Here is a 110,987-nt window from a genome sequence, read left to right as displayed (position 1 = left end):
CTGCCCTCAGCTTCAACCGCCCTGCTGCGACAGGACGATGGCGGTGGTCTTTCACCTCCGCTCGAACAACAAGCGCCTCACGGCGCACACTCCGGCAAGCACAAGTGTCATGGCCTGCTGGTGATCGCGCTCACCGACGACCGGGGCCGCCTGCTGTGGGTCTCGGCTGCCCGCCCCGGACGATCTTCGGAGATCACCGCCTGTCGGCACGACCAGCTCACCGCGAAACTGCGGGCGGCCGGGCTCGGCGCCATCGCCGACCTGGGCTTCGTCGGCCTCGACGACAGCGGCCCGGACGCCGACCCGGCGGTGATCACCGGCTACAAGGCCGCCCGCAACCGGCCCCTGACCCGAGGGCAGAAACTGTCCAACAAGGCGCTGGCCGCCGTCCGGGCGCCGGTCGAGCACGGTTTCGCCCATCTCAAGAACTGGCGGGTCCTCGGCAAGGTCCGCACCGACCCGAAGTGGGCGACCGCCCTGGTCAGGGCCCTGCTGGTCCTGACGAACCGCGAAGTCTCCCGCTGACCGACGACCTTCACCGAAGTCATCCACCCGCGACCGGCACGAGTATCGAGAACCCCGCGCACACCAGACCCGCGACCTGCAACTTCACGATGCATACTGCTCAATGGTGAAACCAGGCCCGGTCTCCAGCGACCGGCGCTCCGCGCACACCTTGCCTGTTGGGCAGCTTTCACCACTACCATCTGACGGGCTCACAGTTACTCAGGGGGACCTATGACTCATGAGCTCGGCCCGTCGCCCGCCCCGACCCTTACCGCAGCGGTCCCCGACGGAGACACCAGCCCGTCTGACCACACCACGAAGTCCGCTAATTCCCCAGCGAGAAGCTTCAATTTCGTCACCATACAAATAGTGGTGCTTGTGATTGCCGTCGGGCTGGAGGTGGCAACGGCGTCGGCAAAACATTGGCGAACCTCTGGGACGGTTCCGGCGTGGGTTTGGCCTGTTCTAATCGGTGTGATGGTACTGCTATTTGCTATTGCCTTTTGGGGGACCTGGCTCATACAAAAGGAGAGGTTGAAGGAGGCCGAAATGGAACGCAGGGCACTCGAATCGGCTGCCGAACGGCTCCGGGAGCGGATGGAGCTGCCCAGCTTGGTCAACTTCAATCGAGTTCTCCTCGACAAATACCACGGCATCGCCACTGACCAGGCGACGAAGGCGTACCGCAGTAGTCGCTTCGCGATGGGGGTCGGCCTCTTTATCTTGGTCATCGCATTTTTTGCTGGCTGGCGCCTCAACGCTCAAGGCGATCGGCTGTTCGTCGGGTCCGTCGCGGCGCTCGGTACTTCCTTCACTGCCTATCTCAGCCGCACCTACATACTGACGTACGAGCGAGCCCTACAGCAGCTAAATCAGTATTTCAACCAACCCGTACTAAACGGCTACTTCCTCACGGCCGAACGCCTCGCCAATTCTCTACCGGACGACCGCAGGGCGGACGCCCTGGAGCAAATCGTGGCAGACGTTCTGGAAAGCGGCAAGGAGATGCACCGTAATGGCATAGCCGGTAATTCGACCCAGGGCAACGCCAGCAAGCTAGGGCGGCGCCGACGTGCGGTTCAGACCGACGCGAGCCTGCCGCCCCAACTGACCCAGTAACCCTTAACTGGACGCGGCATGGCTGGCTGGGCCTGTGGCTACACTGAGCACTGCGCATCGTGAAGTCACTGGTCACGGGTCTGGTGTGGGTGAGGGCCGGAGTGCCAGTCGCCGGGCAACGCGCCCTCATCGGCCGCGTCGCTGCGGTGCGGGATGAGCAGGACCGCCCGCCCGGCCACCCTCGTCGATACCGGCGAGACAGCCTCGGCGTCGGCCTGGACCTGCTCGGCCAGGCGGTTCAAGACCCGCTCCGCGATCGCCAGTTCATCCCTCTCGACCTGGTCCTCCTGAAGCTGCTTGGCCAACTCCTCAGTCAATGCGTCCAGTTCGCTCCGGCGGGCGGTGATCCACTGCCGCTCCTGCATCCCGCGCCCTCCCGCGATCTCGTGGCGTGCCGACCTGCTGACGGATCGTAGGCGGGGGTCGGTGGTGGGCGCAGCCGAACCCGGCATCGCAGCGGAACGGGATCTGCCCGATGATCTACGCCATGGTCATCGGCCGCCGACCGGCGCGAGTACCCAACTCGTCATTCACACCAGACCCGTGACCTGCGACTTCACGATGCACACCACTCACTGGGCCAGGTGCTGGGCGGTGGAGGAGGTCTTCGGGATCGAGCCCGGTCTGCTCAACGATGACCATCTGGCCCGGGCGCTGGATGCGATCGCTCCGCACCTGGAGCACATCGCGGGCACGGTCGGGGCGCGGGCGATCGGTGAGTTCGGGATCGATGTGGCCCGGATGCACTGGGACATGACCAGCATGTCGGTGCATGGGGCCTTCCCGGTCGAGGGTCAGGAGGAGGACTTCCCGGTCATAGGCTACGGGCATCCCAAGGACCGGCGCTTTGATCTGAAGCAGGTCCAGGCCGGGCTCGCGGTGTCGGCCGACGGCGGCATCCCGCTCCATGCCCGGGTCTTCGGCGGTGGTGCGGCCGAGGTGAGCCAGGTCGTCGGTGCGATGAAGGACCTGAGGGCCATGGCCGGTGAGCGTGATTTCCTGATGGTCGCCGACTCCAAGCTGGTGTCCTACTCCAACGTGGCTGCCCTGCTGGCGGCCGGGGTCCAGTTCATCGCCCCGGCCCCGGCCGCGCAGGTCAAGGACGAGATCTATGCCGCTCTCGATCCCGCGCGGGCCACCGTCGTGGACTGGACACCGCACCGGGAGGCGGGCAAGCCCGCCGAGCGGCGCGAGACCTACCGCGTGCTGGAGGACACGCACACCCTGACCGGGCCCCGCAAGAGCGATCCTCCGCTCACCGTGCGACGGATCCTGGTCCACTCCACCGCGAACGCCGCCGGCCAGCAAGCAGCCCGGGACAAACGCCTGGCCAAGGCCGCCCAGGACCTGGACAAGCTCACCGCTGCGGCCGGCGGGCGCCACTACAAGACCCGGGAGAAGATCGTCGCCCGGATCGGTGTCATCGCCGCCAAGCGCCGTGTCATCTCGTGTCTGCGCTGGAGTGTCACCGACAACGAGGACGGCACCCCGGTCCTGGCCTGGCATTTCGACACCGGCGTGCTGAAGGCCGAAGCCGTGGTCGACGGCTGGTACGCGCTGCTGACGTCCGTCCCCGCCGACCAGGCGGACGCCGGGCAGGCCCTGATCCACTACAAGGGCCAGGGCGCAGTCGAGCGCAGATACCACGACTTCAAGGGCCCGCTCGCGGTCGCGCCGGTCTTCGTGCAGCACAACCGGCGCGTCGCCGCCCTGATCCAGGTCATCTGCCTGGCCCTGCTGGTCTTCTGCCTGATCGAACGGCAGGTCAGACGGGCACTCGGCCCCGAGCAGACCATGAGCGGCCTCTACCCCGACAACCGCCGCGTCCGCCCCACCGGCCGCATGATCTTCTACCACCTCGGTGAACTCACCCTGCGGATCGGCAACGTCACCGACCCGCCCACCGTCCAGATCACCCGCGGCGTCCAACTCCACCTCCTCGACCTCCTCGACACCGACATCGGACAAACCCGCTGGCCACAGACCTGTGGCTAAGCGTCATAGCTGGCCAGTCCGGCCACTGCAGAGGGCCACGCAGCCTGACGCGAACCTCAGCGCCTCCGGGCCCAATCCACCTGTGTGATGGGATGTCCACCAACGCTCGCAGAAGGCGGGATACCCCGCAGCAACGAACGAGGGAAGGGGACAGGGGGGCATGACGAGCGGGCACCAGACTCACGGGGCAGCCTCCGGCCAGCAGCCGTTGCAGACGCGCGCCCTGACCCGTGAGGCCGGGCAGGCACGGCAGCTCCTGGCCACCGGGGAGTGGCGCCCTGCCGCGGTGGACTCCGAAGCAGCAGCGCGCGTCCTGGCCCGCCTCACGGCCCCGCTCCCGACCCGGCGACCAGCGACCACACGGACGCTGGCCACGGACCGGGACCGGCGCCTCCAACGCATCCTGCGCACCACCCTCCACCACCTCGACGCAGGCGCAGTCAGCCCGCCCGCAGCCGCCCTCCTGGCCGCCGTCGCCCGCGCCTTCCTGCCTTGGCACACCACCCCGAACCCACCGCCCGCAGCGGCGGCCCCGAGATACGGGACCCCGGCGGGCACAGCGGACGGCCCGACCGTGCCACCGACAGAAGCCGGCGAGGCCCTGCTCCCCGATCTGATCGCACTGTTCGCCGCGCTGGCCTCGGCGAGCCCACCCGGGACCGTCCCGCTCACGCCCCCGGTCGAGCCCTGGCAGGTCCAGTACACGGGCCGCTTCCGTCGTTACGGCAGACCCGCTTTCGGGGTGTGGACGGCCGAGACCATCGGTTGCCCGGCATGCGAGGGCAAGGCCGGCCCGTGGACGGTGACCTGCGACTGGCGCCTAATCTCGCTGGGCTGCCAGTGCGGGGCGGTGACCCACAAGCACGGCCTTGCCTTCTCCGAAGTCTGGCTCCTCTTGCCAGACCTGTGACCGAGTGTCGTGACCGCCCGCCCGCACATTCGCCCTCAGTTGGCCAAATCAAAGCTCACTGGGCAACTGAAGCGCTCAGCAAGACCTGAAACGGCGACCCGCGAAGTCCGGGGCTAGACAACGATGCTTTGCCACCTTCCGGTAGACCGGGCAGGGGCTGGCTCTCTTTCAGTCCCGTGGTGGGTCCCGTTCCAAAGAGCCAGGTCAGATGGCGTTTCGAACGGAGTACGGGACTGACGGGACTCAACACGGGAGTTACCCCTATCAGGTGTGCGCGTATGTACGCGCACGAGAAGCACCACCACTAGGCGTCTTGCATAGCTCATATATGCAACCCTCGGTCCCGTCAGTCCCGTGGTGGGGACGCTGATGCCGCCTGGCCTGGTCGTTTTCCTTACGGGACTCAACGGGACCAAGGCGCTGCCGCGGGACCAAAGCACAGCGCCCCGGCGCTGGTGCCCTTCGGAAGGGACTGACGGGACTGACTTTCCGACACGCGGAGCCCAGGGTTGTTCCCCAGCTGCAGCGGTGCGCTAGCCTCTGTGCCGCATGTGAAAACGTCAGTCCCGTCAGTCCCGTCAGCCAGGCATGCCAGTACCGGCCCGCCCTGCAGGTACGTGGACTCGACGACTGAAGAGAGACCTGAAGAGATCTGAAGGACGCCCAGTGCCCGGCCAGGTTGCGACACGTTCGCCAGTCCCCTCGGGACCTGGCGAACCTCGTGATGTGGCCCGCTGGTGTGCAGCCACAGGCTGGCCGGTACACCCTCTGGCTCCGCGGCAGAAAACGCCCGCAGCGAACTGCGCGTCCTGCAAGCAGAACCGCCACGATCCCGCAGACTGCCCCTGCATTCCGACCGGAGGCTGGTGCCATGGCTTCCACGCCGCCACCACCTCACTCGACCACATCGACGCCTGGTGGTCAGCACAGCCGCGTTTCGGAGTCGGGGTCTCCTGCGGTCCGGCCGACCTAGTCGTCATCGACGTTGACGCACACCAGGCCCAAGTGCCCGACCGCTCACGGCTGCTGCCGGGCATTGCCATCGGCCCGCAGGTGACGCTCACTGGACTCGCCACCGGCTTCGACACGCTGGCGCTCCTGGCCGCCCTTCGACGTCAGCCCAGTCCGGCCGAGGACGAACAGACTCTCCGTGTCCGCACCCCCTCCGGCGGCCTGCACATCTGGTACCGCAACCCCGATCCCGGTACCCGCTACCGCTCCTCCACCGGGTCGAGTCCCAGGGTGGCGCTGGCCTGGCAGGTCGATGTCCGTTCCGATGGCGGGTACATCGTCGCCCCGGCCACCCGGACGACAGCCGGCACCTACACGCCCCTAGGACAGGCCCGTCACCCTGCTCCTCTGCCCACGTGGCTCGCCGCGGAACTCGCCCGCACCGGCCACACCCCGGCTGCCGGCACCCCCGACCCCGCGTCTGTCGTACCCGGCCCGCGCCGGCCGCGACGGCGCGCGCCGAAGGCGGCCGCCCGGATCCTGGAGCCCCTCCTCGATCAGGTCACCGCGTGCGAAGCCGTGCCGGAAGGAGCCGGTTTCACCGAGAAGCTGAACCGTGCCGCTTTCACGGCCGGAGGCCTCATCCAGGGCGGCCACCTTGCCGAGACGGAGGCACGGATGCTGTTGCTGGAGGCAGCCGGCCGCGCGCGCCCCCACCAGGAACGCCGCAACACCACGATCATCGATTCCGCTCTGTCCGCTGGCGCCCGACGCCCGCTCCATCCCAAAGGACGCTCATGAGCAGCGCCGAGCCGCCCCGCTTCGATGCCGTTGCGGCCGCTGAGCAGATCCACCAGCAGCAGAGTCTCGACCTCCATCTCCCCGACGAGGCCCCCCTCCTCCCGGCGCAGGCGGCGACCGGCGGCGACCGCCGCCCCGCGGCCCCGCCTGCGGGACTGCTGCCGGAAGAGCTGACCGACCGGGCCAACGCCAAACTGTTCGCCCGCCTCTACAGCGACCGGTTCCGGCATGTCGAGGGACTGGGCTGGTACTGCTGGGACCAGTACCGGTGGAAGCGCACCGGAGGGGAAAAGGGCGCCATGTGGGCGGCTGGCGACATGGCTGAGCAGATGCCCCGCGCCGACCCGCGCGGCACTTTCAGCGACCGAGACCTCGCCGCGCACCGCCGCCGCACCCAGTCCACCGCGGGCATGAAGGCGCTGCTGCAGCAGGCACAGGCCGCACCCGGCCTCAGCCTCGACCCGGACACCCTGGACGGCGACATCTACTCCCTGTGCACCCCCAGCGGAGTCGTCGACCTTAAAACCGGCGAGCTCCGCAAGCCCGACCCGCTCGCCGACATGCACTCCCGCGCCACCACCGTCGGCCCCGAGCACATGCCGATCCCTCGGTGGCACAGCTTCCTGCACGACACTTTTGGCGACGACGCCAAGGGCCGGGAGACCATCGCCTTCCTGCACCTGTTGCTCGGCTACTCCGTCACCGGTGACGTCGGCGCCCAGGTCCTGCCGTTCCTCTACGGCTCCGGCGCCAATGGCAAGTCCGTCCTGCTGGAAGTGATGATGCAGATCCTCGGCGACTACGCGAACGCCGCCCCGCCCGGTTTCCTGATGGAAAAAGGCAAGTTCACCGAGCACAGCACCGAACTCACCGAACTCCACGGCCGGCGCATCGTCGTCTGCAGCGAACTCAAGCCGAACGACAAGTTCAACGAGGCTCGCGTCAAGCTCCTTACCGGCGGCGACACCATCACCGCCCGCCGGATGCGGCAGGACTTCTTCACGTTCACCCCCACCCACAAATTGTGGCTCCTGGGCAACCACCGGCCCGAAGTCGGCACTGGCGGCTACGCCTTTTGGCGGCGCATGCGGCTCGTCCCCTTCGAACGCAAGGTGCCCAACGAACGCAAGATCGACAACCTGGCCCCCGAACTGGTCCGCGACGAGGGACCAGGCATCCTGCACTGGCTCATCGAGGGCGCCCGCCGCTATCTCGCCACCCGCGACCCTCTCCACGGCCCGGCCTCCGTACGCCTGGCCACCGAGGCCTACGAGAAAACCGAAGACCACATCGGCCGCTTCATCACCGAACGCTGCACCAAGGGAAGAGACGGACAGCCCAACCCCGACCTGCGCGTCGAACAGAAACTCCTCTACGAGACCTACGGCCGCTGGTGCTCGGACGAAGGCATCCGCCCAGCCACCAGCCGCGCCTTCGCCAGCCGCATCCGCCAGGAACTCGGCCTCTCCTCACCTGCCGAAATGATCAAGAACAATGACCGCAAGCTGTACCCGGGACTGGCGCTGCTCGCGGAAACCGAGACGGAACCCGGGGGATGAGCACCGCGCTCGGCGTGCTGGGACAGCGTCCCGACGAGCCGTACGATGAAAACCACGACCTCGAACAGATCCGGACGTGGCGCCAGAGGACGAGCGGTGCAGACACCGCACCGACCGGCCAGCAGCCGGCCGACAACAACCAGGAGGGTCTGCGGCCATGAGCTCGATGCTGCAAGACAGCCAGCTCACCGACGAAGCAGAAGTGGTGTGGCTGGAAAACCCGGCAGACCTCGACTACGTCCGTCAGGCCCTCGACAAGGTACACACCCGGCGAGGCAAGCCCCGCTACGAACGCGACGGACGCCTCATCGGCTACACCAACCTCAAAGCCGGCGCCGCCAGCGACCCCGACAGCGGCCTCTTCGCCCGCCGCACATTCTTCCTCCTGCCCCACGACCGCGACAACGAGCCGACCGGCCCCTACGAGGTCGGCGCACCAGGCGAAGCCATCGACCCCCGCACCATCGAACCCGGACGAGTCGGCGCCAAGACCCCGCGCTCACAACGCGGCAGCGCCACCGAGATAGCGTCTGTCGGCAGATGACCAAGCGCGCCGTTCCTCCAGGAGCAGTCCCGCTTGAGTCCCGAAGGAGAATGCGCAGGTCACGGGGCGAAGCAAGCAGGTGGCGGGACTGACGGGACTCAATGATGGGGATTCTTGAAATCGGCCAGGGATGCTCTTCGCCTCACTCGCTCCGTTGTTCAACGGTGTGGGGAGCCTCAACGAGCGTTGTGCCCGGTCCACGGCCAGCACCCCGCTAGCGGAGGTGCGGGCCCTGTCGAGCCGTCAAGGAAGCCTGCGACGGCGCTGCGCGGTGGGGGCGCCCTCCTGGACTGCTCCCCCCGATCCGGTAGCTATCGGGCAGCCCCTCCGCTGTGACCTCCTGGCCCGGGGCTGACGTTTGCCGCCGCCCGGCGCGACGAAGGCGCCTCTTCAGCTGCCGGTGGAAGGTGCCCATCATCGGCAACGTCGACTACGCGGCTCGGTAGAGGCCGCGTTTCACTCGCACAACCTTCCCCATCTTCAGGAGCCCATCGAGATATACGGAGGCGCCGTCCGGCTTCAGGATCGAACCCGCCGTGGTCACAGCGTCAGCGATCTGTCCGAGAGTCATGGGTTCTGAGGACTGGGAGAGGGCAGCAACGATGGCTTCCGCCTTCGTCATCCCCTGGACGTTCAGCTCCGGGGCCTTGACGATCAGTCCCTCCAGCGTCGCTTCCTTGGCGCGCAGGGCGGCGATTTGAGCTTTGAGCCGCTGAGATTCGACCTCGGCCGCGGCCAGCTCGACCCTCACCTGCTTCAGGTCATCCTCGAGTGGGTTCATGCCCGCAACCCTATAGGCACCTAAGGATTATCTCTAGGACTCTAGGATAATTTCTTAGAGTTTGCTAGATCGCTGACCGAGGCGCCATAAGGCTCCGCCTGCCCCCTATGTAGGTAGTTGAGTAACCTCCCCTCCCAGGTCAGGCACCGTATGAGTGGGGAGACGCATCGAGCAGATTTGGGGTCATCCCCGAGCAGGGGGTGGGGATTTTCAATGAGTCCCATCATCAACGTGGGGCATCCCAATCTCGTGGCGTGGGGGTGCGACGCGACCCTGCAGCAGGTACGACCTCGCCGATCCTTCACTCCTGCTTGCTGTCAGGGCGAAGGGCGCGGGTACGGGGCCGGAGTGGTCGCGGGCAGAGGAATCTCGTCCAGCCGCAGGCGCTGCGGGCCATTCGGCCCGGGCACGACGAATCGGAGATTGCGGTCGCCATCCACCTCCTGTGGGGCGTCACCGACAGTTCGTAGCAAGGCGCGTAGCCGCGGATAGGGTGCCTGGCGGGCACGGCCGATGGCTTCGGGCATGCGCAGCAGTGCGCCGAAGATGACGGTGTCCTCCAGGGATGCATGCGGCATTGTGCGCTCGGCACTCGCCTGCGCGGCCACGAGGAGCGCGATGATCCCGCCCATGACGGGGAAGGCCCACTCTTCGTTCTGAAATGATCAGTGAGGCAGCACCACGGCACGCCGCCTCTGTACGTGGCGTGATTCGGATCCGATTGGCATCCCACTGATCAGGGAAAATTGTGCACCTGGCGGCTGACGTGGCTGTTCGATGAGTGAGGGAAGGGAAGGATGGCCTGTGCAGGCATGTGTTGACGGCCCGTTTGTTGCTGTCTTATCGGCATGTGTAGCCGGTCGGCTTCTTCAGGGTTCGGCCCGGCGAACGGTTCCTTGTCCAGTCATATTTCTGCCAGATTGGCTTATTGCGGGTCGTTTTGACGGTGCGCAGCAAGCTGCTCGGAGACTGTTGAGCGTCGCGCCGAGTCGGTATCGGTCCGTCTGGGATGCAATTGCCGACCCGCGCCCCCTGGACCAGTGGGAAGGCCAGTTGAGAAGCGAATCGGAAGAGTTGCTCATCAGACTCCCCGATCGCCGCATTCTCTACCAAGGTGGCATGACATCCACAGATCGCTGGCGTGCGGCCGTTCGTGAGACCGGGGTCGTGGTGGTGGCGATCGGCCCCATGAGGTCGGTGACCGACATGGACGCCTTTACGGACGACATGACGGACGCGATCACGGACGTCATGTTCGATGGCCGAACTCTGGTCCTTCCGATTGCCCTTCGGATGGACTGAAGCGCGGCTCCGAGGGCCGCGCCAGCCACGATAATGCGGTGTTACTGGTAGGTGCGATGTGGGCGGGTACTACGTGAGTCCGGCTGCTTCGCGTTCCACTTGGCTCAGCGGTGGCCCGCTCAGAGGGCCCTTCCGCTGCCCGAAGGCCATGTTCCACAGCATGTCCGGGGCGAAGAGGCGGGGGGCGGGTGCCTTGAGGCTCATCACGTCCAGCAAAGCGCGCAGGGCGTGTGGGTTCTCGGCCCCGGCGGCGACTGCTCGATCGACGTAGGCCGAGAGCGCGCGCTCGATCGCAGTGGGAGGGTTGGGGGCCGCACCGGGGTAGTAGGCGTCCTGGCCGACGGCAAGGTTCCAGGCGTTTGCCACGGGCCGTGAAGCGGCTCGCTGGATGCGACGGCCGTTGCCGTGTGAGACCGGGCCGTGCCGGTCCAGTACTTTCCACATCGCGATCACAGACTGGGCTGCCACAGTCAGCCCGTGCCCGTAGACCGGGTTGTAGCCGGCGATCGCGTCACCGAGTACGGCGAATCCCTCGGGCCAGCCAGGGATGTCTTCGTAGTACCGACGCCGGTTGCGGGTGCTGCGCGTGGTGATGGGGTCGGTGATCGGGGAGGCCATGCGGATCAACTGTCCAATGATGGGGTCTTGCAGACCGGTCAGTGCGAACTCAAGGAATTCGTCTGGGGCGGCCGTAGGCTCACCGCCGCGGGTACCGGAGAGGGTCACCATCCAGCGTCCCCCTTCGATGGGCACGATGACGCCGCCCCTGCCTGGCGCGGTGCGAGGATCAGCCTGGACATTGACGATGGGGTAGGGCAGTTCCGCCGTCGTGCCAGGCGCTTGGTACAGACGGCTTGCATAGACGACTCCGGCGTCCACCTCCCGCTCGACGACCGGCGGATGGCCGAGGTCCTGCAGCCACTGGTGGGCCTGTGAACCGCGGCCGCTGGCGTCGATGATGAGGTCTGCGCTGAGGGTGCGCACACCGCTGTCAGCGGACAGGCGAACGCCGGAGACGTGGTTCTTCTCGCCGGTCAGGCCGTGGACTTTGGTGCCCTCTATGAGCGTGATGCGCGGCTTCGGTAGAACGTAATCACGAATGGTGGCATCCAGCAGATCGCGACTGCAGGTGATCATGTGGTGGTGGGAGTTATTGAATCTGCGAAACCATTGACCTGAAGGCGCCTTGCTCACCAGGTCTGTCATCACGTTGATGAGCCTGGCGCCTCGGGCCACCAGGGTGGTTGTGATGGTGGGGAGGAGTTCCTCGAGGGCGGCCACCCCGCCGGACCAGAGAAGGTGGGCGTGGTGGGCCTGGGGGAGGCCTTTGCGGTGCTCGGCGCCTGCTGGAAGTTTGTCGCTCTCGATGATGGTGACTTCGTTGAAGCGGGTCGAGAGCACTGAGGCAGCGAGCATGCCGGCTGTGCTGCCGCCGATGACTATGGCCGTACGGTGGCGATTGCTGGGTCTCTCAGACATGGGAAGTGACACCTTCTGTCGCGGCCGCCTGCCGGCGGAATGTATCGATCGTGGCCGAGTGGGCCCGTAACGCGTGTGATATGACGACCAGCTCGCTGTCAGGTCGCACACGGTCGCTCGCCGGCTGGTCAGGCGCCTGATGTTTGGGCGGCGGGGCATCGACGTCCGAGGCTGAGGCAGCCTTCAGGACGCTAATGGCGACGAGGATGTCGACGGCACCCGCGATGGCGCGGGATTCAGCCTCAGGGAAGCCTTCAACGAGAGCGTCCCGATAGACCTGTTCGCGTCGGGAACGGCTCAAGTGCGGGGCCAGCTTGAGCAGGCCGTCGTTGATGCGTGCCTTGCGATGCTCCAGTTGGAGTTCCGCCCCGCTGACCCGTCCGGTGGCCGGGGCCGGTGCGTCACTCACCGTCTGCATCAGCGCCCACAACGGTGCCAGACGCCGATGGGTGTGCCACATGTTCCAGCGGTCTTCTGCGAACGGTCCGACCTGGCCGACGATGAAGCCCACCGCCACGAGGAGCGCTTCAGCGATGGCAAAGGGCGGAGCCACGTAGGTGGACAACCAGTCGAGGTTCCGCCCGCTCCAACGTGCGCTGATGGCCACGATCTTCGCGACGTCGAAAATCAGTCCGAGCGCGTATGCCGCCTGGAGGCAGATCACCGCACGGCGCAGCCACTTCTTGTTCGCGAGTTCCTTGAACCAAGCCCAGAGAATGGAAGCCGCAACGACAGCCGACACCATGTGGGCCACGAGGTAGAGCATCGAGTGCTCGACCATCCACGGGGTGTTGGCGTAGTAGACGTCGAGATCCCGAAGGCGTTCGACGCTGTGGTCGCCAAGGAAGAAGGTCACCCACAGACCGAGGATGATGACGCTGTACGCGACCCAGACCATCCGGGTGCGCCTGCTGCGGGCCGCGGAGGGGGGTTCCCGCCAGACGATGATGAGCCAGAGGCATGCTCCGCAGTAGACGCTGAGCAGAGAGTAGACCCATACGCCGGCGAAGTTGGGCACACCGGTGATCTCGTTGATGCGGTGCAGGTTGTTGGGCGGCAGGGAAGCGAAAACAAGGACTCCGACACCGAGCAGCAGGGCAGTGGCCCGCAGGATCGGGTCGCGCCAGGCGCGCCGGAGGAGGGGGAGTTTGATCACGAAGGCCACGAAGAGCAGCACGGCCGGGATGGCATAGCCGATGAAGGATCCGGCGATGTCCCAGCGCATCACAGCCCCCCGATGTTGCCGAGTGAGGACGAGAGCCGGTCTGCCAGTGTTTCCTGGGTCGGGTGGCCGGTTTCTGCCTGGGGGCCGACGAGCTTGTGGAACTTGGCGGCGAGGCGGAGTCCGCACTGTTCCGCTTCCCACTCGGCCTCGGGATCTGTTGCGTCAGCCGATCGGGTGGCCATGGCCACGACCTTGTCCCAAGGGATGTCGTCGTCGTCCCGGGCCAGCAGACGCCGGGCGGCAGCGCTCAGCCCTGTGGGGTAGTGGACACCGAGAGTCTGGAAGTAGCAGTGTCCGAGTTCGTGGCCGGCGATGACGAACTTGTGCTGATCGGGGGCGGTGTCCTCTACCACGACGATGTACTCGTCATCCTTTGCCAGCGTTACTCCCGATAATCCCATGTCTGTCGGGAACTGCACGAACTTTAGCCGGACGGGGCGATCGAGCCGTGGACTGAGCGTCGCGCACACGGCGTTCAGCACAGCTTTGGGATCCGTCGGCGGCCTCAGCGTGCGCGCGGTGTCCCGTAAGAGCTGATCGAGGAAGCGCTTCGGTGTTCTCTTGCTCATTGGTCATCCTTGAGAGCGAGGATCAGCAGCGCCGCCATCTGGTTGGGCGACGGCTTCGTCCCACGGAATGCGATCGCGTCGGGGTCGACCTTGAACTGCTGCATGAGGACACGCAATTGCTCATTCTCGTCAAGCCCCCTAAAGCGCTGCAGGAGATCCTCCAGCGTGTCCGAAGCCGTGGCCGGCGGCTCGGAGGGCTTCGGCTCGGCACGCCGGCGCAGCCTGTCCAGCTCAGGGGCGAGGGCGAGGTCGAGTGCCTCTGCCGCAGTCATGCCGAAGAAGCCGCGGCTGACTCCGAAGAACCGTTCCAGCCCGAGCAGGGTCGGAACGTTCGGCATCTTACGTCCGCAACAGAGATCAGTGGCCCACCTGTCGGAGCAGCCAAGGGCCGCGGCCAGATTCTTTCGGACAGTGGCCTCGTTCTTTTCGTCAGCCTCCACGTAGATTCTGAAGGTCTGGGAGATCCGCTTCGTGACATGCTCCTCTACCGTCCGCGGCTCCCGGACGGACTTTCCGTCCAGCAGCGCCCGAGCCTGCTGAGGGGTCAGTGAGGAGCGGCGGGCGAGCTCGGAAATGTCGAGTTCTTTGCTCAGGTCAAGGCCCCTGCCCAGGACGAGCTCGTGTAGTGCCCTGAGTGTCCTTTCAGGCAGGGGCTGTGACGCGTTGGGGAGGTGACTCACCTAGCAGCCTCCGGGAATTGGGGGTGTACGGAGCACGGGCAGACCCTATGTCCTTGAGTAGTTGAGTGGCCAGATACACCCTGCCAGGAACGATCGTTCCTTACTACTAGAACGAAGGATCGTTGACATCCAGGTGACCTTCGTAGCACGATCCAAACCCGAACGCGTTGTCGTGCACACCTCTACTCTGGGCGACAACCACACTCCAGACACACAAAGACGGGGGTACTCCACGTGGCTGCGCTGCGACGCGCCTTATGTAGCAAGCCGCCACGTGTCTGTAATCCGCGTCGGTGGGAACGGCACCGACTGCTCCTACCGGGCGCGGAGAGTGTGGGCACAACGCCCTTCTGCTCGTTGTCGCCGTGACACGCGGCATGGCCCCGTGCATCGGGTCGTACGTGTCAGCCTCCGCCCTTGCTGCACCAGGATCGACCGTCGGGCGGGGCGCATCCTGCGCCAGTTGCCCATGGTGGCCGCAGGCGTACCCGAAGGTGTACGTGCTGAAGCTCGTCAGCGGCGGGGCTCTCGCTCTCTTCCCAACAGCGCACACCGAGGAGTCACTCCTCAAGGTGGCTGCGATCGAGTACCGGATGGTGGGCTCCCGATGAGCGCAAGGAAAGCCGCCCACCGAGACCGTCGTTCCAAGGCTCTCAGGAACTTCCTATTCAGACCGCCAGATTCCGCGGGGTGCAGGAGCACGATGCGTATCTCGCCCCGCCGTCCGCATCAAGGGGGATCGGTTGACTACGCGACATCCGACCAGCACAGACTTCACCCACGCCGATATTGACGAATACCGCAACCTGGTGACGGACCTTCTCGCCGCCTGCAGACGGGCTGCGGAGCAGCACTCTCCTACAGGGGCCTGGGCACCCTCCTCGCATGACCTTTCCGACCAGTTCGGTGAGGCCATGGGGATAATCGCAGACCTCTCCCGGGCGTTGAACGGCACACGCAACGGGATCCGCCGGATTCACGGTCGGGCGCGCGAACGGTTACACAACACTGCCGCTTCTCCCATCCAACGGCGGCAGCCCACTCCATACCCGAGGAAAACTCAAGCGCTCTGGGCGCCTTCCCCACCCGGCGAGACCCAGCGGAGGCAAGGGCACAGCACCCTGCGCGACGGGCCCTGACCCCGGGATCGGGCGCAGGGCCCCTGGCGCAGGAAGAACTCACTGGCAGGGACCAAATACCGACCCTGGCCCCTGGGGTTCGGTCCCTCCGTGTTTTCGCAGGTCAGACCACTTGCTCCTGCCTGGCCAGGGACCCAAGGGACTCAACTTGCCAATTATGGCGTGGTGCAGGAGGTGCATCGTGTACGCGCGGGCGTGTACTGACTGCGCTCTCTAGGGTCAGCTCATAATTAGGATTTTCAGTCCCTACAGTCCCTGTGAACGAGGGATGAAAGTGCGCTGACCTGCGTCTTTGTATGAGGGGCTGGCAGGGCTGGCCAGGCCCTCGCCTGGCAGGTTTTCGGTCCCTGCCCATGCCCTGGCGGGGCGTTTTGCCGGTCCCGGCTCTTCCTGTGCCCGGGCAGGAGTTCGGTCCCTCCCCGCCCGGGGCCAGGGACTGAGGCGCCGAGCCCCCTTCTCCGGCTGCGGGAATCCCTGGTGGAGGCAGAGCCGCCTGGACAGGCTCGCTGAGGGGACCCGAAAGGGACCCAAGGGACTCAATAACGGATACGACGCCACGCGTCCGAGCTACCGGACTCCAGCCTCACAACGACCTACACCCTCTTCCCGAAGTACAGTCCCTTCGGTCCCTGAAGTGACGTCGTCCACGCGGGTGGCCTGACGTTTTCCCGGCAGAGACTGAACGAACGAGAACTGACAAGGACGAACCGCGTGCCGCGCCCTGGTGAGACCCGCACGCCTGCCGCTCAGGCCAGGCCGCTACCGCCGCATGCCGTGGCCCGCTGGTGTGCCGCGCAAGGCTGGCCGGTCCACCCCCTGGCCCCTGGACGCAAAACACCGGCCGCGAACTGCCCCGAGTGCAGGGACCGAAATCACAATCCCAGGACGTGCCCCTGCCTCCCCGCAGCCCGGCCATGCCACGGTTTTCATGCCGCCACTACCAGAACCGACTCCATCGACACATGGTGGGGCGAACACCCCGCAGCAGGCGTAGGCGTGGCGTGCGGACCAGCACACCTGGTCGTCATCGACATCGACGCACACCGTGCCCCGGTCCCCGACCGGACACGCCTCCTGCCCGGCATTCCCATCCCCGACACGGTCAACCTCGCCGGCCTCGCTTCCGGCTTCGACACACTCGCACTGCTTGCGGCCTACCGAGGCCAGCCCGACCCCGCCCTTGACCAGGAGACCCTGCGCGTGCGTACGCCCTCGGGCGGCCTCCACGTCTGGTACCGCAATCCCGACCCGGAACGACGGTTCCGGTGCTCGACCGGCTCCAGCCCGAAGACCGCACTGGCCTGGCAGGTTGACATACGGTCTGACGGCGGATACATCATCGCCCCCGGGACCCGCACCAGCGACGGCGCCTACCAGGCCGAGGGCCCCGCCCGCCTTCCGGCCCCCCTGCCCGCATGGCTGGAGAACGAACTCATCCGCACGGGGCACCTCATCACGCCTCCCCCCTCCCAACCCCCGGCCGCCCCACCGCATCCCCGAAGCCCCCACCGGGCGCCTTCAGCGGCCCACAGGGTTATTGCTCCTCTGATCGAGCAGGTCACTGCCTGCGCGGCAGCTCCGGAAGGCACCGCGTTTACAGAGAAGTTGAATCGCGCCGCTTACACCGCGGGAGGCCTCGCGGCAGCCGGTCACCTGGACGAAGCAGCCGTCCGCGATCAACTGCTCCAGACAGCCAACCAGGCCCGCCCCGCACAATCGGCCCGCAACGAAAAGATCATCGACAGCGGCCTTGCCGCAGGGGCCGCCCACCCGTTCCGCCTCGAAGGACGACCATGAGCGCCGACACGCCGCGTTTTGATGCACAGGCCGCCGCTCAGCAGATGCTCGATCTCGAGGCGGCCGAACAACAGACCTCCAAGCTGTTGCCCGCACAGGCTACTGCCACCCCAGCCGCTCACATGCCTTCAGCCGGACTGCTGCCCCCGTCCCTGTCCGACCGCGGCAACGCCCGGCTATTCGTCCAGCTCTACCGCGACCAGTTCCGGCACGCCGAGGGACTGGGCTGGTTCGTGTGGGACGGCTACCGCTGGAAGCGCACCGGCGGCGAGAAGGCAGCCCTGTGGGCCGCCGGCGAAATGGCCGAGGACATGCCCACCACCGACCCGCATGGCGTCTACTCAGATCGCGACCTCGGCCACCATAAGCGCAAGACCCTCTCCACCACCGGCATGCAGGCCCTACTCACCCAGGCCAAGGCCTCCCCGGACCTGTCTGTCGACCCCGACGTCCTCGACGGCGACCCGTACGCACTGTGCACCCCGGCCGGCGTCGTCGACCTGCACACCGGACAGCTCCGCAAGCCCGACCCGACACGAGACTTCCACTCCCGTGCCACGAGCGTCGCCCCCCAGCCGATGGACACCCCGCGCTGGGACTGCTTCCTGGCCGACACCTTCGGCAACGACGCCGAAGGCCGGGAAATGATCGGCTTCCTGCACCTACTGCTCGGCTACTCCATCACCGGCGACGTCGGCGCCCAGGTCCTGCCCTTCCTCCACGGCGAAGGCAAGAACGGCAAGAGCGTCCTCCTCGACACCATGATCCAGATCCTGGGCGACTACGCGGACGCCGCCCCACCCGGCTTCCTCATGGACCGCGGCGCCTACGCCGAGCACTCCACCGAGCTCACCGAACTGCACGGACGCCGCCTCGTGGTGTGCAGCGAACTCAAACCCAACGACAAATTCGACGAAGCCCGAGTCCGGCTCCTCACCGGCGGCGACAAGATCAAAGCCCGCAGAATGCGGCAGGACTACTTCTCCTTCACCCCCACCCACCACCTGTGGTTGCTCGGCAACCACCGCCCCGAGGTCTCAACCGGCGGGTTCGCCTTCTGGCGCCGCATCCGCCTGGTGCCCTTCACCCGCACCGTCGCCGCCGAACGCCGCATCGACAACCTCGCCTTCGAGCTCGTCCGCGACGAAGGCCCTGGCATCCTGCAATGGCTCATCGAAGGCTCCCGCCGCTACCTCACCACCCGCGACCCCCTCGAAGGCCCCGACCGCGTCCGCATCGCCACCAGCGCCTACGCCACCACCGAAGACCACATCGGCCGCTTCCTCACCGAATGCTGCACCCGCGACGCCGACGCCGCAGCCGAACTACGTGTGGAACAAGGCCTCCTGTTCACGGAATACACCGCGTGGTGCAACTCCGGCGAAGGCATCCGCCCCGCCACCCCCCGCGTCTTCGCCACCCGAGTCCGCCAGGAAGTCGGCCTCAGCTCACCCTCCGACATGATCAAATCCAACGGCCGCAAGTACTACCCCGGACTCGCCCTGGTCGTGACCGAATGACCCACCACACGCACCCCAAGACCGCACCCGCGGCCCTACGCCCCAGCCCACGCGCGAACTACGATGAAACCCTGGCCCCCCACCCGGCGGCCCCCGCACCCTGCTCCGCCGCCACCCGGCACGCAGAGCACCGCACCACACACGCACGCCAGGCTGCGCCCCTGCACCGGGGCCAGCTGACGAAGAAGGGGCTGCAGCCATGAGCTCGCTGTTGAACGCAAGCGAGATCACCCACGAGGAAGAGGTGGTGTGGCTGGAGGACCCTGGCACCCTCGACTACGTCCGTCAGGCCCTGGACAAGACCAAACGCCGCAACACCAAACCGCCGTACGCCCGCGACGGCCGCATGATCGGCTACGCCATCCTGGACGACGAAGCCGAACCCGACCCCGACAGCGGCCTGTACCGTCGGCGCGTGTTCTTTCTCCTCCCGCACGACCGCGACAGCCTGCCCCGGGGGCCCTACCACGTAGGGGCCCCGGGTGAAGCCGTCGATCCACGCACCATCGAACCGAGGAACCCCGGCGCGAAGACACCCCGCTCCCAGGGACGTACGGCCATAGCATCGGCGACCTCATAAAGGCAGGCCCGTAAGGGCTCGCGTCCTGGGAGGGAGGCTGCCTTGGCGGTGAATACGCGGGAGCGGGGAGACAGCGTCACCGACTGTCCTTTGGGCAGCGCTGCTCCAGAAGGGTCCCGGTATTACACCGGGCACGATCGGCTGGACGCTTCAGGCCGTAGGCCGTCAGGTTGCTGTTCCTCTCCTCTGGCTGCTGACTTCACTCATCGGCAACGAGTCCATGAAGTTAAAGAGCTGCAAAAAACTATTGTTGAGCCATCACATAATGAGGCCTTCTTTCACCGACGCGATGTGCCTTCAGTAGAAGGAGGTTGGCACTCCGATAAAGGGACGTGCACACGACATAGCTGGCGGGTAGGTTTGGAGTTGATCTCGAGCGCACCCAGGCCACAGGGGTCTGCCGGGAAATGTCGGGGTCAGGAAGGACCGTTATGACCGGACGGTTCAATACAGAGGGCCCGGTCTGTTCGTACCGGCGCACGGGTCACAATCCCGAGTTAGGTGCGAGGAGGCTGGAGAGCCTGACCGGGCGGGAGCGCGAAGTGCTCCTGATGCTCGGGACAGGCCTGGGCAACCGGGAACTGGCCCAGGAGTTGGGCATCGCAGAACGCACCGTGAAAGCGCACATCGCGAGCATCGTGGAGAAGACCAAGCAGCAGACCCGCACGCAGGCCGCGATCCTCGCTGCGCTGGCCCACGATGAGCTGTGTTCCGATTCGGCGTGCGCGCGGCATGTGGCGAAGAGCCTGGACCAAGGGCAGAAGTCCTCTGCCGCCTAGCAGGGATCTGGGCCCGGCCTGTCGACCGGGCGGGCAGGCACAGAATCGGTCACTGTGCTGCGATGCAGTGGGAGGTCTGCCGGATCGGGGCGATGAGCTTGGACAGGCCGACCAGGGTGGCGTCGGTCTTGCCTCCGCCGTCGAAGATGACCTGGGTGGCCGGCGTGCGGCCGTAGCTGACGATGACCTTTCGTGTGCGGATGGACTGCGCTTGGTCGAGGACCCAGTCGATGCCGTCGACGGCGAAGCAGGGGTCCCTGGTCGGCCCCGGGGGCGTGTCCCCGCAGCGCAGGATGATGTCACGGTCCCCCACACCGCCACACCCGTAAGGCTGCTGTCGCGGCGGGGCGGGTCCCCGAGGGATGCCGGGGCTGTGTCGATGATGCGGCGGCGCTGCGGGGCGCCGGAGGTACACGGCCGACCAGAGCTGCCGACACAGGCTCACACCGAGCCGGGCCGATCACGGAGGCTGCGGCACGACGGGCCCATCCACGGAGTGCCGAATACCTGCGGGTTTCGCGCGAGGTGGCGCACTGCTGCTCCCGCTCGCGGAAAATACCCTGGAGTGACGTTACAGACCATCCTGCCTGGGAGTGGGTGTCTTTTAGGGCATAAGACTTTCGGGTATTGCACATTTAGACAACAGGTACCTCCTGGCGGGCTCGTTTATCGCTTGTTTAGCTATTTGATCTAAACCTTCTGAGATTCATGTGTTCGGCTCCTGATCGGTCAGGCCAGCGGATAATTGTGCGCAGCGGCGCTGGCGGAACTGTGCGCGGTGGAGTGAGGCGGGTGACCGGCCCGCCGCACACGTTGCGGTCACGTCGGAAGCGGCAGATTTGCGCCACTGGGGCGGTACGCAGAAGCCGCTGCGGCTCCAATGGAGCAAATCGCCCGGAGGGGCACAACTCCATAAACGCGGGGAAAGGTCAACAACTGTGTCGGAAGATTCCGAAAAGACGGAGAAAGTGAGCGAGGGGGAGGGGCACCTGGACATCGCACTGCGCGAGCAGCCACCGGCACCGGGGGACGCCGCTGCCATCAGCGACCTCACACCGCGTGAACGTGAGGTGCTACTGCTGCTGTCATGTGCCGCTTCCAACCGCGATATCGGACGTAAGCTCGGCATAGCCGAACGTACCGCCAAGGCCCATCTGACCAGCATCATGACCAAGATCAGCGTCAGTTCCCGGACGGAAGCAGCCCTGTTTGCTTACGCGCATCATCGCTGCATCGTGTGCTGGGGTACTGCTTGATTGAGGCTCAACCTCAAGAGTGGACACCGGGTTTCATGCGACGAGCGTCAGCGTAGGTGATGAGATCAGCTGTTGCTCGAACTCGACTGGCGTGAGGTAGCCGAGGGCGGAGTGGCGGCGGCGCCGGTTGTAGTAGGCCAGCCAGCGGAACAGCTCCAGCCGTGTCTGTGCCTTCGAGGTGAGGCGTCGCTCGTGGAGCAGTTCCCGTTTCAGGCCCTGGAAGAACGACTCGGCCAGGGCATTGTCGTAACTCGAGCCGACGCGGCCCATGCTGCGGCGGATGCCGTGCCGGCGGCAGACCTCGGCGAAGGCCGCTGCCGTATATTGGCCAGGTTCAACCAGTGGATGCAACACCGGCTTATGTGATCGATAGTAGATGGTCGTTGAGAGCTTCGGCGGGTGTCTTCCAACCGAGGCTCTTGCGAGGGCGGCTGTTGAGGGTGGCAGCGACCGCCTCGATATCCTCCGCCGCCCACCGGGAAAGGTCAGTGCCCTTGGGGAAGTATTGGCGCAACAGGCCGTTCGTGTTCTCGTTGGTGCCGCGCTGCCAGGGACTGTGCGGGTCGGCGAAGTAGACCGGGACGCCGGTCTGGATCGTGAACTGGGCGTGTGCCGACAGCTCCTTGCCGCGGTCCCAGGTCAGCGACCGCCATAGTTGCCCGGGCAGAGTGCCGACTGTGGCCGCAAGCGCATCTTTCATCGTCACCGCGCCATAGCCGGCCAGTGGCGGCCCGTTCTTGGTACGCGGGACGATGCCGTAGCCGTCCTGGCGGGGCAGGTGGACGAGCAGCGTGAATCGGGTTGTCCGCTCAACCAGCGTGCCGATCGCCGATCGTTCGAGTCCGATCAGGAGGTCGCCCTCCCAATGTCCCGGTACGGCTCGGTCGTCGGCCTCGGCTCCCAGATGCCGGCCTGCTCACGCAGCCGGGGCAGGCCGGGCGGTGCAGGGATGGCCAGGCGGCGATTGAGCTGCCCGGCGACCGTCATCACCTCGTCGCCGTCTTCGACCTCCGCCAGGGTCGACGGCTGAACCCGCTCCAGCAGCATTGCGTACCGCTCGTCGTCGCGCTCATGCAGCAGGACGGCGCCGCACCCGCCCCTGGCAATGAACGCATCCGGCTCATGGACATTGCCGGGATGCGGAAAAGACACCTTCAGCACGGCGCTCTCCTCAGCCCGCCGTCGTACCGGAACGATGACGCCAACGCCCCCGTGCATGACCTCGCCATCAGGCACGCATCCCCAGCGCCCCAGCAACTCCTTCACGATGCAGGTCAGCTCGGCGAGCCACGCCGCCCCGGCCATCCCCCTCGCGGTCGACGGTGCACTGTGCGAACTCCTTCGCGATCATCCCGGCACCCTACGCGCCAGCCCGCCGCAGCCACTAAGTGGTCGGCTTCGGAAATCCTTCGGGGGTTGATCATGCTGCCGGTGCCACGGAGGATTGGTCGTGGTGATCGGCGGTGTGCCGGTCAAGCCTGGCCAGCAGATCGTCCAGGTCGGAGGTGGTGAACTTCCACTGGAACGGCTGTGTCGTGGCGTTGTAGCGGTCTTCGAAGGCTCGGAGGCGGTCCCGGACCTGGGCAAGGTCGGTGAAGTCGTTGGGTGAGACGACCTTGCGCTGAACGACGGAGAAGTAGATCTCGACCTGGTTCAGCCAGGAGGCGTGGACGGGTGTGTGGACCATGACCGCGTTCGGGAACGCGGCGGACAGTCGGTCGGTGGCTTTCTTACCGCGGTGGGAGGAGCCGTTGTCGACGATCCAGAGCACGCGTTTCGCGCTGGCGTAGGGCTCTTGGTCCATGACCTGGGTGACCAGGTTCATGAACGGCTCGATGCCGGTGCACGGTTCGGTGCGGCCGAAGATCTGCGCGTGGTGGACGTCGTAGGCGGCGAGGTAGGCCAGGGCTCCACCGCGGCCGTAGGTGTGGTTGACGCGCATCGCGCGGGCCTGCCCGGGAGCGAGAGTGGGGTGGCAGCGACAGCGGGTCTGGACGGAGGTCTTCTCATCCGCGCTGATGACGTATTCGTCCGTGTCGAGCGGTTTCCCCTGCCAGGTGCGAGCGTACAAGTCCAGCACGCGTTCGGCCTTGGTGCGGAAGCCGGCGTCGGTGATGAAGATCCATGAGCGGTGCTGCCAGGGCTTGAGCGCGTCCCGTGCGAGCCAGCGGCGCACGGTGGAGGCCGACAGGAAGGTTGCGATGCCACGTTCGGCGGCCTCGCGGGCCAGCTCCGGGCAGCTCCAGCGGGACAGCGGCACGCCGGTCTCGGCGGGCAGCTGGCAGGCCAGGGCGGTGATCTGAGCTGTCTGCAGTGCGGTGAAGGAGGGTGGGCGGCCGGGGCGCTTGCGGTCCGCCAGGCCGGGCAGCCTCGCTTCAGCGAAGCGGCCCCGCCACGTGCGCACGGTGTCTACATGCACCCCTACCCGCTCTGCGATGCGTGCGTTGGCCAGCCCTTGTGCCGCGTGCAGGACAATCTGCGCGCGTAGGCGCAGCCGATACTCGGTCTTGTGGCCCCAGGCCATCTTCTTCAACCGGTGCCGCTCGCCTGCGGCCAGAGCTATCGGACATGCGGCGGCAACGGGCACGGATACCTCTCGACCGGTGGGCGCGATCCCACAGAACGGCTCCACAACTCAGTGCAGCGGGCTATAAGGGAGCGGCTCAGCGGCTCATGCCCTGGCGCTTTCGACACTGACAGTGCGGGCGCGGACCACGAACGGCCGGGAGATGACGGTGAGGGCGAGGGAGACCGCGGCTGTGGTGGTGATCGCGTTGCCTGGAGTGACGTGTTGGGCGATCCCGCCGGCGATCACGGCGCCGATGCCCTGCCACGTCATCCGGCCTGCGGACTCCACACCCTGGATCTGGCCGCGGACCGGATCGGGGGTCAGCGCGAGAAGCTGCTCCTGCAGGGGCAGGGTGGCGGCGAACCCGCCGCTGGCAATGAACACTGCGGCTGTCGCAACCGGCAGGGGTGGGTGGATCGCGAACAGCAGGTAAGGGGCAGCGAGTAGCAGTCGGAGGGCAAACGCATAGCGGCGTCGCTGGCCTGCGGTGAGCAGTCGCCCGACGGTCAGGTCTCCCAGGAGCATGCCTGCCGATCCGGCGGCCAGGAGAGCGCCGGCGTGGTGCATGTCGTAGGAGATGAACAGAGCCTCGCAGCCGACGATCAGGCCGTTGGGAACCCACAGGTTCAGCAGCAGTGCCCGCTGGCCGGAGTGGGAGAAGAGCGCGATGTTCGTGATCCAGGTCTGACGCAGTCCGGGGCGACGGGTCAGACGGATCGAGTGCTCCCGGACGGTTGCGGCCACCACGATCAACCCGATTCCTGTCAGGGCTGAGGCGACGATGAAAATTGCTTGCGGGCTCAGGTACCGCAACAGCACAGCGCCGATGGCATATCCGAGGATCGCCATGCCACCCGAGGTGATGTTCATCAGCGAACGTGCCAACGCGTATGCGGAGTCCGGTACAACCTCGGCGAGCAGCCCCATTCGAGTGCCGGTCCCCAGGGACTGGAAGAATCCCAGCACCAGCAGTAGAGCGAACCGGGCGGCCAACGAAAGCCCTGGGATCGCCTGCGCGGCAACACCCGCGAGCGAGACGCACTGAAGCGCGACGAGGGTCCGGCGAGGATGGCGTCCGTCCGCAACCGACATCAGCGTCAACGCACCGAACACGGTGGCGAATGTGGCGCCGTACATGCTCACGGCGGTCAGGAACGGGGAGCTGGTCTGCTGGTTGACCAGGGCGCCGAGCGTGAAGCCCGACACGGTGCTCGCGGCGACCATGAGCGTGAAGCTGGCGTATAGGCCGGTGAACTCGCGATTGCGGAGCAGGGCGCGGTAACTGGCAGGGGCAGGCGTGACGGGCATTGAGGTGTCAGAAGGCATGAAAAAAGCCTCCGGACGTGCGCTGGGCGCCGCTGAAGGCCAACGCGATGATTCTAGCACTCGTCCCAGACCTGCCCACGACCCGCCAGCATCACTTCGACCACGTCGCGGCCGCGACCGCTCGACGAAGCGACGTGCATGGTCCCGACTCCTGAGTCAACCCCCGAAGGATTTCCGGAGCGGACCACTAAGCCCAAGTCGGCCGCTGCCGCCGCCCGGCAGACCGCGATCTACAACTGGAGTATTAGAGCGCCTGTTCGATCGGCTGGGGACGTGCTGTGGTGGCACCCAATCGATGTCATCGGCCGTTGCGCGCAAACCTCAACAGCAGAGGGACCCGCTAGGAATAGCGAAGCCGCCGCCAAGGAAGCTCCCCGTAGGGGATGCATCCATTGGCGGCGGCGACCCCGGGCGCGGGGGACGCTCCGGGAGGGGGAGAGCGGTGCCTGTCCGGCCGGTGCGCTTGTGGCCGTGTGCCTGACCAGGGCGGGGAGGGGGACATCCCAACAGGCGGCGCCCAGTTCATCGGGCGGGTGGACTCCTTCGGCGTCGAGCCCTGCGCTGGCGGGGCTGCTTGCCCGGCGGGAGAAGGCAGGTGAGCAGGATGCCGATCATGCCGGCGATGAGGCAGCAGGCGGCCTCCTGTGCTTGGCTCATGGACGCGTGCTCAATCTGGTGGGTCTGGTGTGGCCGGGACGTGGGGTGAGCACGCCCCGGCCGAAGCTCACTGGACGACCGGGCGGGTTCCGGCTGGCGTCACTTCTTCAGCAGGGTGATGACGATCTCGATCAGCTTCTTGCCACCGATTTCCAGAACGATCCGCACCGGGTTGTCCGGCTTGAGGGACTTGACCCACTTGATGAAGGCTGCGTAGCCCTTCTTCGCGGCGGCCTTGGCCTTCGAGTACTCCTTGGCCAGGTACTTCTTGATGTAGGCCACGATGTCCTTGGCCGCCTCGAGCAGGTCGGGGTTGGTGGCGGCCTTCGCGGTCACCGCCTCGCCCCGCTGGGAGGCGAGGGCGGTGGAGATTGCGTTCACCTGGGCCGGATTGGTGACCGCCTCGACCTGCGCGGCGGACACGACGGGGGTGCGGGAAGCCTCGACGGCGTTGGCCATCGGGGCGGCGACACCGAGCGCGAGTGCTGCGGTGACAGTGGCAGCGGCAATGCGCAGCTTGCTGGTCACAGGAAAGACTCCTCAGTCGGGTGGTGCGAACCGGCTTTTGGCCTGCGGGCAGAGACACCACACCAGGCGCAGCCGACTCTTCGCAGAGATCGAATCGATCGCTTTGGAGTTTTCCGTGACAGGCCCTGGGGCTGGTATTGGATCTTTGGGCATGGGCCTTTTGGGCACATGCTGCGCATCCCAGGATCAAAAGGCGAACACGCCGATCCCGGCAGCGACCCCCACGGCAGCCACGTACAGCAGTAGAAGCGCGGGGCGCCGCGCATTCGGCACGGCACCTGCCTCCCACGCTTTCTTCTCGGCGAACCCCAGCTGGAATGCCCAGACGATTCCGGAGAGGAGAAGCAGCCCCGATAGTGCCCGGAACGGCCAGCCCTCCGCTGTCCAGGCCAAGGCCAAACCCGCCGATAGAAGCATCGCGTCCGCAAAGTACGTGGCAGTGGGCGGCCTGCGGGCGCTGCTCTTACTGCTCCTCCTATGGACAGTGTTCATACAGCTTCCCCTCGCGTTACTAGAACGGCAGGGCATCGCGGTGCAGGAGGGCAAGTATTCCGCCAGTCACTATCAGGAAGGTGCCGATCTGGCGGGCATCGCGCAGTTTGTCCGACCGATTGTTTCTCCGGCACCACACCACGCCGGCGATCACCGACAGCCATGCCGCGGGATACAGCATCCACGCGGCACGCTCTCCGGAAATGCCTCCAAAGTTGGCTAGCGCGAGTGCTCCTGCGCCCAGGATGACTGCTGCGATCCACCACCAGTCGGCAACGCTGGACTTCTCCCGTTTCTGTTCGGCCGTCAACTTTCCTCCCCGTGCGAACAATGGCCCCCGCTGCGGTGGCAACGGGGGCCAGTAAACCACTGAGCAATCAGCCGTGGTGCGCGATCCAGTTGATGAGGCTCCACAACTGGTCGCCCCAGCCGACAACGGCGAGGATGCTCTTCCACACCCACTTCTTCGGGCTCCACGAGGAGAGCTCGTTGACCTTCTTCTTGAAGTAGGCGATGCCCTTCGTCTTGCCCAGGGACCAGGCCTTCTTCAGGACGGTCTTGCTCCACTTCCAGGCACCCGGCACCCTCTTGAGTGCCTTGAGGACCCACGTCCAGCCAGCCTTAGTGCCGATCTGGCCGTCGACCGTGACTGCGGAACCGTTCCCGGCCACCTTGGCCGCGATGCCCTCGCTGGTCAGCGAGGCAGTTAGAGCGCGAGCCTGGGCGGCATTGTCGAGCTGGAAGGTCTGGGTAGAGGCAGCCCGGGACTGCGCCGGCGCCTCCCGGGTGACGGCACTGGCCGCCGGAGCGGCGATGCCCAGAGCGACCGCAGCGGCCACCGAAGCCGCCGTCATACGAATTTTGCGGTTCACGGGAAAATCCCCCAAGTCATCTGCGAGACATGAGTGTTGGCGAGCGAATGACGAGCGGTGCGCCGCCTGGTGCATCCTCGCGACTCTGGGATCATGTGTTCCATTGGATCTTCGGGCATCCGACGTTCGTGCGATGCCAGCAGGTCTCCCCGCCTTTGGGCGGAAGCCAGAGCAACCGGACATGACCAACCGGCGTCTTGCCGCCCGGAATCCGGCGCGAACTACTTCAACAACGAAAGAGGTGCTGGTGACAGACGTGGTTGTCCAGGTGCGCGACCTCAGGCGCGCCTTCGGAAAAAGGCGAGTACTGGACGGCATATCGATGGACCTGCGCGCCGGCTGTGTCACCGGCTTCGTCGGCTCCAACGGCGCAGGCAAGACAACGACCCTGCGCGCCATGCTCGGCCTCCTCCCGGCCGAAGGGCACACCCTCTACCTCGGCCGCCCCCTCACCGCCTGGCGGGCCCCATCCCGCATCGTAGGGGCAGCCTTCGGCGGGGTAGGAGGCCACCCGAAGCATCGCGTACGCCACCACCTGCACATGGTCGCCGCCGGAGCCGGCGTGCCCGGACAACGCGCGGACGAACTACTGGAACAGGTCGGCATGCGCGAAGCCGCTGATGTCCGGATTTCAGCTCTATCTCTGGGCATGTCACAACGCGTCGGCATCGCGCAAGCACTGATCGCCTCACCTCGCGTTCTTGTTCTGGACGAGCCCGCAAACGGCCTCGACCCCCATGCCATCCGCTGGCTCCGTGACTTCCTGCGCACCCTCGCCGGCGCCGGGACAGCAATCCTCATCTCCAGCCATCTCCTGGCCGAAATGCAGCAGATGGCCGACAGTGTCGCCGTGCTCTCACAGGGAAAGATCGTCGCCGAGGCAGCCATGAGCGACCTCCTCGCCTACGCCGACCGGCAATCCGTCGTACAGATCCAGTTCCAGCCCGACGACGCACGCACACTCGCCGACCTGGCCCGCCAACACGGGTTCGGGCTGCGTCGCACCGGCCCGGACACAGCCGACGTCACCGGCACCAGCCGGGAGAAGCTGGCACGCCTGTGCCTTGACCAACGTGTCCCGTTGTTCCAGTTGACGGAGAACAGGGCCAGCCTCGAAGACTTCTACATGACCATCGCGCACGAGGAGTTCAAGATCGCATGAGCAACACGGTGAGCACCGACGGCACCGCCGCTCTCGAACCGTCCAGAGCGACGGCTTGGTGGAGGGCCTGCCACTACGAGCTGCGCCACCTGGCTGCCCTGCGCTCCACTTGGTTCCTCGCAGCGATCGTCGTCCTCTTAGCTCTGTGGGTCCCCATAGCGGCCCCGTTCGTCATCGAGTCCTCCAAGGACACGACCGATCCGGAACTCATGAACTCCGTACAGTGGACCCCGGCCCTCATGCAGATTCCCGCGCTTGCCGTCTACCTCCTCGTACTGGGAACCGGGCCGGTATCGACGGAACTGCTGCGTGGCGCAAGCCGGACCACCTGGCTCACCGCGGCCTCCCGCAGCTACGCCTTCTGGGCCAAGTGCACGGTCGGCGCTGCAATCGGAATCCTGGTATCGGCCGTGACCGGTCTCCTGGAGATCGTCGGCCTCGCAGTGGTCGCCGCCGCCAAGAGCGTCCACCCTCCTCTCTGGGGGCAACTGAGCGGAGCCACTGCGAGACTCGCACTCTGGATGGCCTGCTGGATGCTCCTGTGCACGTCAATGTCGGCACTGCTGCGCAACCGGGTCGGCCCGGTCCTGGTGCTGCTCCTCGTACCGCCGCTGGGAGAGCGGGTTGTGAGTGCCCTCTCCGGGCAGATCCCTGGCGTTCATCTCGACACGGTGGCCAACTGGCTTCCCTTCGCTGCCGGCCAGCAGATGCTGTCTGCAGACACCGCACGGGACGCCGTGCTGGGCGGCGTGGTCTTTGTCGCTTTCACCGCAGCGGTTGCGATGGCCGGGCACGCGGTGTATGCACGTCGAGCGGGTTGACGTGCCTAGGGTGTGTATCGAAAGTAGATCTTGAACGTGAGATGATCTTAATTCGTGGCACGTGGAGATCTGACGGACACGCAATGGGCGGTGCTGGAACCGCTGTTGCCGAAGGGCAAGAAGCCCGGACGGCCGCCGACGTGGGCCAGGCGGCAGCTGATCGACGGCATACGGTTCCGGGTCCGCACCGGCATCCCGTGGCGGGACCTCCCCGCCGAGTACGGGCCGTGGGGCCGGGCGTACGACCTGTTCCGCCGCTGGCAGCGGGACGGCACCTGGCATCGGATCTTCACCGAGCTCCAATCCCAGGCTGACGCGAAAGAGCTGATCACCTGGGACATCAACGTCGACTCCACGGTGTGCCGGGCCCACCAGCACGCCGCCGGTGCGAGGAAAAGGGGGAGCTGCAGAAGGAGCCGCCCGGCGGCGTCACCGTCGAGCCGGACGACCATGGGCTCGGGCGCTCGCGCGGCGGCCTGACCACCAAGCTGCACCTGGCCGTCGAACAGGGCCAGAAGCCCATGTCTATCGTGATCACGGCCGGGCAGCGGGGCGATTCCCCGCAGTTTGAGCCGGTCCTGAACAAGGTCCGTGTCCCGCGTCGTGGGCCGGGCAGGCCGCGCACCCGGCCCGATCGCGTGCGCGCCGACAAGGCGTACGCCTCCCGGAAGAACCGCGCTTACTTGAGGCGACGCGGGATCCGCTGCACCATCCCCGACAAGGCCGACCAGGCCCGCAACCGCAGGAAGCGCGGCGCGCGCGGCGGACGGCCGCCGAAGTTCGACCCGCAGGACTACAAGGCTCGGCACGCGGTCGAGTGCGGCATCAACCGCCTCAAACGGCACCGGGCCGTGGCCACGCGGTACGACAAGCTCGCGGTCCGCTACGAGGCCACCGTCCTCGTCGCCGCCATCAACGAATGGTTGTAAACGGCCGTGTTGTGGTGGCGCGGCGTAAGCTTCTTCGAAGCCAAGCGTTCTGCTGTCGGCCAAGACAGTCGCGGCTCCGATGGCATGGGCGACAGGATCGTCACATGCAGCCGATCTTCGTTCTCGTGCACAGTCCCTCTGTGGGCCCCTCGACCTGGCACCCTGTGGCCGAACACCTGACGGCGGCGGGATACCAGGTACGGGTGCCGTCTCTGCTAAACGTAGGCGCCGGTGCTCCGCCCTTCTGGCCCCGCATGGTCAACGCCGTCCGCGACGACCTCCGACAGGTCCCGGCCGACAGCCCCCTCGCGTTGGTGGCACACAGCAACGCTGGCCTGTTTCTCCCGGCGATCCGCTCGGGCCTCGACCATCCGGTGACCAGCTCCACCTTCGTCGATGCCGCGCTGCCGGCCCGAACCGGACCCACCCCTGTCGCCTCACCCGAGTTGCTGGAGTTCCTCCGCCCGATGGCCGTGAACGGCAGGCTGCCGCGCTGGACCGACTGGTGGGACGAGGCAGACGTCGCACCCATGTTCACCGATCCGACGATGCGGCAGACAGTCATCGAGGAGCAGCCCACCCTGCCGCTGTCCTACTACGAGCAGCACATCCCGGTCCCCGACGGCTGGGACGACCATCCCTGCTCCTACTTGCTGTTCGGTCCTCCGTATGACGACCTTGCCGACGAGGCGCGCGAACGCGGCTGGCGTGTGGCACACCTTCCCGGCGCACACCTCCATCAGATCATCGATCCTGCTGGCACAGCCCGGCACCTCGTCGCACTGGCCACTACGACCTGATCCACTTCCGATACACGCCCTAGAGCGAGGGGCCCGCCGGAGAAGCCCCCAGCGCCTCGAGGAACCAAGAACGACCTTGGTGTCGGGCGCCGCATCCTGACGGAGTGTCTGGAGTGCCAGAGTTGCGGTGGTCGTCGCGCACGGCGCTGCTTGGAACAGCGGAAGGACTTCTCCTTTTCGCTGGCCACCCAGAGAAAGTCCCTGAGCTTGAGAAGAGCGGCTCCTCCTCACCAGGATCCCGCGATGGGGCAAGCCAGGGTGCCAACGACACGAGCCGCTGATGACCCTGTCCCTTAGGGCCATGCCCGAAAATCCCATGCCTAAATGACCAATACCGGCTTCCAGTCACCTGCCAGTAACGTCACTGACTGCCCCCCTTGTGATCTCAACAAACAGGAGCAGCCGTGCGTTCTGGTTCCACCTGGCAGCGTGTCAGAGCTGCAGCAGCTGCGGGCGCCGGCGTTGTTGCGGTTCTCGCCCCTGTCGCCTCAGCCGCCCCCGCAGTCGGTGACATACCGCATGCGCACGCCTCGGACGGCATCAGGGCATTGCCTGCCCGGCTCACCGAGCAGGCTTACGTAACGTGGCTGAAGAGCCAGCACACCGACGCCGCCCGCGCCACGCTCAAAGCGTTCACCAAGCTGTCCAACCTGAAGAAGTACATATTTGTCCAGCAGCTCCAGAACAGGTCCGCCTACGCCGCATTGCAGGCACAGCTCAAGGGTGGCCCCGAGGGGTTCCACAACACCGACCCCTACAACAAGGCCATCAGCATCACCCGTGATGTCAGGGTGGCCAAGACCGGAGGAAAGAAGCCGGTTACGACCATCACCTTTACGGTGACGGAGACCATCTACAACATCCCCGTCACCTCGCACACCGCGTGGGCCAGCTACCAGACGGCCAAGGGTAAGCAGCTGAAGGTCACCGGCAGCGGCGCCCGCGCCACCAACACAAACGCTGCCTACGCGCTCAGAGCCAAGAGCACCAGCAGCACCCACACCGGCGTCACCGCCGAATGGCATGCCGCTCCCCGCGTGGCCTCTGCTGGAAAGCCTGTCGACAAGCAGCAGAGCCTTGTCGCTACCGCGTCCATCTCGTGGAAGGCCAGCCTCACCACCACCTGAGTCGTTTCCCGCGCCTGGTGAGGTGGGCCGCCCGTCAGCACGGTGGAGAAGCCGTGGCCACCGCCACCCATCGCTGACCTTCGCCCGCCGCCTGGACAGGCCGCTGCCGCGCTGGCGCGCCGCCCTGGTCGACGCCGACATCTACCTGGCCGTGCTCCTGCTCATCTCAGGCACTGCCACGTGGGCGACCGGCGACGACGCACCCGCAGACACCGCGACCCGGAGGACTGGGTCGCTCCCGCTGACCCCGTTGCGCGTGATCACGATCCTGGGGATGGTGTCGGCCCAGGTCGCCCTGGTCTGTGTATGGCGGCTGGTGGCGATGGTGCGACGCGGAACCGTGTTCTCCCACGCCGCCTTCCGGTACGTGGACGGCGTGATCGGCGCGATCGTGGCGGCTGCCCTCGTGTGGTTCGCGGTCACGGCCATCAATGCGCCGGGCCAGCGGGACGACCCGGGCGTCACCGTCATCATGGGCGGGGTCGGCGTGGCCATCCTGGGGGTCGCGCTCATCGTGCTCGTGCTGCGGATGCTGCTCGCCCAGGCCGTCGCGCGCGACGTCGAAGCGGCGCAGATGCAGGCCGAGTTGGACGAGGTGATCTGATGCCGATCGCCGTCGACATCGACGTGTTGCTGGCCAGGCGGAAGATGTCCGTGGGCGAGCTCGCGGAACGTGTAGGGATCACGCCCGCCAACCTGGCGGTACTCAAGAACGGCCGCGCCAAGGCGGTGCGCTTCGCGACGCTCGCCGCGCTCTGCGAGGTGCTCGAGTGCCAGCCGGGCGACCTGCTGCGCTGGGAGGCCGAGGACGCCGCGGGCGAATGAACCGTGCCTGCCGATGCGTCATCGCCGATCCCGCCCGTCTTTGACCGACTCCGCGAGCATCCCGGGGCCGTACCCGAGGAGATCCCAGGCCTGCTGGAGCGGCTGGCTGATTTGCCCTGTCGCTGTACCCCGCCGGGTAGGGCGGTGACGTGGTAGGGCAGCATCTGCTCAGCTGTCCTCCTGCCTGTGAGGGGTCGTCATGCGCTCTGCTCGTCGCGCCGCGTCGTCCGTGGTGCTCTCCTGTCTCATGCTGGCGGGCTGTTCATCTGCATCGGTCGGCAGTTCGCCAGGGGCGGGGAGCGGGAGTGCGGCGGCGGGGCCGGGGGGTGTGTCTGGGCGGGCGATCGCGGTGGGGGCGGGGCCGCAGAAGCAGTACACGGTGCAGCAGCAGCCGGCCGCAGGCTCGTGCCACTACCGGTACGAGAAGGGCGAGCCGCTGGAGGACTCGGCGTGCACGCCCGGCGCCATCTCCCCTGCCGTCACCCAGACCAACCTGGCATCGACGATCTGCCGCAAGGGCGGCTACACCAAGGACATCCGCCCCTCCACCTACGTCACCGGCAAGGAGAAGGAACTGAACGCCGCCTCCTACGGTTACACGGGCCGGATGGGCGATGCCGAGTACGACCACCTCATCAGCTTGCAGCTCGGCGGCGACCCCAACGACCCCCGCAACCTCTGGGTGGAGCCGCCGGACCCAGGCCACAGGACGGGCGGCGGGGTCAACAACAAGAAGGACCCGGTGGAGACGAAGCTGCACACAGCGGTCTGCAACGGCAAGGTCGCCCTCGCGGCCGCGCAGCGCGCCATTGTCACCGACTGGACCACTGCCCTGAGCAGCCTCGGACTCGGCTGAACCCAGTCGGCTGCTGTGCCGCGATGCACGGTGCTCTTGGCGCGGCGAGCGTTTTGAGGGCACCGAGCATCGTCTTTGGCATCCGGTCAGGCGGGGGTGATGTTCTCCGCCTGCGGGCCCTTCTGGCCCTGGGTGATGTCGAAGGTGACGGCCTGGCCTTCCTGGAGTTCACGGAAGCCGCTTGCGTTGATGTTGGAGTAGTGCGCGAAGACGTCGGGGCCGCCCCCGTCCTGCGCAATGAAGCCGAAGCCCTTCTCGGCGTTGAACCACTTGACGGTGCCGCTGGCCATGTCGGTGCCTTCCATACGATGGCGGGTCCGCACCGCGCGGACCCGGAGGTGGTCGTCCTGGTCCTCGGGCACTGCACAGCAAAACGCCCGCGCTACAGCGCGGGCAGGGTACTGCGAACCACGACATTTGACAGCGACGTTTACACCGCGACTCCGCTCCGTCACCAGTGAGTAGGTGCCACCGGACCAGGCAGCGTCGCGACTTGGGCTGATCCGTGCGGCACGGACAGTGGACAGTCCCCAGCGCGGGTAGTTGAGCTTGTTCTCGTCCCACCAGCGGCCCGGCGCCGTCGGACCCGGGGCAGACCACCCGTCCGGCGCGGGCCGGCCGCGGGTGCCGGACCGGCAGGCCCTGTGCGGGATCCTGTTCGTGCTGTACACCAGCATTCGGTGGGAGTACCTGCCCCGGGAGCTGGGCTTCGGCTCGGGGATGACCTGATGGCGGCGCCTGGCTGCCTGGAACGCGGCCGGCGTGCGGGACCGGCTTCCCGCGGTGCTGCTGAAGAAGCTGCGGTCGAGGAACAGGCTGGACTGGTCGCGGCCGGTGATCGACTCCTCGTATGTGCGGGCGGCCCGCAGGGGCCCCAAAGCGGACCCAGCCCGGTCGACCGCGCACGGCCGGGCAGCAGGCACCACGTCATCACCGACGCCCAGGGGCAGAAGGGACCGCAGGCGGAGCCATCGTCCGCCGCTGAAAATGGGTTCTGCGCCGGCCGGTGCTGCTGTGTAGAGTGGCGGGACCGACGCGGGGTGGAGCAGCTCGGTAGCTTGCTGGGCTCATAACCCAGAGGCCGCAGGTTCAAATCCTGCTCCCGCTACGAGGCGAAGGGTCCGGCAACCGCCGGGCCCTTCGGCGTTCCCGCCCATCCACGCCTGCTCCCGGCCTGGCCCGTGGCAAGGTCGGCCTCGTACCGGCGGTCGGGGAGCACGGGTCGCGTCCCTTTCAACAGCACCGGTCAACGGGTGGGGAGGGTCGTCTTGGGCTGGTCATTGCCTGGTGTTGGCGCGGGTGTCCGTAACTGCGGATCGGGTTGTCGGTTGCCTGGGGTATGGATGACCTTGTGGCTGCCGAGTTTGACGTGCCGGAGTCGACGGAGCCGCGGCTGCCGTTGCTGACCCTGTCCGAGGCACACGAACTGCTGAGGGTGCTGCAGCACTTCGGGGCGATGGATCATGACTGGGGTGCGCAGGCCCGGCGTTTCGCTGCGGAGTTGGCTGCCCGGGTCCCGTCGCAGGACCTGTAGTACAGCGCGGGATGGCTCCGGGCTGATGGCGCCCAAGAACGGCAGCCCTGATGATGGGCGGCTATCGAGCGGCCCAAGAATCCTGGCGTCCGTGTGGAGCACGGAGCACCTCCGTTGCTTGCATGCGCTGACCACGAGCCTATGTGTTTATCGGAGGATCCCCGTCGCCAGGCCGATCCAGATAACGACGCCGAACAGGACCCAGCCGCCTGCCAAGACGAGGGAAGCGATCGCTAGCCCCAGGCCACGGGTGCCCTTGCGGGTTGCCACCCCACAGACGCCCAGAACGACGGCCGGTAGGGCTCCAATGAAGCTGGCCGCCAGCGTCAGCAGACTCAATACTCCCGAGGTCTCGTCGTGCACAGCATTCGCCTGAGACGCCAGCATCCGGGCGGCCAGGGCACACAGGGCGGCGATGACTGTGAAGACGAGGGCGGCCACGGCGGCCCCGTTAATCCGCGTGGACGGGGTAGCCACACCCTGCGGTCCGTACATGCCTGCTCTCCTTCATCAGTTGCCCTTCACGCTACGGACCAAGATCCGTTCCAGACCACCCGCTGCGAACCTCAACCAGCCTGAGCACGCGTACTCAGTCCTGGCCACAGGAGCAGTTTCCCCGGGGTGGCGGGCCGGTTGGTGTGCGGTCAGCGAGCGAGGGTGACGCTGATGGGGGAGTCGGGGCAGGCGGCGAGGCGTTCGGCAAGGGCGGTCTGCTCGCCTGCGGCGGGTCGCCTACACCGAATACCTGGTCACCGACCCGGTCGCGTTCTACAACGCGGCCGTGAGCATGGGGTGGCAGCCCCGCGGCCGCCTCGACGCGCAGACGCCCGGCGACCCCCTGCACCTGATGGAGGCGGCCGGCCAGCTCGCCCCGCCGGCATCCGACCTGCCCGGCGCGCAGGTCATCGGGGAAGGCGACAGCATCCGGGTCCTCGACCCCGACCGTGGTGACGAGCTCGCCGACTGGAGCGCCGACGGGTTCACGGCACAGTTCGGCCCCGGCTGGCGCATCGAAGACCACCCCCACGGGCCCGGCACAACCGCGGAGCAGTGGGAGCAGATCATCCCGCTGCCCGACTACGCGCCCGGTTCCCGCTGCAGCGCGCCCAGGGCGGCGTCTGGCAGTTCACCCCCCGCACCGCCTTCGCCCTCGACGAGGCTCTGGTGGTCCTGAGCGACGAGCTGCACCTGGTCGCCTGCTCCATCGGCGATGCCCCCTGCTCGAAGCACAAGCCCGCTACCTCGGCGCCTTCGACGACCTGGACCACGGCACCGCCTTCGGCGAGCTGCCGGAAGCCACCTGGTCACAGGGGTACGCCTGGCGGCGCGACGTCGCCCGTGCCGCCCACGACCTGTCCCAGGACATCGCCGCAGGCCACGTCCCCGCCCCGCGCTGCGTCGCCGAGCGCGTCGCACTGGACTTCGCCCTCGATACCGCCCGCACATACGCAACGTCACACATCGGCAACACCCCCGGCTATGACCGTCTCCCCAGGCACCGTGACGACGCCTGGAACCGGGTCGATGATGCCCTCCTGGACCCCGCCGAGCCGGACGAGGACGGACTGCCGGCGCTGTGGGGCACCCCGCCCGACCAGCGGTTCACCCCCTTCCCCGGCATCACGTCGCGCGATGCGGACTGCGGCTACCCGGCACACTGGAACGAGAGCACCGGCGAGGAACAGCGACCGGCTGCGCCTGCAGGGGATCCGCAACCCGCGCAGCGTTGAAGCCGCGACCTCGTGTACGGGGGCCCGGGCGACCGTCCTCCCGGTCCGAACGGGACGTGGTCAAGCTGAAGATGTCGCGCCCGCGGTGCGCGTCACCGCGATGAATACGGAAGACCGATGATGGAGGTCAGAGCGGTGCCGCTCTTCAGCGAGTTCACAAGTCATCGACAGGAAGACGGAATTGATGTTTTGCAGGGTCCGCACCACTGCCTTCGCTCCCTTCGCTCTCTCCATAGGTCTTGCCCTCGCCCTTACGGCGTGCGGCTCTGGCGGCAGCCCCAGTCCCCGGGCGAAGACGAGCGGCGCCGCACCATCCACGCGCACGGCACCGTCACCGACGTCGAGCACCGACGCGGACGGCACGCTCAAGGGGGGTGCCAAGGTGAAACTGGGGCAGCCGGCCCTGCTCACGTACGAAGGCGCCGACATGAAAGGCACCATCCAGGTCACGGTCACCCGCATTGAAAAGGGAAGCCAAGCAGACTTGAAAGATCTGTCCGGACTGAGCAAGGACCAGCTCAAGGCCACGCCCTACTATGTGCGCTCCGTCATCAAGAACGTCGGCACAACCGATCTCTCCCACGCCTCCATCGAGCCGCCAACGGGGCTCCTCAAGGACGGTACCGAGGCCAGGAAACTGCTGGTCATGGGCGATTTCGGCACATGCGATTCCCTGGCGAAGACCGACCACTTCCGGCCCGGCGCCTCGTACGAGTCCTGCGGGCCGGTCCTCGCTGACCCAGGCACCACCGTCACCGGCGCGGTCTGGACGGGCCAGGGCTACGCCGACTTCCCGCCGTCCGCCGGCGTGTCGTGGATGCCGTAGGGCAAGCTCGGACGCCCGGCTCGATGCCCGTAGCCGCCGCAGGCCAGCGCACAGTCAGCTGGCCTGTCAGGGCTCCCGGCTGAGCCGGTGCAAGATACGGCAGCGCCTTTGACGATCTGGACCACGGCAACGTCTTTGCCGAGCTGCCGGAAGCCACCTGGTCGCAGGGGTATGCCTGGCGGCGCGACCTCGCCCGTGCCGCCACCGACCTGTCGGAGACGGGTTTCTGTGTCCGCCTCCGGTGCGTTTACCGACGGCAGACGCGCCACGTCTTGGCCGGTAGCGCGTGGATCATTGCCATCGGGGCGTCGGCGTACCGTCCGGGTCCAGGCCATTCGGCCCCTGCTGAGCCCCAGAGCTCGGCGAGGATATGCGATCGACGAATGGAAGCTGTTGCGGCACTATCCGGGGCAAGGCCCGATGATGAGGAGCACGGTGATAACCCAGGGCGTAAAGATCACAACGCGATGCGAGGCCTGCGGCGGTGTGCTGACACTCGACACCGGCCAGTTCATCGAACGCGGACGCCTGTGGTGGGGAACCGAGGGGAACTGCCAGGCCTGCCCCGTCGCCTGGTGCGAGCAGGACAGCGGCGACGCGACTCCGGAGGGCATCCGACAGGCCCTCCTGGCAAAACACGGACCCGCCCGGCTCCGGCTGACAGAGCCCGAAGCGAGTGCAGTGCCCGTCCTTCGCGCTCTTCGAGAGGTGCACGGCCTGTCACAGCCACAAGCACGAGCAATGGCCGACGAGTTGAAGACAACAGGCCTCGTGGGCACGCTCGTCGAGATGGAACTCGTAGCGGGCCGGCTCCGACACCATTCCGTTAGCGCGATAGTCGAAACATCGCCCAGCTGACCATCGGGAGCGAGCGACACGCCGCACGACACAATCTCCGCAGCCGGAAAAATCTTCAGCCCTCTGTGTCGAGGACGCTGTCCGCATCGCATCGTTCCAGGTCAGGTTCATCCTCATCGCGATGGCTCAAGATAATCGACGCAAGCGGCACGCAGTGGTCGACACCCTCGGCCTGTTGCTGGGCGTGATGGTCACCGCCGCGGACACCGGCGACCGCGCCGCCGCCCTCGTCCTGCTGCACCAAGTCGCCGACGCCCACCGCCTGCTGGCCCTGGTCTGTGCCGACGGCGGCTACACCGGCAGCCTCGTCGAATACTGCCTGGCCAAGCTCACGCTGGTCCTGGTGATCGTCAAACGCAGCGACGACATGCACGGCTTCGGGGTGCTGCCCAAACGGTGGATCGTCGTGCGCCTCTTCGCCCACCTGATGCGAAGCCGCCGCCTGGTGCGCGACTTCGAGCGCCGCACCACAAGCGCCGAGGCGATGATCTACTGGTCGATGATCCTACTCATGACGCGTCGTCTGGCCCGCTCACGCCCTGCGCGAGCGTGAAGCGGCCCGGCGCCGGTTCGACCGCCCAGCCGCGGGCCACCAGCCGCTTCGCCTTCGACCGCAGTGCCTCCACCCGCGCCGGCACGAGATCCATGCCGAACCCTGCGGCCAGCTCCTGGCAGGTCAGCGGGCCCTGCCCGAGCCGGACCCGATCAGCGAGGGTATGCACAATACGCTGGTAGTCGACTGACAGGGCCGACCAGGCCAGCCCGTCACGCCATACCGGCACCTGCGATTTCTGCTTCGCTGCGGCCGTCGGCAGTACCAGAGCCTCGGCCGTAGTCTCGGCATCACCCGGCACGGACAGCAGCACACCGACCCGCTGGCGGGCGATCGTCCACTCCTGCCATTCCTGCTCGGCCACGGCGAGTTCGGCCTGGATGCGGTCGGCCTCCTCACGCAGCCCGTCGACTCGACGGCGAGCGGCGAGCTCGTGCTGTTCCAGCAGTCCGACGACCGATGGCATCCGCGACCTCCCAGGAAGCGACGAAACGACAGGTCACCACTCCCGCGGAATCACCGACCCCATGCCCGACCAGCGAAATCGCCGTCCTCAAGATCGGAAAGACAACAGCCACTTAGAGGTCATCTCATTTGGGACGTTCGATAGACTCCAGGTGTGGGGATCGTTGAGCGGCTGGTGCCGGATGAGCTGTGGGAGTTGTTCCAGCGAGTGGTGCCCAAGGCGCCGAGTCGGCCTCAGGGAGGCGGCCGGCGCCGGCACGGTGACCGGGAGGTGCTGGCTGCGATCGTGTTCGTGGCCACGTCGGGATGCACGTGGCAGCAGCTGCCGGCCGCCTCGTTCGGACCATCGGGACCCACGGCCCATCGGCGTTTCACCGAGTGGTCGAAAGCCCGGGTGTGGGCGAAGCTCCATCGCCTGGTCCTCGACGAACTCGGCTCCCGCGGTGAACTGGACTGGTCTCGCTGCGCGATCGACTCGGTGAACGTGCGAGCCCTGAAAAGGGGGACCTGACAGGTCCGAATCCGGTGGATCGGGGCAAGTACGGCTCGAAGATCCACTTGATCACCGAGCGGACCGGATTGCCCATCTCTATCGGCATCTCGGGCGCCAACCTGCACGACAGCCAGGCCCTCGAACCGCTCGTGCGAGGCATCCCGCCCATCCGCTCCCGGCGCGGACCACGTCGGCGACGGCCTGCCAAACTCCACGCCGACAAGGGCTACGACTACAACCACCTGCGCCGATGGTTACGCCAGCACGGCATCCGACACCGCATCGCCCGCAAAGGCATCGAGTCCTCCAAGAGGCTGGGACGCCACCGCTGGACCATCGAACGCACCACGTCCTGGCTCGCCGGATGCCGCCGACTCCACCGACGCTACGAACGCAAAGCCGAACACTTCCTGGCCTTCACCAGCATCGCCTGCACCCTCATCTGCTACCGCAGACTCACCAAATGAGATGACTTCTTAGTCAGCTGCTGGCGCAGCTCACCCTCACCGGTCAGCTGCAGGCCCTCGGCCTGGGCCCGGCAAGTGTTTGCGTACATGTGGTCAACTTGCCTGCCAGCCATGCCCTTTCGTGTAGCGAGGGCCACGTAGCCGGCCGCCATGGGCCTGAAGGGCGCTGATACGATTGTGAACATGGGACCTCTTGAGCCGAAGATCCTCGACCTCGTAGCTGCACTAATTTGTTTCTTGCCGGTATGGGCCATCCTCGCGAAGGTCCTGCTACCCCGCCTTGAGAAGGCCTTGGCTGCGCGCGAGGACGCGATCGAAGGTCGTCTTGAGCAGGCGGAGGAGGCTCGCCAAGAGTCCATGCGTATCTATGCCGAGTACCAGGCTGAGCTGAGCGCCGCTCGGCACGAGGCTGCGCAGACCCGTCAGGCAGCAACCGAGGAAGGCGCCGCCCTCATTGCCGAGCTGCGCGCCGAGGGGCAGCAGGTACGTGACGAATTGGTCGCCGAGTCGAAGGTGCAGTTGGAGGCCGACCGTATCCTTGCCGAGGCAGAGCTGCGCGAGGATGTCTTTAGTCTGGCCACCGAGCTGGCCAGCCGCATCGTCGGCGAGCCATTGGCGCATCTGCCGCGGGCCCGGGAGGCGGCCGACGAGTTCTTCGCCGAGGTCGACGCGAAGACGGCTTCCAAGGCTTGATCACCTGACAGCAGGGGCGTTCTCCCCGCCCCCAACCACCTTCTCAGGCGGGGCCCAGATCCATCAGGATCTGGGCCCCGCCTTTTGCATGCGCGGTGAAAGGACAGCCGACAGAGAAGCCACCGGATGCCTGGCAGGGCAGTGTGGCGAACATGGGCTGCCGGGAGCAGGCGTGTGGGGCTTCCAAGCCGCAGAGGGGGCGCTTGGTCTGGTGGTCAGAGCCTGTGGGTCAGGAGGGTGCAGGGACTGCGTGCCGCAGATGCTCCGTCGTAAGACCAGTCGCCCTCCCCCGCCCCCTTGGTGAGAGGCCCTCTTCCAGATCGCACCGGCAAAGCACCGGCAGTGCCGCTGCCTCCCGGCTCAAACCTTGCCGGTTGGACTGCCTGGCACCGTCTTCGCCACTGACAGAAGATCAACAACGCAACAGGTCAGCGGGATTGGCCCGCTGGCCATCACCCGAAGGGGGAGAACTCGTGGCTGACGAGTACTCGCTGGACGCAGCCAGCATCGAAATCACGTACCCGACCGGCGTCGTGACGCCGAACGACGCGGACAGGGGGGGCAAGGACTTCTCCCTGACCCACTGGAACGAGGACAAGGTCGACGACCGCGACTGGTAGTCGAACCGTCTCTGTGAGTCGTAGTTAGCACGCAAGAAGGAAGCCGCCGCCATGCACCCGACCGTCGTTCTGCTCCGTGTCGCGAGTCTGAGCGTCGATGAAGTGTCGCGGCGTGGCTTCAGGGCGGATCGCCTGCTTGATGACTATGTCAGGCAGGCGATCGGCCTCGCGGCCGGATCTGAGCTCGTTGACGCCACGGGGAGCAAGGCGCGAGAAGCGGTGGACCGCTATGTGGCACGCATGGCCGGTCGTGCCACCCCGTTCGGCTTGCTTGCAGGCACGGCATTCGCCGAGGTCGGCGAGGAGCGAGACCTGCAGCTGGCGGACCGCCGTGACCACCGAGCGGCTGTGCGTTTGGACGGGGCCGCGCTCGAGAGCATCCTGAGTGCGGTAACTGGGCGGGAAGCTCCGCGGTTGCTCCAGCCGGGACGCCCACCGCAGGAACTGGCCATCGAGTGGCTTCGCCGGCAAGGCGCGGCCAACGCCGCGGATGAGCTTGAGGAACTCATGGCTACAGCCTGCGGGGTTCAGCCCGTTGCATGTGCCACGCCGGAATCGTTGGCGCGTGCGTGGGCGCGGTGCTCGCTCCCCGGCATGACGGCGGTCAAGGAGAATGCCCGCTTTCACGTCGACCTCGACGTCTCGGTGGCGAAGGCCAGTGTTGAGCAGCGCCTCGTCGAGGACCTGGACCTGACTCTGCGGCGGCTGCAGACGCTGTTCCCTGCGCCTGATCCTCTTTATGACTTCCGCCTGGAATTCCAAAGCCGCTACGAAGATGCCGAAGTCTCGCTGAGTACGGTGCTGGACCCGGTGCAGGGGCTGCTGGAGAAGACCTTCACCGCGGCATCGGCGCTCGCGAACAGAGCCGGAGTGGAGACTGCCCGGACCGCTTCGTCCGAGTTGCAAGTCCCGGATATTGCGCTGCGTGCATACGATCACTGGCGTGCGACGGGACAGCCCTATGACTTGGCAGGACATGCGCCAGCCGAGGTGGCGGTGGCGCGTTCGGTCCAGGCAGCCTTGCTGGACAAGCATGAAGCTGCCTTCGACGCATTGTTGCTGAGCGGGCAACAGCGGTCTCCGCTGGCCTCACTGGCGCGGTTCGCCGTGGGGCGCCCTGACCGCGAACACGCGCTGCGGCAGTGGCTCGGCAGCGACAAGGATGATGGTGTCATCGTCGCCGAGCTTGTGCACACCCCTGGCGGCCGCATCGCAAACGTCTTGCAACGCCCTGCGCTGCACCGCCACACCGTCAGTCTGGACAGCGCCTTCCAGGGCAGCCTTGCCCTGGACTCCCTGCTGATCCGTCTCGTCGATGGTCAGTTTGTGCTGCGAGACCGCTCCACCGGACGACGGGTGCTGTTGGAGCTCAACTCAACGCATTCAGTGGACTTTCCGGGAAACGACCCGCGCTACCGGCTGCTGGCCCATCTCAGCGGAAGTGTCGGCGTGGGCTGGAAGTGGGGCGGGCTCGCGCGGATGTCGCATCTCCCCCGCGTGACGTGTGGCCGGATCATCGTTCGCCCTGAACACTGGCAGATGGGTTCCGACGAAACCCGCCGCCTGTTGGAGAACCGGGATCCCGCCTCGCACCTGCGGGGCTTGTTGCCGGGCATTGCACAGCGGCGCTGGATCGGCTGTGGCACAGGTGACCGGTTGCTGCCGCTCGACTTGCAGGAGACACGGTCCGCCAACGCCCTGCTCCGGCGCGCCGGCCGCCGAGGCCGACTGGAGTTCACCGAACTGCCGCACATGGAGAGTCCGGCCGTGACCGGTCCGCAAGGCGCCCACGTGGCTGAAGTCTGTATCCCCCTGCGTCACAGGGTGCCGGCTGAGCGACGGTCAGCCGTCCCCTCTGCTCCGGTGTCGGGAGGTGACTGGGTCTACTTTGCCTACCACTGCAGCGCCTTTGTCGCGGATCAAGTCATTGTCCGTGCGCAGGCCCTCTTCGAGGTGCTGCGTAGCCGCGGTTTGGCCGCCTCTTGGTTCTACGTCCGTTACGGCGAAGGCGGTCACCATGTGCGGGTTCGGATCAGACCGGCGCATGCACAGCACCGCGCGGGAGTTCTCGCGGAGCTGGACGGGTTTGGGAGTGAACTGCAGAGTAGCGGTCTGGTCAGCCGTGCCCGGTCAGATTGGTACGTTCCGGAGGTCTCCCGCTACGGGGGGCACCAGGGTCTCGCGGCAGCGGAGGAATTCTTCAGGGCAGACAGCGAACGCGTCGCAACGCTTTTGTCCTCCGCTCCCTCCGAGGAGGAGCGGCTGCTGACCGCGGTCGCCACTCTCCTGCACGGGGCACGTGCATTCTTCGGCGACGGCTTCAGCGACGACCAGCTCCTAGGCGTCCTGCGGCGCCGCATCAGCGTCCGCCAAGGAGCGGGTCGGCTGGGAAGCCGCTACGGAGACTTCTTTCGGGCACGCCGAGCGACTATCGAAGCATTTCTGGCCACCCACACCCCGTGCCAGAAGAGTATTGATGCTCTGCGCCACCTGGGCCGGAGCCTCCAGGGCGAGACTGCCACCGACGAGGGTGTGTTCCGGGCCGCCCTGCACATGCACATGAACCGGCTCTTCGCTTGGGACACTCAACGTCTCGAACGCCTCGCGTACGACATCGCCGCCCGCAAGGTCATTGAACGCCGCGCGCGGGCCCAAACATCTGATGGACACTCAACAGGAGTGAAGACACATGCACACTGATTCCGCCTTCGACCTCGCGCGGCTCATCGATCCGGTCACCCCCAAGGCATTCCTGCACGACTACTGGGAGCAGAAGCCCCTCCACATCCAGCGCGACGCCCCGGACTACTACGACGGGCTGCTCACACTGGACGACGTCGACCGCCTCCTGATGATGGCCGGCCCGGGCTTCGAGACGATACGAGTAGTGGTGGATGGTCAGGAGACGCCCATCGACCAGGTTGCCCAGCGGGGCCCGCAGGGACGCGCCAACACCCTGGAAGCCATCTACGATCACTACCGCCGGGGTTCCACAGTCGTGCTCAACTCGCTCGACGACCGCTGGGAGCCGCTGCAAGCCCTCACGCACGCGCTGGGCGCGGAGCTGAGCGCAGGATTCCAGGTCAACGTCTACCTCACCCCCGGAGGCAAGGCGCAGGGATTCAAGCCCCACTACGACACCCATGATGTGCTGGTCGCTCAGGTCCACGGCAGCAAGCGGTGGCGTCTGTACGGCGCACCCTACGAGCTGCCTCTGGCAGGCCGGCCCAAGACCGGGCCGTCCTTCGACGGGGAGTCCGTTCCAGAAGAGGAGCTCACCCTGACACGGGGGGACTTCCTGTACCTGCCGCGGGGTGTGGTGCACGCTGCCACCTCGAACGAGGAAGCGTCCATCCATCTCACCATCGGCGTCCACTCCCTGCGTTGGGCTTCGGTGCTCCAGACGGCCATGGAGAAGCTCTTCGACGAGGACGTACGGTTCCGCACCGGGCTCCCGGCCGGATTCGCCCGGGACGAAAATCTGCAGCGATCCGCTGCCAGGGCGCTCCGTCAGCTGGCTGCGATCTTGCAGGAAAGCCTGCCCTGCGAGCGTGTCATCGAGGAAACGGTGACCCAGGCGGTATCCGTCAACTCGCCTTCGCTGCGCGGACATCTAGGAGACCTCGAGCGCCTGCGGGCCTACACCGAGAGCACGCCGGTCCGGCGCCGGGCCAGCGTCTTGTGCCACGTCACGGTGACGGAGACCACGGTGACCGCGTCCTTCCATAACAAGGCGGTCACTCTGCCCCGCCAGGTCGAGCAGGAGGTCCGCTGGCTCGCGGCCGGGTTCGACGGCACCATCACCACGGGCGACCTTCCGGGGCGCCTCGACCAGGCCGGCCGGATCGTTCTGCTCCAGACGTTCCTGCGCGAGGGCCTGCTGGAGTTCTGACGCCCGGGCCACGCCAGCAGGAACCGACCCGGATCATGAGCCCTCCTCGCACGCCAAACGACAAATGCCATGGGTTCTCAATGAGATTTGTTGAGAATCTCACCCTTCCCTTCACCGAACGGAAGAGTGGCAATGCCAGCAGGAGTGACGGGGCAGGCCACTTCTCGGTCCGTGCAGGGTAGGCGCCTGTAACAGGACCTTCACGCCGGGTAGCGAATCGGCATCCGGTATGAGTGAAATTACCCATCCGTCCTGGCGTTTGCCCATTCTTTGCTTTGTCAAGGGGAGGGGTTCATGTAGATTGCACATTCATGGGGGACGTTGGAATGAGCGTCAGAGATCTGCGCGTAGTATCGGGGTTGACACAGGAACAGTTAGCTGAAAAGTCCGGAATGAGCGTCCGGGCGATCAGGGATATAGAACGCGGCTCCACACGCCGTCCATACCGCCAGTCCTTGCAAAGGGTCGCCGAGGCGATGGGGCTCACCGAACTGGAAACCGTCGACCTTATCGGCATGGTTTACATGCAGCCTCACGGCCGGCGGCGTTCACCGTGTGACTCGCCACGTAGTCCGGCAGCAAAGCATGACACCACACAGCAGGCCCTGGCTCATCTACCCCCTGGCCCCAAGGGATTCTTGTGGCGTACAGACGAATTGCGTTGGCTGGATCAGCTGCTGAACGATGCGGGAGATGGGTTTTCCACCGCAGTGCTGTCCGGTGCCCCAGGTGTGGGGAAGACCGTAATCGCACTGCGCTGGTCTCATCTCTCGAAAGAGCGATTCTCCGACGGAGTTCTGTACGCCGACCTCCTGGGCTTCGATGCGCGTCCTGCCGTCTCGCCCGAGTCCGTCCTGCGGAGATTCCTCCGCGCCCTGGGGATCGCCGACCACCGTATCCCCCTCTCGTTAGAAGAGTGCTCCGCCCTCTATCGAGCCGTGCTGGCCGACCGCAACGCACTCATCGTCCTTGACAACGCCGCGGACGTGGAACAGGTCCGCCCACTCCTGACCGACGCCTCCAGATGCCGCGTCATCATCACGAGCCGCAACGCGATGACCGGACTGGTGGTGCGCGACGGCGCGCACCGCTACCGAGTCGACTACCTCAGTGATGCCGAGGCTCTCGCCCTCTTCGAGTCCGTCGTAGGAGCCCAGAGCACTCGCCGCGAACCGGAGGCAGCCCTCAGCCTGCTGGCCCTGTGCGACCGCAGTCCACTCGCTGTTCGGCTTATGGCTGAACGCATCGCCAATCAGCGCTACATGAGCATGACCGACGCAGCCGACAGAATTTCGGCGGCAAAATTGCCGCTCAACACATTCGAAACGCCCGGAGATCCTCATTCCAGCATCCGGGACCTCATGTCCTGGTCGTACCGAGAGCTTCCTGCCGAAATCGCCGGAGTGTTCGACAGTATCGGTTTTCTGAATTCCGTGACTTTTCGGTTCGAAGACATAGCCGTAGCAGGGAGTGCTTCTCGAATGCCCGCCGAGGAGGTTGCGACGGCACTTGAATGGTTGCTGGAAGTCCATCTCCTGGAAGAAGAGATGCCGGGAACCTACAGGATCAACAAACTTCTCTGGTGGTACGCGCAGGAGATGACAGACCAGACGGGTGAGCGATGAGGAATTCCCCCTCCGGGCAGGAGCCCCCCAAAGTCCACCTCCGGCGAATAATACGGCTTTTCCGTCCTTACCGCGGCCGTCTCATGATGGTCGCGGCTCTCATAGCCGCCGCCACGTTCATCGCCCTGACGGTGCCGCTCATGGTCCGTGAGCTATTCGACGTCGCGCTGCCACAGGGGCGCACCGGCCTACTCTCGGCGCTGTCCTTGGGCATGTCCCTCGCCGCCATTACTGGAAGTGCAATCTCTGTACTCGAGTCGTACATCTCGACGTCTGTCGGACAGCGAGTCATGCATGACCTACGGACAGACATCTACACACATCTCCAAAAACAACCGCTCGAGTTTTTCACCAAGACGCGGACCGGCGAGGTACAGTCCCGCATCGCCAACGACATCGGCGCCATGCAGGCAACTGTCACTTCGACAGTGAGCTCCCTGGTATCCAGTGCCACGACCGTCATCGCCAGCGTCATAGCCCTCTTTATCATGGACTGGCGCCTGGCTCTCGTCTCGATCTCGGTTCTTCCCCTGTTCGTGCTGATCAGCCGCCGTGTCGGTGAGATGCGCCGACGATTCACCCGCCGACGGCAACGGCAGATGGCCTCGATGTCGTCGATGGTGGAAGAACGCCTCTCTGTGAGCGGCGTACTCCTGAGCCATACCATGGGCCGATCCCAGGAACTCTCGGCTGCATTCGCCGTCGAGTCGAAGGAACTCAGCGACCTGCACATCCAGTCCAACATGGCAGGCCGATGGCGTCAGTCGGTGATCCAAACAATCATGGCGCTCATGCCGGTAGTGATCTACTGGTCGAGCGGCATGACCGCAGCGAACGGGCATGCCGCCATCTCGCTTGGCACACTCATCGCCTATGTGTCCCTGCAGCAAGGGCTCTTCAATCCGACCCTGTCGCTGCTCGGCATCGGCGTTGCCCTGCAGGGATCCATCGCGCTCTTCGAGCGCATCTTTGAATACCTGGACCTGCCGATAGCCATCACCGAGCCGGACGTACCGGTCGCTCTGCCCCAAGTCCAAGGGCACGTACGGTTCGAGAGCGTCGACTTCGCCTATGCCGACGCCGACACCACGCTGAGCGGGATCAACATCGATGTACCGGCCGGGCACAGCCTTGCAGTGGTTGGGGAGACCGGAGCAGGCAAGACCACCATCGGCTACCTGATCGCAAGGCTCTACGACGTGACCGCCGGCCGGATCACCCTCGACGGAGTGGACCTGCGTGACCTGAGCTTCGACACCCTCACCCGAAGCATCGGTGTCGTGGCACAAGAGACTTACCTCTTTCACGCATCCATCGCAGACAACCTCCGCTTCGCCAAACCGGATGCCACCGACCAAGAACTTGTCGACGCGGCCAAGGCTGCGCAGATCCACCACCTGATCGAGGCCCAGCCCGCCGGATACCAAACCATCGTAGGAGAGCGCGGTCTGCGCATGTCGGGCGGCGAACGCCAACGCATCGCAATCGCACGCACACTGCTGCGCAACCCCCCCGTCCTGGTGCTCGACGAAGCAACCAGTGCCCTCGACAATCAGACCGAACGCTCCGTACAGCGGGCACTCGACACTCTCTCCGCCGGACGCACAGTGATCACCATCGCTCACCGGCTCTCCACCACTCAGCATGCCGACGAGATCATCGTCCTGGTGCAGGGCCAGATCGCCGAGCGCGGCACCCACAAGCAGCTGCTCGAGGCCAACGGGACATATGCCGGCATGTTCAGTCGCGGCACCCACGACGACGGACACCCGCACACGACCAGGGAGGCGCCGCAACATGCGTGAGCACTGGTGGAACAGAGCCCGCCTGGCTGCGGCCATCGCGCTGCCCATCCTCACCGGGACCCTCGTACTCGGCCCCGGAGGTCTGATCGGCGACGGCAACGATCTCGACCTTCCCGTCGCCCGGCCCGCCTGGGCGGCGGCCGACGCCGATCAAGGCATAGCCCCGCACGACACCCGCATCGAAGCACGTATGTGGCTCGCTGGTCGTGACCCCGAAGCGGCCACCCAGTACGCACAGGCCGTCTCAAGTCCCAAAGACCCGCTCTACCAGCACTACCTGTCACCAGCTGAGTTCCAGTCACGTTTCGGACCGTCAGCCAAGCAGTCCCAGGCAGTGGTCAGTTGGGCCCGCTCCAACGATTTGAAGGTCACCGAGGAGACCGCCCACTACATCACCGTCACTGGCACCGCCGACAAGGCAGGGAAAGCCTTCGGCGTGTCCTTTCACGACTATACCGGCGGCGGGAAGACCGGAATCGCACCCGCAGGCAACCCCAAACTCCCCCGTGATCTGGCCCCCTCGATCCTCACCGTAACGGGCCTCGATCACCTCACCACGCCGAACAGCCCATCTGCCACCACTGCTCCCCCCGCAAAAAACCATTGGTGGCCCGGTCCGTGCAGCCCCACGGGAACAGACATCGACAGCAAGCTGACTGGCGCAGACGGACGCACCGTTCCATGGGCCCCCTGCGGATACACACCCGAACAACTACGCACCGCCTACGGGGTAAACAAGCCGACACTGACGGGCAAGGGCGCCACGATCGCTATCGTCAATGCCTACAGTTCGCCCACCATGGCAACTGATCTTGCCCGGTACTCACGAGACCACGGGCGGCCGCTGCACCCTGGCCAGTACCGCGAGGTGAACAGTCCCGTCTGGGATCAACAGGACACCTGTAACGCCCCCTCGTGGTACGGCGAACAAGCCAAAGATGTCCAAGCCGTGCACGCCATGGCCCCCGAAGCCGACATCGTCTACCTCGGAGCCCGCAACTGCACGCCCAACGCATTCAACGAGGCCCTGCTGAAGGTCGTCGACCTGCACTTGGCAGACATAGTCAGTTGCTCATGGGGCGAGACCAGCGACGGTTACGGTGTGCAGGAAAGGACCATTTCCCACAGCGTCTTCGAACAGGGCGCGATCGAAGGCATCGGTTTCTACGTGGCCTCCGGTGACGCCGGCTATGAGAACCCTGCCACCAAGTCCGGCCGCGACAGTGGCTCGCAACGGCTCCAAGTCGACTACCCGGCGGCCGACCCCCTGGTCACTGCCGTGGGAGGTACCTCTCTCGTGGTCGACGCCGGTGGCAGCTACCGCTATGAGACCGGATGGGGCCAATACGGCATCCCTTTGGGCACCGACGGCAAGAACTGGCGAGCAGCACCTCCTGGCAGATACCCGAAGGACTGGTCCGGCGGAACAGGTGGCGGAACCAGCATCATGTACAAACAGCCCTGGTACCAGCAGTCAGTTGTTCCCGACACACTGAGCCGAACGCTGCCGGATGGCGCCGACGTCACCGAGCGCCGGCGCGTCGTCCCCGACATCTCCATGGACGGCGATCCCGTAACCGGCATGCTGATCGGCCAGACCGTGACTACCCCGAATAGCAAAGCAACGAAGTACCAGGAGAGCCGCTCAGGCGGCACCAGCCTGGCGTGTCCCCTCTTTGCAGGCATGCAGGCCCTCGTCCAGCAGTCCACGGACGGTAAGCCCCTGGGCTTCGCCAACCCAGCCTTGTACCTCCGCCACAACACACCGGCGATCAACGATGTGACCGATACTCCCGCTGGGCCTAACGCCCCCACCGCCTGGGCAATGAACAGACACCGGGACCCGGAGGACCCCATGAGTGAAACGAAGACATTCCTCCTAACAACGGGCCGCAACGGCGAAGGAGCAGCCAAGCTCGCAGCCGTTAGGGGATTCGACAACGCAACCGGCCTAGGCTCACCGGGCCCTGCCTATATCGACTCGTACAAGTAATGCTCGGAACATACCTTTCACCGGAGCCTGGCGGCAGTCATCATAGAGATAGCTGTCCTCGTCACGTGCACAGGTACGGCGATGAGGCTCAACCTCGGGAGTGGACACCGGGTTTCATGCGACGAGCGAAAGTGTCAATCCCCTCGCGTCGTGGAGATCTTTCAAGCGGCCAATTCCACGGCGGGGTCGGCCTGGTGTTCTCGTTCGTAGTCGATCGGGCTCCGGTACCCGCACACGCTGTGTAGCCGGCGGGTGTTGTAGAAGCCGGTGATCCAGGTGGCGATCTTCAGCCGCGCCTGGGTGCGGGTGGCGAAGGTGTGCCGGTGGACGTACTCGACTTTGAGGACGCTGTTGAACGCCTCGCTGACGGCATTATCGAAACAAGAGCCGACCCGGCCCGAAACGTCGCAGGCTCCGCGGTCACACGGCTCGTCTGATGCTGCCCCGTGCACCTGCCGTGGCTTGTCTGCAGTCGCGGCAGATGCCGTCGGGGTGCGCTGGACCAACCATGGGCCTGCCGCAGTCGAGGCATTCAGGCCGTCGCTGCATCTTGCTCTCGCGAATGGCAGCACTCGGCTGGAGGGCGTCTCCGTTGCGGTGATCGCGCCGGTGTTCGACGCATCGGGGGCATGCCTGACTGGTGTCGATGATGACACCGTCTTCACACCGGGGGTCAGGGCATTCGCGGCCGCACTTGCTGATGGGACATCGGTGGGAGGCTATGAGCCGTATAGCGGCGCCCACGGGATGGGCCAGTCCGGCTTCGCCGGTGGAGATGTCGGCGGTTGAGGCGAACCCCCAGGCGTACCAGCGGCGGTCGGCCCGTGCGATCAGCTCTTCAACAGTGCGGTGCTGGTATTCGCGCAGGATGGTGTCCCGCAGCGTCGTGGGGCGGAACGGGGGGAGCAGGGCGCGCAGTTCCTCTGGAAGACCAGCCTCGACGGCCTCGACGACCTGGGCTTGGGCCTGGGTCATGCGTTGCCGGACACCGCTTCGGGGTGGTCGTCCCTGCCGCGGTGCCGACAGTTCAGGTCGTCCGTTGTCGGTGTCGTTGTGAGGAGTCTTCCTACTACTTGCTGTATGAGGCCTTCGGCCGGAAGCGACGCTTCGCGCCGCAGGCGCGGATTCTTGGTGTTGTTCTTCTTGGTCTACTTCAACCCCTCCCCCGGGGGGTGCGAAGCGCTTTGCTGTGGGGGTACGTACCCCCACAGCAAGGGGTACGGTCTGGCCTGCTGATTTCGCGGAATTCCCAGCTCGCCCCGTGCCCCCTGCTGTGGGGGTACGGGAGTTCAGCCCCAGGAAGGGGACGGCCGGCGGCAGGGGAGAGCGGCTCTTGCGCGCCAGGGCTCGCGCTTGCGCGGTCTGCTGGCAGCATTCCTTGATCGTCTGGCGGGCGGCGGCGAGCCAGGCGTCGAGGGCCTCCTCGCGGGCGTCGCGCTCTTCGGGGGTCTCGTCGGGGACGGCTCGGTTAAGGGCGTACCAGTCGGCCATGGACCGGGGTCCGCAGTAGTCGACGGGTGGCGTCTGGTGCACGACGTAGCGGTTGCGGCGCACCAGGCCGGTGGTGGAGCGGATGACCTCGACGGCTCCGATCACTTCGAGCTGCAGCATGTACTTGGAGACGTTTTCGGGCTTCTTCAGCCCCAGGATGCGGGCGAGTGTGAGCAGGCCCGGCCAGACCTCGTTGTCGTCTCGCGACGTGTTGAGGTGGGCAGACAGCGCCCAGTACAGGGTTCGGGCGTCGGAGTCTGCCCCGGAGAGCAGGACCCAGTCGCCGACCTGGGTGAAGGGGGCACGCCGGCCGAGAGATACCTCGAGTGTGTGGTCGAGGGCTGTCGGGTCGTCGGGTACGTTTGTGCTCACTGCGCTGCACCTACTGGGTGGGCGGTGCGTCTGGTGCTGTGTCCGGTCCGCGGCGGCAGGGAAGTGGCCTGCTGTTCCTCGCTGGTCAGTCGAGGTGAGCAGGTTCTGGGCGTTGCCGTTTTCGGCTGGTGTCCCACAGGACGGGCGCGTGCTGCCATCACTCCCCCATTAACGTCAGTTCATGACTGCGGTTGATACTAGACACGAGATCCACTTCATGACCAGTAAACTTGCGTGGACTGAGCAAGAGTTGAGGTTCGTTCAGTACACTCAGGGCCGAGAGTCCATGAACTGGCAAGGAGTCGGGGGATGAGCAGCGCGACCGAGCATGGTGCCGGCGGCCAGGTGGGCCGCACGCTCGCACAGAAGCTCGATCATCTGTTCGAAACTGCGACACCGAAGGACCAGAAGGCGCCGTCTCATGAAGACGTCGCCACTGCCATCAACATCGCCGCGGGGGAACGGGCGATCAGCGGCGCCTACATCTGGCAGCTGCGTACCGGCAGGAAGACCAACCCGACCATGAAGCACCTCGAAGCTCTGGCCCGGTACTTCGGTGTCAGCCCTGCCTACTTCCTCGACAACGAGCAGGCACAGCGCATCGACGAGCAACTCGCCTTGCTGCAGGCGCTGAAGGAGAGCGATGTGCGCAACATCGCGCTTCGGGCACACGGCCTTTCCGATTCGAGCCGCCAGACCCTGGCCGGGGTCGTGAGCCATCTGCGGAAGCTGGAAGGGCTGGGAGAAGACCCGGACTCACAGAGCGGCGATGCCTGACCCGTCACGTCCGCCCACCCGCAGCACGACCACAGAGGCGCACCGGCCGTCTCGATCCGGGCCGTACACGTCCACGGGTGCCCGGCCGCAACGTTGCTGGCCCGGAGCCCTCTGACGGGGCCTTTTCCACCCCTGGCCAACCCTTCGCTAGTGTTCCGTCGCAGACGGTTTGTGAACGAGTCGTGTCGGGCCCTGACCAGGCCTGGTGCGATCCGGACTGCGGTGGCCAACCAGCACGGATGCCCCATTACACCCATGAGCCGTCGTCGCACGAAGGAAGTTCAACCTTGATCTAGGGGGAACGGTTGAAGGAGCGACAGCTTCGTCGCCGCTGCAAACGGGAGCTCCAAGCCCTGGACGTTCAACCGCCTCTGCAGGTGGAGGCCCTGTGCCGCGCACTGGGCGAGCGCCGAGGCCGGCCCATTCATGTGGTGCCCTACGCCCTGCCCGTGCCGGGCCCATTCGGGGTCTGGATTGCCACGGGTTCCAGCGACTTCATCGTCTACCAGAGCGAGACGACAAAAGCCCACCAGGATCACATCATCTTGCACGAGGTGGGCCACATCCTGGCCGATCACGACGGTGACGTCGGCGACGAGGAGCTGTGGGCCCTGATGATGCCCGACATCGCGCCCGAAGCGATCCGCCGGGCACTGCAGCGCACGTCCTACGACCAGGAGCACGAGCGGGAGGCGGAACTCGTCGCCACCATCATCCTGGAGTGGGCCTCGGTACTGAACAGGGTCGTACCACCGCAGCCAACGGACGCCTCAGTCCGGCGAGTCCAGACGGCGCTGGGCGACAGGCAGGGATGGCTGTGATCGTCTCGTTGGCCATGAGCCTGGCCTTCGTCGCAGCGCTGGGATGGAAGATATTTCAGCTGGCCAAGGCCCCCCGTGACGCGGCCTTGCGCGCGGTCACGCTGTGCCTGATCAGTGCTGCCTGCTCCTTTGTACTGGCCAGACAGCCCTTTGCCGGCTGGATCGTTTCTGTGGGCGGGCCGGGCGCCCCTCGGCTGGTGCAGAACCTGTTAGTGCTCAGCATGGTGTTTTGGCTGATGTGCTTCTACCTGTACTCGGCCGCCACTGATGCGGCTGAGGGCAACAGACGCGCCCGCCGGGAGGCACTCCTGCTGACCCTCGCCGCCATCGGCCTCATCACGGCGACCGTTGCGGCAGGCGCTGGCGACCACGGCGCGAACTTCCGGGGATCTGACCTGCGCGATCCGGCTCTGGTGAGTTTCTACCTCGTCGCGGACATCTATCTCGTCTACGCCCTGTCCATGGCCCTGCGGTGGACTTGTTCCTACGCCCGTGCTTCACAGCGGCCGCTGTCAACCGGCCTTTGGCTGGCGGCAGTGGGGATCGGCGCCATGGCCGGGTCCTGCACGATCCGTACCGTGTTGACCGTGATTCGCTGGCAAGGGGGCACCGTGCACCAGGCCGTCACCTGGGCTTCAAGTGTGATCATCGCGCTAGCGGTCCCGCTGTTCCTCATCGGAGTCAGCTACCCCGGAGCCGCCACCCGGCTGGCGGCAGTGCGGGTACGCCGCCAGCACCGCCGCATGTATCACCGCTTGGAACCGCTGTGGCAGATGCTTGATGAGGCGTACCCAGAGCACTCCCTCGACCGGATGCCGGCCAAACCATGGCGCGACCGCCTGCTCCCGCTCGGTCTGCACCGGCGCTATTACCGCAGAGTCATCGAGTGCCGTGACGGCCTGGTACGGATCAGCCCCCACCTGGCGCCAGTTGTAGGCCCGGTGGAGGACCAGCCGGGGTGGGCCGACGAGATGGCTGACCAGCTCTACGCCGCGCTGCACACCGATCAGCCACAAGCGCCCGCCCAGGCCGTCGCCGTCGCGATGCCGCTGACGCAAAGCCTGGAAGACGACGTGCGGCAGCTGGCCCAGCTGTCGGACGCGGTGAGACGACGACGCGTCCTCGCCGGGGCCAAGCACACCGACGGAGAAAGCGAGATGTCGTGAACCAGTTGCTCATCACCGCAGGGCGCATACTGCTCGGTCCCAGCAGCACACACATCGACGACGGCGCCGTCCTTGTCTCAGGCGACACCATCGTGGCAGCCGGGGCACGCAACGACGTGCTCGCTCACACAGAACCGGGCTGCCAGGTGATGGAGTTTCCCGATGCCACTGTGCTGCCCGGGCTGATCGACTGCCACGTCCACCTGGCTTTCGACGCAGGACCGGACCCGGTCACCACGCTGACCGACAGCGACGATGCGGCGCTTCTCCTGGGCATGGCAGGCCGAGCCCAGCAACTGCTCGACGCCGGCATCACCACGGCCCGTGACTTGGGTGACCGTGGCGGCCTGTCCGTCCGACTCCGGGATGCGATCAGCGAAGGCGCCGTGGCAGGGCCGCGGATTCTCGCCGCCACCGCGCCGCTGACAACCCCCAAGGGGCACTGCTGGTTCCTCGGCGGCGAGGTCGAGGGCGATAAAGAGATCCGGCATAAGGTGCGCCAAAACGCCGAGGGAGGCGCAGACGTCATCAAAGTGATGGCGACAGGAGGAGGTCTGACCCGCGGTGGCCCGTCGATCTGGCAGCCCCAGTTCACCACCGAAGAACTCACCGTCGTGGTGGAGGAAGCGCACCGGCTCGGTCTGCCGGTAGCCGCCCACGCGCACGGCGTGCAGGGCATCGCCGCCGCAATCACCGCAGGGGTCGACACGATCGAGCACTGCAGCTGGATGACCGAAGAGGGCACTTCCGATCTGCGCGAGGACCTCCTCGCGCAGATCATCGCCAAGCAGATTCACGTCTGCCTTGCCAACCACCCGAATTGGCGTGCCTTCGCCGACCGGGTCGGTCCCGAAAAGGCCGCTGAGCTGTTCGCGCCCACGCGCCGGATGGCAGAGAGCGGAGTCCAGCTCGTAGCAGGGACAGATGCCGGCATTCCACGAGCCTTCTTCGGCGGACTCATCTCCAGCCTGGAATTCTTCGAGCACTTGGGCGTTCCAAGGCACCGCATCATCGACATGGCCACCATCAACGCCGCCTCCGCACTCAGGCTGAGCATTCAGACCGGCCGCCTCGCCGCCGGGTGCCGCGCCGACATCCTGGTCGTAAACGGTGACCCTCTGGCCGGCCTGGATGCCCTGCGAGCCGTGCAGCTCGTGCTGGCTGGTGGCCGTCTCCATATCCCGGACTCCGCAGCTCTGTCATGGGCCCAGCAGCGGCCCGCCTCCGCGGAGCAGGCTGATTTCTGTGGATGAGGCGATGGGCCCGGCAGAACCGATGGACGAGCGCTGCCGCTTGAATTGAACGAAGCCTGATGGCTTTGTCCACGAGAGCGTCCGGAGTGAGAACGGGCGAGGGGGCCGGCGCGTCGTCGCTCGACGGTATTGCGCTTCTTGTACCGCTCCTTGTCGAAGCCGGGCGGCCAGCCACCGGCGCTGCCGCGCCTGTGGCGACCGGCCGCCTGGTCGGCCTTCTCCGGGATGACATGCCGAATGCCTCGTTTCCGCAGGTAGGCACGGGTACGGCGATTGCTGTAGCCCTTGTCCGCGCTGACGCTGTCCGGTGTGGTGCGGGGCCGACCGGCAGCCAGGCGCGGCACCCGGATCCGTTCCATGACCGGCTCGAAGTGGGTGCAGTCCGCCCGCTGCCCGGGAGTGACGAGCATCGACAGCGGGCGGCAGCGACCGTCGGCGCTCAGGTGGAGTTTGGTGGTGAAGCCGCCGCGTGAGCTGCCGAGCGCCTCACCTCCTGCACCACCTCCGCCAGGAGGTCGATCAGTTCCGCCCGGATCCGAGCGTTCCCGACCGCCTTGCCAAAGCCCCCTCTGGGACGCGGTGGCGGCGCCAGCCGGGCGCCGACCGCGTGCTGGTGGGCTCGCACGGAGGCCGAGTCCACGGACACATCCCAGTCGATGTCGCCGGCCGCGTCAGCCTCGGACTGGACCCGCTGGAGGAGCAACTCCCAGGTGCCGTCCGTTGACCAGCGGCGATGCCGCTCGTGCACCGTCTTCCACGGCCCGTAGCGTTCCGGCAGATCGCGCCACTGCACGCCTGTCCGGATCCGGTACAGCACTCCGTCGATTACCTGCCGATGGTCCCGCCATCGGCCACAGCGTCGGTTGCTCACTGGCAGGAGCGGCTCAAGTCGCTCCCACTGGGCGCCAGTCAGATCACCCCTATGTCCCACAGTCCTATCAACGACTCAACTGATCGGCATGACACTGCCTAACTCCTGATCCACAGTCAGGAGCGGAGCCGTCGGAGAAAGCCGGGAGCGAGCGTCGAAGATCGCTGGGTAGAGTGCAGGCGCTTTGCCCCGATGACCCCGTCGCCGAGGAGGCCGTCCCATGGAACCCGTCACGCTGATCACCGGTGGCTCGACCGGAATCGGCGCCGCCACCGCCCGCGCCCTGCTCAAGCAGGGCCACCGCGTGGCCGTCACCGGACGCGACGTGGGCAAGCTGGCCGCCTTCGCCACCACCGCGGGGGCGGGCGAGCGGCTGCTGACGATCACCGGCGACGCCGGCGAAGCAGATGACGTCGCCGCCGCCGTCCGCCACGTGCTGGACACCTGGGGCCAGCTGGACAACGTCATAGCCAACGCTGGTTTCTCCCTGCCCGGCAACCTGGAGACCCACTCCCCTGAGGACATGCGCGCCCTGATCCTCACCAACGTCCTGGGCCCCGCCCTGCTGATCCAGGAGACCCTGCCCCACCTGAGGACCTCCAAGGGCCGAATCGTGATCATCGGCTCGGTCGCCGGCGTCCGCCACACTCCCGGCAACCTCTACTCCGTCACCAAGTGGGCCGCCCACGCCCTCGCCGAGAACACCCGCCTCCTGGTCGGCCAGGACGGAGTCGGCGTCACCGTTGTCGCCCCCGGCATCGTGGACACCCCCTTCTGGCACGCCCGCGGTGGCACCCCCGAGGCAGCCGCCACGATGACCGCCGAGCAGATCGCGGACACCATTGTGTTCGCCGTCAACCAGCCCGCGGGCGTGGACATCAACCACATCACGGTGCGGCCGACGGGGCAGGTTGGCTGAGGTAGAGCTCCCAAGGGTCGTACGGGGAGGCGCCTTTGGCTCCGCCAAGCATGGTGTGGCGCGGGCCGGGGGCGCCTTCGGATCTGGGCCGCCACCCCGCGGCGTTCCTAAGCACCGTCACCGCCGTTGCCTTGATCATCGGGCTTTCGACTTGAGGTCATCTCACAACGCAAGGGGACGGTAGGCCAGAGCCTGATCGACCACCTCTACCGCTGTCGGATTCCGGCTCTTGGGCCAGAAGATCCGGCATCACGAGAACTGCCGTCCGCGTGCTGTCCCTGTCCGGTCATCCAGCTCGGCGGGCAGGGCACGCAGGCTGTGCAAGGAGCAGCTCCCCGGACGGGGGTGCCGGGGAGCTGCTGGTATAGGGGTGCTCTGGGTCAGATGGCCGGCACGGCGTCAGGCGCGATCGTTCTTGGCCTACGTGGGGGCGGCCTTCTCGACGATTTCAGAGCACCGGTATGCGAAAGTGCCATCACAGGTCAGGTGTCAGGCCGCCCCGTAGCGCATTGCGTTGACTTGTGTACGTCTGTCGGGGGACTCCAATGATGTGGCAGAACCTCGAAACGCTGAGCCCCCGCGCAGTGCGTACGGCCTCGAGGTCTGTGTAGGGACTGCCCGCGGGTCCAATGCTGCGCGTCCTGCCTTGAGCTGGAGGAATGCTTCGCCCAGCGCTGCCTTGAGTCTGTTGATTTCGTCGAGGAGTTGCTGCTCGCGCTGCGACTTCCCCGATCCGGCTTCCAGGCCGCGTTGTCCTGCGGCGATGAACTGGCGCCGCCAGTTGCCTATCGACTGCTCTGTGACATTGGCTTCCCGGGCTGCCTGGGACACCGTGGTTTGTCCAGACAGGACGGCGAGAACCAGCTGAACCTTCTCGTCTGGCGGCATGGCCGGTGGACGAGGCATGGGCGTCTTCCCCCTTATTAGCTCTTGTGGTCGCGGCGCTGATGCGGCGGGTGCAGCCGTGTGGCGAGCAAGGTTCCGAGGAGAGTGCAGCGCGTTGCTGCGGTCTCCATGCGTAGCCCCCGTGTGCTCTCGACCAGCCGACCGGCCTTGGTCAGCATCAGCGCTTCCTCTCAGCGATCACACCACATTCGCACGCTAGTTGAACACCCCATGATCTCTACGGCCGACAAAATCTTGCCATCGGCCATGTAGTTGCCTGCCTGGAAACTATATGCCACTCTGACAGCAACGCTTCTGGTGGAGGATGAACGCGATGAACACGTACGACGACGCCCGTGCGGCGCTGGACGCGGCCGATACGGCACGAAGGGCCGCCCGCTCGCGTCCTGTCCCGGCGTGGCACCCGCCCTTCGTTGGACTCGGCTTTGCCATCGGGCTGTCTGCGCTTGGCCTGGCCGATGACGTGCACCCCTGGCAGTGGGTGATTCGCGCGGCCGCTCTCCTTCTGATCGTCGCGGCCGTCACCGTGCCTTTTGTGGCCGCCCGCCGTAGCGGTGTCATGGCCTGGTCGGCAGGTGCGGATAAGGCCGACCGCTGGAAGAACGGCGCATCCATGTCACTTGTCGTGGTGGTCGCGCTCCTCGTCGACGCGGCCGCCGGCGGGCCCTGGTTCTTCATCGCGCTGGGCTGTGGTCTCGGCGCTTCTGCTTGGATCCGCCTGGCTGGCGCACGCAAGGCGTGAGGACCGATGTCAGGAAAGCTGCATGAGCAGATCCACCACCCCACGCGTCTGGCCATCGTCGCCTTCCTCTCCGGCTGCATAGAGGCCGAATTCAAGGCGGTTCAGGAGTGCTGCGGGGCGTCAGCCGCTACGCTCTCAAAGCTGGTCACAGCGCTGGAGAGCGCCGGCTACGTACAGGTGCGCAAGGGGTACCTCGGCAGACGACCGCGTACATGGCTCGCTTTGACGCCCGACGGCAGGAAAGCTCTGGAGGAGCACCTCGCCGCACTGAACGCGCTGGTGAACACAAGTGTCGAACAGGGCCGACGGCACGACACGGCCGCCGGCCCCGACACCTAAAACGCCGGTAGGTGCCCGTCTTGCACACGGGCACCTACCGGTTCACCCGGCTCGCGGGCGGGAGAGTCACATCGGGGGATATGTGACGTGCTTCGTTCCGTCAGTCCGCGAAGACATCCACGAAGTGACCAGAGTCGGCGCAGCTTTCAGCAGCCACCGTGGATGGTCTTGGAGATGCTGTAGCCGATGGTCGCGCCGCAGGCCGCGGACGAGGTGTCGATCGACACCAGAATCGAAGGCGTGGTGGCCGGGGCGTCGCCCTCGGCCGTGACGCCGAACTCCTCGGCGGAGGTGTAGGCAGCGTAACCGGCGATGAGCTGGTCGGCAGTGTTCACGTGCACTCCTTCAAATCAATCCGCCCGATGGCGGGCGGAGTTGGCGTTAGTGAGGAAGATCAGCAGTGGCCGGACAGCGTGGTGCCGACGATGGAGGCGGTGAGGGAGACGCACTCGGTCGACGAGACCGTGGTCACGGTGACCGGCGTGGTGGCCGGGGCGTCGCCCTCGGCCGTGACGCCGAACTCCTCGGCGGAGGTGTAGGCGGTGTAACCGGCGATGAGCTGGTCAGCGGTGTTCACGTGAACTCCTTCGAATCGGTCCGCCCGGTGGCCGGGCGACGGAAAGCGATCCAGGGGGCCGACCGGCATCCGGCCGACGGCCTGGCCGAAAGAAGTTGACCACGCGCGGTGAGTCCGGGCGAGGAAGAAAGGAACCGGTGACTTGCCCCCGTCGTCACCTTCACCTGGGGTTCTTCGGTGCAAAGGGAAAAGAATACGAGCGGCCGGATGGATTCATTCCGCTTACCTACACCCGTGCAGCCAGACTCAGAACCTCGTTGAGCACGGCCAGGTCTTCGAGCGCTTCATCCAATGCCGACCGCAGCTGCTGCACCTGAGCGAGGGCCCGTTCCGAGCCCGGGGATACAGCCGTGCTGCCGGAGAGCCGGCGGCAGCCGGCGTGGACATAGCACTGGATCCAGGACTCGACGCACGCCTCGGGAACGCCCAACGTACGCGCAGCGGCACGGGCTCGTGCCTTTCCCCGCAGCACCCGCAGCACCGTATCCGCCTTGACCTCCTGCGGGATTGCGGTTGTCACGCCGGCGACAGGACGGGTATCGGGGGTGAGCTGAGGTTGCGCGCTGGATCCAGCGGGTCGATGGAGGCGTCGAGGAAAGCACTCGCGACCATCTCTGCTGCTACCGTCCGGTCCTCGTCCGAAAGCAGGGCGTGCTGGACGAGAGCCTCGGCAAGGATCGCGGTGCGGTGCTCGCCGAAGCTTTGACCCTTGTGGCCGGCCCGGCGGTCGGTGGGTTCCCAGGCCACACCGATACCGGGAGCCACCTCACGGGTGAAGGGAGAGGTCGACTCTCCCACGCCGTCCAGGCCTTTCAACCGCTCGGCCAGGGCGAAGACGGCGTGCTGGGCACGAGGACCGAGATAGACCACGAGTGCGTCGCGCCGGGGGTACAGATGCGGAGAAGAAGAAACCTTGGCGCGGTAGGGCAGGCCAGCCTGTTCAAGATGTGTCAGCACGGTGTGCCAGGCGTCAGGAGCCGCTTCGGGATGAGTGAGATGGACGTACAGGCGCAGCATGTCACCACTGCGCTCGTTACCCAGGCTGCCGTCGGCCAGGAAGAAGCCAGGGGAAAGGCCGGGGCGGGCGGCGGGAAGAGTCACCGTCACGGGTCCGGGCGGCGTTTCGGGAAGCGGCGTGATCACGGCCTCGGGTGGCATCCGCACCCGAAGACCGTCCAGCTCGACGATCGTCTCGTTGTGCTCCGGGGGGTAAGTGTGGATCAGGGCCTGCGTCCGGGTGCGCTCGTGCGGCATCGCACCGGCCAGGCGGTGATCCAAGTCCCGGTCGCGGAAGCTGCGGGGCCGGGAGGTCAGGGGCTCGCTGCGTCCCATGTGCAGGATCTGGTAGAGGCCGGCGGCCAGCTTCTTGGCCAGGGCGGGAGCGCTGTCGCCTTCGAAGGTTTCCGTGCCCGCTACGGCCTTGAGCCCTCCGGGCTCGACATGGATGTCAGTGAGGGTTGCGGCGACCCGCGGGGCGAGAGGGAAAGTAGTCATGCTGCGCCTTTGCCTTCAAGTCCGAGAGTGGCGGTGAAATCGCTGGGGGACAGCAGGATGGTGCGGCCGATGCCGGCGGCGGCCCGGTGAGCAGGGGAGAGCCGTACGGAGTGGACCGCATGGGCGATCATCCGGTCGATCATGTGCCAACCGGCGAAGGCGGCCGACCGGGTGGCGAGCCCCGAGACATGCCGGGCAGAGAGCCTGGTGGCGTGCAGATAGCTGTTCCAGAACGCGGACATCAACGGGCGCAGTCGGGCGAGTTCACTGACACCGTGGGCGAGGATCTCGTCGTGGGTGGCGGTGTGGCCGAAGTCGGCGCCGTCGCTGATGGACTTCGGGATGCCGTGAATGGCCCGGAACAGCCACTCCCCGATGAAGCCTCCGATGTCGCGGGCGGGGTCGCCAAGGCGGAATTCCTCGAAGTCGGTCAGGTACAGGGTGGAGCCGCTCACGAGGAACTGGTCCAGTCGTACGTCGGCGTGGATGGGGCAGAGGACGTCGGTGTGCTCGCTGTCGCGCAGGCTCTGGAGGGCTTCGATCACCTGCGAGTCGTTCTGGAGCAGTTGCCAGGTCTCGATCTCCGCGAAGCTGCGTTCGACGAAGTAGTCCAGGGACAGTCCTCGCAGTCCGCCCAAAGGCGGCAACGGGTGCGGCGAGGTGTCGATGGCTGTCTCGTCGGCGGGCAACTGGTGAATGACGGCGAGCGCCTGAGCCGCCTGCCGGCACAGCCCCTCGTCGAAGGCGTCGTCCGCGGCGAGTTCGGTTCCGGTGGTGACATCGGGCAGCAGTTCGAAGGCCACCAGATGGTGCTCGGGGTCGGCGCCCAGCAGGGCCGGGGTACGCAGGCGGCGCGATTGACGCTTGGCGGCTAGTTCTTCGAATACGGTGATGCGCTTGAAATTCTGTGCAGCGGTCACGTCTCCCAGTTTTTTGACGAATACTTGCGCACCCGTAGTGGTCGTTCCGGACCAGTTGTCGTTGCGGCCGATAAGTGAGGTCAGGGTGTCGGTTTGGTAGGTACCGAGCCCCAGCCTGCCCAAGAGGGCATCCACTTCGGGGAATCGCTCCAGCGAGACGGGGATGTATTCCGCTCTCTCGCCCGCCCTATCCGTATTGCTTTCGGATTGAGGTGTCATGGCGAGGAGTTTAAGCAGGCGGTGATATGTGGGCAATCCTGAAAGTTACGGTTTATTTTTTATGGAGCCTTCAGTGAAGGGGGTGAGCGGCCACCCTAGGCCCCTCACCTGTATTTTCTTCATCTCGAGGCAGGGGTTTGGGTACGCCCGACGGAAAAGAACTAGCTTCCCGGAGAGCCGCTGAACTCTACAGTGGTTCGCATGCCGAAAACGTCTCCGCAGCGTGCGGCCCTGCCCAACGGGCTCCGCGTGGTAGCTCAGTCCGTACCAGGTGTTCCCGCAGTCGGAGTAGCCGTTCACTATGACGTCGGATTTCGATCCGAGCCCTATGGGCGGTCTGGTTTCGCACACCTTTTTGAACACATGATGTTCCAGGGGAGTCGGAATGTCGCAAGAGGGGAGCACTTCGCCTTGGTTCAGGGAGCCGGCGGAGTGGTGAACGGAAGCACATATCCGGACTACACGGACTACCACCAAGTGGTGCCAGCGGCCGCTATGGAACGCGTTCTGTTCCTGGAAGCGGACCGTATGGCATCCCTGGACGTCACCGAGACGAACCTGAGGACGCAACGCGAGGTCGTCAAGGAAGAGATCAGGCTCAACGTCGCCAACCGCCCCTACGGCGGGTTCCCCTGGACGGTACTGCCCTCGGTGCTGTACGAAACGTGGGCGAACGCCCACAACGGCTACGGTGACTTCGGGGACCTGGACGAGGCGACGGTTGCCGAATGCGCCGAGTTCTTCACCACCCACTACGTGCCGGGCAACGCCGTTCTCACGCTCTGCGGAGACATCGATCCGGAGCAAGCGATCGACGCCGCGGCCAGGCAGTTCGACGCGGTGCCCAGCCGGCCGGTGCCCGCACCCGTGCCGCTGGCCGAGCCGCTACGTCCTGGACCCCTGCGCGGTACCGTCCAGGACCTCTTCGCACCCCACCCGGCGACCGCTCTCGGCTTCCGGCTGCCCGACCCCGGCGCGGACCTCGATGCCTACGTCGCACACATGGTGCTTTCGACCCTGCTGACCGCCAGTGAACATGCGCCCTTGAAGCGGGCGCTGGTCGCCATGTCCGTCGACGTCAGCTCCGGCTGCGGCCTGTTCGGCCCCCTGCAGGCTCGCGACCCGGACACCTTCATCATCGTCGCCACCCATCCGCCGCAGGTCTCCTCGCAGCAGGTCGCACAGAGCGTCGATGCCGCACTTGCCGACCTCGCGTTCGGCAAGGTGGACGAGCAGGACGTCGCCAGGGCCGTCGCGATCACCGTCAGCCGCCTCCTGCAGAAGCTGGACTCCCTGCTGGCCCGCACCCGTTACCTGGGCGCGCATGAACTGCTCTTCGGCCGGCCCGACCTGGGCGAAACGCTCCCCGATCTGGCAGCCGGCATCACTGCATCGCAGGTCATCGCTGCCGCAGCACAGCTGCGCGAACAGCAGCCCGCCCTGCTGTCCCTCCTGGCCGAAGGAGGCAGCCGGTGAACCCCACTCTGCCCCCACTGGGTGCTCCGCCAAGAGTCACGCTGCCGCCCGCCACCGACACGACACTCACCAGCGGGCTGCGGATCGTGGCCTGCCGACTGCCCTCGGTCCCCCTGGTCCAGGCCCACCTGGCGCTGCCGGTCCACCCGAAGGACGAGCGTGAACTCGCTGCACTGGAGGTGCTCACCGCCGCCCTGCCGCACCGGTCCCAGGCCGCCGAACGCCTCGAACACATCGGGGGGAGCCTGAGCTCCTCGAGGCGCGGGGCATGGCTGGGCCTCAGCGCCACCTGCCCGGCCTCCCGGCTGCCGCTGCTGGGGGACACCCTGGCGCAGAGTCTCACCCCCGCCGCACCCTCACCGGCCAGCATCGACGAAGCACGCGACAAGGTCATCCGGCAGGCGCAGCTTGCCGCATCCCAGCCAGGCCAGGTCTCGCAGCAGGCCCTGCTGAAGCACCTGTACGGTGCCGTCCCCGCGCCGCTGTTTCCGCTGGCCTCGCCCGCCCATCTGCGCGAGATCGATCGGCAGGAGGCCGCCGCTGTCCATCATCAGTTCGTGCGTCCGCGGGAGGCAATGCTGGTCGTCGTCGGCGACCTCGACCCCGAAACCGCCGTTCAGATGCTGCAGCGGCGGCTGAGCAGCTGGGAGCCGGGCGCCGGGGACAAGAACGCCGGGACGGCCGGCTGTCCCGCCCTGGCCACGCCAACGCTGCAGCACAAGCAGCAGTCCGGTTGGGTGCAATCCCATCTGCGGCTGGCAGCGCCGGGAGTGGACCGCGAGAACCCCCAGTTCCCGGCCCTTTCCGTCGCCTCGGTCGTCTTCGGCGGCTACTTCTCCTCGCGGCTGGTGTCCGTACTGCGTGAACAACTCGGGCTCGCCTACCGCGTGGAGTCGGCCTTCACCGACCACCTCGACCGCCTGCTCATCGGCGTAGAGGCAGACACGGCCACCGCTGCAACCGGCCCCGCCCTGCGGCAGCTCCTTCGTGAGCTGGACCGCTTCGCGCACGAGGGCCCGACCGGGGAGGAGACCGACGCGGCATTGCGCTACATGACGGGAGTCACGGTCCTGTCCCTGGCCTCCCAGAGCGGCCTGGCGTCCACCCTCCTGTCCCACCTCATGCTCGGCCAGCCCTTGGACTGGCTGGTCACCTTCACCCGGCGTCTGGAGGACGTCAGCGCAGCCGAGGTGAGGGAGGTGGCCGGCACGTTCTACACCCCCGCCCGATTCGGTGGCGTCGTCGTCGGCGACCTGAAGAACTTGGAGATGAGCGGCCCAGGATGGAAATGACTGAGAACACACAGGCCGATGCGGCCGTATCCGTCAGCGACCTGCGCATGTCCTACGGCGCACGCGATGTGCTGCACGGCATCGACCTGACGATCCGACAAGGCGAGCTCTTCGCGCTGCTGGGCCCCAACGGAGCCGGCAAAACCACCACCGTGGAGATCCTGGAGGGCTACCGCAAGCGCTCCGCCGGCGAGGTGCGGGTGCTGGGCGCTGATCCCTCTGCGGTCGACGACGCATGGCGCCGCCGGGTGGGCGTGGTGATGCAGTCCTGGCGCGACCATGCCCGCTGGCGGGTGCGGGAACTCATGGTGCACTTCGCCGGCTACTACCCGCGCGCCTACGCGCCGGATGAGTTGCTGGAGCTGGTGGGTCTGCAGGAGCAGGCGGACCAGGAACTGGGCAGGCTCTCCGGCGGCCAGCGCCGCCGGGTGGATGTCGCCCTGGGCATCATCGGCCGGCCTGAGCTGCTCTTCCTTGACGAGCCGACGACCGGCTTCGATCCCCAGGCCCGACGCACCTTCCACGAGCTCATCCTGAGCCTGAAGGACGCCGGAATGACGATCCTGCTCACCACGCACGACCTGGAAGAGGCCGAACGGCTCGCCGACCGCACCGCGATCCTTATCCGCGGCCGCCTCGTCGCCTGCGGCACCCCGACGGAGCTGGCACACAAGGTGCATGCGTTCGCACAGGTGCGGTGGACCGCCGAGGGCATCGCCCACAACCAGGCCACGCACGACCCCTCCCAACTGGTGTGGGAGCTCCATGAGAAATCCGGCGGCCCCATCCCCGACCTCGAGGTGATCCGGCCGTCCCTGGAGGACACCTACCTCGGTCTCGTACGCGCCGAAGGAGCGGAAGCGTGACGGAAGCAATCAGCAACGGAATCCGCCGCGGCACGATGGAGCTCCGGCACCTGGCGCGGTCCTCCAAGGACCTGTCCAGCTACCTCTTCAACGTCGTGGCGTTCGTGCTCCTCGCCAACTGGCAGGACCGGCAGGCACAGCTCATCGTCGCCGGTGGCATCGCCTCTCTGTCCGTCCTGACCACGCTGACGTCGCTCCCGCAGGCCCTGGCCAGCGACAAGACCGACGGAACCCTGCTGCGGGTACGCGGCCTGCCCAGCGGACTGCTCGCCTATGTCACCGGGAAGATCCTCTTCATCACGTGCGTCGCCCTCACCTCCTCCCTCCTCCTGCTCTTTCTGGGCGCGGCCATCAACCACAGCGGCCTGCCCAGCGCCGTGACCGCTTGGCTCACCCTGATCTGGGTCCTTGTCGCCGGCTTCGCCGCGACGGCGCCGCTGGGCCTGCTCATCGGCGCCGTGCTGCCCAACGCACGCGAGGCCCTGGCCATGGTCATGCTCCCCGTCTACGGGCTGCTGGCCATCTCCGGCGTCTTCTTCCCGCTGTCGCAGCTGCCCGGCTGGCTGCAGGGCGTGGCCGAAGCCTTCCCCCTGAAGTGGATGGCCCAAGGCGTACGAGAGGCCCTCACCTCTGGCGGGGACAGCAGCTGGCAGCTGCCGGCGCTGGGCGTCTTCCTCGCCTGGGCGGTCCTGGGCAGCCTCAGTGCCGCATGGCTGCTGCAGCGCACAACGCGCCGCGAGTCGGGAAGCACCCTGGCTCGCCGCCGTGAACTCTCCATCGACCCCGCGAAGTAGAGGCACCCATGTCTTCTCCCCAAGTGACCAGCGTGATGTTCCCCGTCCAGGCCGGGGACGTCGGCGCGGCCGTCCCGTTCGCCCGGCTGGTGCAGCAGCGCGGAAGCGGCCGGATGTGGATGGGCCAGTCCCTGCGCCTGGAGACCCATCATGTATTCGCCGCCCTCGCCGGGATGGGCCTGCGCATTCCCTTCGGTTCCAGCGTCGTCCTCTCGCCGTTGCAGCACCCCTTCCAGGCAGCCGTGTCCGCCCGGTCCGTGGCCGCCCTCTCCGGCCACCCCTACGTGGCCGGCTTCGGCCCCGGCAGCAGCGAATTCCAAAGCACCGTCTCCCCGGCTACCCGCACCCGGCCGGTCAGCAGCGTCCGGGAGTACGTCAGCACCGTGAGGACGCTGCTGGACGGACAGCCCGCGCATTCCACAGCCGGGACGTTCACCACCGACGGTGCGGGGCTCACGGAGTTCCCCCATCCCGGGGTGGAGGTCGGGCTCGGCGTACTACGCCCCGCCATGGCCCGTGCCGCCGGCCGGGCCGCGGATGTCGCGATCACCTGGCTTGCCCCGCCCACCTACATCCGGGACACCCTCATTCCGGAGATGTCCGCCAGCGCACAGGCCGCCGGCCGGACGCCGCCGCGGGTCGCCTCGGTCGTACACGTTGCGGTGGCGCGGCCCGATCGCGACCTCGTCCAGGCTGCGTACACCGCTGTCGGCCCGCACCTGGCCAGCCAGCACTACACCGACATGCTGCGTCAGGGCGGGGTGCCCGCCGATCCGGCCGAGCCACTTCAGGGCGCAGAGCAGCTAGTGAAGTCCGGCGTGTTCGTCTCCGGATCACCGCAGGAAATTGCGGCCCAGCTCGCCGACCTTCACCGCCACGGCGTGCACGAGGTCATCCTCAACGTATGCGGAGTGTGCCTCACCGAAGGCCCCGGAGCCGCCCTGCGCGATCTCACCGCCGTCCTTGCGGCCGTGGACGAGGCCGCCCATGTCTGAGACCACCGCGCCCGAGCAGGGCACACCACCAATCTTCGGCGGCCGCCGCCTCCTCTACATCGCCACGGGCAGCATCGGCACCATGTTCCTGCCCATGTGGCTGCACTGGCTGCGCGGGGCATACCCGCAGCTGGAAGTCCGCTGCGCCCTGACCCGGTCGGCAAACCAGTTCGTCGGATCCACCGCCGTAGCCGTCACCGGCGGCCGGCCCGCCATCCAGGACGTGTGGCCCGACAACCCCGAAAGCGCCACGCACGTGGAGCTGTCCCGCTGGGCCGACACCGTCCTGGTCCACCCCGCCACCTTCCACTTCACTGCCCGCTTCGCCCTCGGCCTTGCCGACACCCCTCTGCTCCTGGCGTTGGAGTGCACTTCCGCGGCGATCGCCGTCGCCCCAGCTCCGCCGCCAGGCGCCGAGGCATCTCCCGCCTACCGTCGCCACGTGCACCAACTGTCACAGCGGCCGAACGTGGTAGTGGTGCCGCCCCAGCCGGGCTTCAGCCTAACCACCGGCGAGCCCGGCCCCTCAGCGGCGACACTGCCCAACGCGCTCCAGGTCTTGGAGGACCTGCGCCGGTCGATGACCAGCCCAGAGCAGCCGAAGGAAACGGTGTGAGCGCCCCCGCCATGGGGCGGACGGAGCAGGAGTTCGGTACCGGATACCTGCAAACCCGGATCAGCCGTCTCTCGCCGGGGCGTTATGCCTGGCAGCGTCGCCCCGGGCCCGACCGGACGGCCCCGCTGCGCCGGCCCACCGCCGCCTTCCGGCGGCAGGCCGCGGCCGCTGCCCACGGCAGCGTGCAGTTCGCCACTCCCTTGCCCGGTACCGCCTCCGACGGCTCCCTCACCTACCTGGTGCCCGGCTCGACGACCGCCGCCGGCCTGCTGTCCCGTACCCCCACCGCGCAACAGCACGACCAGTTGCTGCGCACCATGAGCGACGCCGGGCACGCACTTCGCGCTCTCCACCGCCACGCCCACCCCAGCACCGCACCGGGCCCGGCGCCCGGCCCGGCCCGGCTCCTGGCCTGGCTGGACACCGGGACCGGCCCCCGGGCCGCCGCCGCCTTGCACCAGCGGATGACCCACCAACTAGGCGTCTCCCGCTGGGACGAGGTACGCCAGTGGTGTCGAGCTGCCGTGGAGCACCCCGGCACCGCCGCGGTCACCTTGCACGGCGCTTTCGGTCTCGGACAGATCGTCATGGCCGACTCCCCCGACGAGGGCGCCATGATCCTGGCCGGAGAGGACACCGTCGGCGGACATGGTGAGCTCGATGCCGGGTGGCTGCTCGGTGAGCTGGCTGAGCTCCAAATGATCAGTACCGTCGCGAAGAAGCCCCGCCCCCTGCTGGGCGAGGCCCGCGACCACTTCCTCACCGCCTACGGCCCGGTAGCGGACCGCACCGCCCTGGCACGCGCTGCGGTGCTACGGACCCTCACCCACGTCCACGACTTCGCCGCCTTCGTCGGCTGGCACCCCGAACTCCTGCTCTATACCCGTCACATCACCGACCTGATAGACGATCAGGGGGCCAGCACGCTCCATCCCTGGTAAACGCACAACGATCCGTTCCGCACGTCAGGAGTAGACATGTCTTCCCTCTTCAACCGCCGCCTCAACCTGACTGTCATCCGCGACGTCGACGTCGCCTGCACCCAACTCGAGCAGGCCCTGGCCGACGCCGACCCTGCGCTGGTGCCGGGGCTGCAGCACGCCTTGGACCTGCTTCGTAACCTCCCCTCCTCCGAGGAGGACCTGACGACGGAGTGGGCCCGGGGAGTCCTGGCGGCCGCCGGCGTCGACCCCAAGCACGAGGTGCGCGCCACCAAAGCCCTGCGCGAAGCCAAGCCGGAACTGTCGCTGGGGACCGCAGTGGAAATAGCCAAGAAGGTAGCCCGGTGACCACCTCTCACTCCGCTTCGCAGCAGGTCCGCATTGGCGCGGACCTGCTGCGGCGGAACCGACTTCAACTCGGTTCCGCCCTGATGTTCGCCCTCATCGCCACAGCCGGCACGCTCGCCGTACCACTGCTCGTAAAAGACATCATCAGCTCCTTCGGCCAAGACGAAACGATCACCCGGCCGGTGATCCTCATGGCCGTAGCCGCCCTGGGATCCGCCGGCGCCTCGGCGGCCTCCAGCTACCTGCTCTCCCGCATCGGCGAGTTCATGGTCCTGCGGCTGCGCCAGCGCGTCATGGAGCACAGCCTGCGTCTGCCCGTGAACACGGTCCGGGCGCAGGGGGCGGGCAATCTGGTCGCCCGCGTCACCTCCGACGCCATGCTGCTGCGCGCCGTCATCGACATCGGGGTCGTCCAATTGCCATTGGCCGCCCTCACCGTGATCTTCACCCTCGTCGTCATGGCGGTACTCGACTGGCTGCTGGTACTGATCACCGTGGGCTCCTTCGCCCTCGCCGGTGCGGCGATCGGCTGGGTGCTGATCCGCGTGCGCCGCAACATCGTCGACCAGCAGGACGCCGTGGGCGAGCTCGCCCAGCACTTCACCGCCTACCTCTCGGCCCTCCCCACCATCAAGGCATACCGGTCCGAGGGACGCTCTGCCGGCCGCCTCGGCGACACCGCGCAGCAGCTCACCGGGACCTCCCTGGTCGGAGCCCGCCTGCAGATGTGGATCACCCCCGTGATGCAGCTGGGCCAGCAGGTCGCTCTGGTCGGGGTCATCATCGGCGGCGGAGCCCGCATGGCCAGCGGCGATCTATCCGTCCCCAGCTTCGCGGCCTTCTTGCTCTACCTCCTTCAGCTGGTCTCCCCCGTCACCGTCGTCGCCACGGGTATCGGGCGCCTCCAGGCCGGTCTCGCTGCCCGCGCCCGCTTCAACGACTTCTTCGACCTCGCGCAGGAGACCGACGGCGCCCAGCCCGGTCTCACTGCGCCGCAGCCCCTCCCCGGCACAGCAGCCGTCGCCTTCGAAGGCGTCTCCTTCTCCTACACCGGCATTCCGGTTCTGGACCGCGTCACCTTCACCGCGCCGCGTACCGGTCTGACCGCCCTTGTCGGCCCCTCCGGCGCCGGAAAGTCGACGTGCCTGACGCTCATCGACCGCTTCATGCACGCCGATGACGGAAAGATCAACATACTGGGCCACGCGATCACCGACTGGCCGCTTGAAGAGCTGCGCAGCCGCATCGCCTACGTCGACCAGCAATTCACCCTGCTGGAGGGGACCATCCGCGACAACCTGCAGCTCGGCCGTGCCGAACCGGCCTCCGAAGAGGAGCTGGCCACCGCCCTGGAAGCGGTCGGACTGCTGCAAGACCTCACTTCCTTGCCCGAAGCGCTGGACACGACACTAGGGCGGGAAAACGACCTGTCCGGTGGGCAGCGGCAGCGCCTGGCTCTAGCACGGGCCCTGCTCTCGGACGCCGACATCGTGCTGCTGGACGAGCCCACCTCGCAGATGGACAGCATCAACGAGAAGCGGTTCCGGCGGGTCGTCGACCAGCTGGCGACCACCCGAGCCGTCATAGTTGTGGCCCACCGGCTGTCCACCGTGCAGCATGCCGACCACGTGGTGATGCTGACCAACGGCACCCTCACCGACGCCGGCACCCACCAGACTCTGATGGACCGCTGCTCTCCCTACCAGGACCTGGTCAACAGCCAGCGGACGCAGGCCGCGTGATGGTCGTATGACCGCCGTGCTCTCCTCTCCCGCCCGCGCCGCACGGATGACCGCTGACGTGCTGCGCGGGCGCTCCATCGACTGCCTGCAGTCCGGCACCGTCCAGGTCGTGGACGTCACCGCAGACGGAGCCAGCTGGCCCATCCGTATCCGGTTCACCACCCGTGCCGGCCGCTGGCCCGTTCAGCGCATCTGGGAGACCACCTTCGAGCTGGCCGACGTCACCGACGAAGACGAGCCCGTCACCGATGAGTTCGGTGACGACGACGCACAGGAACTGTCTGCGAACGCCCTCACTCGGCTCCTGGAGTATCTCGCCACCGGTGCCGGAGGCGGCATCCACGAAATCGACGCCTCGCCAGCCTGAACGTATGCCTTGGCGTCGATCAGCTTGTCAGCGCTTGGGCGTAGGGGTCGACGAGGTCGGTTCGGCAAGCAAGGCTGCCATCCCGGAGCCTCAGGGGCGCGACGACTGCACACCGCCGTCTGCAAGGGCCAGCTCACGCTCGCGGCCGCGCAGCAAGCCATCGTCACCGACTGGACCACCGCCCTGGCCACGCTTCACCGCTGGGAGGGCTGGTCGGCTGGGCAAGCCGCCGCGGTCTCCTGCCGCCGGCGCTTGCGATCCCACTGCCGTACCCACTTCCGTGCCCGGCACGAGCGCGGACCGCGTTTCCCCAGCACACCACGGCTTTTCGGTGCCTCGGGACGTCGTCACAGCCCTCTTCTCTCCTCCTCTCACTGACCAAGCTCTGGGAAATAGGTGGGGGTGGGGTGTCAGTGGTGGAGGCGATCATCGGGTTCAGGGCGCGCCTGGTGCCCTCTGCGGCCGGGCGGGGCCGGCGCCTGGCCGGTGGCCGGACGCGGACGACGGGAGGGCGGGGCTGATGGCGGGCAAGCGCAAGACGAACGGAGCGGGATCGACGAACAACCTGCGCGCCGATGTGCTGTGCGTGCTCGGGGTGCTCAAGGCCGCGACGGCGGACCAGATCCAGCGCCTGTCCACGCCGCACCTGACGTACCGGCACACGACGAAGAAGACGCCAGCTGCGCGGAAGGAGGCGCGCACCGCCTCCCATCGCGGCGCGCTCAACGATCTGCGCAGGCACGGCCTGGCCGTCGACGGCGGCCGCACCCGAGGGGGAGAGGAGGTGCGCCTGCGAGAAGCCCCACCGTAAGCGGATGGCCACACTGGCCTGCGTGTTCGACGCCACCCCGGCCCCGCGCCGTCCGCACGACGTGATCGCCCCGCCCGAGGGACGCAGCGGCGAGCGCCCACCGCGTCCCGGGCCGAAGGCCACCCGCAAGTGGCTGACCGCCTCCCTCGTCCACCCACCCGAGCATGTGATCGCCGATGCCTTCGACCAGGGCGAGGCCCGCGACCCGCACCACCGCAGGACCTGGCTCGCGCTCGTCGACGGCGCCCGCCATCAACTCGACCTCCTCAAACAGCAGGCCGCCGACCGACGCATCGACCTGCACGTCCTTCTCGACTTCGTGCACGTGGCGGAGTACTGCTGGGGCGCGGCGCAACGCTTCCACAAGCCCGGCACGGCCGAGGCCGAAGCGTGGGTTGCCGGCCACCTGACCACGATCCTGCACGGTCAGGCCGCCCGCGCCGTCGCCGAGATGACCGGCCAGGCCGACCGCGCACGGCTGGCGGGCAACAAGCGCGAGGGGGTGGACGCCTGCGTCCGCTATCTCACCGGCCACCTCGACCAGCTCCGTTACGACACCGCCCTCGAAAACGGCTGGCCGATCGCCACCGGCGCCATCGAAGGAGCGTGCCGCCACCTGATCGGCGACCGGCTCGAGATCACCGGTGCCCACTGGGGCCTGGACGGTGCCGAAGCCGTCCTCAAACTCCGTGCCCTCGTCGACAACGGCGACTTCGATTCGTACTGGGCGTTTCACCTCGAACGTGAGCACCGACGCCTATACCCCAGCCCTGACCAGCACCGCTACCAACTCACCGCTTGATCAGGAGCTTCCCTGGAAAGGAACTGCACCCATCTGCGACAGGCTCGGCTGAGGATGGAGAGTGCGCATAGAACGGCATCACGGCTGAGACTGACGATCATGGGCGGCGGCTGGTGGTCCGCAGCGGCCACCACCTGCCCCCGGACCGTGGTCACTGCGGCCAGGGTTCGGCGCACCGGTTTGGCCTTGCACCTCACCGGAGGAAACAGAATGTGGGGCTGCCAGCGTCTCGGACGTCAGTTGGCCTCATCGCCGATGGTGTAGGGGTATGTGGTGGTGTAGTCCTCCGCAGGCTTGGCCGTATCCGCGGCGTAGTCGGCTCGTGCCTGCCGGTCCGTTTCACTGATGTCGGGGTGTACAGGAGGCGTCTGGGGGGCCGGCCAGAGCTGGACCAGGTGCCTCTCCCCGTGGTCGCCGATGCCCGGCTCGGGGTCGTCGACGTGGCAGTAAAGGCGCATGCGGACCCAGCCACCGCTGTCGGCAGCCGGTGGCGGCGCCTCAAGGGGCGGCTGCTCTTCGGGCCATGCGTCCCAGAAGTCGCCCTGCCCGATGGTGGCAAGGTAGAGGGTGGGAGCGTCGGCGAGCAGGCTCATCTCCTCCGCCGGTTCCCATGCGCCACCGGGCTCGGGGCCGGGCGGGCTGTCGTGCACCTGAACGGTCATCTGCAAGGGGCCGGTGTCGGTGGTGGGCAGCACGACGGCAATGGCCTCCGTGGCCGGCCCGCAGCGCCACCCGAACGGCATCTCGGGCGGGAAGTCGTAGTCGTCGTCGAAGCCGATGAGGTAGCCGTGTTCGCCGAGGTCGACGGTGAACGTCGCTTCACGGATCAGCATGAGAACCCTCCTTCAACGGAGAGAGTGCCCCGCTCCCGAACACACCGGGATGCGGGGCACCTGTCTGGCGGTGAGTGTAGCGACGCTTAGACGATCACGTAGAAGGGATCGTGGTCCATGACGTGCAACTTGCCCCGCCACGCGGTGATGGTTCCGCCCTGGGCCTTGTTCTCGTTGACCTTCACCCAGGTGATTTCCCGCTGGTTGGCGGCAAGGTGGGTGCCGCCTTCGTAGGTGGAGGCGAAGGGGTACTCGTCGCACGAGGTACGGCCGGCGCGCTGCATGTCCGGCGGTGCGGTACGCGGGCACACCGCCTTCCGGTTCGCGTCCTCCTGCGTCTTGTTGATCATCCAGTGCAGCGGCTTGCCGCCGTAGGGGTCGCCGTAGTGGCCGCCGTTCGCGCGGAGCTTACGGATGCCCTCGTCGATGCGGGCCAGGCCGACCATGCTCACGCCGGTCGGGACTTCCGGGATGGCGCAGCCGGCCCGGCTGGCCCGCCTGCTGCCGTAGTAGTTGTCGCACCGGTAGACGGCCGAGTCGTAGGAGACGGTGCCGGGGGTGTAGCCGGACTTGGTGAAGGTGTAGGTGTACTTGGTCTTCGCCTTCGGGTTGATCTTCTTCGGAGCGATGCTGGTCGTGTAGCCGACGCTGCCGTCCGCCGCACCGCTGCTGAGGATGTGGCCCTGCGAGAAATGGACGGCGGCCTTGGTGCCGCCTCCAGAAGCAGCGGCGATGTCGGCGGCAACACCGCTGCCCGCACGTGTGGTCCGCGCCTTGGAGACGTGGAACTTCTCCGACCAGTTCCCGGAGTTCGCCTTGAGGGTCATCTGGTGCTTGACGTCGAAGTCGACGGTGCCCTCGATGACGGGTTCCCCGTTGATGACCTTGATGACGTCGACGTGGATGGTGACCCACTCGCACTCGCTGAACCGGTTGACCGTGATCTTGTTGATGGTGCAGGTGGCGTTGGATGCCGGACCGGCAGCGAGTCCATTCACCTGGGACTGGGCCGGTCCGATGGTGACACGCAGCCGTCCGGCACTGGGCTGATCGGCCACAGCCGACGGAGCCCCGGCTGTTCCCAGCAGCCCCAGCGTCACGGCCCCCGTTGTGAGCAGCGCTCTCAATTTCAACTTGTACCCCCTGTGTTGATCACGTCCGACAGGGGGCTCAGCAGTCAACTCCCGTACGCCCCCGTCGCGTTGGCTGCATGCAAACACGCACGAAACTCTGATCGCATCCTGTTTTGGTCGTTTTCGGCCAAGGATGGGCAGGGTGGCGCAGGGACAGTGACCGTGGTGACAGCGAGCAGCCAGCACGACAGAACACCCCGGACACACTCAATCCGCTGCAATCAGCCGGGAAACGCCGGTCAGCCGCTCCGGGCGGCGACATGCCTGGTCACAGGCGCGCATGAACCCGACCACGGCAGGCCAGTGCGCTGGCGTACCTCACCGATCGTTGGCGTGTCCGGTGTCCCTCGAGGATGCCATCTGTACGGGGTGCCTCCGCACCGCCATCCGTGCCGTGCCCTTCTTCACGGACGCGGCCGGCCCCGTCTCACCGCGTGCCGCGCGGGCCTAATGCCGGTGTGGACGCCACCGATTTCCCCAACGACCTGGTGCAGACACAGCACGCCTGGAACGCGACCTACGCCGCGCTCGCCACGCCCGCGCAGGCATGCCGGGACGCCCTCTCGGACTGAACCCCATCTTCCGGTACGTCCAGGGGCGGGGTTTTGTGCTGTCCGTGCTCTGACGGTGGGTCAGCGGCTGTTGCTCACTTTCGGGTGACTACGCGCAGCGCGGCGGGGTAGCGCGCCGGAGGCGGACCGGTGTCGGATTGCCGATGCTGGGCGGTGGCTGGGGCTGATGAGACGTCAATCTCGGGCTGCCCGGTGATGCAACAGCGGCCTATTTGATCGAGAGTAGATGGTCGTTGAGGGCTTCGGCGGGTGTCTGCCAACCGAGGCTCTTGCGGGGGCGACTGTTGAGCGTGGCAGCGACCGCCTCGATATCCTCCGGTCGACGGCGGAGCGGATGTTCTCGTCGTGGATCGGCTCGTACGGCAGCCTGCCGGGCGCGGCCGTCGTGCTCCGGGAGCAGGTTGCAGGTGGCGAGCGGGAGGTGGATACCTGGCAGGCTGATACGGGCGCTTGACCAGTCCCGTGACCTGCACTGGCAGGGTGCGTTTATCCCCGTGACGCGTGTGCGAGTCCGGTGCCCCGTAGACGGGACGCGTGCCGGTCGCGGCCCCGGTACCACCCGGCACCGGGACGCTTGCTGTCTGCAGCCAGTTCCGCGCTTCCGCACTGACCTGCCATGGTCGGGGGTTGCGGGCCTTGGGCGGGCCCGTGGTACGGCCGTCCGGCACCCGGGTCGGGGTTCCACACCGGCTGGGCAGGCCGACGAACGGGGGCTTGCCCAGCTCCGGACGGGCTTGCCCGGCCGGCACCGGGCACGGTCTCTTGGCGGGCCCTGTCCGGCCCCGGCGGGTTGCTTCCTTGGTGGGTCCCATAGGGGGCTGGAGGGTTGGGTCGAGCGGTGCACCGAGGGGTGCACCGAGGGTTGCAGCACCCCTCTCGCGCGGGCGCTCGTTTGTGCAGGTGGGGTGCTGTGGGTAAGTGCCTGTGTCACATCCTCTTTCCGCAGGTCAAGGTGTCCTGGAGCTGGATAGTGATCAGGGTTGCCGTTCGGTTGAGCGTCGATGGACGCCGAAGCGAACGGCAGGCGGAGGGAACGTCAGGCAGCTGTGGCGAGGGTAGTTGGGACCGCCTCGGTCCGGCGGTTTCGTCGGGTGAGGCGGCGGGTCATGAGGGTGATGAAGGCCCACTGGATGTGGGCTTCGGCGTGCGACATGAGGCGTTCGTAGTCCCGCGCGTTGCGGCGGGCCCGCATCGTCCACGAATTCGACCGCTCGACCACCCAGCGTTTGGGCAACAAGACGAAGCCCTTGGCGTCTTTGGGCCGGGAGACGACCTTGATGGTGATGCCGAGGCTGGTCTGGGCCCAAGTGCTGAACTCGTCTCCGCCGTATCCGTTGTCCGCCCAGACCAGGACGATTTCAGGGTGCTCGGCGTGAAGGCGGGCCAGCAGGACACGGGCCGCGTCCCGGTCCTGGACGTCGGCCGGCGTGACGAGCAGGTCGACGAGCAGGCCGTCCTGATCAACCAGGAGATGCCGCTTCCGCCCATTTATGTGCTTGTTCGCGTCATAGCCGCGCGTCGCCTTCGATACGGTCTCCGCGCCCTTGACGGACTGCGAGTCCACGATCACCCGGACCGGCCAGGGACACCGCCGACGGTCCAGCCGCAACCGCCGACGGAGCTGGTCGAGGATGTGCCGCAGGACGCCGCCCTTCGCCCAGCGGGCGAAATACCCGAACACCGTGCGCCACGGGATGCCGAAGTCGGCAGGCACCGCGCGCCACTTCGTCCCGTTGTCGGTGATGTAGCGAATGGCATCGACCACGCGCCGACGGGGCCACTTCTCAGGAGCACCGCCCTCGGGTGTCCGGCAGGCGGGGGTGGGCAGGAGCCGTTCCAGGAGCGCCCATTCGAGGTCGCTGGTGTCGGAGGGGTAGCGGTAGCTGGGCAGCGGCATGACGGGATGCCGGGCCGCGACCTGAAGATGGGGCCAACAGCGGGCGGTCGCGGCCCGTCGCCTTCCAGGGGTTCACTCCAGGTTGGCGAGGAGGTGCAGGGTGGACTCGATCGCGCCCATCTGCGCCATGACCGTGCGGATGTAGGGGTCGTCGGGCTTCTTCTTCTGGTGCGGCAGGAGGATCCCGGCGATGAAGTGCTCCACCCGGTGATGGACGGACTCGAAAAACGCCCGCTCGTAGCCGATCCAGACCTCCGGCGCATCCTCCAGCATCCGGTAGCCCCACGTCTTGTCCCAGGTCACCGGCGGAAGCCCCTTCGCCGCAGCCACCATGCGCAGGTGGGCGAGCCCGGTGTGGACCTGCGCACGGGTGCGTTCGGTGGCCGCCATCAGCTGGACGATCGTCAGGCCGGCGGGACGGGCCTCCAACAGGGCGGACAGGACCGCTTCGGCGTGAACGTGAGCGGGAACGCCCCGCCCCATCGCTACTCGCCCGAGCCCTTCAGCAGCTTCTGCAGCTGCTCGTCCAGGTCGACCTCGCCGCGGGTGACCGCGTTCTCGATCCAGTCCGCCGACGCCCTCACCCGTGCCAGGCCCCGCAGGACCGTCTCGCGTTCGGCGTCGTCGTAGGGCTCGCCGCGCAGGTTCGGCACGATCCTTCCGGCGGTGACGGTGAACTGCGTGCAGGCCGCGACCAGGTCCATGAACTGGGTGCTGTGCTCCATGCGGCGCAGCTGGTCCAGCTGCGGGGCGGCTTCCTCCCGCCCGTACTGGACCTGCTGGCGGAACTGGTCGAACTGCGCCTCGTTCACGGCGTGCCTGGCCGTGCCGTCGGCCATCGCCTTCGAGGCGACCGCCGGGCGGCGCAGAAAATCGGTGGCCACCCGCGCGGCCACCTGGTCGTCGGCGGCCAAGTCGTGGATCGCGTCTACCTTCTCCTGGACGCTCTCGGGGGTGTCGACCTTCCAGCCGACGATCCGCTTCGCGCTGTCGTGCGTCCAGCGCGCAGGTCCGCCGCGCGGACTGGGCGGGGGGTTGTCGACCGCCTCGAACCGTTCCTGCTCGTCGGGGATGGAGGCGAGGATCTTGTGGATGGTGTGGGAGACCCCCGTCCGCCGGTGTTCCTTCGGCCAGCGCGAGGCCACCCACCGGTAGTCCCGGACCGTCGAATACGCCAGGCCGACGTCCTCGGCGAACATCCGGATCGCCTCGCTGACCGTGAACAACTCCTCGCTCCCCGACGGGTTGGTGCCCCCATAGGAACGCATCGGCTCGATCTCCATGGCCGCGTCACCGAGCTGCCACTGGACGCTGCTCATCGCCTCGACCCAGTCCCGCCCCAGCTTGACCAGCTCGTCGTAGCGCTGCCGGGTCACACTGCCGACCATCCCGGTCATTCGGACACCACCCCCACGAGGCCCGGGGACAACACCCTCGCGTGCCGTCAACTCGCCCTGGAAGCCCGTCACCTCGCACGATCCGACCGCCTCGCCCGGCAGAGAAGGGCGTACGGCCCCGGCGGCCGAAGCGGCCCCGTCTCCATCGAACGCGCAGGCTCACGCCTCGCCGGAACGCGCGCGCCGCGCGTGCCAGGCCCGTTTGCGGCAGGCGGGAGAGCAGTACACCGCGGAGACTGAATGGTCGACACCGACCGTCCACGCCACTCCGCACTGCGGACACGAGGCCGTCACGCCGGCCTTCACCGCCTCGGTCCGAGCCCTCGCCCGCCGCATCCGCCGCCAGTGCCGCGAACGGCAGGCCGCCTCGCAGAACACCGCCGTCGACTTCGCCGACGGCATCAGCCGACCACCGCACCCCCGGCACAACCGCGGCCCGCAAGCGTCATCCGTGATCACGGTCAGCTTCAGCCGCGGCACCCCGTCCCTGCCCATGCAGCCACCGTACGAAGCAAGAGCAGTCACCGGGAGCCCCACCGTCGAAGTCTTGCTCAGCCGGGACGCGACCTGCCTACATATCCTCAATGATCTGGGCCAATGACTTCCTGAAGGCAGCCGGTTGACCACGACATCACACAGGCCCTAGTCGGCCTGCAGGACGAAGAACAGGAAGCACAGGAAACGCGGCGTGGCCGCGATGACTTCGGGGAACAGCTCGCGGGCTGCTGGATCAGGCTCTGGCTCGCTGATGACCATTATCCGAAAACCGGCACCGGTGAACGCCTCGATCATCGCGTGCAGCGGCCTGTGCCAGATACTCATCAGCGCGGTCTGGCCGCCCATGGTCCACTCTTCGGTCCAGTTGGTGGTGTCGAAATACTTGTAGTCGGCCTCGCGGCCGGCCTGGCGATGCATGAGGTTGATGGCAAAGGGATGGTCGACAGACGCGATCAGCCGACCGCCGGGCTTGAGCACGCGTCGCAGCTCGGCCAGCGCCGGCCCCCAGTCCTCCAGATAGTGCAGCACCAGGGACGCGACTACATCGTCGAACGTGTCGTCGGCGTAGGGAAGCGGGCTGCCCAGGTCGGCCACCTGCAGGTCCGTACCGTCGCCGAGCCGCCGGCGGGCCAGCTCCAGCATCCCGGCACTTGCGTCGAAGCCACTCACCAAGGCACCACGATCGCGTAATGCCGCGGACAGGGGCCCGGAGCCGCAGCCGGCGTCGAGGATCCGCCGGCCGGCTACGTCTCCGGCGAGGGCCAGCATCGCGGGCCGCTCGTAGTGGGCATTGATGAGGTTGGTTTCGTTTTCGGCCGTGTACGCCTCGGCGAAGCTGTTGTAGTCGTTGACCTTCGGCGGATCCACAGTCACCGCGGACGGCGAGGTAGGCCCAGTGGAACTCGCGTGCTCGTGGTGCTCGTTGGAGATCATGGTGCGGGAGACGTGTGCTGCATCAGTTCGGTTCCGGGCCGCTCCCGATCATTCTCACACTTGAAGATCCAACGAGCCGTTCGTTCAAGGTCATGTCATGTCAGCCTCAGGAACAGGCACTCAGGTGCAAATCAGCCTCGATGACGCCCGCGAAGCCCGGCCCGTGGCCGAGCGGGCCGTCGACCGGATCCGTTACCGGTTCGGCCCTGGCGTCATCGGCCCCGCCGCTGTCTACCGGCATGCGTCATGACCCACCCGGACACGCCTGCCCGCAGCGAGGTGCCGTGATGATGCTGGATCCTCCTGGGCTGACGCGGGGCAGTGCGCAGCGGCTGCCGCACTGGCCCTACCTGCGGGCCGTCGACGACGCCCTCACCCGCCGCGGCATCCCGCCGGGCAAGGTCCGCATCGAACGCATCGGCCGCGCGTACGGCGGGCGGACGAACAGGCAGCGGTCGAGCGTGAGGAGTTCGCGGCGCTCTCCAGGCCCAGTGCGACGGCCTGGAGGAGGCCCCCCTGCTCCTGGCGATCGGCAACGCCCGTGCCCGCAAGGATGCCGCCGACCGCGAGATCCGCCTCCTTGTCGCCTACGGCCGCGAGTTCCACGGGGAGCGCCCCTACAAGCTCGAACCCCTCGCCCAGGCCAGCGGCTACACCGTCTCCGGCCTCCGCACCGCCTATACCGACCAGGATGTCGACGCCGTCACCCGGGGCATCGAACGCCAGCCCAACAGCCGCCGCTACCAGACCCGGGAGGACACCGACCGCACATGAACGACCCAGGCTGCACCTGCCCCACCCCGTGGCCCGCCCTGACCACGGTCATCGAGGAACACCGCTACGCCGTCGAACCCGCCCCCGTCCACACCCCAGCGTCCGCTCTCTACCTCGCCCACTGCACCGGCTGCGACGCCCGCTACACCGGGCCATGGAGGCGACTTGGCGCCCCGCCCCGCGCTGCCTGAACGGCCCGGCATCTGCGCCGACTGCGATCGAGCCCCATTTCCGGGTGTGTCCAGCCAACGGCCCTGTCTCACATCCGGTGGTAACGGAGCGTCATGTCTCTGAAGGCCGCCTGCGAGGACCTTCCCGCAGCTTGGGGGAGACGCTCCTGGCCTTCGGGACTATCTCTTTGAAAGCCGCATCCGAGGGCGCTGGTAGCGCGACCAGCAGCTATTACTCTGCGCATCCGACATTACTTGGTGTTACCACCGGTTGTGAGACAGGGCCCAGCCAACCGTACAGACCCCACACGGGCGTTTCCCCTTGAGCGTGGACACCCTGATCATTGGATCGTGATGATCCATAGGACAGGAGTTCCCGTTGGGGACGTCGAAGTACTCGCCTGAGCTCCGGGCCGATGCCGTTGCGCTGTATCACTCGAGCCCGGGTGGGACGTACGCGTCGGTGGCCAAGGACCTGGGCGTCAACCACGAGACACTCCGCACGTGGGTGCGGGATGCCGAGCAGGCCACCCGGCCCGGGGCGGTGGAGGCCACCGCGATGGAGAAGGAGAACCGGCAGCTGCGGGCGCGGGTGAAGGAACTCGAGCTCGAGCGGGAGATCCTGCGGAGGGCCGTGAAGTATTTTGCGGCGGAGACCAGTTGGTGAGCAGCCGCTTCCAGTTCGTCGAGGATCACCGTGGCGCCTTCGACGTCAAGCGGCTGTGCCGGATACTCGCGGTCTCGCGTTGCGGCTTCTACCGGTGGCTGGCCGGCGCGTCCGCGCGGGCCGGCCGGGCGAGGGCGGATGCCGAGCTCGCCGAGCACATCAACCGGATCCATCGGGAATCGGACGGCACCTATGGGGTTCCGCGCCTCACCGCCGAGTTGAAGGAGGCCGGGAAGCCGGTCAATCACAAGCGGGTCGAGCGCGTCATGCGCACGTTCCACATCGTCGGGCTGCACCTGCGCAAGAAGGTCCGCACCACCATTCCCGAGCCGTCGGCGACACCGGTGCCGGACCTGCTCCAGCGGGACTTCACTGCCCAGGAGCCGAACACCAGATACGTGGGAGACAGCGCCTGTCGCCCGGTCGGCAATGGCCAATTCCTTTATCCGGCAACGGTGTTGGCCTGTGCTCGAAACGCCTGACGGGCTGGTCGATCGCCGATCACATGCGGACCTCGCTGGTCACCGACGCGCTCAGGGCCGCAGCGAGGGCCCGTGGCGGGGACGGTCTGCGCGGGGCGATATTTCACAGCGACAACGGGGCGCAAGCAGCGCAGAGGGCTGCGGTATCTCCTGCTTCCCACCCTGCCGACCACCGCCCTGTGCCCCGCGACCAGGGCCTCCGCTGAGATCATCAGCAGCACCGGCAACATCTTCTCGTGCAGTGAGTACCCCCTGGTACCGGAGGCGGAGCGCTCGCTCCCGCTCGCCCACATCGACGACGCGGACCTGCCCGTGTTCCGCCCTGAAGGCCCCTTCGACGACTGGAACGACACGGTCGAGGCCGGAAAGACCTGGTGCCGCTCCTGCCCTCTGCTGCCCACCTGCGGCGGCAGCTGCCCCAAGCTGTGGTCCGAGGGGCAGCCGCCCTGCCCCAGCTACAAGCACAACTTTGAGGGTCGTTTCGACCTTGCCGCAGCGCGCCAGGGAATGACCGTTGCGGCCGAGCCGGTCGCCGCATGAGCATCGCACCAGACGTAGATGAGCGTTCCGCAGTCCCGGGCCGCGAGGGACTCAACCTGCTCGTGGCGGCTTGCGGTGCGGTGAATGTCGTGAACCTGCATCGGTACCTGGTCGCCTTTCGCTCCCTGCCATTCGCCCGCATTCGTGTCGTCCTCACGCCTGCGGCAAGCCGTCTGGTCGTGCCGAGCTCGATAGAATTGTTCTGCGACGAGGTTCTGCTGGACGACGATCCCGCGGTCAAGTTCGACCCGGGACACGTGGCACTCGCGGACTGGGCGGACGAATTCGTCGTCCTGCCGGCCACCGCGAACTTCCTGGCCCGCACGGCGGTCGGGCTGGCCGGAGACCTCATCAACACAGCGCTCCTGGCGTATTCCGGCCGTGCCGTCGTCTTCCCCAGCATGAACACGCGCATGTGGGAGAAACCCAGCGTTCAGCGCAACGTAGCCCAGCTGCGCGCGGACGGGTTCCACGTCATCGAGCCGCCGCGGGTGCCGGGCTACGAGACGTCCACCGGGACGGTCCGGACGCATCCCGGACTGCACACGCCGAACGGATCGTCCAACTCGTCAGCATGCTTCGGACGGCCGATCGGCTCGAGGCGGAGTTAGGGTGACGGGCGTCAACCTGCCTGGAACTGCTACCAGTTCACGACTTCCGGGGGAGCCGGCGTGCTGAGGTCCGAGTCCGAGTCCGGGGCGCAGCCCCTATGGCGCAACCGGGACTACAACCTGTGGTGGGGCGGTTCCGCCGTCTCTCAACTCGGCAGCAGCGTCAGCCAGCTCGCCTACCCGCTGCTCATTCTCGGCGCCACGGGGTCCGCGTCCTCGGCCGGCATCGTTGCGGCCTGCACCAACGCGGGCTACCTTTGCGCCTCTTTGCCGGCCGGGGTGGCGGCCGACCGCGCGTCGCGGCGCTCCCTGCTGATGGTTTCCACGGTGGTGCAACTGGTCTTCATGGCGGCGGTGGCCGGCGCCGTGGCCGACGGACATGTGTGGGTGTGGCAAATAGCCGTCACCGCACTGGTTCAGGGAGTCATGTCGGCGGCGCATGACGCGGCGGAGGCTCCGGCCTTGCGTCGGATCGTTCCGCCCGACCAACTCAAGGTGGCCTATGCAAGGGAACACGCGCGCGGCATGGGAGCGCAGCTCGTCGGCCCTCCCTTCGGCGGTCTGCTGTTCGCATTCAGCCGCTGGATCCCCTTCGCCTTCGACGCGGTGTCCTACTTCTTCGTCACGCTGGCCGCGGTGTTTATCCGCAGCCCGCTGGGACCCGACCGGCCGGAGGGAGAGGGAGGAGCATGGCCCTCGTCCGTGCGCCAGGACGTGAGCGAAGGGCTTCGGTTCCTGTGGCGGGACTCCTTCCTGCGGTTCGCACTGTTTTGGGCGGCGCTGTCGAACTGCGCGCTCGCCGGCCTCGTCTTCATGTTTGTGGTGGTGTTGCGGCACCACGGGGCCTCAGCGTCGGTCATCGGGTCCGCACAGGCAATCGTGGCGGCCTGCGGTCTGCTGGGCGCGCTGGTCGCGGGCTGGATCGTTCAGCGGGTGTCCGGCTTGCGGATCATCCTCACCATGTCCTGGCTCATGGCCGCGGGCACGGTCGGCGTCGCCATGCTTGCGTCCCAGCCCTGGCTGGCCGCGCTCTGCTTCGGCGGACTGCTGTTCTTCATGACTCCGCTCAACGTCACGTTCCAGGCGCGGATGGCGGGAATCGTCCCTGACCGGATGACCGGCCGGGTGATGACGGCGGTGTCGATGGCCGCTCAGTGTCTGAAGTGGCTCGCTCCGCTGGTCTGCGGAGCCCTGGCGGACCACTTCTCGCCGACCGTGCCCGTCCTTGGCCTTGCCGCCGTGTTCGTGCTGCTGGCTGTGGCGAACCAGATGAGCCCGGAGATCCGGGGATTCGACGACGCCGACTTCCGTGCCTCAGAGAAGCGATCCGGAGCCGGATCGCACGACGTACCGAGCGGCGAGATCACCACTGAGAATTAGGAGGCATGCGGGCCTGTCGGCACCTGACAGCCCAGGCAAGCCGAACTTTTACGAGGTCACCTGAAAGCGGTTCCGTTCCGCCGGCGATAGGAGTTGTGACGGCGGCCTGTGCGTTTAGAGAATGTTGTGAACCGTTCCGGGTTCGATAGGGACTCGATCATTTGAGAGGATCGAGTCATGCCACGTCCTTCCCAGTACCCGCTTGAGCTGCGTCGTCGTGCTGTGCGGATGGTCGCCGAGGTGCGGCCGGAGTACGACACCGAGTGGGCCGCGATGAAAGCGGTCGCCCAGAAACTGGGCATCGGTACGACCGAGACACTGCGCAAGTGGGTCCGGCAGGACCAGATCGACCACGGTGCCCGTCCGGGCACCACGACGGAGGAGTCCGCACAGATCAAGGCGATGAAGAAGGAGATCGCCGAGCTGAAGCGGGCGAACGAGATCCTGAAGGCGGCGGCAAGTTTCTTCGCGTCAATGACAGTCTCTGAGACACGGGCCTTCGGGTGGTGACACAGTGACAGGTACCGGCGGGGCTGGCTCGTTTCTTTGCTGCCCCGGTAACGGTGGCTTGTCGGCGATGTGCCGCCCCGCCGGCCCGGGCCTCTGCCCCGGAGTGGCCTGATAGGAGCGTGCCGCGCGAGCCCGATTGAGGCGTGCCCCCGCGGTGGAGGCGTCGATCAATGCCCCACCGGCCAGCGGAGGTTCCCTTGCACGTTGTCGGCATCGACGGTCACAAGAAGACGCATACGCTGGTTGCGGTCGACCAGCTGGGACGCAGGGCGGACGAGATCACCGTCAAGGCCACTCCGTCCGGTCATGTCCAGGCGCTCAAGTGGATTGCCCGGTTCGGGCAGGTCCTGCTGGCTATCGAGGACTGCCGCCATCTGACCCGGCGGTTCGAGGCGGATCTTCTGCTTGCCGGCCATGCGGTGGTGCGGGTGCATACGCGGCTCATGGCCGGGGCCCGACGCTCGGCCCGGGAGCGGGGCAAGTCCGACCCGATCGACGCCGAGGCGGTCGCACGGGTGGCCCTGCGAGAACCCGAGCTGCCGCGCGCCAGCCTCGCCGGACCCGCACGGGACGTCAAGCTGCTGGTCGACCATCGCCGGCGCCTGGTGCGGAGCCGGACCGCTGCGGCGAACAAGCTGCGCTGGTTCCTGCACGAGATCGACCCGGAGCTCCCGGTTCCTTCCCGGGGATTACGCCGCTTGTGTGTGTTCGACATGCTGGCTGCGGAGCTCGATGGCCGCGCGGGTGTCGTCGTGGAGATCGCCCGTGACCTTGTGGGTGAGTGCCGCAGGCTGACCGAGCAGATCAGCCATCTGGAGGCACGCCTGCGCAAGCTGGTGCAGACGCTGGCGCCCTCGCTGCTGGATATCCCCGGGTGCGGGGTGATCAGCGCGGCCGTCGTCATCGGCGAGACGGCCGGTGCCGCCCGGTTCAAGTCCAAGGACGCGTTCGCGCACTTCAGCGGCACGGCTCCCATTCCCGTGTGGTCGTCGAACAAGGTCCGGGTCCGCCTCAACCGGGGCGGGAACCGTTCGATCAACCATGCACTGCACATGATCGCGGTCACGCAGGTCCGACGCGGTGGAGAAGGCGCCGACTACTTCGCCAAGCAGCTGGCCCGCGGCAAGACCCCCAAGGAGGCCGTGCGCCTGCTGCGTCGCCGCGTCTCCGACCGCGTCTTCCGGGCCCTGCTCGCCGACGAGACCGTCAGCCAGCCCACCGCGGCGCACGCCGACCTGCCGGTTTCTGCCCGCGGCTTGACATAGGAGCATCGCCGAGCTCGACCGGCCACACACGCGCTCGTAACTTTCATCGACGAGCACCGGGGCCGCTTCGGCGGTGTCGAGCCGATCTGTCGCGTGCTGAGTGCGCACGACTGCCAGATCGCCCCCTCCACCTACTATGCCCACCACAAACGCCGGACCGCGCCGTCAGCCAGGTCCGTGCGGGACGTTGAGTTGAAGGAGCAGATCCGCGAGGTCTTCGAGGCCAACTACCGTGTCTACGGGGCGAGGAAGATCTGGCGTGAGCTGAACCGGCAGGGCCACCGTGTGGCCCGCTGCACCGTCGAACGCCTGATGCGCGAGCTCGGCATCGCCGGAGTGGTCCGTGGCAAACGCGTGATCACCACGCTGCCCGGCGGGCAGGTGGAGCGGGCCCCGGACCTGCTGGACCGCGACTTCGTCGCCGACGCCCCGAACCGCTGCTGGGTCGCGGACTTCACCCACGTGAAAACCTGGGCCGGTGTCGTCTACGTCGCCTTCGTCGTGGACACCTTCTCCCGCCGGATCGTCGGCTGGTCCGCAGCCACCGTGAAGGAGACGGTCTTCGTGCTGGACGCCCTGGAGATGGCGCTCTGGCAAAGCGACCGCGACCAACACCCCATCCGGTCAGGCGAGTTGATCCATCATTCCGACGCCGGGTCGCAGTACACGAGTTTTCGGCTCGCCGAGCATCTGGACGCTGCCGGCATAGCCGCCTCGATCGGGTCGGTCGGCGATGCCTACGACTGTCAGTCAGACGATGAGAACCCACCAGAACCAGTCCATCCGCTATCCCCTCCCCCTGTGATGCTGCGGATCAGCATAGATGGCTCATCGGAAGGGCGTTCGCATTGTCATGCAGGCCCCAGACGCAGCTTCTTACTCCGCCTGCTGGAGTCACTACGTTCAGCGGACGGCCTTGAAATGGTCCGCTCGGTGGCCGAGCGGATGCTCCAGGAACTCATCGAGGCCGAGGCCGCCACGAAGATCGGCGCGGAGTGGAACGAGCACGCCGAAACCCGCACCGCCTACCGCAGCGGCCACCGGGGCAAGACGCTGACCACCCACTCCGGCGACCTGGACCTGGCCATCCCCAAGCTGCGGTCGGGCAGTTTCTACCCGAGCCTGTTGGAACGCCGCCGCCGGATCGACCAGGCCCTGTAACGCGGTAATCATGGAGGCGTACGTCCACGGCGTGTCCACCCGCTCGGTAGACGACCTGGTCAAGGCCCTCGGCGCGGACACCGGGATCTCCAAGAGCGAGGTCTCCCGGATCTGCGCCGACCTGGACGGTCAGCTGACCGCATTCCGCAACCGGCCGCTCGAGCACGTCCGGTTCCCGTACATGTACCTGGACGCGACCTACTGCAAGGCCAGGGTCGAGCACCAGATCGTATTTCGCGCCGTGGTCATCGCCACCGGGATCACCGAGGACGGCGGCCGCGAGGTACTGGGGGTGATGGTCGGCGACAGCGAGACCGAGGTGTTCTGGACCCAGTTCCTGCGCTCCTTGCGCGAACGCGGCCTGACCGGGGTCCGCCTGGTGATCGGCGACCACCACACCGGCCTGGTCAAGGCGATCCGGAAGGTAATGATCGGGTCCGCGTACCAGCGCTGCAGGGTTCACTTCCTGCGCAATGTATTCGGCGTGATCAGCAAGGAGGCGGCGGAGATGGTGGCCGCGACGATCCGCACGATCTTCGCCCAGCCCACCGCCGACGCGGTCCGCGCCAGCTCGACACCGTCGCCGACATGCTCGGTGCACAGTTCCCGAAGGCCAAGGCGATGCTGCTGGAGGCGAAGGAGGACCTGACCGCGTTCGCGGTCTTCCCGGAACGCCACTGGAAGAAGATTCAATCCACGAATCCGCTGGAGCGGGTCAACCGCGAGATCAAGCGTCGCACCGACGTCGTCCAGGTCTTCCCGAACGACGACGCGCTTCTGCGGCTGGTCACGGCCGTGCTGTTCGAACTGCACGACGAATGGATCGCCTTCCCCCGTCGCTACCTGCCCGAGTGAAGCATGGATCAGATCTACCCCGCCGAGCCCCCCGAAAGCGCCCCCTCGCTACCGAACATCACGAATACGCCCGCAGCTTGATCGCCTGCACCAACCGACGGGACACCATCGAGGACGGCCAGGACGGCGATGCCGGCGGCCGCGGGCGCGCGGGCGGTCAGCACACGACGCCGAACGCCGGCGAGCCCGGCGTTCGGCTGCGCCGCTACCTGGACATGCACCAGCCGATCAGCGCGGCCGTACCGGCCGAAGGCCTGCCACGGGCCGGCGCAGCCGCACCTCGGTGATGAGCCTGCACTCGACGGACACCGGCCGCCTGCCGGCGTCCTCCCGTCCTCCCAGCAGGCGGCCCAGGCGGCCCAGGCGGCGCAGCTGCTGCGGTACAGCCACGCCGCCGCACGGCGCGAGCCCGGCCGCGCTGCGCGACCGGGCCCTGAAGTGGTCTGTGGTGTTCTCGGCTTTCTGCTGAGCGTCTCGCCGAACCGCCCGGCTGTCATCACCCACTCCGGTGGCGCCCGCTCACACCGCGGCGGCCTTCTTCTCCGGCTGCTTGGAGGGGTAGGTCCGCCCCGCTCCTTCGACACCACTGCACGGGCGACGGCGGCGACCAACCACGGCGATGACCGCGAGCGCGGCGAGCAGGACGTAGGCGGGCACTGCAGAAGGAAGTTCCGTCAGGCACCGGCGGATGGAGATGAGCCAAATCAGATGGCCGATTTCATTCGGATCGGAAAGCTCAAGTCTTGCTCAGGGATTTCCTCAAGTGTGGCAGGGGTGATCACTGCGAGTGTAGTTTCCTTTACGTGTCCACCGCCCATACGGGGCAGGTGGAAAATCTGTGGGGGATTTCTTTAAGTGAATCGGGGAATTACAGGAACAGTCGCTGCTGGCGTGCTGGCGTTGGCCTTTTTCGGGGCCGGCACGGCTCAGGCCGCGCCCGTGGATGACTCTGGCAGCACTGTGGCCGCGGCCGATGAGTTCGGCCTGTTCACGCCGACTGAGCACACCGTCGTGATGCGGGGCGGGGTCACCGCGGAGACGTCCGGCGCCGACGACGCTGACGGTATGGTGCAGCCGATGGCTGACTGGGCCAAGGTCACGGGCGCTACCTACCGGGGCGAGCAGTGCGGCACCAACGTCATCCAGAAGACCTCTGGTCACGGGAAGACCACCCTGACCATGTCGGTTCAGAAGTCCGTGGCCACCAAGTGGAGCGCGACCGCATCCATCTCGGCCGGCGCCGTGAGCGCAGGCATGGGCTGGGACGTGACCAAGACCTATACGGTCACCGACCAGACGGCCTTCTCTGTACCGAGCGGTAAATTCGGAACAATCGAGGCATACCCGCTCTACGACGTTTACAGCTTCAACGAAACCAGCAAGGTCGATGGCGGGAAGCTCGGCACCGGGCGGGCCCTGAAGCCCGTCGGCGTATGCTTCAACCAGTGGAACGAATAACCGCGGTGTAACGCGGCAAGGGGAGGGAAACGAGTGACGGCGATCCGTGCGACTCAATTCATTGTTGTAGGGACCGCTCTTTCGCTCGCCAGCGTCGCGTGCTCGGCGTCTTCGGGTGAGGCTACGCACCCCACCCGAAGCGCCTCGCCACAGGCCACCACTCTGAATTCCCTGCCCCAGGTCGATCTCACCGGAAAGATTTCCGACATCGCCACCCCGGTCTTGTCACAGACCGATGGCCATGCCATCGCCCAGACCCGCAGCGGACCTGACTACCTCGTCGCCTACACCACCGGCCACGCATGCGGACTCCTGGCGATCCGCCCTGACAACCCGCAGCCTGTCCAGATCAACATCACCGCCCACTGGCCTAAGAACGCCTCCGCGGAACCGGACAACCTGCCCGGCGGCCCCTACCTCATCGCGACCGCCACATCAGCCACGCCGGGCGGCTTCGCCTCCTTGCACTGCGGCACGCATAGCGAAGTCATTGAATACTCCTCCCGAGCCGCTGCCCCTAAACCTGAAACGCCTAGCACACTGGGCCCTGTGTCCGTGGTCAAGCCTGCCACCGCTAGAGAGCCGCTCATTGTCTCCATTGGCAGTGCCGACACCCGGCGCGACGTCATCACGCACTACCAGAGCGCCCAGCGGTGATACATCGTTGAGGCGCTCACCACCGTCTTCGACCGCGCCGAGCAGGTGCCAGAACGCTCCGGTGTCCATGGCGGGGAATCTGCCAGCACCCCGTCCCTTGCTGCCGCGAGGGCCGAAGGCCCGTTCCGCGCGGGAGTGTCATGAATCAGGCTCTGGCCCGTAGTCGGTGGTGACGCTGGGTGTCGTCAGGGCAGGAGGATGCGGTGGCGGAGGAGGTCGAATCCGGCGCGTCCGTGCATCTGTCTCATGATCCTCTTGGTGCGGGTGTTGACGCCTTCGGTGCGGCCGTTGTGGTAGGGCAGGGTGAGGCCGGCGTCCACGGTGGCCCGGTCGATTTCGAGTCCGCTGGTGAGACTGCGCAGGTGGGGCAGGTCGACGGCGCGTGCGGTGGTGATCCACTCGGTGAGTTTGACGTCGTTGCCCTCGGCAGGTTTCAGCAGGGCGGCGAAGCCGCGTGAGAGATCGGCGAGTGCGGTCATCTCCGGGCAGGCCGCGGCGATGTTCTCCAACAGGGTCGTTTCCTTCGGGCGCAGATTCTCGGGGTTGGTGAGCAGGAGGCGGCTGGCGTGGCGTGGCGCGGGGTGGTGACGGGGCGGTCGCCTTCGGCGCGGCCCTGGTTGAGGTAGCGAACCAACAAGTTGGCGCTGCCGGTGTAGCCCAACTCCCGTATCTCCCGCAGCAGTTGGGTGACGGGGATGGCGGGGTCGGCCTGGCGCCGTTCGCGCAGATGGTTGCGGTAGGGGTCGACGAGGGTGGGCCGGTAGGCGGGGGCGATGCGCAGGGCCTGCGGGCATGCGGGCGTAGCGTTGGACGGATCTACGACGACGACGGCACCCCGACCGGCGTCGAACTGTCCACCACCCGGCCCCGGCAGGTCGTGGTGATCGGGAGCCTGCGCGAGTTCACCCACAACGGCGCCGTGAACCCGGAGAAGATCAACTCCTTCGAGCTGTACCGGACATCGATCCAGGACGTCGAGATCATCACGTTCGACGAGCTCTACCAGCGGGCGTGCTTCATCGTCGAAGATCGCTAAGACTCCCAGCCACCGGTCTGGGTGGCCTGTGGGTGTGTCCAGTAGACGGCTGCTGCTCCAAGCGCATGCCGAGTGCGTCGAGTTCCGCGCGCCGCTCGGGGCCGAGCTTGTCGGCGCGGCGCCTGACAGTTGTGGACGAACAGCCTCAGTTGTCCGTCTACTGCCTCCACCTCCTCCACCTGCTCCGCGGTGAACTCCGCGACGCCACGCTCTGGGCCGACCAGGTCACACACGTCCAACGCGACCCCGGCCAGTACCGTCTCCGAGCAGACACCGTCCTGGACCTGCAGCCCTACAACACCTGCCCCCTGCGCGCCCACGAGGACACCGCACTGCGGCACACCATTGAGAACCTGACCGCAAGCTGCGACGACTACGGACTCGTGCCACAGCCGAACCCCATCCTGGCCGAGCAGCTCGAACAGCTCGTGACCACCTGATCGACGTACCGGCGGCGGCCGCCGGCTCCTGCGGCCTCGCGGCCTGGTCCACGCTGTGGTCCGCACGGCAGGCTGCGAGACGGCGGCCGACTGTGGTCACTGCGGCAGGCCGGCTTCGGCCGCCTGACGGAAGACGTCCCCGCACGTGGGGGTCGGCACCGGCGAGCGTTCGGCGAGGGTGACCAGCGCATGGCGTAGTTCCCTGCTCAGCTGGAAGAGCCTGCGGCTGGCCTGCCCGCCCTTGTAGGCGTACAGGCGGAAGAGGCTGACGGCCTGTTCGTCACGGCTGTCGGCGAAGGCATCCGGGAGCCCGGCGAGCAGTTCGATGTCGCGTTTGCCGGTTGCCGCGTCGGCCACGCCGCTGAGGGGCAGAGCGTCAAGTTCTGCGGCGGACATGGAAGCGTCCGCCGCGATGGCGTGGGCGGCCAGGGCCGCGAAGACCTCGATCAGCCGCTCGCCTTCCGTAATGTCGATGTCCCAGGTCTGCAGGTTCTCGTGGCGACGGGCCTGGCGCCACGGTTCCTGGTCCACCAGCGGCAGCAGGACACGGCCCAGGTGCGCGCAGCGACGCCACAGCATGTCGTGGTCCGAGGTCACGGTCGATCCTCTCTCCAGCGAGTCGAAGGCCTGCGGCCGAGAGCCAACCCGACCACCGCAGGCCCTCCAACTTCCCACTAGGCGCAGGGCACGTACAGGACGGGGCTGTCCGCCGTGCCCCCGCCCGCGGAGCCGCCTGAGCTCACGAGGGTCCCGACCGTAGTGGTACGCCAGGCCACCTTCGAGGTGCGTCGAACACCTGGGTGGTCAACGTGCCGTCGGGGTTGGCCCAGGAATGGCGAAGCTGGAGGAACTGAGAGAGTCGATGTGGCGGCGTCAGCCTGTGAGGGTGAGGTTGTGGAGGTGGGCACCGACGCGCTCAGGGCCGCAGCGAGGGCCCGTGGCGGGGACGGTCTGCGCGGGGCGATATTTCACAGCGACAACGGGGCGCAAGGTGGATTCAACCGGTCGTCGCAACACCCTGATCTCGGAGGTGTGCGGCGTGGCCACGGCGGACTGGAGTTTGAAGACCAGCGATGTTCCGGAGGGGCGGCGTCGGCAGTGGCGCGCTGATCGTGCGTTGCGGCCGGCGATGCGTTCGCCCGGGCGGCCTGATCCGTCTCGGGTCGTGCAGCGCCAGTTCTGGCGACTTATCGCCACGGGGGTCACGACGGTGGAGGCGTCGCTGGCGGTCGGCGTGTCGTGGCCGGTGGGTGCGAGGTGGTTTCGTCACGCTGGCGGCATGCCGCCGATCTCGTTGGCCGAGCCCTCGGGCCGGTACCTCACGTTCGAGGAGCGCGAGGAGATTGCGATCCTCAGGGCGACGAGCAAGGGCGTGCGCGAGATCGCCCGCGCCCTGGGGCGTGCCCCCGGGACAATCTCTCGCGAACTGCGCCGCAACGCCGCCACGCGCGGCGGCAAGCAGGAGTACCGCGCGACGGTCGCCCAGTGGAAGGCTCAGCAGGCGGCCAAGCGCCCGAAGAGCGCGAAGCTCCTGGGCAACGACCGGTTGCGCCAGTACGTGCAGGAGAGGCTTTCGGGGAACGTTCACCGGCCTGACGGGACGGTCGTCGCGGGACCGCAGACGCCTCCGTGGAAGGGGCTGAACAAGCCGCACCGGCAAGACAGGCGGTGGGCGACAGCATGGAGCCCGGAACAGATCTCGTACCGGTTGAAGGCCGACTTCCCCGAGGATGAGTCCATGCGCATCAGCCACGAGGCGATCTACCAGTCGCTGTTCATTGAGGGCCGTGGTGCGCTCAAGCGGGAGCTGGTCGCCTGCCTGCGCACCGGGCGGGCACTTCGAGAGCCTCGGTCGAGGTCACGGAACAAGCCGCAAGGGCATGTCACGGCGGATGTCGTCCTCAGTGAACGTCCTGCAGAGGCCGCGGACCGTGCGGTCCCGGGGCATTGGGAAGGCGATCTGATCATTGGGACGGGCCGGTCCGCTATCGGCACGCTCGTCGAGCGCAGCAGCCGATCTACACTCCTGGTGCATCTGCCGAGGATGGAGGGCTGGAGCGAGGTGCCGCCGGTGAAGAACGGCCCGCCGTTGGGCGGTTACGGCGCCGTCGCGATGAACACTGCCCTGACTGAGTCGATGACGAAGCTACCCGAGCAGCTCCGCAAGACCCTGACCTGGGACCGCGGGAAGGAACTCTCCGGGCATGCCCAGTTCGCGCTCGAGACCGGGACGAAGGTGTTTTTCGCCGATCCGCACTCGCCCTGGCAGCGACCCACGAACGAGAACACGAACGGGCTGCTGCGTCAGTACTTCCCGAAGGGCACCGACCTGTCCCGGTGGTCCGCCGAGGACCTCGAAGCCGTCGCCCTGGCCATCAATAACCGACCCCGCAAGATCCTCGGCTGGAAGACCCCGGCCGAGGTCTTCGAGGAACAGCTACGCTCACTACAACAACCCGGTGTTGCAACGACCGGTTGAACTCGCCCAATATGTGCCGAAGGAGTTCGCCCAGGTCTGCTCGGAGCTGGGTGTGACCAGATCACGCGGCGCGGTCGGCACGAGTGCGGACAACGCCGCCGCGGAGAGTCTGAACGCGACCATGAAGCGCGAGACGCTCCAGGGCCGCAAGCGGTGGAACGGGGCCAGTGAGGCCCGCCTCGCGGTCTTCCGCTGGGCGACCCGCTACAACACCCGTCGACGGCACTCCCGCCTCGGCCAGATCAGCCCGATCACCTACGAGCAACGATCAACTACGCTGGCCACCGCCGCATGACAACCGGTGTCCACGATCACGGGGAAGGGCCCGACTGAACCTTCCCCTTGATCGCGGACACCTGGAGACTGGGACGTGACGTTCCAGAGGAAGTAGCGCCGCTGCTGGCCGCTGTCCGAGAGGCGGGGAAGCTCCCGTTCGGGCCGCCGTGTCGGCGTACACCCGAACGTGGCCAGTGAGGTACAGCGATACGTCCCCATCCTGAAGGTGGCCGTGCGCATGTCGGGCAGCCAGAGCCACCCGGCTTCTCAGGCCCGCAGGGGTGCCAACCACCGTTCGACGCGGCCCTGCTTGTCGGAGTCTCCAGAGCGACGGGCGTGCGCCAGCAGTCGGGCGCGCAGTGGTTCGGGCAGGCCGGCGACGTCCCGCTTCTGGCGCGGGCGGGTCTTCCAGCCCACCAGATGCCGTACGGCCCCGGCGTCGTGCCGCTCCTCGGCCCGCGGGTCGGCCAGGGCGGCGAGGAGGTCGGCGATCGGCACCCTGCCGAGCAGTTCGCCAGGCACGCTCTCGTGGACGGGGTGGCCGGAGCAGCGCCCGCTGCCGGATCCGTACCAGTCGAGCAGGGCCAGCACCCGTTCTACCGAGTCGGGGAACGTCAGGTGCAGTCGGTCTGCGAGTTCCGCGAGCAATTCGGGGGAAGGACTGCTGCCGGTTCGGGAGAGATCGAGGATCCGGTCGACGGTCCCCTCCAGTCCGGCGGGCATCGCGGCCACCCAGCTGCGCTCCTCTTCGGCGCCTTCCTCCGTTCGCTGCCGGTCGGCCTCGAACTGCTGCAGGGGGTCGGGCATGCCGTGCCCGTCCAGCCAGGCCAGGAGCAAGCGGCCGTCGGCGAGGACGGCGTCACTCTCCCACTGCCCCCACCTCAGTGTCGCCCCGTGGTGCAGGACGACGACTGCGAGCCGCCCACCCTCTTGGTCGAACACCTCAAAGCGGACGTCCCCGAGGCACATGCAGCGGAACCCAGGCAGCGATTCCACGGCCATGGCCGTCCTGAACTGGACCGACTCCGCCGGATTGGAGAGGTCCACCCAGATCCCTCCGACCGCCCCGACCCCGCTCACCGAGCTGACCTGGACCACGTGCGCTTGCTGCAGCACGCTGTCCAGCACTGTCGACCTGTCCATGAACCGATCCCTCCCCGCCCGGGCCGCAACTGCACAGGCCGCCCGATTCCACCGCAGCTCCGACCGCCTCGCAACCTGGTTCTCCCGCGCCCGCAGTTCAGCGCATACGCCGACGGGCGGGCGTCACTGCACGATGGGGCTACGCCCCACTCTGGACCGACCGCCCTATGCCCGGGGCCGACTGGTCAGCGGCCGGCCCCGGGCATATGGCGGTCAGGCGGTCGAGGACGTTCGCTCGTACCGGGCTGGGGAGATAAGCCTGTACGCCGACAGCGGCCGCGTTGCGGGTGAGCGAGCGGTCGGTGGAGCGATGGCGCCGGGCCTGGCGGGAGCGTGGTGAGACGGGCGTGCTGTCCAAGGGATCGCCCGGCCGATCGAAGTGAGTGTGATGGCGGCCAGGGAACGTCGTTGGGCTGGAGGCCTGCCAGGAGTCGTCGGTTCCGCCGAATTGGTTAAGTTGTCTACCGCTCCGTCTGTGCGGTCGGAACCGACCTGGGTGCTCAGGCGGGCTGACGGAGCGCGCTGACCAGTGCGCGCGGGTCGTCGGCATGGAAGCGGATGGTGTGGGCCTCTTCCGTTGCGCCGAGCGGGCGGGTGAAGGGGAGTGGCCGGTTCAGCTCCAGGGTCACCGAGGTCTGGCTGCCCACGATCAGGTCGAGGACCCCGTCCTCGGAGAGGGTGATCAGACGGCCCTCGGGATAGCGCCGGTCGACCCGGACCGAGGCGACCGCGTCCGGCGGTACGGCGAGGTCGAAGAGGGCTCCGTAGCGGATCCGCAGAGAGCCATCGGGGCGCACGACGTGCGGCCGGGTCACGCAGGCGGCGTGCAGGGCCAGCACGAGGACGACGCCGTACAGGTCGAGTACCAGGATCACCCGGTGGACCGCCGGCCAAGGGATGAGGAAGGCCAGGCCCACTGTCTCGATCACCATCACGAAGAGCAGCCCGTACATCATCGCGGTCTGGGGCCCGGTGTACGCGGCAGCGAGGTCCCCGGGTCGCACCCCGTGCGTGCCGCGCCGGACCCACCGCCCCAGGGAGGCGAGGGCGCGCAGCTCGTGGAGGACCAGGCGGCGGGCCGTCACCGGCACCGCCTCCCGTACGGCAGCCCGCAGCGCTGCCCGGCGGTCCGCGCCGCGGGCGCGCGCGGCGGCGTACAGAGAGCGCAGCACCCAGGCTTCCAGCAGCAGCACTGCGAGCACCAGCGCTTCGGCGCCCGCCAGCGCCCACCCGGGTGGCCGGACCCCGGCCACCAGGCAGGCCGCCAGTGTCAGTTCCCCCGGCAGTACGGCGGCTACCGCGACGCGCGCCGCCCGTACGCCCCTTGCCCGGCCGCTCATCCCCGGCCCCTTTCCACGAGAGCCTCCATGAGCCGGCCCACGACTTCCGCCTGCGCTGGGGTGTACTCGGCGAGCAGCGCCTCCTTGAATCCGGTCACGACCACCCCGTCCTCGGGGATCGCGGCGAAAAGCTCCTCGGGGACGGCTGCCATCAGGTCAGCTGCCAGGGGTGCGATCCTCGGATCGTCGGTGGGGGCATCGGCGAGCGCGTCAAGGCGCTCATACAGTTCGACAACGGCGGGATCGGCGATCAGCGTTCCGAGCAGCGCGAAATTCTCTTGGTTACCGGTGCTGGTGGCGTCCAGCAGTGTGAGGTACTCGCGGTCCTTGGTCGCGCTCGGCGAGTCTGTTCGGGGGGCCTGTGCCAGCAGTGCGGCGAGGGCGGGTGAGACGGGCCCGGTCGCGCCGGGCGGCTCGGCAAGCAGGGCGCCGAGCCGGCAGCGGCGCTCCCTGATGTCGGCTTCCTGGCGGGCCAGGTCGGCATCGAGTTCTTCCAATATCTCGGTCAGTTCGCGCCCGGCATCGTCGGCGAGGGCGGCGCGCACTTCATCGAGGCTGAGGCCGAGTTCGGTGAGCCGGCGCACCCGGGCGAGCAGGACGGCGTCGCGGACGCTGTAGGCCCGGTAGCCGTTGGGGCGCCTCTCCGGTTCCGGAAGCAGCCCGACATGGTGGTAGTGCCGGATCGCCCGGGTGGTGAGCCCCACGAGCGCGGCGATCTCTCCGATTCGCATGCCGCCAGTAGAAACCCTGCCGTTGCGTCAAGGTCAAGCGGCGAAAGCATCATCGGGCGCAAAACGGTTCAAGCGCGTCTACACACCGGAGTGGTACGGCCTCGCCAGCGCACGTATCTGGCCAGAGTCCGCTCCCGCTACCCCTCGTCGTCCTCGTCGAGTTCCACTGTGTCCGGGTCACGAAGCGGGCGTAGGGCGCCGCCAGCCAGGGTAGAGGCGGTGAAGCTGTAACGGCCCAGGACGTTGAGGTTGCGGTGCTTGAGCGGGGCAGGCGGGCGATGTCCTCGTCCCGGATCTCGTGGCCCTCGGCACGGAGCCGGGCGACGGCGGCGTCGATGTACCGGGCGGTCCAGAGCACCACGGCGTTGAGGACCAGGCCCAGTGAGCCGAGCTGGTCCTCCATCCCGTCCCGGTACGCCTGGTGGATGGTGACGCGCTTGCCGTGGCACACGTCGCGGGCCAGCTTGTGCCGGGACTCCTGCACGGTGAGCTGGCGGTTCATCTGGCGCCGGTAGGTGTCGTCGACCGGGTCGACGACGCGGAGCAGGTGCTCGGTCTTGGCGATCCGGCCGTACTCGGCGAATGCCTGCCCCAGCGGGCGGGGCAGCACGAACGCACGAGGCTATGCGCGAAGTCCGCACGCCGAGCGATACGCTCACTGGCCGGACATGCTCCGGGTCGCCGGTTCCCTGGTCACCAACCAGGTTCGCGCCTACGACCTGCTGCGGATGTTCGGACGCGAAGGCCACCCGACCCCCGCTCTGACAGGACAGCGGGGTTCTTACGACCCCGTGCTCCGCTTCGCACGCCGCACGGGGCCACACCGATGCTCGCCCTGACATACGGCGGTGGGTCGCGGCGGCTCTGGCGGCGGCGCGGGTCGGGCAGGCGGGACAGCTGTGCCAGAGGGTCCGCGTTTCAGGTGCCCAATATCGGAAATGCCCACTGGGATACGAGGGGCTTCGGCGGGTGGACGCATCCGCCCGGTAGGGGCGAAGATCGGCCATCTTCGTGCGAGGGATCCACGCCACGGCATCACTTGTGCACACAGGAAGCACAGGGGTATCTCCTTGAAATGGCGGGCCTCGGGGACTTGGGCGGACTCGGACGGCAAGTTACTGAGCGGTAGGTGATTTCGCGCCAACGCCTCCTCGCGTGATGCGAACACCTTTTCGATCGATGTTGTGGCTGCGTAAGGTGTGGCCGTGCGTGACGGAGCCTGACCAGTTCCGCGTGCGCACACATCGACCAGCGACCGGGGGAACGCCGTCGCTCACGGGGAGAGGTTGCATTGCTATGCCGCGGTACCGGACGTAGGCGGCAAGCCATTCGTGAACCAGGGTTTCTGAGGGTTCATCAGCATCTCGGGGACCGTACTGGCACCGTCGCCCTGACTCTTCGGCCGCTCTTCCGGCACCCCCTCTGAAGGCAGAAAGGGATGCTTTCTTGCACCCCAGACCGTGGTTCCGGCTGCCCGGAACGCGAAGATCACAAAAGCTCACCTCCGCCGTCACCTCCGTCGCCGCGCTGGCCGTCCTGGCCGGTCTCGCGGTTCAGCCCGGCCTGACCAGCCTGGGCGCCGAGCCGGTGGGTGACTCTGACCCCTGGTACGAGGACACCGCCGCCGAGCAACTGCGGCAGGACCAGTGCCTGATGGCCGACGTGCTGCGGCTCGGCGGCCCGTCGATGGCCACGACCGCCCAGGACGGCCTCAACCAGCCCGCCGACAAGCTCCACGTCCTGGCCGACCGTAAGCACTGGGAGCAGACGCCGCTGGCCGTGGCGTTCAAGAAGGACCGGGACGCGGCCGACAAGGAGCTGGACGCGCTCTCCGCCCAGCGGGACGCGTGGGGCAAACCGCTCGACGGCCTCGCCACTCCCGACGGGTTCACGGTCACCGGGTTCCACTGGCCGCCCGACGGCGACCAGAGCTTCTACAACCAAACCGGTCTGTCGGCCTGGGTCGCCGACCGGTTCTGGAAGACCGACGACGACTTCTACAACGACGCCACCCCGAAGGCCGACGAGAAGACCCTCAAGGCCGTCGACGCTCTGGGCGGTCCGCTCTACGGCAAGGACCCCGACCCGACGGGCATGACGCAGGCGGAATGGAACCGTGCGCTCGACGAGCACAACGCCTTCGAGTGGATGCACAACGGTTCCTCCAGCCACGCCGGTGCCGACGACGCCCGTATCTTCCTGACCTCCGGTGGCTTCCCGCGTACCGCGCCGCAGCCGGGCACGCCGGAGTACCGCATCGCCGTGGAGGATGTGAAGTCCCGCTTCGCCGCGTGCGGTTGGCGCGAACCGCTCGACCCGGACAACGTCCTGGGTGACATCACCGCCACCGCGGCCGGTGAGTGGCAGCAGGAGGTCGCCTCCCAGGCCGCCCAGCGCAACCAGATCATCGACGCGAACGAGAATGCCGTCAGTGCCCTTTCCAAGGGCGCGAAGGCTCTCAGCGACATGCTGGGCCACTCCTGGGTCGCCGACCACCTCGCGCGCTGGCAGGACTACTGGCTGCCGGGCGGTCTGGGCTGGGTCGGCGACAGCCCGACGGTCATCGAGGTGCACGCCGACAAGGACAAGTGCCTGGACGTCCAGGGCGGCAAGAAGGACAACGGCACGCCGGTCCAGGTGTACACCTGCAACGGCAGTGCGGCCCAGCAGTGGGTGCTCTGGGGCGGCGAGGACAGCCTTCACCTGCAGAACGTCAACGCCCTCAAGTGCCTGGACGTGGCAGGCAACAACACGGCGAACGGCACGAAGATCCAGATCTCGTCGTGCAAGACCGCCGCGTCGCAGACCTGGACATCCGAACTGCGCGGCGCCACCAGCCTGAAGAACAACGGCACGGGCAAGTGCCTGGACCTGCACACCTTCGACAACGGCAACGACGCCCAGCTGTACACGTGCAACGGCAGTGACGCGCAGAAGTTCGACATCAAGCCGACCGGCCACAACGGCGACGACAAGCTCGGCTACCCGGACAAGGCCCAGTTCGACAAGGCGAAGGCCGGTGTCGCGGCCGCCCAGGCCGGCGCGAAGAAGCAGCTCGCCGTACTCAAGGCGCAGCTCACCGCCGCGCAGAAGGCCGCCACGACATCGGACGCGGCCATCCAGACCGCCTACGGCATCGCGGACACCAACGGCGCGCCCCGCGGCCGTGGTCTGCTGGTGGGCCAGCAGAAGGCACAGGTCACCCAGGGTGCGGTAGCCGCGCTCACGGCAATGGAGAAGGCCGGTGAGACCGCCGAGTCCGCCACCCGTGCCTCCGCCAGTGACAGCGCGACCATCGCGGAGCGCGCCCTGGCCCAGGCCGCCCAGTCGAAGGCCGAGTTCCGCAAGGAAGCCGCGAAGACCGCCGAGTTGCAGGCCAAGGCAGCCGCCGACGCCGCAAAGATCCACCGGGACAACGCCAAGAAGGACAAGGAGACCGCGCAGGCCAAGCTCGCCGACACGCTGACGGCCGAGGGTGACGCGAAGGCGGCCGCCGCCGACGCGCACGCCAAGCGGCTCGCCGCCGAGGCCGAGGAGAAGACGGCCAAGGCGGAGAAGGAGAACGCCGCGGTCAAGCGGGCCGAGGCCGCCGAGCACAGGAAGAACGCCGAGTCCCAGGCGACGAAGGCGAAGGACGCCAAGGACAAGGCGGAGGCCGCGGAGAAGACCGCCGGGGCCCGGCGGGACGACGCGGTCAACGCACGCGACCACGCCAAGTCCATGCGGGACGACGCCTGGGACGCGGAGCAGAAGGCCGACGCGGCGCGGGCGAAGGCCGACGCCAAAACCGCCTACGCCGACTCCCTCGACTCCGGGGCCGCAGCGGACGCGGCCCGCGCCGCGGCGAACGACGCCGACAAGGCCGCCGACGACGCCGAAACAGCGGCGACGAAGGCCCGCTCCGAGGCCGACGCCGCGACCAAGGCAGCGGCCGACGCGGACGCCGCGGCAACCCGCGCCGAGGCGGCCGCCAAGCGGGCCCGCGCCGCCGCGGACGCCGCCCAGGCGGACAAGCTGAAGGCGGACGCGGCCGTGAAGACCGCGACCAGCGCGGTCGCCGACGCCATCAAGGCCTCCCAGGACGCCTCCGCCGAGGCCAAGGCCGCGGTCAAGCTCGCCGACGAGGCCGAACAGCACGCCAAGGACGCCAAGACCCAGGCCGACGCCGCCAACGCCGAAGCAGCCAAGGCACTCGCCGCCTCGGCAAAGGCAGCCGGTTTCGCCCATGTCACCGCCCAGGCCGCCGTGGACGCCGGCAAGGCGGCTCAGCAGGTCGTCAACCCGGCCAACGACGCCATCCAGCTCGGCTCGCGCTATGTCGACACCGACTCGGCGGCCGGCCTGGTCGTGCTGACCGGACAGGCATCGAAGACGATCGCCGACCAGCAGCAGGCCGTCGCCGACGCCCACGCCAAGAACGCCGCCGCCGAGGCCCAGGCCGCCAAGAACCTCGCCGACCAGGCCAAGGGCGACGCCAAGGAGGCCTACCAGCACGCGGCCAACGCCGCCCAGTACGCCGCCGACGCCCGCACCTACTCCAAGGACGCCCTCAGCTACGCGGCCGACGCCGCCAAGGCCGCGGCAGCGGCGCAGGCATCACTGGCCCGCACCATCGAGTACGACAAACAGGCCGCCGACGACGCGGCAGCCGCCGACAAGGCGGCCGGAAACGCCGAGGGCTACGCCAAGGACGCCCGCGACTCCGCCGACACCGCCGAACTCGACGCCGAAGCCGCCCGCTCCGCAGCCGCTCAGGCCGAACAGGACGCCAAGGACGCCCGCTCCGCAGCCGACCGCGCCGACGCAGCGGCAACCGAAGCCGAACAGGCCGCCAAGGACGCCGACAAGTACGCCAAGGAAGCTCAGGACGCCGCCGACAGGGCGGAAAAGGCGGAGGCCAACAAGGAAGCATCACAGGGGTCTGGTACGGGCATTCCCGGTGTGTTCGCCGTTCCGGACGAGTCCACCGTCGAGATCGTCAGCTCCAAGCAGATCGGCACATGCCCGGGGATGCCGGAGGCGGCCTTCAAGGGCTGCGACGCGATGTACGACCTGGTCGTCACCTACGAGGCCGACTTCTACCTTTGCACCGACGACCAGGCCCAGGCCACGGCCGACGGGTGCCCGAAGCGGGCGTGGGAGTTCCTCCAGCGGACGACGCTGAAGAACATCAAGATCGACGGCTGGACGCACAAGTTCACCGGCAAACAGATCGTCGAAGCCGGATGGCAGAGCCTCTTCGGCGACGTGGCCGGATCGATCCTGTTCCACTTCTTCGCCGCAGACCTGATGGACTGCTGGCACGGCAGCAAGTCCGCCTGCGCCTGGAGCATCGCCACATACGTCCCGGTCGAAGACGCACTCGGCCCGATCGCGCGTGCCGTCAAGGCTCTCGACGCAGCTGCCAGGACCGGCATCGGCTTTACCGACGCGTGGAAAGCCCTTCGCACGCTCCACCTGTCTGACGAAGCCATCGCCGGCATCGCCGCCAAAGCCAGTGAGGCTATTGCCAAGGCTTGCGAGCGCAACAGCTTCCCCGGCACCACGCGAGTGCTGATGGCCGACGGCACAACCAAGAAGATTGAGGACGTCCGGACCGGCGATATGGTCCTGGCAACCGATCCTGAAAGCGGCCGCACCGAAAACCACACCGTCACCAGCACCATCTACACGCCCGACGACACCGACTTCGCCGACATCACGATCAACGTCGGCAAGGCACGGATCACCGCCACACAGCACCACCCCTTCTGGTCACCCAGCACCCGTCGCTGGACCGACGCCGGCGACCTCAAACCAGGCCAGACCCTGCGCACCAATAACGGTGAGACCGTCACCGTGGTCCGCGTCCACCACTTTCACCGTCTCCACTCCGCCTACAACCTCACGATCGACAACCTCCACACGTACTATGTGCTCGCCGGCGACACACCGGTGCTGGTCCATAACACGAACTGTACCGATGTGGCACTCGGTGCGCAGGATATGGGGACTGTCGAGTGGGCTCTTGACAATGGCTTCACCCACTACATGGGTAAGCTCCCGGACGGGAGAACTTGGCAAGAGTCGGTCATGGCGGCCATCGACAACCATGATATTCGCATTCACGTCAATACCAAGGGATTCGCTGGCGGCTTTACCGGTTCGGCACTGAGAGGTATGTCGACGGGATCGAAGGCGACCGAGCAGGAGATGGCATGGCTTGCAAAGTCGGTGGTTTCAGGGAAACGGTCATGGGGTTCGATAACCTTCTACGATGCAGCCGGAGACGTGCTGCCATTGGAGCAGCCAGCCTGGTCGACAGACCCCGCCCTTGCCAAGATGTGGCTATTGTGGGGTCCTGGTGAACCGTAACCAACAGCATGGAAGAGACCTGAGGGCCGTGGATATGCCGGTGGCTAGCTTCGCTGAAGCTCCAGACGCAAAGTACTACCCAGAGCTAGTGACGAATGGTGGTCTGTCTCAGGCGCTTCGTCGCCTTGCGGAAAACTGTGGTCTCGACCTTGGAGACGTACGACCTGCCTCGGATCGAGGGCTCAGCGTGTATCGCACTGCCGAGGTTGCTTCGAGTCGTGGACTCATCAGAATCAGCACGGTCCTGAACCGGAGAGCCTTTTCAATCTCCATGGACAGTGCCGAGGGTGATTTCGTCTGGGCAAACGGGAGCACGGCCGCCCTGGGAGACATTGCAGAAGTGATCGACGCATGGCGGAGCGGTGTGCTTCTTGCGCCTCTGCGTGAGCGCTTTCCGTTCATTGAGTTTTCCAAAATGGCTGAAGGCTACGAGCGCGGCGAACCCGCGGAAACAGCCTGGAGCATCCTTTTGGCGGATGATAACCACATCTCTCATCGTGAGATGCTGGCCGCGCTGCGGTCAAACTCTCGCTTGAGCGGCATGTTTCCGTTCTTCTCTCACGACGTCTTGCGGTTGGCTATTGATCCCTTTAAGAGGGATGCTGGTGAGATTTGCATCGAACCGCAGGGTAACGGTCGCTTTTCTGTGCAATCGTCGCCTGGTGGTGAGATTCTGGCTGATGTCGAATTGGCTGATCTTGCCGACATGGCTTCATCGTTTGTCGATTCCCGTGGTGAGCTGCGTTCGTAAACCTGCACAGCGCAGGGTGGGGTGACAGCGGGCGTTGGCGGTGCTGCTACATCCTCGTCATCAGGTACGCGGATGGCGGCGGCCTGGCACTGCGCCAGTTGGCACAACGCCACCGCATCCGGTATCGGCGCCAGCGACACACCGCCGGTAGCCTCAGACGCCATCCGCATATCGATCACGGGGCTGGTCTGGTCGAACAGAGTTCCTGATCGGGTGATCGCGCGAGAGCCGGCGCATGACAGCAGGGCCTCTTGGTAGTTCGGGGGTGCGAACCAATCCGAGTACCAGGAGGCCCTGTTGCTGCAGTCTTTCGCGCTCGCGTGCGTGGAGTCCAACTCGCCGTCCCTGTCGTGTGACTGCCTCGCGCACAGGTTCGGCAACGCGGCAGACCGGCCGGACCGCACTCGGAGCTATGTCTCCGACATGACGGAGGCGGAGTGGCAGGTCATCCGGGTCGTGCTGCCGTTCCGGCCTGGCTGGAGGGTCACGGCGGGCGGCCGGAGGGTTACTGCCACCGGCAGATGATCGACGCGGTCCGCTATGTAGTCGACAACGGAGTGAAGTGGGCCAACCTGCCCGCGGACTTCCCGCCGTATCGGCGCGTGCATGCTTTTGCCCGCCGCTGGCAGCTCAGGGGGCTGCTCGCCGAGCTCCACGACCGGCTGCGCGACAAGGTCCGTCAGAAGGAGGGTCGTTCGCCGGATCCGACGGCCGCGATCGTGGACTCGCAGTCGGTGCGGGCGGCTGCGAACATCCCGCGCTCAACGTCCGGCTGGGACGGCGGAAAGAAGGTGGGCGGGCGCAAGCGGCACCTGTTGGTGGACTGCCTCGGCCTGGTCCTGGCCGTCGCGGTGACCGCGGCGAGCGTGCAGGACCGTGACGCTGCAGTGCCGCTGCTTCAGCGGCTGCGACGGCAGTACTTCTCCATCCGCCTGGTGTGGGCGGACGGCGGCTATGCCGGCAGCCTGGTCGACTTCGCCCGCGAGAATCTCCGCCTCACCCTCGAGATCGTCAAACGCACCGACGACACGACGGGCTTCGTGGTGCTGCCGCGCAGGTGGGTGGTGGAGAGAACGCTGAGCTGGCTGATGCGTTCGCGCCGTCTGGTGCGTGACTACGAGACGCTGCCCGCCATGCACGAGGCCATGGTGCTGTGGTCCATGACCATGCTGATGACCGGCCGCCTGGCCGGACGCCTGGCCGGACGCCGCCCGGCTGCCTTCAGCCGGCCGGTCCCGCGAGTGCGGTGAACACCCCCGGCCGGACCTGCTGGGCCCACCCCCGCTCCACCAGGCGTTTCGCCTTCGACCGCAGCCCCTCGACCTTCGCCGGGACCGCCTCCATGCCCAGGGCCGCCGCCAGCTGCTGACAGCGCATGCTCTCCCGGCCCGCTTGCGACTCCAGCACCGACACGATCCGCTGGTAGTCCGGCGCCAAGACCTTCGCCGCCATGCCCTCGGCCCGTCGCGGCACCACCGCCCCCGCCACCGTGCTCCCCACCGGCTCCGCGACCACGGAAGACGGCTCGGCCAGCACCTCGGCCACCGTCACGCGGGCATCCGTAAGACGCTGAAGTGCGCGTTCCGCCTCACCGAGCGCGACCTGCACCCGCTCGGCCTCCTCCCGCAACCGCGCCACCTCTTCCCGGACCCTCTTCTCCCGGGCCTCCAGCAGACCAAGCACCGACGGCACCAGCCACCTCCACGAGCGACGCGAGCGGACGAACCGTCCCCATCTCTCCCGCCGTCACCGGGGGTTCATGCCCATCCAACCCGAACCAAACGATCACGTTCGGAAAGCGGATGGCGTCTGAGTGGACCGGGCCGCCGGCTGTCCAGCTGTCCCGTCTCAACCGATTTGGTCCCCGTCTCAAGTGATCTGGTCCGATTCGCTCGTCATCTCAGACGGTTTGGGCCCGCGGTGCCTTTCCGGGGCAGAGTCTGGTCGTCAGCGATGCTCCGGACGTGGCCGCCTTGCTGGAACCGTCGCGGCGACCCGGACAACGACCGGGGATCGACTGGGCGAGACTCTTCCCATGAAAGTCAGATGCCTGCAGATCATCCATCCCGCGGCCGACATCCCAGTCGCGGAGTACGACGGGATCCGGGTGGGCGGTGTCTACCCGGTTCTGGAGATGGTCGCCTACGACATCGATTGCCAGATCCGCGTGCTAGGCCCCGGCACACCAGACCCCGGACTGCTCTGGGACTCCGCCGACTTCGAGACAGTGGACACCCGAATACCCCCCGGCTGGACCCTGGTCATCGCCGACGGCCGCACCCGCCTTGCGGACGCCCGCTGGCAGCGCCCCGGATTCTGGACCGACTATCACCAAGGCGACCCGCAAGTCCTGGCCGACTACGAGCACGTGAAGCGCGAACTCCTCGCCGCCGCCCCACCACACGAGAACTGAACCTGCGTCCGGATGCCCTCTCGCGCGTCCGGACGGTCGGGTCAGCAGCCCGACGGAGAGGACCAGATCCACCGAGACAACAACCGACATCTGCGCTGGAAAGACCAGATCAACTGAGAAAACCTGCACCCTGGCTTCTCAACCAATCTGGTCGTCGCAGGTCACGGCCACAGGTAGGGACCAGATCATCTACGACGGGACACCAGCCTGAAGCTTCCCCGTGATCTTGGACACTCGATGCTTACGCTACGAGGGCGTGTTCTTGATCCAGACGCTGCCGGGTCTCCAGCGGGGTGAGGTAGC

At 67.0% G+C, this 110,987-nt stretch carries 103 protein-coding genes, 1 tRNA gene and 16 pseudogenes; 77 read left to right on the top strand and 43 right to left on the bottom strand.

The window, feature by feature from the left end; genetic code table 11:
- On the top strand, positions 1–525 hold a 525-nt coding region (locus tag ACIPSA_RS45595; RefSeq protein WP_402646702.1), incomplete at its 5' end, for a transposase family protein.
- A gap of 351 nt (positions 526–876) precedes the next feature.
- Positions 877–1,626 carry a hypothetical protein gene (locus tag ACIPSA_RS45590; protein WP_402646699.1) on the top strand — a complete coding sequence of 250 codons (750 nt, stop codon included), beginning with the start codon at positions 877–879 and terminating at the stop codon, positions 1,624–1,626.
- Between the two features lie 65 nt (positions 1,627–1,691).
- Here the strand turns inward: ACIPSA_RS45590 and ACIPSA_RS45585 are convergent, their stop codons facing one another.
- Positions 1,692–1,991: a hypothetical protein gene (locus ACIPSA_RS45585; RefSeq protein ID WP_402646697.1), complete on the bottom strand. Its 300-nt coding sequence runs from the start codon at positions 1,989–1,991 to the stop codon at positions 1,692–1,694.
- Positions 1,992–2,187: 196 nt separating this feature from the next.
- On the opposite strand from ACIPSA_RS45585, the gene ACIPSA_RS45580 reads away from it, so the two are divergent.
- The 6 genes from ACIPSA_RS45580 (at position 2,188) to ACIPSA_RS45555 (ending at position 8,386) form a co-directional block, all read left to right on the top strand.
- Positions 2,188–3,621, top strand: a complete 1,434-nt coding sequence (locus tag ACIPSA_RS45580) for an IS1634 family transposase (RefSeq protein ID WP_402646695.1) — start codon at positions 2,188–2,190, stop codon at positions 3,619–3,621.
- A gap of 160 nt (positions 3,622–3,781) precedes the next feature.
- A complete protein-coding gene (locus ACIPSA_RS45575; RefSeq protein WP_402646692.1) occupies positions 3,782–4,531 on the top strand; it encodes a hypothetical protein in 750 nt (249 codons plus the stop codon).
- Positions 4,532–5,257: 726 nt separating this feature from the next.
- Positions 5,258–6,283 carry a bifunctional DNA primase/polymerase gene (locus tag ACIPSA_RS45570; RefSeq protein ID WP_402646689.1) on the top strand — a complete coding sequence of 342 codons (1,026 nt, stop codon included), beginning with the start codon at positions 5,258–5,260 and terminating at the stop codon, positions 6,281–6,283.
- Positions 6,280–7,842 carry a phage/plasmid primase, P4 family gene (locus ACIPSA_RS45565; protein WP_402646686.1) on the top strand — a complete coding sequence of 521 codons (1,563 nt, stop codon included), beginning with the start codon at positions 6,280–6,282 and terminating at the stop codon, positions 7,840–7,842. Before ACIPSA_RS45570 ends, ACIPSA_RS45565 begins: the two co-directional genes overlap by 4 nt.
- A complete protein-coding gene (locus tag ACIPSA_RS45560; RefSeq protein WP_402646683.1) occupies positions 7,839–8,003 on the top strand; it encodes a hypothetical protein in 165 nt (54 codons plus the stop codon). Before ACIPSA_RS45565 ends, ACIPSA_RS45560 begins: the two co-directional genes overlap by 4 nt.
- Positions 8,000–8,386 carry a DUF6009 family protein gene (locus ACIPSA_RS45555; RefSeq protein WP_402646682.1) on the top strand — a complete coding sequence of 129 codons (387 nt, stop codon included), beginning with the start codon at positions 8,000–8,002 and terminating at the stop codon, positions 8,384–8,386. Before ACIPSA_RS45560 ends, ACIPSA_RS45555 begins: the two co-directional genes overlap by 4 nt.
- A gap of 430 nt (positions 8,387–8,816) precedes the next feature.
- On the opposite strand, the gene ACIPSA_RS45550 is transcribed toward ACIPSA_RS45555, so the two are convergent.
- A complete protein-coding gene (locus ACIPSA_RS45550) occupies positions 8,817–9,167 on the bottom strand; it encodes a hypothetical protein (protein ID WP_402646679.1) in 351 nt (116 codons plus the stop codon).
- Between the two features lie 317 nt (positions 9,168–9,484).
- On the bottom strand, positions 9,485–9,799 hold the full coding sequence (locus ACIPSA_RS45545) for a hypothetical protein (protein ID WP_402646677.1): 315 nt from the start codon (positions 9,797–9,799) through the stop codon (positions 9,485–9,487).
- Between the two features lie 340 nt (positions 9,800–10,139).
- Here ACIPSA_RS45545 and ACIPSA_RS45540 point away from each other — a divergent pair, with 340 nt between their 5' ends.
- Positions 10,140–10,469 carry a hypothetical protein gene (locus ACIPSA_RS45540; protein ID WP_402646674.1) on the top strand — a complete coding sequence of 110 codons (330 nt, stop codon included), beginning with the start codon at positions 10,140–10,142 and terminating at the stop codon, positions 10,467–10,469.
- Between the two features lie 69 nt (positions 10,470–10,538).
- On the opposite strand, the gene ACIPSA_RS45535 is transcribed toward ACIPSA_RS45540, so the two are convergent.
- The 4 genes from ACIPSA_RS45535 to ACIPSA_RS45520 are packed head-to-tail and all read right to left on the bottom strand — an operon-like array spanning position 10,539 to position 14,422.
- Positions 10,539–11,948, bottom strand: a complete 1,410-nt coding sequence (locus ACIPSA_RS45535; RefSeq protein WP_402646671.1) for an FAD-dependent oxidoreductase — start codon at positions 11,946–11,948, stop codon at positions 10,539–10,541.
- A complete protein-coding gene (locus tag ACIPSA_RS45530; RefSeq protein WP_402646668.1) occupies positions 11,941–13,173 on the bottom strand; it encodes an MAB_1171c family putative transporter in 1,233 nt (410 codons plus the stop codon). The genes ACIPSA_RS45535 and ACIPSA_RS45530 overlap by 8 nt, the downstream gene beginning before the upstream one ends.
- Positions 13,173–13,742 carry a hypothetical protein gene (locus tag ACIPSA_RS45525; protein ID WP_402646665.1) on the bottom strand — a complete coding sequence of 190 codons (570 nt, stop codon included), beginning with the start codon at positions 13,740–13,742 and terminating at the stop codon, positions 13,173–13,175. The genes ACIPSA_RS45530 and ACIPSA_RS45525 overlap by 1 nt, the downstream gene beginning before the upstream one ends.
- Positions 13,739–14,422, bottom strand: a complete 684-nt coding sequence (locus ACIPSA_RS45520) for a hypothetical protein (protein ID WP_402646662.1) — start codon at positions 14,420–14,422, stop codon at positions 13,739–13,741. The genes ACIPSA_RS45525 and ACIPSA_RS45520 overlap by 4 nt, the downstream gene beginning before the upstream one ends.
- Positions 14,423–16,335: 1,913 nt before the next feature.
- Between ACIPSA_RS45520 and ACIPSA_RS45515 the strand changes: the two genes are divergently transcribed.
- From ACIPSA_RS45515 to ACIPSA_RS45500, 4 genes are all read left to right on the top strand, one after another.
- Positions 16,336–17,358: a bifunctional DNA primase/polymerase gene (locus ACIPSA_RS45515; RefSeq protein ID WP_402646714.1), complete on the top strand. Its 1,023-nt coding sequence runs from the start codon at positions 16,336–16,338 to the stop codon at positions 17,356–17,358.
- The gene (locus ACIPSA_RS45510; RefSeq protein WP_402646659.1) at positions 17,355–18,878 is read left to right on the top strand and encodes a phage/plasmid primase, P4 family; all 1,524 of its coding nucleotides are present in this window, start codon (positions 17,355–17,357) and stop codon (positions 18,876–18,878) included. Before ACIPSA_RS45515 ends, ACIPSA_RS45510 begins: the two co-directional genes overlap by 4 nt.
- 199 nt (positions 18,879–19,077) lie before the next feature.
- Positions 19,078–19,458 (top strand): DUF6009 family protein, encoded by a 381-nt coding sequence (locus ACIPSA_RS45505; RefSeq protein WP_402646657.1) that lies wholly within the window; start codon positions 19,078–19,080, stop codon positions 19,456–19,458.
- 431 nt (positions 19,459–19,889) lie between these two features.
- On the top strand, positions 19,890–20,237 hold the full coding sequence (locus ACIPSA_RS45500; protein ID WP_402646655.1) for a helix-turn-helix transcriptional regulator: 348 nt from the start codon (positions 19,890–19,892) through the stop codon (positions 20,235–20,237).
- A 49-nt stretch (positions 20,238–20,286) separates the two neighbouring features.
- Here ACIPSA_RS45500 and ACIPSA_RS45495 read toward each other — a convergent pair whose 3' ends face one another.
- A complete protein-coding gene (locus ACIPSA_RS45495; RefSeq protein ID WP_402646652.1) occupies positions 20,287–20,550 on the bottom strand; it encodes a hypothetical protein in 264 nt (87 codons plus the stop codon).
- A gap of 625 nt (positions 20,551–21,175) precedes the next feature.
- On the opposite strand from ACIPSA_RS45495, the gene ACIPSA_RS45490 reads away from it, so the two are divergent.
- Positions 21,176–21,493 (top strand): response regulator transcription factor, encoded by a 318-nt coding sequence (locus ACIPSA_RS45490; RefSeq protein ID WP_402646649.1) that lies wholly within the window; start codon positions 21,176–21,178, stop codon positions 21,491–21,493.
- A gap of 33 nt (positions 21,494–21,526) precedes the next feature.
- Here ACIPSA_RS45490 and ACIPSA_RS45485 read toward each other — a convergent pair.
- The 9 genes and pseudogenes from ACIPSA_RS45485 to ACIPSA_RS45445 form a co-directional block, all read right to left on the bottom strand.
- Positions 21,527–21,820, bottom strand: a pseudogene (locus ACIPSA_RS45485) (integrase core domain-containing protein); the annotation flags it as partial.
- Positions 21,821–21,851: 31 nt separating this feature from the next.
- Positions 21,852–22,391 (bottom strand): annotated as a pseudogene (locus tag ACIPSA_RS45480) (IS30 family transposase); the annotation flags it as partial.
- Positions 22,385–22,844, bottom strand: a pseudogene (locus tag ACIPSA_RS45475) (aminoglycoside phosphotransferase family protein); the annotation flags it as partial. The pseudogenes ACIPSA_RS45480 and ACIPSA_RS45475, both read right to left, overlap by 7 nt.
- A gap of 69 nt (positions 22,845–22,913) precedes the next feature.
- The gene (locus ACIPSA_RS45470; protein ID WP_402646647.1) at positions 22,914–24,080 is read right to left on the bottom strand and encodes an IS630 family transposase; all 1,167 of its coding nucleotides are present in this window, start codon (positions 24,078–24,080) and stop codon (positions 22,914–22,916) included.
- An 84-nt stretch (positions 24,081–24,164) separates the two neighbouring features.
- Positions 24,165–25,388, bottom strand: a complete 1,224-nt coding sequence (locus tag ACIPSA_RS45465; protein WP_402646644.1) for an MFS transporter — start codon at positions 25,386–25,388, stop codon at positions 24,165–24,167.
- 756 nt (positions 25,389–26,144) lie between these two features.
- On the bottom strand, positions 26,145–26,573 hold the full coding sequence (locus ACIPSA_RS45460; RefSeq protein WP_402646642.1) for a hypothetical protein: 429 nt from the start codon (positions 26,571–26,573) through the stop codon (positions 26,145–26,147).
- A gap of 186 nt (positions 26,574–26,759) precedes the next feature.
- Positions 26,760–27,065 (bottom strand): hypothetical protein, encoded by a 306-nt coding sequence (locus ACIPSA_RS45455; RefSeq protein ID WP_402646639.1) that lies wholly within the window; start codon positions 27,063–27,065, stop codon positions 26,760–26,762.
- A gap of 19 nt (positions 27,066–27,084) precedes the next feature.
- A complete protein-coding gene (locus ACIPSA_RS45450; RefSeq protein ID WP_402646637.1) occupies positions 27,085–27,375 on the bottom strand; it encodes a hypothetical protein in 291 nt (96 codons plus the stop codon).
- Positions 27,376–27,442: 67 nt separating this feature from the next.
- Entirely contained in the window at positions 27,443–27,937 is a 495-nt protein-coding gene (locus tag ACIPSA_RS45445) for a hypothetical protein (RefSeq protein WP_402646634.1), read from the bottom strand.
- 103 nt (positions 27,938–28,040) lie between these two features.
- Between ACIPSA_RS45445 and ACIPSA_RS45440 the strand changes: the two genes are divergently transcribed.
- From ACIPSA_RS45440 to ACIPSA_RS45405, 8 genes are all read left to right on the top strand, one after another.
- Positions 28,041–29,099: an ABC transporter ATP-binding protein gene (locus ACIPSA_RS45440; protein WP_402646631.1), complete on the top strand. Its 1,059-nt coding sequence runs from the start codon at positions 28,041–28,043 to the stop codon at positions 29,097–29,099.
- On the top strand, positions 29,096–29,920 hold the full coding sequence (locus ACIPSA_RS45435) for a hypothetical protein (protein ID WP_402646628.1): 825 nt from the start codon (positions 29,096–29,098) through the stop codon (positions 29,918–29,920). Before ACIPSA_RS45440 ends, ACIPSA_RS45435 begins: the two co-directional genes overlap by 4 nt.
- Before the next feature lie 54 nt (positions 29,921–29,974).
- Positions 29,975–30,849 (top strand): IS5 family transposase gene (locus tag ACIPSA_RS45430; RefSeq protein ID WP_402646626.1). Its coding sequence is split into 2 segments (ribosomal slippage): positions 29,975–30,365 and positions 30,365–30,849, totalling 876 coding nucleotides; the frame shifts between segments, so codons are not numbered across the junction.
- A gap of 203 nt (positions 30,850–31,052) precedes the next feature.
- The gene (locus tag ACIPSA_RS45425) at positions 31,053–31,649 is read left to right on the top strand and encodes an alpha/beta hydrolase (RefSeq protein WP_402646624.1); all 597 of its coding nucleotides are present in this window, start codon (positions 31,053–31,055) and stop codon (positions 31,647–31,649) included.
- A gap of 404 nt (positions 31,650–32,053) precedes the next feature.
- The gene (locus ACIPSA_RS45420; protein ID WP_402646622.1) at positions 32,054–32,776 is read left to right on the top strand and encodes a hypothetical protein; all 723 of its coding nucleotides are present in this window, start codon (positions 32,054–32,056) and stop codon (positions 32,774–32,776) included.
- Positions 32,777–32,867: 91 nt separating this feature from the next.
- A complete protein-coding gene (locus ACIPSA_RS45415; protein ID WP_402646711.1) occupies positions 32,868–33,380 on the top strand; it encodes a DUF2975 domain-containing protein in 513 nt (170 codons plus the stop codon).
- Positions 33,380–33,601, top strand: a complete 222-nt coding sequence (locus tag ACIPSA_RS45410) for a helix-turn-helix domain-containing protein (RefSeq protein ID WP_402646620.1) — start codon at positions 33,380–33,382, stop codon at positions 33,599–33,601. The genes ACIPSA_RS45415 and ACIPSA_RS45410 overlap by 1 nt, the downstream gene beginning before the upstream one ends.
- 199 nt (positions 33,602–33,800) lie before the next feature.
- Positions 33,801–34,457, top strand: coding sequence for a hypothetical protein (locus tag ACIPSA_RS45405; protein WP_402646617.1), 657 nt, complete (start codon positions 33,801–33,803; stop codon positions 34,455–34,457).
- An 86-nt stretch (positions 34,458–34,543) separates the two neighbouring features.
- On the opposite strand, the gene ACIPSA_RS45400 is transcribed toward ACIPSA_RS45405, so the two are convergent.
- Complete coding sequence (locus ACIPSA_RS45400) at positions 34,544–34,747, bottom strand: cold-shock protein (protein WP_037751662.1); 204 nt, start codon at positions 34,745–34,747, stop codon at positions 34,544–34,546.
- 313 nt (positions 34,748–35,060) lie between these two features.
- Between ACIPSA_RS45400 and ACIPSA_RS45395 the strand changes: the two are divergent.
- The 3 genes and pseudogenes from ACIPSA_RS45395 to ACIPSA_RS45385 form a co-directional block, all read left to right on the top strand.
- Positions 35,061–35,404 (top strand): annotated as a pseudogene (locus tag ACIPSA_RS45395) (transposase); the annotation flags it as partial.
- Positions 35,405–35,491: 87 nt separating this feature from the next.
- Positions 35,492–35,565, top strand: a tRNA-Met gene (locus ACIPSA_RS45390).
- Between the two features lie 243 nt (positions 35,566–35,808).
- Positions 35,809–35,991 carry a hypothetical protein gene (locus tag ACIPSA_RS45385; protein WP_402646615.1) on the top strand — a complete coding sequence of 61 codons (183 nt, stop codon included), beginning with the start codon at positions 35,809–35,811 and terminating at the stop codon, positions 35,989–35,991.
- A gap of 147 nt (positions 35,992–36,138) precedes the next feature.
- Here the strand turns inward: ACIPSA_RS45385 and ACIPSA_RS45380 are convergent, their stop codons facing one another.
- Positions 36,139–36,486 (bottom strand): hypothetical protein, encoded by a 348-nt coding sequence (locus ACIPSA_RS45380; RefSeq protein ID WP_402646613.1) that lies wholly within the window; start codon positions 36,484–36,486, stop codon positions 36,139–36,141.
- A 286-nt stretch (positions 36,487–36,772) separates the two neighbouring features.
- On the opposite strand from ACIPSA_RS45380, the gene ACIPSA_RS45375 reads away from it, so the two are divergent.
- The 3 genes from ACIPSA_RS45375 to ACIPSA_RS45365 all read left to right on the top strand — a co-directional run bounded on the left by ACIPSA_RS45375 (position 36,773) and on the right by ACIPSA_RS45365 (position 39,958).
- Positions 36,773–37,165 carry a hypothetical protein gene (locus ACIPSA_RS45375; protein ID WP_402646611.1) on the top strand — a complete coding sequence of 131 codons (393 nt, stop codon included), beginning with the start codon at positions 36,773–36,775 and terminating at the stop codon, positions 37,163–37,165.
- A 938-nt stretch (positions 37,166–38,103) separates the two neighbouring features.
- Positions 38,104–38,547: a hypothetical protein gene (locus ACIPSA_RS45370; RefSeq protein WP_402646609.1), complete on the top strand. Its 444-nt coding sequence runs from the start codon at positions 38,104–38,106 to the stop codon at positions 38,545–38,547.
- 979 nt (positions 38,548–39,526) lie between these two features.
- Positions 39,527–39,958: a transposase gene (locus tag ACIPSA_RS45365; protein WP_402646606.1), complete on the top strand. Its 432-nt coding sequence runs from the start codon at positions 39,527–39,529 to the stop codon at positions 39,956–39,958.
- Here the strand turns inward: ACIPSA_RS45365 and ACIPSA_RS45360 are convergent.
- A complete protein-coding gene (locus tag ACIPSA_RS45360; protein WP_402646605.1) occupies positions 39,915–40,424 on the bottom strand; it encodes a hypothetical protein in 510 nt (169 codons plus the stop codon). The genes ACIPSA_RS45365 and ACIPSA_RS45360 overlap by 44 nt on opposite strands.
- A gap of 159 nt (positions 40,425–40,583) precedes the next feature.
- Between ACIPSA_RS45360 and ACIPSA_RS45355 the strand changes: the two genes are divergently transcribed.
- The 8 genes from ACIPSA_RS45355 to ACIPSA_RS45320 all read left to right on the top strand — a co-directional run bounded on the left by ACIPSA_RS45355 (position 40,584) and on the right by ACIPSA_RS45320 (position 52,011).
- Positions 40,584–41,383 (top strand): IS5 family transposase gene (locus ACIPSA_RS45355; protein WP_402646708.1). Its coding sequence is split into 2 segments (ribosomal slippage): positions 40,584–40,919 and positions 40,922–41,383, totalling 798 coding nucleotides; the frame shifts between segments, so codons are not numbered across the junction.
- A 150-nt stretch (positions 41,384–41,533) separates the two neighbouring features.
- Positions 41,534–42,076: a hypothetical protein gene (locus tag ACIPSA_RS45350; protein ID WP_402646604.1), complete on the top strand. Its 543-nt coding sequence runs from the start codon at positions 41,534–41,536 to the stop codon at positions 42,074–42,076.
- Positions 42,077–42,549: 473 nt separating this feature from the next.
- Positions 42,550–42,696: a hypothetical protein gene (locus ACIPSA_RS45345; protein WP_402646603.1), complete on the top strand. Its 147-nt coding sequence runs from the start codon at positions 42,550–42,552 to the stop codon at positions 42,694–42,696.
- A gap of 51 nt (positions 42,697–42,747) precedes the next feature.
- The gene (locus tag ACIPSA_RS45340) at positions 42,748–45,396 is read left to right on the top strand and encodes a thiopeptide-type bacteriocin biosynthesis protein (RefSeq protein ID WP_402646600.1); all 2,649 of its coding nucleotides are present in this window, start codon (positions 42,748–42,750) and stop codon (positions 45,394–45,396) included.
- Positions 45,386–46,588 carry a cupin domain-containing protein gene (locus ACIPSA_RS45335; RefSeq protein ID WP_402646597.1) on the top strand — a complete coding sequence of 401 codons (1,203 nt, stop codon included), beginning with the start codon at positions 45,386–45,388 and terminating at the stop codon, positions 46,586–46,588. Before ACIPSA_RS45340 ends, ACIPSA_RS45335 begins: the two co-directional genes overlap by 11 nt.
- Before the next feature lie 326 nt (positions 46,589–46,914).
- Positions 46,915–48,213, top strand: a complete 1,299-nt coding sequence (locus ACIPSA_RS45330) for an NB-ARC domain-containing protein (RefSeq protein WP_402646594.1) — start codon at positions 46,915–46,917, stop codon at positions 48,211–48,213.
- Complete coding sequence (locus tag ACIPSA_RS45325; protein ID WP_402646591.1) at positions 48,210–50,018, top strand: ABC transporter ATP-binding protein; 1,809 nt, start codon at positions 48,210–48,212, stop codon at positions 50,016–50,018. The genes ACIPSA_RS45330 and ACIPSA_RS45325 overlap by 4 nt, the downstream gene beginning before the upstream one ends.
- Positions 50,011–52,011 (top strand): protease pro-enzyme activation domain-containing protein, encoded by a 2,001-nt coding sequence (locus ACIPSA_RS45320; RefSeq protein WP_402646588.1) that lies wholly within the window; start codon positions 50,011–50,013, stop codon positions 52,009–52,011. Before ACIPSA_RS45325 ends, ACIPSA_RS45320 begins: the two co-directional genes overlap by 8 nt.
- Positions 52,012–52,172: 161 nt before the next feature.
- Here ACIPSA_RS45320 and ACIPSA_RS45315 read toward each other — a convergent pair whose 3' ends face one another.
- Positions 52,173–52,463: an integrase core domain-containing protein gene (locus ACIPSA_RS45315; protein WP_402646585.1), complete on the bottom strand. Its 291-nt coding sequence runs from the start codon at positions 52,461–52,463 to the stop codon at positions 52,173–52,175.
- On the bottom strand, positions 52,432–53,874 hold the full coding sequence (locus ACIPSA_RS45310; protein ID WP_402646583.1) for a hypothetical protein: 1,443 nt from the start codon (positions 53,872–53,874) through the stop codon (positions 52,432–52,434). The genes ACIPSA_RS45315 and ACIPSA_RS45310 overlap by 32 nt, the downstream gene beginning before the upstream one ends.
- Before the next feature lie 309 nt (positions 53,875–54,183).
- On the opposite strand from ACIPSA_RS45310, the gene ACIPSA_RS45305 reads away from it, so the two are divergent.
- The 4 genes from ACIPSA_RS45305 (at position 54,184) to ACIPSA_RS45290 (ending at position 57,891) form a co-directional block, all read left to right on the top strand.
- Complete coding sequence (locus ACIPSA_RS45305) at positions 54,184–54,651, top strand: helix-turn-helix domain-containing protein (protein WP_402646580.1); 468 nt, start codon at positions 54,184–54,186, stop codon at positions 54,649–54,651.
- 449 nt (positions 54,652–55,100) lie between these two features.
- Positions 55,101–55,472 carry a hypothetical protein gene (locus ACIPSA_RS45300; protein ID WP_402646577.1) on the top strand — a complete coding sequence of 124 codons (372 nt, stop codon included), beginning with the start codon at positions 55,101–55,103 and terminating at the stop codon, positions 55,470–55,472.
- Positions 55,473–55,486: 14 nt separating this feature from the next.
- Entirely contained in the window at positions 55,487–56,638 is a 1,152-nt protein-coding gene (locus tag ACIPSA_RS45295) for an MAB_1171c family putative transporter (RefSeq protein ID WP_402646574.1), read from the top strand.
- Positions 56,635–57,891 (top strand): amidohydrolase family protein, encoded by a 1,257-nt coding sequence (locus ACIPSA_RS45290; RefSeq protein WP_402646571.1) that lies wholly within the window; start codon positions 56,635–56,637, stop codon positions 57,889–57,891. Before ACIPSA_RS45295 ends, ACIPSA_RS45290 begins: the two co-directional genes overlap by 4 nt.
- A gap of 116 nt (positions 57,892–58,007) precedes the next feature.
- Here the strand turns inward: ACIPSA_RS45290 and ACIPSA_RS45285 are convergent.
- Positions 58,008–58,822 (bottom strand): annotated as a pseudogene (locus ACIPSA_RS45285) (IS5 family transposase); the annotation flags it as partial.
- A 160-nt stretch (positions 58,823–58,982) separates the two neighbouring features.
- Here ACIPSA_RS45285 and ACIPSA_RS45280 point away from each other — a divergent pair.
- A complete protein-coding gene (locus tag ACIPSA_RS45280) occupies positions 58,983–59,681 on the top strand; it encodes an SDR family oxidoreductase (protein ID WP_402646568.1) in 699 nt (232 codons plus the stop codon).
- Between the two features lie 489 nt (positions 59,682–60,170).
- Here ACIPSA_RS45280 and ACIPSA_RS45275 read toward each other — a convergent pair whose 3' ends face one another.
- Entirely contained in the window at positions 60,171–60,569 is a 399-nt protein-coding gene (locus ACIPSA_RS45275; protein ID WP_402646566.1) for a transposase, read from the bottom strand.
- Positions 60,570–60,900: 331 nt separating this feature from the next.
- On the opposite strand from ACIPSA_RS45275, the gene ACIPSA_RS45270 reads away from it, so the two are divergent.
- Together ACIPSA_RS45270 and ACIPSA_RS45265 are read left to right on the top strand one after the other, a co-directional pair.
- Positions 60,901–61,329, top strand: a complete 429-nt coding sequence (locus tag ACIPSA_RS45270; RefSeq protein WP_402646563.1) for a hypothetical protein — start codon at positions 60,901–60,903, stop codon at positions 61,327–61,329.
- Positions 61,330–61,335: 6 nt separating this feature from the next.
- Positions 61,336–61,668 (top strand): winged helix-turn-helix domain-containing protein, encoded by a 333-nt coding sequence (locus ACIPSA_RS45265; protein ID WP_402646560.1) that lies wholly within the window; start codon positions 61,336–61,338, stop codon positions 61,666–61,668.
- Positions 61,669–61,814: 146 nt separating this feature from the next.
- Here ACIPSA_RS45265 and ACIPSA_RS45260 read toward each other — a convergent pair whose 3' ends face one another.
- The 5 genes from ACIPSA_RS45260 to lxmK form a co-directional block, all read right to left on the bottom strand.
- A complete protein-coding gene (locus ACIPSA_RS45260; RefSeq protein ID WP_402646557.1) occupies positions 61,815–62,003 on the bottom strand; it encodes an LxmA leader domain family RiPP in 189 nt (62 codons plus the stop codon).
- Between the two features lie 59 nt (positions 62,004–62,062).
- Positions 62,063–62,245, bottom strand: coding sequence for an LxmA leader domain family RiPP (locus ACIPSA_RS45255; protein WP_402646554.1), 183 nt, complete (start codon positions 62,243–62,245; stop codon positions 62,063–62,065).
- Between the two features lie 226 nt (positions 62,246–62,471).
- Complete coding sequence (locus ACIPSA_RS45250) at positions 62,472–62,765, bottom strand: helix-turn-helix domain-containing protein (protein WP_402646552.1); 294 nt, start codon at positions 62,763–62,765, stop codon at positions 62,472–62,474.
- Positions 62,762–63,739, bottom strand: a complete 978-nt coding sequence (locus tag ACIPSA_RS45245; protein WP_402646549.1) for a T3SS effector HopA1 family protein — start codon at positions 63,737–63,739, stop codon at positions 62,762–62,764. Before ACIPSA_RS45245 ends, ACIPSA_RS45250 begins: the two co-directional genes overlap by 4 nt.
- Complete coding sequence (gene lxmK, locus ACIPSA_RS45240; RefSeq protein ID WP_402646546.1) at positions 63,736–64,914, bottom strand: class V lanthionine synthetase subunit LxmK; 1,179 nt, start codon at positions 64,912–64,914, stop codon at positions 63,736–63,738. Before lxmK ends, ACIPSA_RS45245 begins: the two co-directional genes overlap by 4 nt.
- 165 nt (positions 64,915–65,079) lie before the next feature.
- On the opposite strand from lxmK, the gene ACIPSA_RS45235 reads away from it, so the two are divergent.
- The 11 genes and pseudogenes from ACIPSA_RS45235 to ACIPSA_RS45185 all read left to right on the top strand — a co-directional run.
- The gene (locus ACIPSA_RS45235) at positions 65,080–66,354 is read left to right on the top strand and encodes a M16 family metallopeptidase (protein WP_402646544.1); all 1,275 of its coding nucleotides are present in this window, start codon (positions 65,080–65,082) and stop codon (positions 66,352–66,354) included.
- Positions 66,351–67,646 (top strand): M16 family metallopeptidase, encoded by a 1,296-nt coding sequence (locus ACIPSA_RS45230; RefSeq protein WP_402646542.1) that lies wholly within the window; start codon positions 66,351–66,353, stop codon positions 67,644–67,646. The genes ACIPSA_RS45235 and ACIPSA_RS45230 overlap by 4 nt, the downstream gene beginning before the upstream one ends.
- Positions 67,643–68,512, top strand: a complete 870-nt coding sequence (locus ACIPSA_RS45225) for an ABC transporter ATP-binding protein (protein ID WP_402646540.1) — start codon at positions 67,643–67,645, stop codon at positions 68,510–68,512. Before ACIPSA_RS45230 ends, ACIPSA_RS45225 begins: the two co-directional genes overlap by 4 nt.
- Positions 68,509–69,306, top strand: a complete 798-nt coding sequence (locus ACIPSA_RS45220) for an ABC transporter permease (protein WP_402646537.1) — start codon at positions 68,509–68,511, stop codon at positions 69,304–69,306. The genes ACIPSA_RS45225 and ACIPSA_RS45220 overlap by 4 nt, the downstream gene beginning before the upstream one ends.
- Positions 69,307–69,314: 8 nt before the next feature.
- The gene (locus ACIPSA_RS45215) at positions 69,315–70,301 is read left to right on the top strand and encodes an LLM class flavin-dependent oxidoreductase (protein ID WP_402646534.1); all 987 of its coding nucleotides are present in this window, start codon (positions 69,315–69,317) and stop codon (positions 70,299–70,301) included.
- On the top strand, positions 70,294–70,917 hold the full coding sequence (locus tag ACIPSA_RS45210; protein WP_402646531.1) for a flavoprotein: 624 nt from the start codon (positions 70,294–70,296) through the stop codon (positions 70,915–70,917). The genes ACIPSA_RS45215 and ACIPSA_RS45210 overlap by 8 nt, the downstream gene beginning before the upstream one ends.
- Positions 70,914–71,858, top strand: coding sequence for a hypothetical protein (locus ACIPSA_RS45205; protein WP_402646530.1), 945 nt, complete (start codon positions 70,914–70,916; stop codon positions 71,856–71,858). Before ACIPSA_RS45210 ends, ACIPSA_RS45205 begins: the two co-directional genes overlap by 4 nt.
- A 36-nt stretch (positions 71,859–71,894) precedes the next feature.
- Positions 71,895–72,206 carry a hypothetical protein gene (locus ACIPSA_RS45200; RefSeq protein ID WP_402646528.1) on the top strand — a complete coding sequence of 104 codons (312 nt, stop codon included), beginning with the start codon at positions 71,895–71,897 and terminating at the stop codon, positions 72,204–72,206.
- Entirely contained in the window at positions 72,203–73,948 is a 1,746-nt protein-coding gene (locus tag ACIPSA_RS45195; RefSeq protein WP_402646526.1) for an ABC transporter ATP-binding protein, read from the top strand. The genes ACIPSA_RS45200 and ACIPSA_RS45195 overlap by 4 nt, the downstream gene beginning before the upstream one ends.
- 7 nt (positions 73,949–73,955) lie before the next feature.
- Positions 73,956–74,315 (top strand): hypothetical protein, encoded by a 360-nt coding sequence (locus tag ACIPSA_RS45190; protein WP_402646523.1) that lies wholly within the window; start codon positions 73,956–73,958, stop codon positions 74,313–74,315.
- 677 nt (positions 74,316–74,992) lie between these two features.
- Positions 74,993–75,928: pseudogene (locus ACIPSA_RS45185) on the top strand (ISKra4 family transposase); the annotation flags it as partial.
- Between the two features lie 236 nt (positions 75,929–76,164).
- On the opposite strand, the gene ACIPSA_RS45180 reads toward ACIPSA_RS45185, so the two are convergent.
- Both ACIPSA_RS45180 and ACIPSA_RS45175 read right to left on the bottom strand, forming a co-directional pair.
- Entirely contained in the window at positions 76,165–76,761 is a 597-nt protein-coding gene (locus ACIPSA_RS45180) for a hypothetical protein (RefSeq protein WP_402646521.1), read from the bottom strand.
- An 86-nt stretch (positions 76,762–76,847) separates the two neighbouring features.
- Positions 76,848–77,861: a NucA/NucB deoxyribonuclease domain-containing protein gene (locus tag ACIPSA_RS45175; protein WP_402646518.1), complete on the bottom strand. Its 1,014-nt coding sequence runs from the start codon at positions 77,859–77,861 to the stop codon at positions 76,848–76,850.
- An 831-nt stretch (positions 77,862–78,692) separates the two neighbouring features.
- Between ACIPSA_RS45175 and ACIPSA_RS45170 the strand changes: the two genes are divergently transcribed.
- Positions 78,693–78,920 (top strand): hypothetical protein, encoded by a 228-nt coding sequence (locus ACIPSA_RS45170; RefSeq protein ID WP_402646717.1) that lies wholly within the window; start codon positions 78,693–78,695, stop codon positions 78,918–78,920.
- A 633-nt stretch (positions 78,921–79,553) separates the two neighbouring features.
- On the opposite strand, the pseudogene ACIPSA_RS45165 reads toward ACIPSA_RS45170, so the two are convergent.
- The 4 genes and pseudogenes from ACIPSA_RS45165 to ACIPSA_RS45150 form a co-directional block, all read right to left on the bottom strand.
- Positions 79,554–80,363: pseudogene (locus ACIPSA_RS45165) on the bottom strand (IS5 family transposase); the annotation flags it as partial.
- A 72-nt stretch (positions 80,364–80,435) separates the two neighbouring features.
- Positions 80,436–80,753, bottom strand: a complete 318-nt coding sequence (locus ACIPSA_RS45160; RefSeq protein ID WP_402646515.1) for a RacP protein — start codon at positions 80,751–80,753, stop codon at positions 80,436–80,438.
- 95 nt (positions 80,754–80,848) lie between these two features.
- Positions 80,849–81,760, bottom strand: a complete 912-nt coding sequence (locus ACIPSA_RS45155) for a DUF6192 family protein (RefSeq protein WP_123972639.1) — start codon at positions 81,758–81,760, stop codon at positions 80,849–80,851.
- A gap of 642 nt (positions 81,761–82,402) precedes the next feature.
- Positions 82,403–83,191 (bottom strand): class I SAM-dependent methyltransferase, encoded by a 789-nt coding sequence (locus ACIPSA_RS45150; RefSeq protein WP_402646511.1) that lies wholly within the window; start codon positions 83,189–83,191, stop codon positions 82,403–82,405.
- 770 nt (positions 83,192–83,961) lie between these two features.
- Here ACIPSA_RS45150 and ACIPSA_RS45145 point away from each other — a divergent pair.
- The 10 genes and pseudogenes from ACIPSA_RS45145 (at position 83,962) to ACIPSA_RS45100 (ending at position 91,893) form a co-directional block, all read left to right on the top strand.
- The gene (locus tag ACIPSA_RS45145; protein ID WP_402646509.1) at positions 83,962–84,156 is read left to right on the top strand and encodes a hypothetical protein; all 195 of its coding nucleotides are present in this window, start codon (positions 83,962–83,964) and stop codon (positions 84,154–84,156) included.
- A gap of 358 nt (positions 84,157–84,514) precedes the next feature.
- Positions 84,515–85,415: pseudogene (locus ACIPSA_RS45140) on the top strand (IS3 family transposase); the annotation flags it as partial.
- A complete protein-coding gene (locus tag ACIPSA_RS45135; protein WP_402646506.1) occupies positions 85,357–85,824 on the top strand; it encodes an SPASM domain-containing protein in 468 nt (155 codons plus the stop codon). The pseudogene ACIPSA_RS45140 and the gene ACIPSA_RS45135, both read left to right, overlap by 59 nt.
- Entirely contained in the window at positions 85,821–86,435 is a 615-nt protein-coding gene (locus ACIPSA_RS45130; protein ID WP_402646503.1) for a flavoprotein, read from the top strand. The genes ACIPSA_RS45135 and ACIPSA_RS45130 overlap by 4 nt, the downstream gene beginning before the upstream one ends.
- A gap of 60 nt (positions 86,436–86,495) precedes the next feature.
- Positions 86,496–87,815 carry an MFS transporter gene (locus ACIPSA_RS45125; RefSeq protein WP_402646501.1) on the top strand — a complete coding sequence of 440 codons (1,320 nt, stop codon included), beginning with the start codon at positions 86,496–86,498 and terminating at the stop codon, positions 87,813–87,815.
- A 177-nt stretch (positions 87,816–87,992) separates the two neighbouring features.
- Positions 87,993–88,280, top strand: a pseudogene (locus tag ACIPSA_RS45120) (transposase); the annotation flags it as partial.
- A 242-nt stretch (positions 88,281–88,522) separates the two neighbouring features.
- Positions 88,523–89,590, top strand: coding sequence for an IS110 family transposase (locus tag ACIPSA_RS45115; protein ID WP_402646499.1), 1,068 nt, complete (start codon positions 88,523–88,525; stop codon positions 89,588–89,590).
- A gap of 39 nt (positions 89,591–89,629) precedes the next feature.
- A pseudogene (locus ACIPSA_RS45110) lies at positions 89,630–90,322 on the top strand (IS3 family transposase); the annotation flags it as partial.
- Between the two features lie 87 nt (positions 90,323–90,409).
- Positions 90,410–91,606: pseudogene (locus ACIPSA_RS45105) on the top strand (IS256 family transposase).
- A gap of 77 nt (positions 91,607–91,683) precedes the next feature.
- Positions 91,684–91,893: a hypothetical protein gene (locus tag ACIPSA_RS45100; protein WP_402646496.1), complete on the top strand. Its 210-nt coding sequence runs from the start codon at positions 91,684–91,686 to the stop codon at positions 91,891–91,893.
- 232 nt (positions 91,894–92,125) lie between these two features.
- Here the strand turns inward: ACIPSA_RS45100 and ACIPSA_RS45095 are convergent, their stop codons facing one another.
- Positions 92,126–92,263 (bottom strand): hypothetical protein, encoded by a 138-nt coding sequence (locus tag ACIPSA_RS45095; RefSeq protein WP_402646494.1) that lies wholly within the window; start codon positions 92,261–92,263, stop codon positions 92,126–92,128.
- A gap of 234 nt (positions 92,264–92,497) precedes the next feature.
- Between ACIPSA_RS45095 and ACIPSA_RS45090 the strand changes: the two genes are divergently transcribed.
- Both ACIPSA_RS45090 and ACIPSA_RS45085 read left to right on the top strand, forming a co-directional pair.
- Positions 92,498–93,064, top strand: a complete 567-nt coding sequence (locus tag ACIPSA_RS45090) for a hypothetical protein (RefSeq protein ID WP_402646491.1) — start codon at positions 92,498–92,500, stop codon at positions 93,062–93,064.
- A 33-nt stretch (positions 93,065–93,097) separates the two neighbouring features.
- A complete protein-coding gene (locus ACIPSA_RS45085; protein WP_402646490.1) occupies positions 93,098–93,721 on the top strand; it encodes a hypothetical protein in 624 nt (207 codons plus the stop codon).
- A gap of 185 nt (positions 93,722–93,906) precedes the next feature.
- Here ACIPSA_RS45085 and ACIPSA_RS45080 read toward each other — a convergent pair.
- Positions 93,907–94,511 (bottom strand): annotated as a pseudogene (locus ACIPSA_RS45080) (transposase); the annotation flags it as partial.
- Between ACIPSA_RS45080 and ACIPSA_RS45075 the strand changes: the two are divergent.
- The gene (locus tag ACIPSA_RS45075) at positions 94,449–94,757 is read left to right on the top strand and encodes a Shedu anti-phage system protein SduA domain-containing protein (protein ID WP_402646487.1); all 309 of its coding nucleotides are present in this window, start codon (positions 94,449–94,451) and stop codon (positions 94,755–94,757) included. The pseudogene ACIPSA_RS45080 and the gene ACIPSA_RS45075 overlap by 63 nt on opposite strands.
- Positions 94,758–94,888: 131 nt before the next feature.
- Positions 94,889–95,197 carry a hypothetical protein gene (locus ACIPSA_RS45070; protein ID WP_402646484.1) on the top strand — a complete coding sequence of 103 codons (309 nt, stop codon included), beginning with the start codon at positions 94,889–94,891 and terminating at the stop codon, positions 95,195–95,197.
- A 96-nt stretch (positions 95,198–95,293) separates the two neighbouring features.
- Here ACIPSA_RS45070 and ACIPSA_RS45065 read toward each other — a convergent pair whose 3' ends face one another.
- Positions 95,294–95,794: a hypothetical protein gene (locus ACIPSA_RS45065; protein WP_402646483.1), complete on the bottom strand. Its 501-nt coding sequence runs from the start codon at positions 95,792–95,794 to the stop codon at positions 95,294–95,296.
- Between the two features lie 682 nt (positions 95,795–96,476).
- On the opposite strand from ACIPSA_RS45065, the gene ACIPSA_RS45060 reads away from it, so the two are divergent.
- Together ACIPSA_RS45060 and ACIPSA_RS45055 are read left to right on the top strand one after the other, a co-directional pair.
- The gene (locus tag ACIPSA_RS45060; protein ID WP_402646705.1) at positions 96,477–97,676 is read left to right on the top strand and encodes an IS30 family transposase; all 1,200 of its coding nucleotides are present in this window, start codon (positions 96,477–96,479) and stop codon (positions 97,674–97,676) included.
- A 4-nt stretch (positions 97,677–97,680) separates the two neighbouring features.
- Positions 97,681–97,971 (top strand): annotated as a pseudogene (locus ACIPSA_RS45055) (integrase core domain-containing protein); the annotation flags it as partial.
- Positions 97,972–98,219: 248 nt separating this feature from the next.
- On the opposite strand, the gene ACIPSA_RS45050 reads toward ACIPSA_RS45055, so the two are convergent.
- Positions 98,220–99,095, bottom strand: a complete 876-nt coding sequence (locus ACIPSA_RS45050) for a hypothetical protein (RefSeq protein ID WP_402646480.1) — start codon at positions 99,093–99,095, stop codon at positions 98,220–98,222.
- A 272-nt stretch (positions 99,096–99,367) separates the two neighbouring features.
- On the opposite strand from ACIPSA_RS45050, the pseudogene ACIPSA_RS45045 reads away from it, so the two are divergent.
- Positions 99,368–99,478, top strand: a pseudogene (locus ACIPSA_RS45045) (helix-turn-helix domain-containing protein); the annotation flags it as partial.
- Between the two features lie 117 nt (positions 99,479–99,595).
- Here ACIPSA_RS45045 and ACIPSA_RS45040 read toward each other — a convergent pair.
- The 3 genes and pseudogenes from ACIPSA_RS45040 to ACIPSA_RS45030 all read right to left on the bottom strand — a co-directional run.
- A complete protein-coding gene (locus tag ACIPSA_RS45040; RefSeq protein ID WP_402646477.1) occupies positions 99,596–100,435 on the bottom strand; it encodes a hypothetical protein in 840 nt (279 codons plus the stop codon).
- Positions 100,432–101,166, bottom strand: coding sequence for a MerR family transcriptional regulator (locus tag ACIPSA_RS45035; protein ID WP_402646474.1), 735 nt, complete (start codon positions 101,164–101,166; stop codon positions 100,432–100,434). Before ACIPSA_RS45035 ends, ACIPSA_RS45040 begins: the two co-directional genes overlap by 4 nt.
- A 137-nt stretch (positions 101,167–101,303) precedes the next feature.
- Positions 101,304–101,770 (bottom strand): annotated as a pseudogene (locus ACIPSA_RS45030) (Tn3 family transposase); the annotation flags it as partial.
- A 52-nt stretch (positions 101,771–101,822) separates the two neighbouring features.
- Between ACIPSA_RS45030 and ACIPSA_RS45025 the strand changes: the two are divergent.
- The 4 genes and pseudogenes from ACIPSA_RS45025 to ACIPSA_RS45010 all read left to right on the top strand — a co-directional run.
- Positions 101,823–101,924 (top strand): annotated as a pseudogene (locus tag ACIPSA_RS45025) (Tn3 family transposase); the annotation flags it as partial.
- A 688-nt stretch (positions 101,925–102,612) separates the two neighbouring features.
- Entirely contained in the window at positions 102,613–107,520 is a 4,908-nt protein-coding gene (locus tag ACIPSA_RS45020) for an RICIN domain-containing protein (RefSeq protein ID WP_402646473.1), read from the top strand.
- A gap of 271 nt (positions 107,521–107,791) precedes the next feature.
- On the top strand, positions 107,792–108,271 hold the full coding sequence (locus ACIPSA_RS45015; RefSeq protein ID WP_402646472.1) for a hypothetical protein: 480 nt from the start codon (positions 107,792–107,794) through the stop codon (positions 108,269–108,271).
- Between the two features lie 437 nt (positions 108,272–108,708).
- Entirely contained in the window at positions 108,709–109,521 is an 813-nt protein-coding gene (locus ACIPSA_RS45010) for an IS5 family transposase (protein ID WP_402646469.1), read from the top strand.
- Here ACIPSA_RS45010 and ACIPSA_RS45005 read toward each other — a convergent pair.
- The gene (locus tag ACIPSA_RS45005; protein WP_402646467.1) at positions 109,493–109,963 is read right to left on the bottom strand and encodes a hypothetical protein; all 471 of its coding nucleotides are present in this window, start codon (positions 109,961–109,963) and stop codon (positions 109,493–109,495) included. The two genes, ACIPSA_RS45010 and ACIPSA_RS45005, sit on opposite strands and share 29 nt — an antisense overlap.
- A 343-nt stretch (positions 109,964–110,306) precedes the next feature.
- On the opposite strand from ACIPSA_RS45005, the gene ACIPSA_RS45000 reads away from it, so the two are divergent.
- The gene (locus ACIPSA_RS45000; RefSeq protein WP_402646464.1) at positions 110,307–110,684 is read left to right on the top strand and encodes a hypothetical protein; all 378 of its coding nucleotides are present in this window, start codon (positions 110,307–110,309) and stop codon (positions 110,682–110,684) included.
- The last annotated feature ends 303 nt before the right edge of the window (positions 110,685–110,987 follow it).

Origin of the sequence: Streptomyces sp. NPDC086549 (assembly GCF_044746205.1) — a bacterium.
Taxonomy (GTDB): domain Bacteria; phylum Actinomycetota; class Actinomycetes; order Streptomycetales; family Streptomycetaceae; genus Streptomyces.
This window is presented reverse-complemented; position numbering and strand designations above follow the sequence as displayed.

Bases quoted from the DNA above. Each gene is read 5' to 3' on its own strand.
- ACIPSA_RS45585 (WP_402646697.1), bottom strand. From the start codon at position 1,991: ATGCAGGAGCGGCAGTGGATCACCGCCCGCCGGAGCGAACTGGACGCA.
- ACIPSA_RS45580 (WP_402646695.1), top strand. From the start codon at position 2,188: ATGCACACCACTCACTGGGCCAGGTGCTGGGCGGTGGAGGAGGTCTTC.
- ACIPSA_RS45575 (WP_402646692.1), top strand. From the start codon at position 3,782: ATGACGAGCGGGCACCAGACTCACGGGGCAGCCTCCGGCCAGCAGCCG.
- ACIPSA_RS45565 (WP_402646686.1), top strand. From the start codon at position 6,280: ATGAGCAGCGCCGAGCCGCCCCGCTTCGATGCCGTTGCGGCCGCTGAG.
- ACIPSA_RS45560 (WP_402646683.1), top strand. From the start codon at position 7,839: ATGAGCACCGCGCTCGGCGTGCTGGGACAGCGTCCCGACGAGCCGTAC.
- ACIPSA_RS45555 (WP_402646682.1), top strand. From the start codon at position 8,000: ATGAGCTCGATGCTGCAAGACAGCCAGCTCACCGACGAAGCAGAAGTG.
- ACIPSA_RS45550 (WP_402646679.1), bottom strand. From the start codon at position 9,167: ATGAACCCACTCGAGGATGACCTGAAGCAGGTGAGGGTCGAGCTGGCC.
- ACIPSA_RS45545 (WP_402646677.1), bottom strand. From the start codon at position 9,799: ATGGGCGGGATCATCGCGCTCCTCGTGGCCGCGCAGGCGAGTGCCGAG.
- ACIPSA_RS45535 (WP_402646671.1), bottom strand. From the start codon at position 11,948: ATGTCTGAGAGACCCAGCAATCGCCACCGTACGGCCATAGTCATCGGC.
- ACIPSA_RS45530 (WP_402646668.1), bottom strand. From the start codon at position 13,173: ATGCGCTGGGACATCGCCGGATCCTTCATCGGCTATGCCATCCCGGCC.
- ACIPSA_RS45525 (WP_402646665.1), bottom strand. From the start codon at position 13,742: ATGAGCAAGAGAACACCGAAGCGCTTCCTCGATCAGCTCTTACGGGAC.
- ACIPSA_RS45510 (WP_402646659.1), top strand. From the start codon at position 17,355: ATGAGCGCCGACACGCCGCGTTTTGATGCACAGGCCGCCGCTCAGCAG.
- ACIPSA_RS45505 (WP_402646657.1), top strand. From the start codon at position 19,078: ATGAGCTCGCTGTTGAACGCAAGCGAGATCACCCACGAGGAAGAGGTG.
- ACIPSA_RS45500 (WP_402646655.1), top strand. From the start codon at position 19,890: ATGACCGGACGGTTCAATACAGAGGGCCCGGTCTGTTCGTACCGGCGC.
- ACIPSA_RS45465 (WP_402646644.1), bottom strand. From the start codon at position 25,388: ATGCCTTCTGACACCTCAATGCCCGTCACGCCTGCCCCTGCCAGTTAC.
- ACIPSA_RS45455 (WP_402646639.1), bottom strand. From the start codon at position 27,065: ATGAACACTGTCCATAGGAGGAGCAGTAAGAGCAGCGCCCGCAGGCCG.
- ACIPSA_RS45435 (WP_402646628.1), top strand. From the start codon at position 29,096: ATGAGCAACACGGTGAGCACCGACGGCACCGCCGCTCTCGAACCGTCC.
- ACIPSA_RS45410 (WP_402646620.1), top strand. From the start codon at position 33,380: ATGCCGATCGCCGTCGACATCGACGTGTTGCTGGCCAGGCGGAAGATG.
- ACIPSA_RS45405 (WP_402646617.1), top strand. From the start codon at position 33,801: ATGCGCTCTGCTCGTCGCGCCGCGTCGTCCGTGGTGCTCTCCTGTCTC.
- ACIPSA_RS45400 (WP_037751662.1), bottom strand. From the start codon at position 34,747: ATGGCCAGCGGCACCGTCAAGTGGTTCAACGCCGAGAAGGGCTTCGGC.
- ACIPSA_RS45380 (WP_402646613.1), bottom strand. From the start codon at position 36,486: ATGTACGGACCGCAGGGTGTGGCTACCCCGTCCACGCGGATTAACGGG.
- ACIPSA_RS45365 (WP_402646606.1), top strand. From the start codon at position 39,527: ATGGCTCAAGATAATCGACGCAAGCGGCACGCAGTGGTCGACACCCTC.
- ACIPSA_RS45360 (WP_402646605.1), bottom strand. From the start codon at position 40,424: ATGCCATCGGTCGTCGGACTGCTGGAACAGCACGAGCTCGCCGCTCGC.
- ACIPSA_RS45350 (WP_402646604.1), top strand. From the start codon at position 41,534: ATGGGCCTGAAGGGCGCTGATACGATTGTGAACATGGGACCTCTTGAG.
- ACIPSA_RS45340 (WP_402646600.1), top strand. From the start codon at position 42,748: ATGCACCCGACCGTCGTTCTGCTCCGTGTCGCGAGTCTGAGCGTCGAT.
- ACIPSA_RS45335 (WP_402646597.1), top strand. From the start codon at position 45,386: ATGCACACTGATTCCGCCTTCGACCTCGCGCGGCTCATCGATCCGGTC.
- ACIPSA_RS45330 (WP_402646594.1), top strand. From the start codon at position 46,915: ATGAGCGTCAGAGATCTGCGCGTAGTATCGGGGTTGACACAGGAACAG.
- ACIPSA_RS45325 (WP_402646591.1), top strand. From the start codon at position 48,210: ATGAGGAATTCCCCCTCCGGGCAGGAGCCCCCCAAAGTCCACCTCCGG.
- ACIPSA_RS45320 (WP_402646588.1), top strand. From the start codon at position 50,011: ATGCGTGAGCACTGGTGGAACAGAGCCCGCCTGGCTGCGGCCATCGCG.
- ACIPSA_RS45305 (WP_402646580.1), top strand. From the start codon at position 54,184: ATGAGCAGCGCGACCGAGCATGGTGCCGGCGGCCAGGTGGGCCGCACG.
- ACIPSA_RS45295 (WP_402646574.1), top strand. From the start codon at position 55,487: ATGAGCCTGGCCTTCGTCGCAGCGCTGGGATGGAAGATATTTCAGCTG.
- ACIPSA_RS45280 (WP_402646568.1), top strand. From the start codon at position 58,983: ATGGAACCCGTCACGCTGATCACCGGTGGCTCGACCGGAATCGGCGCC.
- ACIPSA_RS45275 (WP_402646566.1), bottom strand. From the start codon at position 60,569: ATGCCGCCAGACGAGAAGGTTCAGCTGGTTCTCGCCGTCCTGTCTGGA.
- ACIPSA_RS45270 (WP_402646563.1), top strand. From the start codon at position 60,901: ATGAACACGTACGACGACGCCCGTGCGGCGCTGGACGCGGCCGATACG.
- ACIPSA_RS45265 (WP_402646560.1), top strand. From the start codon at position 61,336: ATGTCAGGAAAGCTGCATGAGCAGATCCACCACCCCACGCGTCTGGCC.
- ACIPSA_RS45245 (WP_402646549.1), bottom strand. From the start codon at position 63,739: ATGACTACTTTCCCTCTCGCCCCGCGGGTCGCCGCAACCCTCACTGAC.
- ACIPSA_RS45235 (WP_402646544.1), top strand. From the start codon at position 65,080: ATGCCGAAAACGTCTCCGCAGCGTGCGGCCCTGCCCAACGGGCTCCGC.
- ACIPSA_RS45225 (WP_402646540.1), top strand. From the start codon at position 67,643: ATGACTGAGAACACACAGGCCGATGCGGCCGTATCCGTCAGCGACCTG.
- ACIPSA_RS45215 (WP_402646534.1), top strand. From the start codon at position 69,315: ATGTCTTCTCCCCAAGTGACCAGCGTGATGTTCCCCGTCCAGGCCGGG.
- ACIPSA_RS45210 (WP_402646531.1), top strand. From the start codon at position 70,294: ATGTCTGAGACCACCGCGCCCGAGCAGGGCACACCACCAATCTTCGGC.
- ACIPSA_RS45200 (WP_402646528.1), top strand. From the start codon at position 71,895: ATGTCTTCCCTCTTCAACCGCCGCCTCAACCTGACTGTCATCCGCGAC.
- ACIPSA_RS45190 (WP_402646523.1), top strand. From the start codon at position 73,956: ATGACCGCCGTGCTCTCCTCTCCCGCCCGCGCCGCACGGATGACCGCT.
- ACIPSA_RS45180 (WP_402646521.1), bottom strand. From the start codon at position 76,761: ATGCTGATCCGTGAAGCGACGTTCACCGTCGACCTCGGCGAACACGGC.
- ACIPSA_RS45170 (WP_402646717.1), top strand. From the start codon at position 78,693: ATGGTCGTTGAGGGCTTCGGCGGGTGTCTGCCAACCGAGGCTCTTGCG.
- ACIPSA_RS45160 (WP_402646515.1), bottom strand. From the start codon at position 80,753: ATGGCGGCCACCGAACGCACCCGTGCGCAGGTCCACACCGGGCTCGCC.
- ACIPSA_RS45155 (WP_123972639.1), bottom strand. From the start codon at position 81,760: ATGACCGGGATGGTCGGCAGTGTGACCCGGCAGCGCTACGACGAGCTG.
- ACIPSA_RS45150 (WP_402646511.1), bottom strand. From the start codon at position 83,191: ATGATCTCCAACGAGCACCACGAGCACGCGAGTTCCACTGGGCCTACC.
- ACIPSA_RS45145 (WP_402646509.1), top strand. From the start codon at position 83,962: ATGAACGACCCAGGCTGCACCTGCCCCACCCCGTGGCCCGCCCTGACC.
- ACIPSA_RS45130 (WP_402646503.1), top strand. From the start codon at position 85,821: ATGAGCATCGCACCAGACGTAGATGAGCGTTCCGCAGTCCCGGGCCGC.
- ACIPSA_RS45075 (WP_402646487.1), top strand. From the start codon at position 94,449: ATGGTTGCGGTAGGGGTCGACGAGGGTGGGCCGGTAGGCGGGGGCGAT.
- ACIPSA_RS45060 (WP_402646705.1), top strand. From the start codon at position 96,477: ATGCCGCCGATCTCGTTGGCCGAGCCCTCGGGCCGGTACCTCACGTTC.
- ACIPSA_RS45050 (WP_402646480.1), bottom strand. From the start codon at position 99,095: ATGGACAGGTCGACAGTGCTGGACAGCGTGCTGCAGCAAGCGCACGTG.
- ACIPSA_RS45040 (WP_402646477.1), bottom strand. From the start codon at position 100,435: ATGAGCGGCCGGGCAAGGGGCGTACGGGCGGCGCGCGTCGCGGTAGCC.
- ACIPSA_RS45035 (WP_402646474.1), bottom strand. From the start codon at position 101,166: ATGCGAATCGGAGAGATCGCCGCGCTCGTGGGGCTCACCACCCGGGCG.
- ACIPSA_RS45015 (WP_402646472.1), top strand. From the start codon at position 107,792: ATGGACAGTGCCGAGGGTGATTTCGTCTGGGCAAACGGGAGCACGGCC.
- ACIPSA_RS45000 (WP_402646464.1), top strand. From the start codon at position 110,307: ATGAAAGTCAGATGCCTGCAGATCATCCATCCCGCGGCCGACATCCCA.